This window comes from Paenibacillus sp. FSL K6-1096 (genome assembly GCF_037977055.1).
In the GTDB taxonomy this organism is placed as follows: domain Bacteria; phylum Bacillota; class Bacilli; order Paenibacillales; family Paenibacillaceae; genus Paenibacillus_AQ.
The window spans coordinates 1,903,157-2,018,499 of record NZ_CP150274.1; the positions used below are offsets into that span (position 1 = coordinate 1,903,157).

Consider the following 115,343-nt stretch of genomic DNA (forward strand, 5'->3'; position numbering starts at 1 on the left):
CGCTAAAATAAAGACTGATCAAGAAAATCAAGGAAATTATTCCAAAACCAAACAGCCAAATTTTGATGCTTCCCTGCTGGAGATTCCGCAGCGAGACCGGGTTGCTGTCCTTCAGGTCCGCCTGGTCATCATACAGGTTGGTCAGAAAGTCACAGTATTGCTCCGGCAGCAGCTTGCTTCTTCTCCAATACTGAATTTCTCTTAATATAGTGTCACGCTTCTCCAGATTCAAGCGGCATCCCTCTTTCCAGAACTGGCCTTCATTCTGTCTCAAGCACAAGGAACTCTAAGTCCGGGCAACCCCTCATCATAGAAAAGACCTCCTGCCACCATGCAGCAGAAGGTCCGGTTGTACGATCTATTCGAGGAAGTCCTTCAGCCGCTTGCTGCGGCTCGGGTGACGAAGCTTGCGCAGCGCTTTGGCTTCAATCTGGCGGATACGCTCACGGGTCACGCCGAACACCTTGCCCACTTCCTCCAGCGTTCTCGTCCGGCCGTCATCCAGGCCGAAGCGCAGACGAAGCACGTTCTCCTCACGCTCTGTGAGCGTGTCCAGCACATCCTCCAGCTGTTCCTTCAGCAGTTCATAGGCCGCAGCATCGGCAGGCGCCAATGCCTCCTGGTCTTCAATGAAATCACCCAGATGCGAATCGTCTTCTTCCCCGATCGGCGTCTCCAGGGAGACCGGCTCCTGGGCAATCTTCATAATCTCTCTGACCTTCTCTACCGTAAGCTCCATCTCCGCCGCAATCTCTTCCGGCGACGGCTCACGGCCAAGCTCCTGCAGCAGCTGCCGGGATACCCGGATCAGCTTGTTAATGGTCTCTACCATATGCACAGGGATACGGATCGTACGCGCCTGGTCGGCAATCGCACGGGTGATCGCCTGCCGGATCCACCAGGTGGCATAGGTACTGAATTTGAAGCCTTTATTGTGGTCAAACTTCTCAACCGCTTTGATCAGACCCATATTCCCTTCCTGAATCAGATCCAGGAACAGCATGCCGCGGCCGACATAGCGCTTGGCGATACTGACCACGAGCCGCAGGTTCGCTTCCGCCAGTCTGCGCTTCGCTTCCTCATCGCCATTCTTGATCCGCATCGCCAGCTCGACTTCATCGTCAGCCGACAGCAGCGGCACGCGGCCGATTTCCTTCAGATACATCCGCACGGGGTCGTTAATCTTGATTCCCGGAGGCAGCGAGAGGTCGTCGTCGAAGCTGAAATCATCGCCGTCCTTATCCTCATTATCATCGCTGGGCCGGAGGCTGTTCACCTCTTCATCATTCTCATTGACAACCTCAATCCCCAGATCGCTGAGCTGCTCATAGAACTCCTCCATCTGCTCGGGATCCTGATCGAACGGCGATAGCTTCTCCATGATATCTTTGTAATTCAGTGATGATCTTTTCTTGCCGTGATCAATAAGCTGATCCTTAACCTGATCCAGAGTAAATTCCGCTTCCAGCTCAGTGTGCTGATCGTTCGCCATAATTCGACTCCCTCCTCCCTAGGTACATCCTGTCAACTGCTCATTGTCTCTCTAGGGCTAAAATTTCACTTGCTATTTGTGCTGCACGCAAAAAGTCACCGGATTTCTCCGCCTGAATCATCTCTTCACGCTTAAGCTCAATTTTGCGCTGCATAGGATACTTCCGCACTTCACGAATATAATCGTCCAGAACCTGGGGACTCCAGTCCGGAGGGGTATCCATCATGGAGATGGCTGTTGCGGTCTTCTCCAGACGGTCATCCTGAAGCGATGACAGAAACCGGCTGATGCCGGGTGGTTTGCCTTGCGCATAATAAGCATATAGATAAGCGGCGATTGCCGCATGATCATCAATATTGAACTCTTCCCCGAGCCGTTCACCCACATAGGCTGCCGCTTCCGGGTCCTGAATCATCAGTGATAACAGACGCCGTTCCGCAACATGGTAAGCAGGCAGCAGTGTAGGTGTCTGCACTTGCCCTTTTTTATGCCTACCATTATTCCACCTTTTATCGTTATTATCCCCTTCGGGGTTGTTTTTTTGCATGGAGGCCCGAAGTAAATTACAATCCTGCTTCAGGCTGTCATAGGACAGCTCCAGTTCGGAGGAGATTTCACGCAGGTAGACCTCCCGCTCCGTCGAAGAATGGAGCCCGGCAATTACCTCCAGCGCCTCCTTGACATAGGCAATTTTGCCGTCTTCCTCTAGGAGTATATGGTTTTTTTTGAGATATATAAGCTTAAATTTGATGGATGACACTGCGGAGTCAATCACCTGTTCCCGGAACCGGTCCCCGCCATGCCGGGAGATGAATTCATCCGGGTCCATTCCGCTGGGAAGCAGCGCGACCTTAACACGCAGCCCGCTCTCTTCAAGCATAGGAATCGCCTTGCTCGCTGCGGCTTGTCCGGCCTTGTCCCCATCATAAGCAAGAACAATCTCATCCCCGAGGCTCTTCAGCAGTGCCACATGACTCTCGGTGAGCGATGTCCCCATCGTTGCTACCCCGTTATGCACACCTGCCTCCCAAGCCGAAATGACATCTCCGTATCCTTCGAAAAGTACGATTTGCCGCGATTTGCGGATGGATGCTTTGGATTGGTGCAGATTGTACAGAATCCGGCTCTTGTTGAACAGCCGGCTCTCCGGGGAATTCAGATACTTCGGCTGCCCGTCCCCGAGAATACGTCCGGCGAAGGCAATCGTCTTGCCCATCCGGTTGGCAATCGGGAAGATCACCCGGCCGCGGAAGCGGTCCAGATAGCCCTTGCCTTCTCCCCTGGCAGACAGCAGCCCGCCCTTCTCCATCTCGGCGAGATCGAAGCTGCGCTTCTCCAGAAACTGCAGCAGCGTGTCCCAGCGGTCAGGTGCATAACCGATCTGGAACTGGTCAATCATTCTGTCGCTGAACCCCCGGCCTCTTAGATAATCCATGGCAGCAGTGCCGTATTCCGTGTTCTTCAGCAAGAAATGATAGAACTTCGCCGTTAATTCATACGCCTGAATCAGCCGGTCCCGCTCCGGGTCAGGTGGAGCAAGCGCCCCGCCTCTGCCCTCGGGAACCGGAATGTCACTCTCTTCCGCCATAATTCTGACTGCTTCGGGGAAGGATAATCCTTCGATTTCCATCCTGAATTTGATGGCATTTCCGCCCATACCGCAGCCAAAGCAATGAAAGACGCCCCGTTCCGGGGTGACGGTGAAGGAGGGGGATTTCTCCGAATGGAACGGGCAGAGACCCCACAGATATTTGCCCTGCTTGGACAAATGGACAACCTTACTGACGGTATCGACAATATCATGCCGCGCCAGTACGCTCTCAATGACCTCTTCGGGTACCCGGCCGTGTCCGCTAGCCACTTCAACCACCTTCATCTCTTAACAAATAAATATAATTCGCTATAGCTGGACATTCTCCTGCAAAATTGTTAAAAGTTTTGTCAGTTTATGTTGAAAAAGTTGTTTTTCCTGTGCGGTTATCGCTTTGGGCCCTTTGGAATAGTGACCGCGCCTGCGCTCAACCGCCCGCGCATGCCTGCCCTCCAGCATGAAATCCATGGTCGCATCCTCATATTCCTGCCCCCGGTTCGACAGCACCCGGCAGCGTTTGCCCAGTGCCAGCGCCGCAAGCCCGTAATCCTGCGTCACCACGATATCCCCGGCAGTAATATGGTTGGCAATATACAGATCGGCGCTGTCTGCCCCGCGGTCCACCTGCACCACCGTGACACCTTCCTCGGCCTTCAGCACATGATCGTAGGATGAGACCATCAGCACCGGCACGCCGAAGCTGCGGGCCGCAGCGGTAATCTCCGCCTTGACCGGGCAGGCATCGCCGTCAACGACAATTTTACCAAGCCAGGATGTTCCCACCAGCAATCACCAAATTCCTGTTAATATATATTACGCACCATGCTGCAAAAATCCTTCTTTGCAAAAGCATAAATACGGAACGAATGTCAACTTACGCATTGGCACCGTTCCGTATATTTATACCCTAAACACTCAATCTATACCACCCGGTTCACAAACAATACCAATAATCCGTCCTGCTTACCACACCAGCTTGCCGAAATCGGCGAACAGTCTGGAATCCGCATGGATACCGGCCAGCAGCGCCAGACGGCTGTTACGGATCGCCTCGTCCTCCGCCATGACCATGACCGAATCGAAGAATCCGGTGACGGCAGCTTCAAGTCCTGACAGAATCTGCAGTGCTTCGGCAGCATGTCTGGAAGCAAGGGCAGCGTGGTAAGGCTCATGTATACTCTGCCAGGTCTCGTACAGCTTCTGTTCCGCTTCTTCCTTCAGCAGGGAAGGTTCAATAACGGCACCCTCCGGAGCCTTGGCAGCCAGGTTGCTGACCCGGGTCAGCGAATCTACGGTTAGCTTGAAATCAGCCAGGTCAGTCACGGCATTCATCAAGGCCAGGCTTCTGGCAACGACATCAACGATATCATCGAATCCTGCCGCCGTGGCCGCATCCACCACGTCATAACGGACATTGTTGTCGGATAACAGGCGTTTCACGCGCAGGCCGAAGAACTCGTACAGACTTATACGCAGCTCAGGGGCAAAAGGTTTCTCCGGACGTGAGCTTTCATGAACCTCCAGTGCTGCGGCAAAAATCTCCTGCAGGCTGAGCTTCAGCTGATGCTCCAGCACAATCTGCACAATGCCCGCCGCCTGACGGCGCAGCGCATAAGGGTCCTGGGAGCCGGTTGGGATGATCCCGATGGAGAAGCAGCCCACGATTGTATCGATTTTATCGGCAATGCTGACAACCAGACCTGCCTCGGTAGATGGAACGGCGTCTCCGGCGAAGCGCGGCTGGTAATGCTCGAAGATCGCTTTGGCTACCTGCTCCTCTTCCCCGGCCTTACGGGCATAATCCTCACCCATCGTGCCCTGCAGCTCAGGGAATTCGCCGACCATCTGGGTAACCAGGTCGAACTTGCAGATATCTGCCGTGCGGCTGACTTCTGCAGCAGCCTTGGCCGGCAGCTCCAGCTTCACAGCCAGACGGTCTGCGATGGCGCGGATACGGCGCACTTTGTCGCCGACGCTGCCCAGCTCTTCATGGTAGACGATATTCTCCAGTTTGGCCAGTGCATCATTAATCTGCAGCTTCTGGTCTTCTTCATAGAAGAATTTGGCATCCGACAAGCGGGCGCGCAATACCTTCTCGTTCCCCTTGGCGATAACGTCCAGCGATACTGCATTCCCGTTACGTACCGTAACGAAGAATGGCAGCAGCTTGCCGTCAGCACCGAATACCGGGAAGTACCGCTGATGCTCGCGCATGGAGGTAATCAGCACATCCTGGGGAATATTCAGGAATGCCGGATCGAAGGTGCCGAACAGGACCGTAGGCGTCTCAACCAGGAACAGGACCTCTTCCAGCAGATCCTCCTTAATCGCAATCTTCCAGCTTTTCTCTTCGGCCAGCTTATGAATTCCGCTGAGAATCAGCTCTTCGCGCTCCTTCACATCTGCCAGTACATGCTGGCTGCGCAGCGCTTCAACGTACTGCGCAGGCTCCGTAATAACAGCTTCTTCTCCCAGGAAGCGGTGGCCGCGGCTCACATTGCCCGCCTTGACTCCGGCTATTTCCAGATCAATGATCTCCTGGCCGAACAGGGCCACCATCCAGCGGATCGGACGGACGAATTTGAAATCATATGCGCCCCAGCGCATATTCTTCGGGAACGTCATGGCATGGACAATGCCGGCAAGACCTTCAGAGAGCAGGGAAGCCGTCTCGGTTCCGGTGCTGTTCTTGGTTACATAGATATACTCTACCCCGGCCAGTTCCTTGAAGGTGAATTGCTCCGGCTCCACGCCCTGGCTGCGGGCGAAGCCCAGTGCCGCCTTGCTCCAGTTGCCTTCAGCATCCAGAGCGATTTTGCGGGACGGGCCTTTGACTTCCTCACTAACATCCTCCTGGCGTTCAGCGGCATCCTTCACCAGCACGGCCAGGCGGCGCGGTGTGGCATAAGCGCTGACGCCGCTATGACTGATGCGTGAAGCATCCAGCCATTTCACCGTTTTGTCCTGCAGCTGCTCCATAGCCGCACGGATGAAGCGTGCAGGGATTTCTTCCAGACCGATCTCGAACAGAATATCTTTAGACAAGGTCAGCACCTTCTTTCTTCAGCAGCGGGAAGCCCAGCTTCTCGCGTTCCTCCAGATATGTCGCCGCTACGCTGCGGGCCAGATTGCGGACTCTTGTAATGAAGCCTGTGCGTTCGGTTACGCTGATCGCTCCGCGCGCATCCAGCAGGTTGAAGGTATGCGAGCATTTCAGCACATAATCGTAGGCCGGGAAGACGAGATGCTTCTCCATCGCTCTGCGGGCTTCCTCTTCATAGGTGTTGAACAGGCTGAACAGCATTTTGACATCGGAGACTTCAAAAGTATACGTAGAGTGCTCAACCTCCGGCTGATGGAACACATCCCCGTAAGTCATTCCGTCTACCCACTCCAGGTCGAATACATTCTCCTTCTCCTGAATGTAGGACGCCAGACGCTCCATTCCGTACGTAATCTCCACAGCCACCGGACTGGTTTCGATTCCGCCAACTTGCTGGAAGTAGGTAAATTGCGTAATTTCCATTCCGTCCAGCCAGACCTCCCAGCCGAGACCGGCGCAGCCCAGGGACGGATTCTCCCAGTTATCTTCGACAAACCGCACATCATGCAGCAGAGGGTCTACACCTAGTGCCTTCAGACTGTCCAGGTAGAGCTCCTGAATGTTGTCCGGGGAAGGCTTGATAATGACCTGGAACTGGTGGTGCTGGTACAAGCGGTTCGGGTTCTCCCCGTAACGGCCGTCCGACGGGCGGCGGGAAGGCTCAACATAAGCAACCTTCCACGGCTCAGGGCCCAGGGAACGCAAAAATGTCATCGGATTCATTGTTCCCGCCCCTTTCTCCGTATCATACGGCTGGACGAGAATGCAGTTCTGGGCGGCCCAGAATTGCTGCAGCGTCAGAATCATCTGCTGAAAGTTCATAACTACCGTCTCCTTCGCTATACAAGTGTGTACTGCCTCTTGCCCTGTGACTGACGCTTGCTGCTGCGCGATGGAGGCGGTACAGGCTTCTATGTCGCAGCGGCAGACTGTGGAATCCGTTCCAAAGTCTCCGCCGCAGATCAAAAAGCTCCCGCCCCCATGCCTGATATACAGACATAGGGACGAGAGCTTAACTTATCTTCTCCCGCGGTTCCACCCTACTTGATTACGCTACGCGAAATCCACTTTTCATTCTGCCGCTTCCGTACTCCCGGGCGCCCTGTTCATGAACGTTGTCCCGCCAGGCTTCCACTCTCCCCGGCTCGCTGCTGCGACAATACTGTCCACTACTTTCCCGATCACTGCACGCTCTCCATTAACTGGAGTCAAGCGCGGCACTGTATTTAAGAAACTGAACTTATAGTAACGGATATTTCGCGTTTCGTCAAATATTGTATTTATCCAGCTGGTCCAGAAAGCTCTGCGACTTCAGCTTTAGCCCAAGCTGGAAATCCATGAATGCCCGCATAATCTTCTTCAGCTCGGCCCGGGTCTCCGGCTTCACATCCACATTGCCCAGTCTGGTCAGGTCAAGTCTGGCAAACACCCGCAGCAGCTTCAGAGCCCGCGGCGAGATCTCCATCGCCGGCGGATCATTGTGCCGGCAGCTGCGGCATAACACGCCGCCAAGACGGGGACTGATCCGCAGCTCTTCATCCGGCTTGTCCTGGCCGCAGGCAATGCAGCTATCCAACTGCGGCCCGTATCCCGCCGCCTGAAGCACCTTCATCTCGAATACATTCAGAATAATTCCGGGTTCCTTGTCTTCTTCCAGTGCATTCAGGCAGGCGTTGAGCTGGCGGAACCAGAAGCTGCCCGTCTCTTCATCATGCAGCACCCGGTCGAGCAGCTCGCAGGCATAGGAGGCATACGCCGCCTTGACCAGATCCTCCCGCAGCCCATGATGGGATTTCGTAATCTCTCCGGCATTCAGTGTTCCCAGTCCCCCGTTGTTGCGGAAGAACACGAATTCTCCGGTTGTGAACAGCTGGATCAGAGCAGCATGGCGGCTCTTGACCTTCTTGGCGCCCCGGACCAGAACTCCTACTTTGCCCGCGTTCTCGGTGCAAAGCGTAATAATGGCGTTCCCTTCACCGTAATCCATGCTGCGGATGACGATCCCTTCCACCCTGTATAACATGCCTCTTCCCCCAACCACTCGGCAAGCAACCAGTCCTTATTGGGCTTCTTCATCAATAGCCATCTCTTCCTCCGCCGGCAGCGGACTGCTGTTCTCCGGCGAATCCCCGGCTTCCCTGTACAGCAAATACGCATCGAGATCCCCAGTCATTGCAAAATACTTCCACGAAAAATTCCGCATTCGTATTCATCCTCTCTTCGGAAACACGATGTCTCTTCAAAAATAGGATGTGCGATGCTGAGGGATCTATCCGTGCAATTCCTGCCAGCGATGCCGCATTCCGAGTCTTATTGATCCTTGTGGAAGCCCAAATCCCGCAGCACGCGTTCCTGGTTGCGCCAGTCTTTTTTCACCTTTACCCATAGCTCCAGGAAAATCTTCGAGCCCAGCAGATTCTCAATGTCCGTCCGCGCCCGGCGTCCGACCTCTTTCAGCATGGCTCCCTGCTTGCCGATAATAATCCCCTTCTGGGAATCACGTTCTACAAAGATCACCGCCGAAATATGCACTACCCCGTTAGTCTCGACCTTCATATCCTCAATCGCCACCGCAATGGAATGCGGCACCTCTTCGCGGGTCAGATGCAGAATCTTCTCGCGGATCAGCTCGGCACAGACGAATTGCTCCGGGTGGTCGGTAATCTGGTCATCCGGGTAATACTGCGGCCCTTCCGGCAGATACTTCTGCACCTGCTCCAGCAGCGTATTGACATTGTTGCCCAGCTTGGCGGAGATCGGTACGATCTCGGCAAACTCGTGCAGCTTATTGTATTCCGTAATCATCGGCAGCAGTTCATCCAGCTCAATCTTGTCAATCTTGTTCATAACCAGAATCACCGGAGTCTCGATGGAATTCAGCTGCTCGGCAATAAAGCGGTCGCCGCCGCCCATCCCCTCAGAGGCATCCACCAGGAACAGCACCGCCTCCACTTCATGGAGTGTGCTCATCGCCGTCTGGTTCATGTAGTCGCCCAGCTTGGACTGTCTTTTATGAATACCCGGGGTGTCCAGGAATACAATCTGTGAATTGTTCGCCGTATATACCCCGTGAATTTTGTTGCGGGTGGTCTGCGGCTTGTCCGACATAATGGCGATCTTCTGGCCGATTACCTGGTTCATCAGTGTTGATTTGCCTACGTTCGGTCTGCCGATGATGGCGACAAACCCTGATTTGAATTTCATATGATCTTCCTTCCCTACTACGTGGTTAAAATCGTCCATGGCGTTTTAGATGAATCTGGTTTAAAAGCTTTAAAGCTTAAAGCGTCAATCTCAAAACGGCAATTCTAAAGCGTTCGATCCTAAAGCGTTCGATCCCCCTAAATCCCCCTTCGCCAAGGGGGACCCCAAGGGCCCCGGCCCTCTGGACACCCGGAAGTAGCGTGGGCGCAGCGTTTGGCGCGGGAAGCGGCTTGTAGAGCATGAGCGCTTGCCGTTCCCTGCGGGAACACGCTTGACTGTGGCGCTTGGGATTGGCGGTGGGCTGGCGTTTCACGCGGCGCAGGAACTTTTGGAGCATGAAGCGCTTGCTGTTCCCTGCGGGAACACGCTTGACTGCCGCGCATAAGAGACGGGTTACTTTAACAACTAACTACTTTAACAACTAACTACTAGCTTAATTGTATTTTGTACACTTATTCTGCTCCAAATCAGCGGTTTTGACGGCTTAGTTGTAAATCATACATCTATTTTCCTCATCAAAGTTACTTTGGGCGATATCCGATGAATGTAGTTGTACAATTTACAATTAAATCTACTTTTGGCGGGAATATTGGAAAGTTAGTTGTACAATTTACAGTTAACTTTGGAGTATAGCTGGCGTTTCACGCGGCGCAGGGACTTTGGAGCATGAGCGCTTATCGTTCCCTGCGGGAACATGCTTGACTGTGGTGCGGATTATTAGTTGGAAACCCGAGCACTCGCCTGACCCATTGTTCCTGCATCTACATCCCATTCGCACCTGCATGCCCGTGCACCAGCACTAGCTCCAGCACCAGCACCAGCACTAGCTCCAGCTCCAGCTCCAGCTCCAGCTCCAGGCTCAATTGTATTTTGTACAGCAGAATCAGCAAATCCAGGGTTTTTTAGCGGTTCTATTGTATTTTGTACAGTAGATTTGATGCAAACAGGGCATAAGCAGGGTGATTTCAAATTTCTAATGCACGAAATACAACAGAACCTGTCTTGGACCCTTTCGCGGCACAATCTATTGTACGTTATACAGTAGAGTGTCCAACAGCAGCAATATGTTGCGGTCCTTATACCAGTACCAACCTGCTGCCGTCACTCCGCACTCTGTCCCTGCGCCAGATCAGCTGGGCCGAAGGCGCCGGGGAGCAGGTCGCGCACCGTAGTCTCCACAATATCGCCCTTCAGATTGCCGAGAATGACGGGCATGTCGGGGCCGCACAGCTCCACCATCACCTGGCGGCAGACACCGCAAGGCGATACAGGGCCTTCCGTGTCGGCTACGACAGCAATAGCCTTGAAGGTTCCGGGCTTATGTCCGTCTGCAATGGCGCGGAACATGGCTGTCCGTTCACCGCAATTGGTCGGACCGTAAGCGGCATTCTCGATGTTGCAGCCGTGGTGGACCTTACCGTCCTGATCCAGCAGCGCAGCCCCTACTCCAAAGCGGGAATACGGTATATATGCATTGGCTCTGGCCTTGATTGCTTCCTGAAGCAGATAAGCTGCATCCATAGTAATCCCCCTAATTTAAAGATGACGGAGCGCACAAAGCGGGTCCGCCTCTTCTACAAGCTGAAGTTGTAAACTGATTATGACATAAGTCTTGTGATCCAGTCCATTACGGGATGATAAAAAACATAAATCCCCGTAATCACGGCAAACACCGCCGCTAAGAGGACAGCGCCTGCGGCGGTATCTTTGGCCTTCTTCGCCAGCGGATGAATCTCGGGCGAGACCAGATCGATCGTCGCCTCAATCGCCGTGTTCAGCAGCTCAGCCGTCAGCACCAGGGTGATTGCCAGCAGCAGCAGCATCCAGCTGGACGGAGGAAGCCGGAGCACAGCGGCGGCGGCCACAACCAGAAGAGCAAAACAGCTGTGCACCTTCATATTCAGCTCCGATTTGAAGGCCGCTGCAATGCCCTGCGCTGCAAAACGGAAGGAATGCCAGAATTTTTTGTGGCCTGCCGCCGTATTCTTGACCATTAGCGTGTCAACCCGACCTGAGCCAGAACCTTCTCCTGCTTGGACATCATTTCCGCTTCCGCTTCAGGGTCCTGGTGGTCATAACCCAGCAAGTGCAGGAACCCGTGAACGAACAGGAAGCCCAGCTCCCGTTCCAGGGAATGGCCGTATTCCTCAGCCTGCTCCTGTGCCCGGGTAACCGAGATAATAATATCCCCCAGCACATTGGGCACTTCCTCCAGCTCCTCGTCTTCTTCCGCCAGGTCGTACCGGATCTCCAGCTCATCTTCTCCGGTTTCATTCATTGCAAAAGACAGCACATCCGTCGGACGGTCAATGCCCCGGTATTCCAGATTCAGCTCATGAATCCGCTCATTATTGACAAAGGTCAGGTCCACTTCACCCTCGGCAATCCCTTCGGCTTCACCGGCCTTCTGCAGGATCGTCTCCAGCAGCTCGATCAGACGGCTGTTAATTTCATATTCTTCCTGTTCATTGTTCCAAACGACGCTCAGGCTCATGTGTACTGGCCCCTTCCTCTTTTTTGGGCTTGCGCACATCCTCCGGATATTCGATCCGGGAATGGAAGATGCCCATAACGGTCTCTTTGAGTGTACGTGCGATAATATCCAGCTCTTTGAGCGTCAGATCGCATTCATCGAACTGATGGTCATCCAGCCGGCTTTTGATAATTTTCTCGATCATCGTCTCCACCTGCACTACAGTAGGCTTGCGGAGCGAACGGACCGCGGCCTCCACACTGTCGGCAATCCCGACCACTGCGGATTCCTTCGACTGCGCCTTAGGTCCCGGATACCGGAAATCCTCCTCGGTGAAGTCAGGCTCCACCCCTTTTTCCTCTGCAAGCTTCAACGCCTTATGATAAAAATAATGCAGGAACGTCGTACCATGATGCTGCTCGGCAATATCGCGGATCGGCTTCGGCAGCTTGTATTCCTTCTGCATTTCCACCCCGTCGCGGGCGTGGGCCACAATGATTGATTTGCTCAGCTTCGGCTCAATCGAATCATGCGGATTCTCCATATTGTTCTGGTTCTCAATGAAGTAGAACGGCCGCTTCGTCTTGCCGATATCGTGATAATACGAGCCTACGCGGCACAGCAGGCCGTCCGCACCTATCGCTTCAGCCGCCGCCTCGGACAGATTGCCGACCATGACACTGTGGTGATAGGTTCCCGGTGTCTCGGTGAGCAGCTTGCGCAGCAGCGGATGGTTCGGGTTCGACAATTCTACGAGCTTCAGCGCCGACAGAATGCCGAACGTAACCTCGAAGAATGGCATCAGTCCAATGACGAGAACCGCAGTCAGCAGCCCCCCGGCAAAAGAGAAGCCCAGTGCATACAGGGTAGAGGTCTCATTCCACACGCCGCCGCCCAGCATCGTCAGGATGGCTACCGTCAGGCAGCCGAACAGGGATACCATAATCCCGCCCTTCAGGAGTGTAGAGCGTTGCCCCGCACGGTGCGTGGAGAAGATGGCGACATAGCTCACAATCAGCGCAAAGAAGCCGAAGGTGAAATCAAATACCGTATTCTGCTGCACATTCAGAAGAATGCTGGCCAGAACGCTGAACAGAATCGAGCAGAAATAAGCCAGCGTCATATCCAGCAGCATGGAGATCAGCATCGCACCCAGCGCAACCGGAGCCAGATAGCCTATATAGGTCCGGACATCGGTCTGCAGGAAGGCGGTCAGCTTCATCAAAACAATAGTTATGATAAATACCAGTACCAGCATAAGCAGCTGGGAATTATTATACTTGAATCCCGAGGCTCCGCCGTTATAGCGGATGAAGGTCAGCAGTCCAAAGGACAGCAGTGCAGACAGCAGGAACAGTCCGAGCTGCGGCCAGTAGTTGATTTCCTTGCTCAGCAGCCCGTTTTCGTCCAGCAGCTTGTACAGTTCCGGCGTAATCTCCTGGTTCTTGGCGACCAGCACATCACCTTGCTCGATGAACACATCCGGCGTGTTCTGCCGGGCCTGTACCTTCGCTTCCTTGGTGGCATCCTCGTCATAGAACTTGTTGGCGGTGATGACCAGCCGCACCAGCTCCTGTACCACCTCGCGGGCGGTACGCTGCCCCAGCGAGCTGACACTGACCAGCTCAGCCACCCTGGCACGCGCCGTCTGGGCATCGGTAATCTGGTCATTCATCAGCTTGGTGACAATGTCCCGGGCCACCGGCTTCATCTCGATGATGTCCTGGGAGGTCAGCCGGGGGATTTTGATATAGGTCTCTTCGGGAATCACATACGCCTGATCCTGGATCACGGACTGCATTTCGTCCAGCAAATGCTCGGAATACGTTCCGGCCTTGGAACTGGCAGCCACGAAATTCAGAATGAAATCATTGGCCCGACGCGGAATTTCCTCCCGGTAGATCTTCGTCTTCTCACTCTGCGAGATCGTATCATCCTGATTGAGCCCGTCAATCCGGTCTAGCAGCATGGTTACGAGATTCTCCGACCGCATCGGTATAATCGCATACCGGTTGGGCACGTTCTCGGCCGCCTCTTCCTGGGCTTTCAGCTTGGCATTGGTGTCCAGGATCTGCTTGGGCGCTGTAATCTCCTTCGCGCTGCGTGTCCCCTCTTTGATATCATATTTCTTCGGCAACAGATCAGAGGACAGGCTGAAGTAGAAAACTAGCCCCAATAACAGGAAAAGAGCATAGCGCGAAACCGCGCTATACTTCCATCCGCTGGTACTATATACAAATCCGCTTAATTTCGATGGTTGCTTGGAGGCCATGAAGACAATCCCCTTTGTTATTGAAGGTTTTCGGCAGCGCGGTCATAGGCAACGATAATTCTCTGCACCAGGGAATGACGGACAACGTCCTGTTCTGCAAAATACACAAAACCAAGCTCCTCAATGCCCGATAATATCGCCGTAGCTTCGATCAGCCCTGATTTCTTGCCGCGCGGCAGGTCGATCTGGGTCACATCGCCCGTGATGACCATCTTGGAGCCGAAGCCCAGACGGGTGAGGAACATTTTCATCTGCTCAGGTGTGGTATTCTGAGCCTCGTCGAGGATAATAAAAGCATCCTCCAGCGTCCGCCCGCGCATATAGGCAAGCGGCGCTATCTCGATCAGCCCGCGCTCCAGCGCCTTGGCCACCTGATCGGGCCCCATGACGTCGTACAAGGCGTCGTAGAGCGGCCGGAGATAAGGATCTACCTTCTCCTGCAAATCTCCCGGAAGGAAGCCCAGGTTCTCCCCTGCCTCCACCGCCGGACGCGTCAGCACAATTCGCTTGACTGAGCCTTCCTTCAGCGCGGCAACTGCAAGCACCACGGCCAGATAAGTCTTGCCGGTGCCCGCCGGGCCGATGCCGAAGACAATATCACGCTTCTTGATCGTGGTCACATAATGCTTCTGGCCGATCGTCTTGACGCGGATCGGTTTGCCGCGGAAGGTGGTTGTAATCTCGCCCTTGAACAGGTCGAGCAGCTGGTCGGCGCGGAAATCCTTCGCCAGCTCCACGGCGTAGTGCACATCGCGTTCACTTAACAGGTAACCGCCCCGCACCAGCGACAGCAGCACATTGAACAGCTGGCCGAGCATGTCCACTTCCCGCTCAGCGCCGCGTATCGTAATTTCAGCTTCCCGGGAGTCGATCACTGCCGGGATTTCTTTTTCGATAATTTTCAGGAATCCATCCTGCGGGCCGAATAAGGCTTGCGCCTCGCCGGCGTTCTGTAAAGATATCTGAATGCTTGCAGTCTGTTCTGACAAGTAGCCTCATTCTCCTCAATGGTTTACTATCGGAAGTTCTTCCGCAATTCTCTCTTCCACCTCAAACAGCACTTTCATATAAACTTTACCATTCTCTTTCTTCTCATGCAAAATTTTTTGACTTTTAATCACACTATCCGCACCATAACGCGCGAAAATATCCTTCCGGGCCCGCAGCAGCCCTTCCTCATGTGCAGCCTCCGGTGTAAGCGTCTCCGCCGTGTATTTGATCTCCAGCTCCTTCTCGGTCAGCAGACCCAGCGGCAGCTGGAATGACCGCCAGGACAGCATATCCGGCTCCGAAAGCGTACGCGATTTCGCAAAGCCGGAATCCCCGTAGCCCCACAGCTGGACCGCCCACTTGCCGAGTACAAGATACGTGCGGTCTTTACGTTCCCCGGTATAGGCACTGCCCGTCCGTTTGAGCGGAACCTCCAGATTATATTCATGCCAGACCAGGCCCTTAACCTCGCCCTTGGCCACCACTAACTGTCTGTTCTCCTCATCACCCAGCACGCCGGAGATGAGGATGTCCCCTTTTTTGACGCGCGTATTCCGGGTGACGACCGGCCTTCCCTGCTCCGCATAGATTTCGGTCACCACCGCATCGGTCCGGCTGACCAGATGGCGCTGGCTAAGCAAAGGCTTGTTCTCCGGGCGGTCCGCCTCCACGACCTGGATAGTAATGCTCGTCCCCGTCCGGTGGAAGCCGGCCCAGGTCAGGCCCGGAACCAGACTGGTCAGCTCCCGGGAGAGCTCGTCCGATTCTTTCATGCGCCAGATCCACTGGAACGGGTATACCCCCTCCTTGCGGGCGGCCTCCAGGATATCCTCATCCGCGATGCGGGTATTTCCTTCCACCTTGACGCTCCACACCATAGAGCATAACAGCAGCAGGCCAACACCGAAGATCAGCACACCTGCCGCAAAAAACTTCCGCCGCCACAAGCGCGCCACTCGGAACGGAAGCCCGTAGCGGGCCGTAACATGCATCCGGCAGCCTGTCTTTCTCAGCAGCGGACGGAGCCGGAAAAAGTCGTTCAACAGCACATTCAGGGAAGCGCCGTCCCCGGCAGGCCTCACATCCCAGATGATGATGCCCGCACCGGTTACAGCATTGATCAACCTTTCCACCTGCGGTCCCGTCACATGCAGTGTAACGAACCCCCGCAGTGATGCCAGAGGCGGCTCTTTCATGAGTTCTCCCCACTTTCCTTATATCTGATTTCACCGATCATTCCTTCAACGGCAAGCTCCTGTCCCAGAATGTTGCGGATGATCAGCCCTTGGCCGGAAATCTCCAGCTCCCCTTGGGCCAGCGCCAGCCTGAGCTGCTCCGAAGAGAAATGCAGCACGCCGCGGTGATTCTCAATATACAGCTCCTTATTGCCGATCAGGGTGATCCGGGGCATCTCCTGCAGCACATCCTGCGGTAGATCCAGTATCCCGTTTGTCCATCCCCGCAGCCTGCGGCCGATACGGGTCATAAGTAGACGCTCCCCCTTCCTGCCTTCTGTACACCTTATGCGGGAGGGTGTTTTTTTATGTGAACAAGTGACGCCAAAAAAGCCTGAACCGCCTCCTGACAAGGCTGATTCAGACTTGGCTGTATCCCTTTTCTTTTCTTCAATAATCATTTCAGGGAACACTGCATATGATAATTAGTGACAGTACGGCTCCCTGGTCCATGATATCCGGTATATTAGTTCATAGAACAAGTGGAAACGGCTTTGACGTCCTTGTAAAGGACGGTATCGTTTCAGCGAGAATTATAAGGATAAGTTATCATGTGAAACATATAAATTCTTATATTTGAACGAAAAACACCCCTATTTCTAGGGGTGCTAGCGTTATATTATTGCAGAAATTGCTGAACCACTTGGTTCACAAGCTTACCATCGGCGCGTCCTTTGACCTTAGGCATCAGCGCGCTCATCAACTTACCCATATCACTTTTCGAAGAAGCACCGGTTTCCTGGATGGTCTGCTGTACAATTACTTTAATTTCTTCTTCGGAAAGCTGCTCGGGAAGATACTTAATGATAATCTCGATTTCTGCCTTAGTAGTCGCGGCAAGCTCTTCACGACCCGCTGCTTCAAATTCTTGGAGGGCATCTTTGCGCTGTTTGATCTCACGACTAAGGATATCAAGCACTTCGTTGTCGTCTAACGGTCTCTTCAAATCTATTTCAAGATACTTTATGGTAGAACGAACCATTCGAATGGTGGAGAGTGTGAACTTGTCCTTACTCTTCATCGCTTGCTTCATATCTTCGTTCAATCGTTCGCTAAGATTCATGCGTGGGTAATCCTCCTAAAACTTTCTCTTACGAGCAGCCTCAGACTTCTTCTTGCGCTTTACGCTTGGCTTCTCATAATGCTTGCGTTTCTTCACCTCAGCCAAGACACCATCCTTAGCAATGGAGCGTTTAAAGCGACGAAGTGCAGCATCAATTGTCTCGTTTTTGCGAACTTTCGTTTCAGACACCAGTTTTCCCTCCCTCCGACCAGACCGTCCAAGAGCATAACAACACGGTTCATCACCTTTCATTATAGGTCAAACTTAAATAAGGTGTCAACCTTCGTGCTATTCTTTTTTGGGCCGGTCCGTTTGCAGATTGCCGCTTATGCGTGGGAAGCAGAATTCCCGGTCAGGGCGCCCAGCTTGGCTCCGCCAAGCAGATGATAATGCAGATGCGGCACCGCCATCCCGCTGTCCGGCCCGCAGTTATTGATCAGCCGGTAGCCGCTCTCGGCAATGCCCAGCTCTGCTGCAAGCTGCTGTGCAACCGCGTGAATCTCGCCGATCAGCGGCAGATCCTCAGGCTTGACGTCATTCATCGAAGCGATGTATTTCTTCGGGATAATCAGCACATGCACGGGGGCGGCAGGCTCAATATCATAGAACGCCAGAATCCGCTCATTCTCAAACACCTTGTTCGACGGAATCGAACCTTCGATAATTTTGCTGAACACAGTCTCCATTCCAAGCATCCTCCCAGTCCATTTGTGATGCAGAAGCTTCATTTCGGTGATCCAATGCCTCTAATCATACAGGATTCCATGCGGTTCCGAAAGGGGAAGAGGATTCTTAGCTGTATTATAACAGCATTATAACAGCGAGGGATTGGCTGAGGGGGCCAGTCCATACAAGATCAGCCTTACGGGTGGACGGTGCTGGCGGCTATTAGCGGCATCCGGCAGCGGTCATGCGGAAGTCACGCAGGGCATGTGTGCTCTATCCGATTTTGATCGGTTTTTCGATTATATTTGGCCTGTGCGCCCTCATCCGGCGTATTGTGGTCGGTTTTTCGATTACACTTGGCCTACACGCTGTCCCCGGCGCCTAATGTGGTCGGTTTTCCGATTACATCTGACCCGTACACCCTCCGCGCACGCAATGTGGTCGGTTTTTCGATTATATCTGACCCGTACACCCTCCGCGCACCCAATGTGGTCGGTTTTTCGATTATATTGGCCCGTGCCTCTGCCTTTGTCCGGTATCACGTCCCAGTATCAATCGGACAGTAGCGGTTCAGCGGGATACAGAAGACTTTCCTTAAAAAGACAAAAAAAAGAAACACCCTTCACAGCTTATAAGCTGCTTCGGCGGCGGACGTATGAGAAGGAAAATTCCCTGTCATACGTCCGCCGAGGTGTTTCAAATGATGTCGGCTTAGCTGTATTATAACAGGGGGTTGGAGGTGTATCTGTGATCATCGTCACATCCAACCCCGGTTATCACATTTTTTCCAAAAGAATGGTTGAACCCCCGCCGCCCTGCTCTGCCGGAACGACAATCAGCTTGCGCGGCAGGCGGGCCCGCAGCTCGGGAACATGGCTGATAATCCCCACCGACAGCTGGTCATTGTGCAGTCTCTCCAGCGAGGTAATCACGGTGTCTAGCAGCTCCGGGTCCAGCGTGCCGAATCCTTCATCCAGGAAAAAGAATTGCAGCGGATACTGCCCGCGCAGCTGAATCTGGGCCGACAGAGCCAGCGCCAGCGACAGTGAGGTCAGGAAGGTCTCGCCGCCGGACAGGGTGGACACCGGCCGCCTTACACCGCCGTTGCCGTCATCGCGGATTACAAATCCGCCCCCGGAATCTACCTCCAGGGCATAACGCTGCTTGCTCAGAAAGCGCAGCCGCTGCGAGGCCGCCTGACATACCTGCATCAGCTGTTCCTCCGCGATATACTCGACGAAAGCATTGCCGCGCAGCACCGTCTGCAGCTTGGACAGGCTTTCCTGAAGAGCTGCATGTCCGGCCCTTTGCCCCTCCAGCTCCATCCAGCGGACATGGCGCTGCTGCAGATCCTCCAGGTCCCGCTCTGCCCGCGCGCGCGCCTGCAGCGAGGACTCATCGTCCTCCTTGCATTTGCGCAAGGCTTCCTGGCTCTCCTCCCACTCCTCGCTGCTAAGCGCAGCACCGTCCAGCTTCTCTTCTATCAGCCGCAGCTGGAGCGCACATTCCGCCTCCTCTTCACGATGGGCCTTCACCCGCCCGGCAGCCTGTGCCCGCTCTGCGGCATCCAGCGATGCCGCCTCCACCTCGGCGGCAGACGCGAACGGCGAAGACTGCAGGCTCTCCTCCCACTGGGCCGAGGCTGCCGAATAGTGCTCTTTGGCGGATTCCGCCGCCTGGCGGGCTACGGCAGCCTCACGGGTCTGCTGCTGCGCCTTGTCTGCTGCCTGGCGGTGTCCCTGACGGCCGCGTTCAAGCGCTGTCTGCAATTTCTGGAGCCTGCGCCCGCAATCTTCCAGCAGTGTGGCCGCAGGACGGCCGCCTGCCGCTTCCCGCAGCCGCTCCTCCTTGTCGCGCATAAGCGTGTCCTTCCCCTCAAGCTGCGCCTCCCACTGCGCCAGCTCCTTGTCGAGCCCTGCAAGCTGCTCCTGCAGCGTCTGCACGGCAAGACTTTTCTCGTCCAGAAACTTCGCAGCAATCTCCAGCTTGCCGCGGATTTCCTCGGCCCGCTCATCCTTGCCGAGCATCTCCTGATAGGCAGCCTCTGCCTGCTCCGGGGCAAGCTCCGGGAAGCGCCCGTCCCATTCTGCTCTCAGCTTGCCCGCCGCTGCGGTAAGCTCCTCCGCCTTGGCGGCCAGCCCCTGCACCCAGGTCTGCTCGGCTTCGGCAGCCGCTGCCTCCTTGTGGTACAGCTGCTCCAGCTCCTGCATGGAGCGCTGCCAGCTGCCGGCTTCGCGGCGCAGCTCCGCTGAGCGGTCCTTCAGGGCCGACAGCAGTTCCTTGAGCCCGGACAAGTCCATATCCTCCGGTAGCGCCAGCGTTTCGGCGGCGGACTGCCCAAATTCAGAGCCAGGAGCAGGCGCTGCAAGCGAATCCTGCTGGAGCGGAGTTCCGGCCGTTAATGCTGCTCTGCCGCCCACATCTGGTCCGGCAAGCGTTGCAGCAGAGCGGTCCATCACCTCTTCCGGGACCGCTCCCCCCAGCTGGGCGAGCCAGGAGCTGTCCTGCTCCAGCAGGCTGCGCAGCAGATGGCGCGTCTCCAGCGCCTCCCGGGCCTGTACGCGGACCCGGCGGAGCCGCTCATCCAATTCCTCCTGCTCACCCTGCTCCTGGTGAAGCGCAGGAGCGGGGTGATGCTCGCTGCCGCACACCGGGCAGGCTGCTCCTTCGCGGAGTTCACGGGCCAGCGCCAGCGAGAGCCGGTGAACCTCCTGCTCCTTCAGCGCTGCCTCAAGCGCGCTGATGTGCTCTTCCAGGCGGCCTGCAGCGTCCCCTGCTGCCCCTTCGGCCGCGCGCAGCTCTTCCTGGTGCCGGGCGGCGGCGTCCAGCAGCCCGGCGCGCCCGGTCTCCAGCGCCTGCCGCCGGGCAGCGGCCGCGGCCAGCCGCTCTTCCGCAGCCGCGAGCAGCGCTGCACGCCCGCGGCGCTCACGCTCTGCCGATTCCCGCTGGGCCTCGGCAGCACGCAGCCCTTGCAGACGCTGCATGGCTTCCTGCAGCGCCTGCCGCTCCTGGGAGCGGACCGCGAGCGGCAGCAGGCTCTGCTGCAGCTCCTGCTGCTTCTTTTGGCCACGGGCCAAAAGCTCACGCTCCCGCGCCAGGTTCTCCCGCCCGGCGGCCAGGCCCCGGGCGGCTTCCCCGCGCCGCTCCTGCAGGGCGGCGCATTCCCGGCGCAGCCCGCTGAGCTCGCCCTCGAGCTCGAGCGCGCGCCGGTAGCGGCCCTCCTCCTCGCGGAGGGCCGGTTCGCCTGCGGACAGCGCGGCCTCAGCCGCTGCTTCCGCTGCAGCAGCGACCGCCGCGTCCTGTACGGCGGCGGCGGCCAGTGCCTCAAGGCCCTCCGCGTGCTGCGCGCGGGCCTTCCAGGTCTCTTCCGCGCTGCGCCAGGCCTTCAGCTGCGGCAGCCGCTTCTCGGCCTCGTCGGCCTTGCCGAGACGCTGCTCCAGGAGGAGAATCTGCTCCTCCTGGGCCAGCAGGGCCTGCTGCTGCTGTCCGCGCCGCTCGCGCTCCTCCTGCAGCTCGCGGATGCGGGCGAAGCGCTCCGCCCGCTCCGCAGCCTCGGCCAGCCGCTTGCGGCACTCCGCCGCATGGCGGACAGCTTCCTGCACGCGTAGCGCTGCCGCTTCCACGTCCTCCTTGCCGGCGCTGCCCAGGCCCTGCTGCTCGGCTTCAAGCGCGCGCAGCGCCGCATCGTTCTCCTTGACGCGGCGGCTGAGCTTCAGAGCCAGCCCGTCGCCGTACTGTTCCAGATGGAACAGCCGCTGGAGCATCTGCCTGCGGTCAACACCGCGCAGCGACAGGAACTCGGCGAACTTGCCCTGCGGCAGCACGACCGCCCGGGTGAAGTCATCCATCTTCAGCCCAATATGCTCTTCCACGCAGCGGGTGACCTCGGCCAGCTTGTCGGCCATGACCGTTTCGCCCTCCGGCTTCACCTCAATGAACCGGCTGATCGTGTTGCTGACCGATTGCTCCCCGGTACGCTTGAATTTGCGCTCCACCCGGAACCGCCGGGCCCCCGAGGAAGCGGCCAGCTCGAAGGTGAAGGCTACGCTCAGCTGATCCTCGGAATGGTTCATGATGCCCTGGGTGCCGTTCACAGCGCGCTCCACCTTGCCGTACATCGCCAGCGTAATGGCATCCAGCAGACTGGATTTACCGCTGCCGGTCGGACCAAAGATCCCGAACAGCCCGGTCTCGGTCAGAGCGGCAAAATCAATCTCCTGCGGCGCCCGGTAGCTCTGCAGCCCGGATAATTTCAGCAGTATCGGCTTCATCTTAAGCTTCCTCTCCTTCCGCAGCCCCGGGCCGCTCTTCCTCAGCCAGCTCCAGGAACAGCGCAATCAGGCTGTCCTCCGGCTCCGCCCCGCCGGTCTGGCGCTGGTAGAACCTGCGGAACAGCTCCTGCACCGGCATCCGCGAGCGGGACAGCTCCTCCAGCTCCTGCTCCATCTGCGGATAAATCGGACGGATATGTACGATGCCTTCCCTTGCTTTGCGCAGCCGCTGGATATCCTGCATGGACATCGCCTCGGTCAGGCGAAGCTCCAGATCAATGAAAGCGCCGGCGTCCCGGCCTTCATCCAGCCAGCCGTAGACCTCCTGCAGGCCGCCGCTTGACTTCCAGTTAACCAGCGGACGCCCGCAGCGCAGATAGATTTCCTCGAACACAGGCTCGCCGCCGGGGGCAACGTCAATCAGCGCCACCGACTTGGCCTGTCCGGCCTCGGAGAAGCTGTAGGCCAGCGGCGAACCGCTGTAGCGGATCATCCCGCCTCCTTTGACCCGCTGGGCGCGGTGAAGATGCCCGAGGGCAGTATACTGCGCCCCGCAATCGAGGGCAGAGGGATCAACGGTATAAGCCCCGCCGACCTGGATCGGCCGCTCCGAATCGCTCTCCACACCGCCCAATACGTAAATATGGCTCATCGCCAGATTGACGGTCTGCGGGGTGAATTCCCGCCCGAGATACTGCATCAGCCGCCCGACCCGGGCGCTGTAGGCCAGCCGCAGCTCCGCCTCCCCGCTGTCCCCGGCAAGCAGCTCGCCCAGCCGGGCCTCGGAGGGGTAGGGGAGCGCAGCGATTTTGGCCGTCTCGCCGGTTCTGGCCGCATGGATGGTGACCGGTTCCGCCGTCGGCAGCCCAACGAGAGTAATCCCCTGCCTGCGGACAAGCGGGGATACCGAAGCCACACGCTCCGGCTGATCGTGGTTGCCTGAGATCACCACCAGCGGCCTGCCGCCGGCTGTCAGCCGGGCAGCCGCCTCATAGAACAGCTGCTCTGCCGCAGCCGGAGGATTGACCGAATCATACACATCCCCCGCCATCAGAATCAGATCCGCCCCGGAGGAGTCGGCAATCTCCACCAGTTCGTCCACGAACTGCTCCTGCTCCTTCTGCCGGCTTCTGCCCTCCAGCGTCCGCCCCAGATGCCAGTCTCCCGTATGCAATATGCGCATTACGCCCTCTTTTCCCCGCCTGTCTGCGGCAATCATAGATTAATAGAATTATTTACAGCCTGACTGCGTGTCCGCCGTCGAAGAAGTACAACCACACCTCACTGACCGGCTCGCCCAGAATATCCAGCAGCGCCTTGCTGTACAGCTCCAGCTGGAAGCGGTATTTCCCGGCCAGCGCCTCAAGCGCTCCATCGTGCGGCGCAACATAGTCTGTCTTGTAATCAAGCAGAATGAGGCGTCCTTCCTCACGGAACAGGCAGTCGATCACCCCCTGGATCAGCACGGTCTCTGTAAAATCACCGCCGCTGCCCCCGGCCAGGCCAGCCGCTGCTGCATCCAGGTAAGCCAGCCCCCGGTAAGCCTCTTGTGCAGGTACCGTGTAGCTGAAGGGCTGCTCCCGGGTCTTCCAGGAGGAATGCAAGAGCCTGTGGCCCAGCTCGCTCCGGCAGAACTCTGCAATCTTCTCCAGCTCCACCGCATCCGCCCGCTCCCTGCTTAGAATAGCCAGGCGGGCAAGCCGCTCCACGGTGGCCTCCAGCTCCGGCAGGTCCACCGGCCCCTCCAGCGGAATATGCTGCATGACGGTATGGTAGGCGGTTCCGCGCTCAGCAGGGGTCAGCCCACGCTGCTCCATGAATTTCGGCCGCTGGAGATGCAGGTTCTCCCTGTATCCGCTGCCGCTCTGCTCACCCGCTCCGCCAAGACGCGCCCGGTCCTCCAGCTGATCGTAGGACGGCTGCTCCAGCGACAATAATCCCTTCAGTTCAGTTACCGATGTTTTGGCCGGAATGGCCGAAGCTGCCCGGTAAGGATAGCGCCAGTCCAGTCTGTCCGCAATCTCCCCGGCTGCGGGTGTTCCCGGTACAGGCACAGGAGCGCCCTTGCGGAGCGACTCCAGCATCTGGGAACGCAGTCCGGCCGGATCGCTGTCTCCGCCGGCATCCTTGAAGGAGCCGGAGCCCAGCTCCTGCGCACTCTTCACCGTGATGCTCCAGGTAGATTCATCCCCGTGCAGCACCGTGGATACCGGACCTTCACTGCCCGCATACTTGCGCAGAACAGCAGCTGCGGGATGGCGGATCAGCGCCGGTCCCACCCAGTCCAGATAACTGCGGCCCCGAGCGAGCAGATGGTCAGCCAGCAGCAGCTCCTCCCGGTTCTGCATCGCTGCCCAGCCGGAGGCGGTGCGCGCCAGATCGCGGACGGTTCCGACCAGGATCATTTTGTCACGCGGCCGGGTTAGACCCACGTATAGCACACGCATCTCCTCTGCCAGCAGCTCCAGCCGCGAACGGCGGCTGATCGCCAGGAACGGCAGCGTCGGATAACTGACCCGGGTCTCCCGCTCCACGAAGCGGGGGCCGAAGCCCAGCTCCTTATGCATCAGGAACGGGGTATGCAGGTCCTGCCGGTTGAACTGCTTGTTCATGCCGGCAAGGAAAACCACAGGGAATTCCAGTCCCTTGGATTTGTGGATCGTCATGATCCGCACTCCCCCGGCTTCCTCTCCGCTGCCCCCGGCCACGCCCAGATCCCCGCCGTTCTCCCGCAGCCGCGAGATGAACACCAGGAAGCGGAACAGGCCTCTGGAGGAGGTCTCGTTCTCGAACTGAACCGCGCGGTCATACAGCGCCTTCAGGTTATTCTGGCGCTGGAAGCCGCCGGGAAGGCCGCCTACCCACTCCAGATAGCCGCTCTCACGGTAGATTCTCCAGATCAGCTCGCCCAAGCTGCCCTGACGGGCGGCTTCTCTCCAGCTCTCCAGCTGCCCAAGGAAGTGCTTCAGCTTCTTCTGGAGCTTGGGGGAAATCTCTGCCAGCGCCTCAGAGCCTCCGGTCCCGGCAGCAGCCACTTCACGCACAGCCCCCGGCTCCGCCGCTGTAAAAAGGTCATAGGCGGCCGCGGTCTCGTCCGCCGCATGCCGGGAACCGCCATCCTGACCCGGCAAGACGTATCCCGCCAATCCCATATCGGCAGGATAGCCCTGCTGAGTCTGATCTGCTCCGGCTGCGGCCACCACGGCATCATAGAAGGTTCCGCTGCTGCACAGCCGCACCTTGGCCAGCTCCTCCTCGCGCAGGTTCACCACCGGTGAGCGGAGCACACCGGCCAGCGGGATATCCTGGCGGGGATTATCAACAATCTGGAGCAGCGAGAGGGCAATCTCCACCTCGGTCGCCTGGAAATATCCTTTGTTCTGGTCCCCGTAAGCCGGGATGCCTTCATTCCGCAGCTCCTCAATGATCAGCGGCGTCCACAGCTGGGCCGCCCTCAGCAGAATGACAATGTCGCTATACCCCACGGGGCGCATGATCCGCAGACCCTTATCATAGATCATCAGCGGCTCGTTACCGGTCATCCCCGTCATCTGCGAGATGCGCCGGGCCATCGCGCGGGCTTCGAGCAGTGCCGTCTCACTCTCCGCCGCTTCATTCTCCTGCAAGGGCAGCTCGTCCCCTTCGGCCGGATCTTCAGCCGGCCCTTGGGCGGAGGACCCCTTATCAATCAATAGCAGCTCGGGCTTGAAGTAAGTATCCGGCCCTGCCGCCTCCGCCCCCGGAAAGCTGGCGCCATACACCAGCTCTGCACGTTCATCATAGCTGATCTCCGCTACACTGCTGTCCATAATCTGCCGGAAAACCGTATTCACGGCATGGACTACTTCCCGTCTGCTGCGGAAATTGCGGGCCAGATCGATAACCGTACCGCTGCTGACAGAGTTCTCTCTGCCGTCTTCAGCTTCCGGCTGGTCACCCGCCTGCTCAGTCATCAGCCCGGAGCTGAACCTGCGGTATTTGTCCAGGAACAGTCCCGGCTCCGCCAGACGGAAACGGTAGATGCTCTGCTTCATATCCCCGACCATGAAGCGGTTGCCCGGGGATTCACGGGAGATCAGCCGGACGATCTCCTCCTGCACGCTGTTGGTATCCTGATATTCATCCAGCAGTACTTCATCGAATTGGCTGCGGTACTCCACCGCCGCATCGGAAGGCAGCGGCTGACCCGGCAGGGAGTCGGGATGACGCAGGATCTTCAGGCAGTAATGCTCCAGGTCGCTGAAATCGACCAGCCCCCGGCCAGCCTTCTCCTTCTGGTAGCGCTCGCCAAACGTAATGACGGTATCCGCCAGCTCCTGCATCAGCGGGGCGGCCTCATGAAGCTCACCCAGGAAAGACTCTGCCGGACGCCCGAACAAGGATTTTTGCAGCTCCAGCAGGCTCTTCTTCACCTGGTCCCTGATAGACTTCACACTCTCCTGGAGCACCGGGTCAGTGAGATCCTTCTTGCAGGGCTTCAGCTTCCCGAAGGAGATCTCCATGAAAATATCATACAGCTCTGCCCACGGCTGTGACTCCACCGCATCCAGCAAGCCCTGCGCCATCTCCAGATCAGCGGCCAGATTCTCCGCATACGGGGCCGGCCCGCCGGGCTGAAGTGCCATCTCCCGCCCCTGCTCCAGCTGGCTGATCGCCCCTTTAAGCGTCAGTCTGGCTTCGGCCAGGATGCTCTGTACCCACGGTGTATGCCCCAGAGCTGCGGTATCCGGCACCGTAAAGCCGGCAGCGGTATCCAGCAGCCATTGCTCCGGCCAAGGGTGGCTGCGTGCAAAGTCATGCAGCCGCTGAATCAGCGAATGCACCGCATCATCGCTCCGTTCGCCGCTGAACCAGTCAGCCAGCCGCACGAACAGCGTATCCTCCCCGTCCTCTGCGGCCTCGCCGTATTTCTCCTCCAGCAGCTCTTCCAGCAGCTCCTGGCGCATCATTTCCGCCTCATGCTCATTCAGAATCCGGAAGCCGGGATCGATCGGAATAAGCTGGTAATACCTGCGGATCACCTCAAGACAGAAGGAATGCAGCGTTGTAATGGAGGCTCTGCCCAGCAGGGCAAGCTGGCGCCGCAAGTGTTCGCTGCCGGCCTCGCCGTCTTCCTCAATCTTGCGCTCCAGCGCCTCGCGGATACGCTGGCGCATCTCGGAAGCGGCTGCCTTGGTGAACGTTGCGACCAGCAGGCGGTCCACGCTGAAGCCCGCGTTCTCATTGCTGATCTTGCGGATGATCCGCTCCACGAGCACCGCCGTTTTGCCGGAGCCCGCTGCCGCCGCTACCAGAATATCGCTGCCGCTCTCGGCAATGGCGCGCCACTGGTCGTCGCTCCACAGGCTTCCTTCCGGCTTCGGTTCCGCTTCAGGTCTCATGCTCACGGTTTATTTCCTCCTTTACGGGACAACAGATCCCAGATGACATCCTTGCCCGGCTTGCTTAGCATGTTGTATCCATTGCCCTCCACCGCCTCATCGAACTGGCAGACGGGACGGAAGGAGCAGAAGGTGCAGGCGGTCTCCTGCTGGATGCGGTAAGGCTGAATCGCCACATCGCCTTCGGTGATACGTGTTCCAATATCTGATATCGTGCTGCGCACAGAAGACAGCAGATCGCCCCACTGCTCCGGTGTAGCTACAGAAGCGCTGCTATAGAAGCTGCCGTCGCTTTTGAGTGCCACAGGTACAATAGAGGAATAGCCCTTATCCAATGTGGTATCCATCAGCGAGACCACCTCGCGGTCTGCCGTCAGCAGGCCCTTCATCTTGAATCGCTTCATCAGTTCCTGCTCTGCCTGTTCCCGGTTCATACCGTTGGCGGAGGTCAGGAGCGGATCATGAACGTGAAAATAGAGCGCCCCCGCCGGCAGGGCCGTCCGGCCAAGCCATTGCTCCGAATAGGTGAGCAGCACATCCAGATAGGTCAGCATCTGCAGCGATAATCCATAGTAGACCTCATGCAGCTTCAGATCCTTCTGGCTGGATTTGTAGTCGATGACCCGCAGCAGAATTCCCTGCTCGCCTTCGGCCATGTCCACCCGGTCAATCCGGCCGACAACCTCCAGAACACAGCCGTTCGGCAGCGTAATCCGCAGCGGAGGCAATTCCTTGCCGGGACCGAAATCCAGCTCCAGCCCGACCGGCTCGAAGCTGCCTCTGCGCGCATGCTCACCGAGAATAACGGAAGCACGGCCGACAATGTTCTTCAGCTTGCGCGAGATATAGCCGTACCGCTTGCTGCTCATCAGAATTTCACCCTGCAGCAGCGGGGAGAGCCGGTCCACCGTCTTCCCTGCCTCAGTGCGGCATTCCTCAGCGGTCATGCTGCCCCAACTTCTCCCCTGCTTCTGCAATTCCTTGGCCATTTCACTGAGTGCTGCGTGGAACAGCTGGCCGATGTCCGGGGCCTGGAGCTTGTAGAGCTGGCGCTCCTTCAGCCGCAGTCCATAAGAGGCAAAGTGGGAGAACGAGCAGGCTACGAACCGCTCCATCCGCGACACACTGCCGCGCAGCGTGGACCCGCCATATAGCCGCAGACTGGTCTCGCGCTTCAGCTTAATGCCTTCGTTACGGTAAAATAGCGAACCCAGCATCTGTTCCAGCTTCAGCTTAAGCTGAAAAGAGGCCTGCCGGTCCGTTGCACCTTCATTGTCCAAAGGAAGGTCAGCCGGACGATCTGGTTCCCCTGCAATCCGGTTATAGACGTCCCACCATAGGGCGGGAATCTCCACCCCCTGCCGCCATTGCCGCAGCTGGAGCAGAAGCATCCTTAACGTCTGCTCGGGATGGCCAATGAAGCTCAGATGCACCGCTTCTTCATTCCCGCTCTGCGGGAACCCCGAGATGAATTGTTCTTCCAGCTGCTGCGGGAACATCACCTGCAGCTGGCGGATGACCTCCGAAGGCAGCAATGCCTTGCCCTCATCATCAGCGGCGGCATAGCTGATCCACAGCTTGCTGCTGGCCGCCGTCAGTGCATTGTAGATCAGGAAGCGTTCATCCAGCAGCTTGCGGGAGGAGCCGGGAGCCAGCTCCATGCCGCCCTGCTCCAGCAGCAGGCGCTCCCCCTCCGATAAAATCCCGTCTTCCTTGAATTGCGCCGGGACCATCCCTTCATTGAAGCCCAGCAGGAAGGCATACTTCACGCCCGAGACCCGGGTACGGTCCATCGTTCCGACCAGCACCTGGTCCAGCGCAGGCGGAACCAGCCCCATTTTAAGCTCAGCGAGTCCGGTCTCCAGCACGCCGGCGAACAGCTCAAATTCCATCCGCTCCCTGCCCATCATCTCGGCAATCTGGTCCAGCAGGCCGAGTACAGCCCCCCATAGCTGGCTGTGCTCGCGGGCCGTCTGCGGGCGGCCATGCTCCAGGGCCTCTGCCCCCATCTGCTCCAGCTTCCGGGCCGCAGCCGTATCCTCCAGCAAATCATATACGGCCCTGCACAGCTCCAGCCCGCTGCGGCTGGCCTTGACCCGCTGCCCGAACGCCTTCAGCGGCTCCGTGATTGCCTCCCGGCACGCCTCCATCCTGGCCAGCATCGCTTCATCTACCGCTTCACTGCCCTCCAGCGAGAGACGGGGGATGCCCTTCCAGGACTTCCCGTTCGTCCAGCGGGAGCCGTGAATTCCGCAGGCCAGCACGTAGTTCTCCAGTTCATCCATATGCTCAGCGGTAATGCTTCCGTCCAGCGGAAGCAGCAGCCCGGTCTTCACACAGCGGAACACATCCTCGTAGCGCCAGCCGCGGCGGACGATATCCAGAGCGGAGCGGATGAATTCCACCAGCGGATGATGCAGCTCATTCTTCTTCTGGTCGAGGAAGAACGGGATGCCGAAGTCCTGGAACAGCGGGGCAATCAGCGGCTCATAATCAGCGATATTACGCATAAATACCGCCATCTCCCCGTACTTGGCCCCTGAATCCCTTGCCAGGCTCAGCATCTCGCGCAATGCACTCTCCACCTCAGTCCGGCGGGAAGCTGCAGCGCGGACCGCTATCGCTTCTTCGACCGGACCGGCTGAGCCGGTCCAGCGCATCCGGCGCTGATAGCCGCGCTCCAGATGGGCAAGCGCGAGTCGGTCCTTGAACCGCGGAAGCACAGGCGGGGCCAGCAGCTCATCCCATACCTCAAGACCCAGCTCCTCCGCTATTCCGCGCAGCTTCACATAAGTTACCGCTGCCGGATGGAACAGGTCCAGCTCATGGGGTGCGGCTCCCGGCGGATAGATCCGGTCAAGCGTGAGTGCAATAGTCATCCGCTCCGCGTATTGCATCAGTTCACGCAGCACGAGGAATTCCTGGCTGGAGAACCCGTGGAAGCCGTCCACCCATATCTCTGCGCCGCGAATATATTCTGAGTGTCTGATCTGCTCCGCCAGTTCAGCCAGCCGGTCCTCTTCATCCATATACAGCTGGGACATCTCCTGCTCCAGCTCACTGAAGACCAGCCCAAGATCACCCAGCTTATCCGCCAGAATCGGACTCCGGGAGGAGACCTCCTGTATCCGGGCAAGCTGTTCCTCCAGATCTCCGGCTCCCAGACAGCAGCGCTTCAGCTCGGTATGCAGGCTGCTCAGCCGCTCCACGAATCCGGGCCTGTCCGCGGATGGGCCAAACAGCTTCAGCTCCTCCTTGCGGCGGCCGATGATCTTATAGATCAGCATCTTCTTGCCTTCCCCGCTGATCGGCAGATTCGCGCTGCCGCCGGTCTCCTGCTTCACCCGGTACGCCAGACGAGAGAAGCTGAGTGTCTGGGCGCGGAGACTGCCCTTCACCTGGCCCGCTGCCAGCAGGCCCCGTTCCGCGCCGAACGAGCCCTGCTCAGGAACAAGGAGAATGACCGGCGCGCCAAGCGGCTCCGCCTTCAGCCGCGAAGCCACCGTCTCCCATATTCTAGTAGTCTTTCCGCTGCCTGATCGTCCGATCAGAAAGTTAACCGTCATTTCAGCAGACTCCTTCCTTGATGAACACTCGTAATCTATGTGAATTTAGAATATATGTAACTCTCGTTTCCCTAGTATATCATACCTCTGCTGCCGCACTCCAGAACGTACGTTTGCCATTGTTTACAAATGACACAACAAAAAGAGCCTCTATAACAGAGACTCTCCTTGCACATACCGGCGATACCGCCGGATCTGCCGGTTCTTATTTGCTGCGCACCTCAAAGATGGCAAACTTCAAGTAATGTCCTTCGTTCACGCCGAGGATCTGCGGATGGTCCTTGCCCGCGGCCCGCCACTCGATCAATCTCAGCACTTTGCCGGCATCCTTGGCCGCTTCCATGATCGTATCCAGGAACAGTTGCGGCTGCATATGGTACGAGCAGCTGGCGGTAACCAGATACCCGCCTTCGTTCACCAGCTTCATGCCCTGCAGATTGATATCCTTGTAGCCCCGGCAGGCTCCGGCCACTGCGCTCTTGGTCTTGGCAAAAGCAGGCGGGTCCAGAATGACGACATCCCAGGTACGCCCGCCCCCGGCCGTCATCGGCTTCGCCGTATCCGGCTTGGCTGCTGCCTTGTTCCCGGGCTTCCCTTCCGCTGCCGCAGACCCGCCCGCCGCACGCTCCGCACGTTCCTCCTGGCCCTTGACCTGATTGCGCAGGTAGGCAAACGCATCCTCCACTACGAATTCCACCCGGTCGGTGAATCCGTTGATCTCCACATTGGCCTTTGCGCTCTCAATCGCATGGGCGGAGACATCCAGGCAGGTGACCTTCTTGGCCCCGTATTTGCAGGCGTGCAGCGTGAAGCTTCCGGTATGCGCGAAGCACTCCAGCACCGTGGCCCCGTCCCAGTAAGGGAAGGTGACCGGTTTACCGCTTTTATTGACCGGCAGCTGCTGCTGCGATCCGTCCTCTGCGGTTACATTCTGCATCGTAATCCCGCTGCGGGCGCCCCAGCCCTTCATCAGCGGAGCAATAGACGCGCGGTTCTCCCGTTGATCGAAGAAGTAGCCGGTCTTCTGGCCCTCTTCAATATCCACGATCACCTTCAGTCCGTTCTCGCTTACGGTAATGTGGCGCGGGCATTCGCCGTAGAGCACCCCTGTGGTCTGTTCCAGCCCTTCCAGCTCGCGCACACTGACATCGCTGCGCTCATAGATGCCGCGCGGCGCCATCACCTGCACCAGCGCTTCCACGATCTCGGAGCGGCGCTGATCCATCGCCAGGGTCAAGAGCTGCACCACAAGCACCTCGCCGAAGCGGTCAATGATCAGGCCCGGCAGGAAGTCTGCTTCCCCGTACACCAGACGGTAGGCGTCCGCCCCCGGCAGGAAGCGTTCCCGGTGCTTCAGGCAGTCAGCGAACCGCTGCACAAAAAAAGCGGTGTCCATCGCCGCCAGCCTCTGCTGCGATACAATTCTTACCCGGATCTGCGAAGCCGGATTGTAATAGCCTGTAGCCAGATACCGGCCCTGATGGGTCAGCACCTCCACCAGGCCCCCTGCCTGCGGCTCACCGTCCACCGAGGCCACTTCGCTGGCGTAGACCCAGGGATGTCCCTGTTCCAGTCTTTTTTTACGGTTGCGTTCCAGAATTACCGATGCCAATACGTTCAACTCCTGTTCTTGTTGTTCGATTCGTATACATGTCCTGCATGCCAGCTACATATATTGGGTACAACCCTTGTTCACAAAGGAGCCTGTCCTTATGATCCGTGAATTGCTGTTCCCTGTCTTCTACGGTCTTGTGATCTTCCTGGCCGGGATGAAGGTGATGGAAGCCTCGCTGGCAAGGCTGGCCGGCCCGCTGCTGAAGCGCAGCCTGCACAAGGCTACCTCCACCCCGGCCAAAGGCCTGATCGCCAGCGCCCTCTTGTCTGCGCTGCTCCAGAGCAGCACCGCCGTGACGGTGCTGACCATCGGCATGGTGAATGCCGGGCTGCTGACCTATGCCCGCACGCTGGGCATCATTCTCGGCAGCAACATTGGCACCTGCCTGACGACGGAGCTGATCAGCCTGCAGATCAGCACGCTGGCGCCGCCGCTGCTGACGGCGGCGCTCTGCCTGTGGGCCGCCGCCGTCATGGCCGGCGAGCTGCCGCCCGGCCGGCTGCCGGAGGCCTGCCGCCGGCTCGCGGGACCGTTGCAGTTCATCTGCCTGGCGTTCGCCGGCTTCGCGCTGGTGCTGTGGGGCATCGCGGTCATGCAGTCGATTGGCCCCGCCCTCGAAGGCAGCGGACTGTTCCGCTGGTTCCTCGCCCACGCAGCCACCAGCGCGCTGTGGGGACTCGCCGCCGGCGCTGTGCTGACCGCGATGGTGCACAGCAGCGCGGCGGTCATCGGCATGGCGATGGGCCTCGCCGCCAGCGGCGTGATGCCGCCGGCGCTTGGCATCGCCATTGTGCTCGGCGCGAATATCGGCACCTGCGTCACTGCCGTCATCGCCGCTATCGGCAGCACCCCCTCAGGCGTCTTCGTCGCCTGGTCGCATGTGACGCTCAATGTCGGCGGCGCCCTGCTCTTCCTGCCGTTCATCCAGCCCCTGCAATCCCTGTCCGCCTGGATTGGCGGAGGACCTGCCGCTCAACTGGCCCATGCCCAGACTATATTCAATGTCTTCTGCTCACTTGCTGTATTGCCGTTATGCTACCTGCCCGTATGGTCCAGGCTGGAGCAGCGGCTGCAGCCCTAAGCCTCCGGAAGAACCGTAATCGCCGCACTCATTATACTTCAATCTGTGCTATAGTACTAATCCATTTCTCTCCCGTTCTCTGCACCCAGGAACAAACAAAGACCCGGGGCAGCATGATGTGCACCCGGGTCTGTATTTTACATCAGCTTCTTAATCTCATCCAGAGGCAAATCAACCGCTTTGGATACCTCTTCGGGAGCAAATCCGTGGAGCAGCAGTTTACGGATTGTCTCCGCCTGGCCTTCTTCTTTGCCTTCCGCCTTACCTTCCGCTTTGCCTTTCTCTATACCTTCCGCAATACCCTCTTCATATCCCCAACGCTTCCAAGCTGGCATGAGTTCCATAATTACTTCTCCCTCCTCCGGGTAGTTATCGATTAATTCTCTTAGAATTTCCTCATCCTGTGCCCGGTCCGGCTTGAAGTACAGAAACCTGAATTATTTCACACTGACAGATACCGTTACTGTCTTCGTGCCCAGCTTGCCTTTGATGGATGCAGTGCCCTTGCTTACCGCAGTAATCACTCCGGAGGCATTGACTTTGGCTACAGAGGTCTTGGAGCTGGTCCACACCATGCTGCCTGTAACCACCGCAGTCTGTCCGGTATCGTAGAGCGCGGTAACGACCACGCCCTTGCCGCCGCCTGGTGCAAGGCTCAGCCGGTTCTCGCTGACGGTAAGCTTCATCAGCTTGGGTACGACATTAATCTTAACAGTTGCCTGAATCCCCTGGTACGAGCCGCTCAGCGTAGTTGTACCTTCAGCCAGTGCTTTGACAGAGGTCTTATTGACCGAGGCAACCGCAGGGTTGGACGATTCCCAGTTCATCGCACCTGAGAAATTCGCCGATTTGCCGTTCGAGAAATATCCGGTCACCTTGATCGTCTTCGAGGCCTTGATATTCATATCCAGCGAAGCCGGCTCGACCACCAGCTTCACAACCTTCTGCTCCATCGTAACCGGAATAGTGATGGTCTTGTTGGAATACGTGCCTTTTAGCGATGCTGTCCCTTTGACCAGCCCTTTGATCGTCTTGGACGCAGCAGTCTGCTTAATTACGGCGTTGCTGCCGCTCAGCTCCCACTTGATGCTGTCAGATACATCCAGCTCATCGCCATTCTCCAGCACAGCCTGGATTGCGGGCAGCTTAACTTCTTCCCCAATCACCACATTCAGATTCGTATCCGGTCCGAGAAGGACAAGCACCTTATTCTGAACCGTTACATTAAGCTGAACCGTCTTGGAGCGGATGGCGGCGGCTGAGGCAGAGTTCACGTTGCCTGCCTTGATTTTCCCGGTCAGTACAACTGTACCAGCCTTTCCGCCGGCAAGCTTACCATCCTTGATGGAGGCAATATCCTCGTTCGCAGAGGTCCACTCGATCTCATCGCTGATATCCGTGGTTCCGTCATATTTGATTCCGGTGACCTTCGGCAGGCTTACCGAATCCCCCGTATACATTTCCAGCTCTGTCTTGTCCAGCTTCAGCTCTGTCAGGGTTGGAAGAACCGTGACTTTGAAGCTTTTGCTGATCCCCAGGTGACTGGCCTTAATGATAGATGTTCCTATTGCCTTGCCTGTTACAGTTGCGTACGCATCAGCCGTATTGGCCGTTACCGTAGCGTTCATTACGTTGTCGGAGGTCCAGGTAGCGGACGCCGTCTCGTTAGAGGTCGTATTAACCGCATTGCGCATCTCGGCCGTTACATTCAGGCTCTCGCCCAGGAACAGCGACTGGTCGCCGGAGGGCGTCAGCAGAAGCGCTTCGTAAGGAGCGCGCACGTAGACGTCAACAGACTGGGTCACACCCAGGTAACTGGCGGTAATCACTGCCTTGCCCACGCTAAGGATGGTAATTTCACCGTTCTTGACAGTAGCCACGCTCTCACTGGAGCTGCTCCATTCCACGCCGTCACCCAGCGTAATCTCTTCAGCTTCTGACCCCGTCTTAGTCTTGGCAGTCAGCTGTACCGGGCTGTCCCCGACCAGCATCTCCATTTCCTTGACAGCAGTGCCGTTCTTATCTTTGAGAACAATGGCGGAATAAGGCAGCTCTACAACGGCCTTGAAGGTCTCAGTTAATCCTTTGTACTTGGCTGTAATGGTGGATTTCCCTTCGCCGACCAGCGTAATCTTGCCCTCGGCAACAGTCAGCACGCCTGTGTTCGAGCTGCTCCATTCCGCATCCTTCGTGACATCCTTCTCCGCTGTAGCCGTAGTTCCGCCGATGGCGGTTGCGGTAATCAGGAGCAATTCGTCCTTATCGCCCAGCTTATAGTTGCCATCGGTACTGCGTTTCAGCTTCAATTCTTTGAAAGGATAAGTGACGGATACCTCTACAGAGGCTACTGCATTATTATAGGTCGCTGTAATTATTGCCGTGCCGGAATCCACCGGTCTAAGCTGTCCGTTCAGTACTGTAACTACTTCCTTCTTGGAAGAGGTCCATGTGGCCGCTGCCGTCACATCCCGTTTGGACGCGGAGCCCTCGACATTGGCATATACCTTAAGCTGCTTCGGCGACTGGCCGACGGTAAGCTCAACTTTGGCTGAACTGTCGAATTCAATCGAGATCGTGTCCCCATTAGCCGCGAAGACGTTTACCGGAAAAGCTGCAGCCACGAGCAATATCATAATGAGGAGCGTTTTGGTCATTTTCCTGTACACGGTCATCTGTTCTCTCCTTACGGTCTGATTATCGGTGGATTTTTCCACACTCTTCCACTATATCGACAAATACAGCCCAACTCTTAACCCCTATCCGGCAATCCGGCAAATTCAGGTCTTTGTGACTATATCATCGTTCAAGCTTCAAAAAAAGATGTCTCCCGCCCAGAAGGGCCTGGAAGACATCCTGTAACAAGCTATCCGGTCAGATGGACGCTACCGCCCGGCCTGCACTGACCAGCTCCCCGCGGCATTCATTCACGCCGGCCTCGGTCACCTTGACCTGGCAGAGCTCGCCCTGCAACGAATCCTCTCCATTAAACAGAATCTGCAGATAATTATCGCTGAAGCCGTGCTGCACACTGCGTCCAGGTGAGCCCTTGGCGGCACGCTCGGGAATGACTGTCAAGGTCTGGCCCACGAACCGCTTAGCATACGCAAGCTGCATCTCTTCGGAGAGGTCGATCAGCTCCTGGACACGCGCATTTTTGATCTCTTCATCAACCTGGTTCAGCATCCGCGCCGCCGGTGTTCCGGTCCGCTTGGAATACGGGAAGACATGCATCTCGGAATAGTTGACCGCCTTCATGAACTCATAGCCGGCCCGGAACATCTCGTCCGTCTCGCCCGGGAAGCCGACGATTACGTCTGTTGTAATCCCCACATCCGGCATAGCCTGGCGGATCAATTGCATTTTAGCGTAATACTCCTCGGTCGTATACTTCCGGCGCATCGCCTTCAGCACCTCGTTATGGCCGGCCTGCAGCGGAATATGCAGATGGCGGCACATCTTCGTGCTGCGGTTCAGCACCTCCAGCAGCTTCTCGTCAATCTGACTCGCTTCAATCGAACTGATCCGTACACGTTCCAAGCCGTCCACCTTGTCCAGCTCCCAGAGCAGGTCGGAGAGGCGGTAGTTCTCCAGATCATCACCGTACCCGCCGGTATGAATGCCGGTCAGCACGAATTCCTTGTATCCGGCCTCCACCAGCTGGTGCGCCTGGGCGACGATTGATTTCGGATCACGGCTGCGCGAGAGGCCGCGCGACCACGGAATGATGCAGAAGGTGCAGAAGTTGTTGCAGCCGTCCTGAATCTTCATGAACGCCCGCGTGCGGTCGGCGAAGCCGGGCACATCCATCTCCTCGAACTCGCGTGTCTTCATAATGTTGCGGACAGCATTCACCGGCTGGCGGGACTCTTGAATGTTCTTCACATGGGTCATGATCTGCTCGCGGTCCTGATTGCCGATGACCAGATCGACCCCGGGAATATCCAGAATCTCGCCGGGAGAGGTCTGCGCATAGCAGCCGGTAACCGCTACGATGGCGTCGGGATTACGGCGCACTGCCCGGCGGATCATCTGGCGGCTTTTTTTGTCGCCCGTGTTGGTGACTGTACAGGTGTTAATCAGGTAGACATCGGCGTTACCCTCGAAATCGACCTGTTCATACCCCTCATTCTTAAATAACTGCCAGATGGCTTCAGTATCATAGAAATTAACTTTGCAGCCTAACGTATAAAAAGCTACGGATGGCATTGTTCAAGCTCCCCCCATTTCTCCGGATTCATATAGAATGCAGGCGGCGGCCACCATGCCTGCGGTTTCACAGCGCAGAATACGCGGTCCCAGCCCGACAGTTACCGCTCCGGCCTCTTCAGCCATGCGGCATTCCTCCGGGCTGAAGCCCCCTTCCGGCCCCACAACAATCATCACCTTGGCGGCGGCGTCCTGCGGAAGCGAAGCCAGCCACGGCGCAGCTGCGCTGCGGAGCTGCAGTCCTTCTTCCTTCTCATAGCAGAAATAGACGGCATCATACCCGCTGAAGCTCTGGAGCAGCTGCTTCCAGCTCAGCGGCGGATGCACCTCCGGCACAATGTTCCGGTGGGCCTGCTCGGCAGCCTCCTTGCAGATTTTGCGCCAGCGCTCTACCCGCTTGCCCTCCTTACGCTCATCGTATTGGACAATGGTCCGCTCGGAGAGGAACGGCATGAAGGCTGCTGCCCCGATCTCGGTGCACTTCTGGATGACGGTCTCCAGCTTGTCCCCTTTGGGCAGGCTCTGGGCAACGGTCACCCGGACACGCGCCTCATGAGTCATAGGCAGAAGCTCCAGTATGCTCACGGTCACAAGACCGGTCTCAATGTCAGCAATCTCAGCCAGCGCCTCGCGGGACACCCCGTCGCTGACAATCAGCTTGTCGCCGGCCTTGCCGCGCATCACCCTGGCAATGTGGCGGGCGTCTTCGCCTTCTATGGTAACCTTCTCTGCCCCGAACTGTGCCGGAGCTACGAAATAACGCTGCATCTCTTCTCCTCATCCTGTCCGTTATTCAGCGTAAAAGCGGCGCCGTTCCCGTCAAACTCAGGTCCCGGCCGCCGCTTCACACTTGATTCATCCTGTTAATAACCACATTATATTCTACAACGTTTGTCCGGTACTGACCAGTCCCTAGTCCCTTTAGACCCCGAACATTCTCAGGAAGAGCCGGATGAAATCATTGCCGGTCTGGGTCGCCCAGTAACTAAGCGGTTCAATCGTATACGCACGCAGCCCCGGAATGAAAATGATCAGCAGGAAAAGGAAAACCGTCCACTGCTCATACTGCTGCAGTCTGCCCCGGATCGGACGCGGTGCGATATCCTCTACGATCCGGTAGCCGTCCAGCGGCGGCAGCGGAATCAGGTTGAACACGAAGAGGAAGAAGTTGAAGTGAATGAACATCCCGAAGAACCAGATCAGCGCGCGGAGAAGCTGCTCATTCTTAATCGAATCCATCGTGCCGGTGCCCAGCAGGATCGCATAGATCAGTGCACCCAGAATACCCAGCAGCAGATTGCTGACCGGGCCGGCCGCAGATACGATTACGCCCATCAGACGGGGACGGCTGAAGTTGTCGCGGTTCACCGGAACCGGACGCGCCCAGCCGAAGCCGGCAATCAGCAGCAGGATAATGCCGAAGAGATCGAAATGCACCGCCGGATTCAGGGTCATGCGGCCCAGCAGGCGCGCTGTAGGGTCTCCGAATTTATTGGCGAAATAGGCGTGGGCAAATTCATGCACCGTAAACGCAATAACAATCGTAATCAGGAAAAACGGAAGCTGCTGCAGCGGATATACTAAAAATTGATCAAGGGAACCCATCTCTACCTCTTTCCGGCTGTGAACGCCACCCAGTCTTCTTCACGGGTTATTTCTAGAATCTCGAAACCGGAAGATTTGAGCGCCTCAGCGACAAGCTCTTCCTTATCCTTGTAAATCCCGGAGGTGATATAGAGCCCCCCCGGCTGAAGCGCACGGTAGACATCATCCGTAAACAGCACAATAATCTCGGCCAGGATATTCGCCACGACGATCCGCACCGGCAGGCTAACGCCAAGTCCGTCAGCCGATGGAACAGCATCCGGTTCCGCAGGCTGACCGGGTCTGGCCGAAGGCCACATCTCTCCGGCTGCGGTATCGGCCGCGCCCTCGCCGCCCAGCAGGGAGAGCAGGTCACTCTCCTTCACGGTAACGGCTGTCTCCAGCCGGTTCAAGACCACATTCTGGCGGGCGCTGGCCACAGCCACCGGGTCCAGATCCAGCGCCAGTACCGACTTCGCTCCCAGCAACACCGCTCCCGCCGCCAGGATACCGGAGCCTGTGCCGACATCAATGACCTCATCGCCTGGGGCGACATGCTTCTCCAGTGCGCGCAGGCACAGCGCCGTTGTCGGATGTGTTCCGGTTCCGAAGGCCATGCCGGGATCGATCTCGATAATCTTTTCCTCTGCAGAGGCCGGGGTGTACTCTTCCCAGACCGGCTTAATAGTCAAGCGGTTCGAAACGCGCAGCGGCTTGAAGTATTGCTTCCAGGCATGGGCCCAGTCCTCTTCATCGACCGTCTTCCAGGAGATTTCCGCTTTGCCGGGATCGATGCCGAATGCCTTCAGCTCCGCCAGCCTTGGTGCCAGTTCAGCCGCAATCTCCTCCATGTCCTCCGATTCGGCATAATACCCCTTGATAACCGCCTCCCCCTCAGGGATATCATTCAGCGGCTCATCGTATAATTCACCATAACGGGTGTCCCGTATTTTATTCAGCGTCCCGGATTCTTCAATGGATACACCGCCCGCACCAGCCTCGTAGAGCAGATTGGATATCATCTCCTGCGCTTCCTCGGTTGTATGTACCGTCAATTCGTGCCATAACATATTAATAGATCCTCCTAAAGGTTAACAACAAATATGAAGCATATCTAGGATAGTATAGCATTTCTACCCCATGCAGCGCCAAACTGCGGTTCAGCTCTCCTGTACAGCCCCGCTGGTGCGGCAAAAACAATCCAGTGCATGGTCATCCACCATCCCGGAGGCCTGCATAAACGCATAGCAGATCGTCGAGCCCACGAACTTCATCCCTTTGCGCTTCAGCGCCTTGCTCATCTGATCGGACTGCGGCGTTGTAGCCGGCACCTCAGCCCTGCTCTTCCAGTGGTTCACCACCGGCTTCCCGCCGACGAAGCTCCACAGATAACCGGCAAAACCGCCCTCTTCCTCGCGGCAGATCTGCTGGTACACCTGTGCATTGGTAATCACTCCCTTAATTTTCAGGCGGTTGCGGACAATCCCTTCATTTTGCATCAGCTCTTCGACCTTGTCATCCCCATACTGTACGATCTTCTCCGGATCACAGCCGTCAAACGCCTCGCGGAAGCCCTCCCGTTTCTTCAGTACTGTATACCAGCTTAGCCCGGCCTGCATCCCCTCCAGCATCAGCAGCTCGAACAGCTTCAGGTCGTCCGTCAGCGGCTTGCCCCATTCCTCATCATGATAAGCTATGTATAGCGGGTCTGTGTTTACCCAATCGCAGCGTTTTAGTTCCATAAAATATCTCTCCTCTGACTTATTTTCCATAAGCATTGAACAGCCGTATCTTCTAACTGTATACGAAAAAAAGAGAAGAACACAAGGTTCTTCCCGTTAAAATAATGTTACTATTGGCCTTGCAGCTGTACCCGTGTCTCTTTGTCCGGCTCGTTCGTAGTGTAATAGAACATGTATATTGAAGCCTCTGTGCCTTTGAAATCTTTATACTTATCGATACTGTGGTTTTTTCCTTCTCCTCTGAAATTCGTGGTTACAATGCTGCCGATGAGCCGGTCTTTCCCCTTACGAATGTAAGTCTGATTCACGCCGCCAAAGTTCGGATCATCGCTCTTCGTCTCCACGTAGAGATCTGTACCCTGCAGATAGTAGGTCCACTGTACCGGATAGCCGCCGGTTTGCCGGATTAGCGTCTGCTTCTCGCTGGAGATGTTCTTTAATTCAAGCGGTGCCTTGTCATCCTCATGCAAGGTTACTTTATATTTTCCCACAAGCGTTATTTGTGTGTCTTTGGTAATCTCAAGATCCGCCGGCCGCTCAAAGCGCAGTGTGACCTGCTTAGGGTCCTTAGAGCCCGTATACCATAATCCGCCTTCCAGCTTCTGGCCGTTCACCTCAAGTGCATAATTAACATACGGCAATTGAGGAAACTTATCTTGGCTCCGGGCAGTCACACGGATCTGTGTAGGCGTTACCACCATCTGCTCAATCGTGTTCAACGAGTCTCCTGCCTCCAGCGGCAAATTCAGAGCGGTCTTCATCGTAGCACCGGCCATTTGCTTCTTGCTCAGCTCGAAATCGAACGTCCATGGACCATCAATATTGCGTTCAAGCTTAGTGTAACTGAGTTTATACGTGGTTTCATCCTTCGGCACATCAGCAGGCTTGTAATACTCAAGGGAGGTATATTCTCCATTGTCTCCCGGTTTGCCCATTACGCTTCCCTGAGATTTCTTAACAAGTTGCCCGTCCCGGTATGCCATAATTTGCGGGGATGCCAGCTTTCTTGCTTCAGGGTCGGAAAAAACAGTGCCTGTGGATAGCATCAGACGCTCGTTATCCTGCTTGAAAGGCTGAACGCTGAACGACTCCAGTCCATCCTGGTTGACCGGGAAGCTCTGCCGCTCCGGTGATTCCGTATCCAGCTTCAAGTCTACCTCCTGCTGGGAGTAAGACTGAATCCCTTTTGCAGTCAGGCTTACTTTGACCGTCTCCTGGTCCGGACTCCAGTCTGTCTCGAAATAACCGTTGTACCGCTTGGTTGTCTCGTCCCACTGCTGGTAGTTGGATTCCATGTCATTGCCGTTGCCATTGGCATCCTTAAGGGACATTCCATTTACATCCCAAATGACGTTGCCCTTGTCTCCCCCGACATCCAGGCTGTAGAGAATCACTGTACGGTTCTCATCAGAGAGCGCCGTATGCAGTGTCAGCGTTACCCCATCCTTGGTAATCGTCTGGCCCAGCGGCTGGCCCAGGTTCTGCGACAGCGCCGCCTCTACCCCGCTACGGTCATTAAGCAGGCTGCCCCAATCATATTGCACAGCAGCATATACGGGAACCGCCATCAGGACTACGCTGAATGAGGCAATCACTGTGACCTTGCGCCAATTGCGGTGGCGGACCGCACTCCCTGCTCCGGCACGGCTGCTGTTCTTGGATGAAGCATATCCGGCCTGCTCAATCCTGCCCCACATCTGCTCAAAATCCGGATAGATCAGCTCCTGATCCTCATTTAAGCGACGCTTTAATTGCGCTTCGGTTCTGTCCATATTCTTCATCCTCCCTCGTGATCGGCTCAATACCCTCTTCTTCCAGAATCTTCTTCATCATGCGCAGCCCTTTGTGCTGTCTCGATTTGACGGTCCCCAGCGGGATGTCCAGCATCCGGCGGATCTCCTCCAGACTGAAATCATGCATGTACCGCAGGGTCAGTACCGCTCTGAGCTTTATTGGCAGACGGGACATATATCCCGCCCACTCCAGCTTCGTCTCCTTCTGCTCCACCAGCTTGTCAACCGGCGGCTGCGGACTCTCCCTGAACATATGAAGGTGGTCTGCCAGCTTCTGCTGCAGGCTGCTCCGGCGCTTCAGATGGTTCAGACAAGTGTTGACGGTAATTTTCATAATCCAGGCCTTCAGGTATTCAATGCTCTGCCATTCGCTGCGGAAAAGAGTGATAAACACCTCCTGGCACAGGTCCTCGGCATCGGCAGTATCATGCACCATATAATAGCAGGTACGGTATACCTCCTTACTGTAGGTCTGGAACAATTCCCTGTTGTCCACTGGATCGCCCTCCTTTCTTGTAGAATCTAATACTTATAACAATCCCGGGCAGCAAAAGGTTCATTTACACCCTAAGCACCAGGCTTAATTTCAAAAAAGCAGCATGCCTGCCGCAATTAACGGCTTCATGCTGCTTACGGATAAACTATTAGATCATATTCATCACTTCGCGCGCCTGGCTGTCCAGTTCCTGCGCCGAGCTGGCAATCAGCGTGAATTCATCCAGGGCGACCTGGATCTGCTGCTGGCTGACCTCCACATTCTCCTGGACCAGGTTCAGCCCGGTTGATATTCTGCCCACTTCCTCCGTAATGGCCAGAACGCTGTCCCGCACCTCGGTAATCTGATCCTGTACCATGCCGGACAGCTTCCTGACCTCCTTGGCGACAACGTCGAAGCCCCGTCCGAATTCTCCGGCATGGGCTGCCTCAATTGCGGCATTCAGAGCGAGCAGGTGGGTCTGGGAGGCAATATCACGGATCGTCTGCACCACACCTCGGATGGCTGCCGCCTGCTTCTGCAGGCTCTGCAGCGTTTCAGTATTTTCACTTGATACCTCTGCTATTCTATCAATACTCTGCAGCAGCTCCTGGCTCCGCTCAATGCCTTTGTCAGAACGCTGATTGAGGCTGTACGCCATCCCCTGCAGCAGCTTCACTACTTGAGTCATATTATTCTGTCTCGCTGTAATATTGGTTGCGACCTTAGACACGCCAATGACATGGGTACTGGTCTCATCGAAGACTGGCATATATGTAGCTTCGAGCCAGACCGAATGCCCCTCGGCGTCCATCCGTTCAATCTTGTCCTGAAAGCTCCGCCCGGCCATAAGGTTCTCCCAGAAAAGCTCATAATCCGGACTGTTTACGAATGCAGGGAAGCACAGCTGCCTGTGCTGCATCCCGTACATCTCCTCCACCTTGTATTTCATTGAGCTGGCAAAAACCTCATTAACGTAAGCGACACGCCGGTCCAGATCGAAGCGGATCAAGGCGAGGTTCTTTTCCAAAGCTCTGACAACCAGTGCATCTGTAACTACTTGGCCTGCTGGATTATCCATGTTGACTGCTCCCTATGAATCTCAATTTTTGTATCCTTCCATTATACACGCCAATGCACAAAAACACCCCGCTCGCGCGGGGCATTACCGTACATTTCTCCTGCCAATCTCATCCTACTCCTGATAAGGCTGGCTACTCCTTCTTCATGATCTCATCGAGCTGCCGTTTGTCGGCCTCCCGTGAACGGTCCATGGCCTCCAGATCATCCTGATCCGCTTCAGCGGCCGAGAATTCAACATCCTCCTCCTTCGCTTCATAGAGCATTTTCATTTTTTCCGTTTTGGAGAAAATCTTCGAGTTCTCTCTGTCCATTCCTGCCACCGGCCTTCCTTGTATTTAATCAGACGTTCAGATCATCCCGCCGGCTTCTTCTATAAGCGCCAGCGCCTGCTCATGGACTGCCGAGTCTACAATCACCGTCAGGAGAATATCTCTGCCGGTTGGTCCGCCATCCCCGCCGTGACTCATCCCGCTGCCGCTTGTATGCGAGGCGGATAAAATGCCGGAATGGTCACTCACGGCCGTCATGGAATCCATGCTCGCCAGATTGCCGGTAACCGGATTCACACCCGCCTGCTGCCCGCTCCCGCCGAACCGGCTGAACCGGTCAATGGAGATTTCCTCTGCACGCAGCGCCTGCAGCTTACGGGATACGCCTTCTGCTTCCTCGGGAGTTTTGAAATAGGCCAAAATGCTTTTTTCAGACATCGGATTCCCCGCTTTCTGCCTAGTTTGCATTGTGCACTGGCTTTCTTGGATATTTTGGATTACAGCGCAGAAATTTATACATTTCTTATACACCAGTTCCTTTTAATGGAGGAAATTGCGCAGCAGGATTTTATACGATCCCTTCGTTTTCTGCCCAAAGAATATGTCAGAAAATATGACGAAAATTGTTTTTTCATCGGTTATCTTGTATTTTTTTGTCTTTTAAGGTCAGTTTTATAGATTTAAATATTTAAATATGTCACATAACGTTCCACGAAGCACAAAAATATTCTCAAATCTCTTTAAACTTTGTGTAGATTTTACAAATAACCAGTGGTAAAATCTTCTTAATATTTTTCCTAGTAATCTTGACGGAAATAAACCGGATTAATAGAAAAGGAGAATCCGCCTACTGTCGGAAGCAGGAGAGATGTGAGCCAGAACCAACATCATATTGTGGAGGGGATTACATTTGGAGTGGTCAAAATTACCTCGTAAGCTATCATTACTAACATTATCCTTAGGTGTAGCTGCAAGTATGATTCCGGGCGCAGCCTTCGCGGCCAGCAGCTTGAAGACACCCGTGGCAGGCAAACAGCTGCCAACCTTAGTTCAAGCCAATCAGCCTTACATTTCTCCACAGATCAATACCAAATCCTCGAATCAGGTCCGGGTTATCGTTCAGCTCAGCGGCCAGCCTGCGGCGGTCGGCAAATATGCCGCCAGACAAGGAATCAGCGCACTTGCCAGAACGGCAACTGAAGCTGCGGTGAAGAGCCAGCAGGCTGAAGTACTCGATCAGGCAGAAGCCAAGGGCATCGACCTGTCCGTCAATTACAAGTACGACACCGTATTGAACGGCTTCGAGGTCACGGTTCCGGCAGACAAAATTCCTGATCTGGCCAAGATTCCCGGCGTAACTTCCATCTATCCGAACAGCACCTGGTACGCGCTTCCTGATCAGACAGTGACTGAAGCAACGTACAGAAACGATAATGCTCCCCTGCAGCAGATTCATGCCGACTGGGCGGCAGACAAAGGCCTCACCGGTAAAGGACTGAAGGTAGGCGTAATCGACACCGGTGTTGACTACACACATCCGGATATTGCTCCTGCCTATAAAGGCGGTTATGACTCCTTCTACCAGGACAATGACCCCTATGAAGAAGTTCCGCTGACTCCTGAAGAAGATGAAGAATATGGTGTAGGTTATGCGGGAACTTACCACGGCACGCATGTAGCCGGCACCATCATCGGCCAGTATGCAGCAACAGGCGATATTGCGCAGAAGGGCGTAGCTCCAGGAGCAGAACTGTACGTCTACAAAGTATTGGGACGCAATATTGAGAAACCGAACACTTCCTCCGGTTCATCCGCTCAAGTCATTGACGGAATTGAACGTTCGGTGAAGGACGGCATGGATGTCATTAACCTGTCGCTCGGCTCCGATTCCGAGAAAGATGTCAATTCCCCGGATGTCATTGCGATTAATAACGCTGTACTCTCTGGAGTAACTGCTGTAATTGCCAATGGGAACAACGGGGAAGCAGGTTATTTCTCTATGGGTTCCCCTGCTGCCTCTCAGCTCGGAATTTCGGTAGGTGCCGTTAACAGCCCTATCAAAGCGTTCTCCGGCGAGTTCAAGGCAGAGATTACGGGTTCAGTCACTTCAGTGACTTATGACACCTATAATCCGTTTCATGTTATGGCCTATGAACTGGGTCAAACAGACTTTGCCAATATCATTGGAACAGAGCCGGTTAAAGTGTTCTACGCTAATTTAGGCGCAAATGAAGATTACCCGGAAGGAAATTTCGATGAGAAAACTGTTGTTCTGGTATCCCGTGGCGATCTAGCCTTTGTAGACAAGATTGCTAATGCAAAAGCTCATGGAGCCATTGCAATCGCCATCTTTAACGGTAATTTCCAGACAGTAGAGGGTAAGAAAGTAGCTATTCTGGATGAGGACTATACGGACCGTTCTGACTTTATCGGTACCAACCTTGGCGATGGGTATGACAATATCCCTACGCTGGACCTTAAGGGCTCCCCAGGCCGCGCTTTAGCCAGAGCCATTGTTGCTAACGGCGACAAACCTGCTTATTTTACTTTTGACTCCGAATATCCGATGGATATGACCGCAGGCGATGAAGTGACCAGCTTCTCCTCGCTGGGGCCGAACTTCGACGGTAAATTAAGCATTAAGCCGGACATCGTAGCTCCTGGTGACGGAGTGCTGTCTACGTGGCCGGCTTATGGCAAAGATCATCCAGGAACAGATTATTCCAAAGCATACAACCGTATTAGCGGTACAAGTATGGCAACACCTCATGTGGCGGGCTTGGCACTGTTGCTCAAGCAGGCACATCCAACCTATACTCCATTAGACATTCGTGCCGCTCTGGCGAACACGGCAGATCCGGTGTTCTACAAGGGTGCTCCTGAAGACTTCTATCTTCAAGGTCCTGGACGCGCTAATGTAGAGAATGCAATTAAAACTCCGGCGTTGCTGCAATCCATTGAGCCGATCTCCATTCTGGACAAGAACTTTGTCCCGCAGAATGTGATCAACTATAATCCGTCTACAAGCTTTGGCACCCTGCTTCCCGGTTCTGAAGCTAGCCAAGCGCTGCAATTGAAGAATTTAAGCGATACGGCGCTTACCTATTCAGCTTCCGTGGAATGGAACTATGGTGATCCAGGGCATGTAACTGCTACACTGGACAAATCATCGGTAACTGCTGCTGCGAAAGGTGCTTCCACCTTCAACCTGAAGATTAATGTTGCGGGTGACAGCGTGCCGCAAATGCTGCAAGGTAATGTCGTCCTGGAAGCAGCCGGACAGCCAACTCTGCACTTGCCGTTTGCAATCAGTGTAGACAAGACGACCGAACAACCTGATTGGGGCACAGGCATTCAAGAGGCAACGCTGAGCCAGCCAATTGTTTACACCAATTCAGGTGCCGTTCTGAACTACAAATTGAAAGCTGATGACATTAACTACTACGAAGTGAACCTGATTGGTCTTGATGATGTCAAGAAAGGTTCCTTCCAGGTATCCACGACCGGTGAACCGGATAAGTTCTTCGAGCCTGGAAACTATAGCACGGTTATATCATCTACCTACCATCCGTATGACCACAACGGTGATCCAATTCTGGATGCTGGCGGCAACCCGGCAGTAGCCAGCCTGACCGATGGGGTCTACAAGCTTGAGATTCTCGGCATTAAAGCCAAAGATAATACGAAGACACCGATCAAGATTGACTATAACAAAGATGAATACTACAGCGCTTATACCTCATTCCGCTTTATCACTGCTTCTGACAGTGGAAGCGGCGGAAGTGGCGGCGGTGGAGGTGGCGGTACAGTAGTAACGCCGACTCCAGTGGCAGTACCTGCAGCGGTTAAATCTCTTGTGGAAGAAGGCGTTCAACAGGTATCTGTAACACCTCTGACCGCCTCGAAGGATGGCGTAACCACTGTAACAGTAAGCGACAGCGATCTGAAGGCTGCTCTGGACAAAGCCGCTTCGGCCAAGACAGCCATTGTGATTTCTGTGGGCAGTATCGCAGACAAGTCGGCTGAACTGAGCCTGACGGCTGAGCAGCTCAAATTGCTGGCGGGTGCTCAAGCAGGCAGCACCGTTATTGTAAATATCGCCGGATCTGCTGTAGCCTTGCCGGTATCCCTGCTGGCCGCTTCTCCTGCGGGCCAGAGCCTCAAGCTTGTGATCAAGCAAGAGCCGGATGCAGCAAGCAAGCTGATTGCAGGTACTCCGGGTGCCAAGGTGATTGGAACCCCGGTATCCTATGAAGCTACATGGAATACAGCAACAAGCAGCACTTATGTTAACGTTCCAACCAATGTGTTCATCAAGCGTTCCTTCACTGTACCTGGCAAGATTGAATCGAAAACTGCTGGCGTACTGTTTGAAAAAGACGGACTGGTGACTCCGGTTGCTTCAGTCTTCACACCACAGGCCGATGAAACAACATTGGTTACCGTTAGCCGTCCAGGCTTCTCCGTATATGCCGCAGTCAGCAAACCGGCTGCCGCCTTCACGGACATCGCTAACTCCAAGTCTGCTGCCGCTATTCAGACCTTGGCGGATAAGCTGATTATCCAGGGTACCTCGGCAACAACCTTCGCGCCGCAGAGCAATCTGACCCGCGCTGAGTTCACAGCACTGTTGACCCGCGCACTGGGTCTGCGGACAGATGCTGCTGTAACCTTCTCGGATGTGAAGGCATCTGACTGGTATGCCAAGGATATAGCTGCCGCTTCCAAGGCCGGCCTGATTCTGGGTATCGGCAATGGCAAGTTTGCCCCAACCCAGAAGGTAACCCGTCAGGAGCTGGCCGTCATTCTCGACAGAGCCTTGAAGCTGACTGGAACCGAACTGAAGGCTACTGCTAATCCTTCGTTCACGACCTACACCGACAGCGCTAAGGTAGCCCCTTACGCCAAGGACAGCCTGCAAGCCCTGACCAAAGCCGGCATCTTCGCCAGCGAATCGGGAATTGCCTTCAATCCAACAGCTCCGGCAACCCGTGAGACAGCAGCCGCTGCTCTCTATGAACTGCTGAGCAAGACTGGATTGATCGAATAGTAGAATTAGTTTAAGAGGCTGTCCCAGTGGTCATAACATGACTATTCGGGATAGCCTTTTACTTAAGTAAGACATGCTTGAATATTTGAATTAACACTACGACCATAGTGCGCGTACTAACTCCAATTGCATTTCCTACAATAGATTTCACTTTATTTCGCCCAAAAAGGCGATCTGTTGTATTTGATACATTTGATTTTTAGCTTTTCGCTTGAAAATACCTATTTGGATAAATTCTACTGTATGAAATGCAGCAGATCCTCTCTTTGGCGAAGTTGGGAAGGATTCAAATGTATAAAATACAACAGAACCAATATATAGAATAAATTCAGTCAACAGAAATACCCCGCCTCCAATGATGAAGGCGGGGTATTTCTGTACAGGCTCTAACAGCCATTATTCATTATCACCTAAAAGTTCAGTCCCCGCGGAACGCCCGCTTCACGCGGTCGAAGAAGGATTGCTCCTGCTCGTGCGTGTTCTCGCCGTTGTAGGAGGCGAACTGGCGGAGCAGCTCCTTCTGCTCTTCGCTGAGCTTGCTGGGCGTTACGACGATGACGCGGACATGCTGGTCGCCGACGCCGTTGCCGCGCAGGCGCGGAACACCTTTGCCTTTGAGGCGGAAGAAGGTGCCGGTCTGGGTGCCGGCCGGAATCTTCAGCTTGACCTTCTCGGTCAACGTAGGAATCTCGATCTCATCGCCAAGCGCGGCCTGAGCGAACGTCAGGGGCACCTCACACATAATATCATCGTTCTCGCGCTCGAAGAAATCGTGACTCTTCACGCGGATCACGATGTACAGATCGCCGGCCGGGCCGCCGCGTGTGCCGCCTTCGCCTTCACCGCTCATACGCAGCTGCGCACCGTCATCAACACCGGCAGGGATGCGCACATGAATCTTGCGCTGTCTCTTCACCTTACCCTGACCTGCACAGGTCGGGCATTTCTCCTTGATGATCTTGCCTGTACCGCTGCAATTCGAGCAGGGACGGCGGTTACGCATCTGGCCAAGCGGTGTATTCTGCACGAATTCCTGCTGGCCGCTGCCGTGGCAGACGGAACAGGTCTCCGGCTTCGTACCCGGCTTAGCTCCGGAGCCGAAGCAGGTGTCACAGGTCTCTGTGCGCGGGATGGTAATATCGGTCTCTTTGCCGAATACCGCTTCCTTGAACTCAATGGTCATCGTGTACTGCAAGTCGCCGCCGCGCTGCGGTGCATTCGGATCACGCCGTCCGCCGCCGCCGAAGAACATATCGAAGATATCGCCGAGACCGCCGAAATCCCCGCCGCCGCCGAAGCCGCCGCCCATTCCCTGGTTCGGGTCGATATGCCCGTATTGGTCATAACGCGCCCGCTGCTGCCCGTCGCTGAGGACATCGTAGGCTTCCTTGACCTCTTTGAACTTCTCCTCGGCATCGCTCGCCTTATTCACATCCGGATGATACTGGCGCGCCAGCTTACGGTAGGCCTTCTTCACTTCATCTTCTGAAGCATCTCTGCCAATGCCGAGCACCTCATAATAATCGCGTTTATCTGCCACTGCCTTCACCTCCGTGCATCGTCAATTCTCCACATTACACATAAATATCCTTACATTTTAAAAGGAAAGCCAAAACACGGGATGCCCCGGTCTTGACCTTCCCTTTCAACAGGACTTATCGTCTAAGGTTACCCTTGATTCTTCTCATCGTCAACTACTTCATAATCGGCATCTACCACGTTGTCTTTCTTGGCATTGCCGTCAGCAGCACCCTGGCCTGCTTCAGCACCCTGCTGTTCCTGTGCAGCCTGCTCATACAGCTTCACCGACAGCTGCTGTACGATCTCGTTCAGCGCTTCTGTAGCGGCATTGATCTCTTCGAGATTGTCAGTTTCCAGAGCAGCCTTCACCTTGTCCTTAGCTGCATTGGCCTTGTCGATCTCGGCAGCATCCACCTTGTCGCCCAGGTCTTTGATCACTTTATCTGTGGAGTAGACAAGCTGGTCAGCACCGTTCTTCGCTTCAACCAGCTCTTTACGCTTGCGGTCTTCCTCAGCGTGCAGCTCGGCATCCTTCATCATCTGTTCAACTTCAGCGTCACTCAGGCCGCTGGAGGAAGTGATGGTGATCTTCTGGCTCTTGTTCGTGCCTTTATCTGTAGCAGAGACATTAACGATACCGTTGGCATCAATGTCAAAAGTAACCTCGATCTGCGGTACACCGCGTGGTGCCGGCGGAATCTCGTTCAGCATGAAGCGGCCCAATGTCTTGTTGCCGTTCGCCATCTGGCGCTCACCCTGCAATACGTGAATTTCCACGCTTGGCTGGTTGTCGGCGAAGGTCGAGAATACCTGCGATTTGCTTGTAGGAATCGTAGTGTTGCGCTCGATCATCTTCGTGAACACGCCGCCTGCAGTTTCGATCCCGAGGGACAGCGGAGTAACGTCAAGCAATACAACGTCCTTCACATCACCAGTCAGTACTCCCGCCTGAACGGCAGCACCCAGGGCTACTACTTCATCCGGGTTAACGCCTTTGTGCGGCTCTTTGCCGGTAAGCTTCTTGATAGCTTCCTGTACTGCCGGAATACGGGTGGAACCGCCCACCAGTACGATTTTGTTCAGATCGGCTGGAGTCATACCTGCATCGCTCAGCGCTTGACGGGTAGGTCCCAGGGTGCGCTCAACCAGGCTTGCAGTCAGCTCGTCGAATTTGGCACGGGTCAGGTTGATTTCCAAGTGCTGAGGCACGCCGTCAACTACCGTAATGAACGGAAGCGAAACGGTAGTGGTCAGTACGCCGGACAGTTCTTTTTTCGCTTTTTCGGCAGCATCCTTCAGACGTTGCACAGCTGCTTTGTCTTTGCTGAGGTCAATGCCCTGCTCCTTCTTGAATTCAGCCACCAGATAATCCATCACCACTTGGTCGAAATCGTCGCCGCCCAGACGGTTGTCACCGCTGGTAGCCTTAACTTCGAAGAAGCCGTCGCCCAGCTCAAGAATGGATACGTCGAATGTACCGCCGCCAAGGTCATAGACCAGGATCGTCTGATCTTCGGATTTCTCCAGACCGTAAGCCAGAGCGGCTGCTGTTGGCTCGTTGACAATACGCAGCACTTCAAGACCGGCAATCTTACCGGCATCCTTGGTAGCCTGACGCTGGCTGTCATTGAAATACGCAGGAACCGTAATAACTGCCTGAGTTACGGGTTGGCCCAGATACGCTTCGGCATCGGATTTCAGCTTCTGAAGAATCATTGCCGAAATTTCCTGCGGGGAAAAATCCTTGCCGTCAATGCTTTCTTTGTGGCTTGTACCCATGTGACGCTTGATCGAAGCGATGGTGCGGTCAGGGTTCGTGATCGCCTGGCGTTTCGCAGTTTCGCCGACGATGCGCTCGCCGTCCTTCTTGAAGCCTACAACCGACGGGGTTGTACGCGCGCCTTCCGGATTCGGGATAACGACGGCTTCGCCGCCTTCCATAACGGCAACGCAAGAGTTCGTTGTTCCTAAGTCAATACCGATAACTTTACTCACAGTAATGTGCCTCCTCAGAGATAGTGTGAAGCCCGGGGCTTCAGCCATTTATAGAAATAGTGTGTCCTTATTCCGCATGGTTTGCCCGTTAATCTTATCTTATATAGAACAGAACTACATGCTGACTTTGACCATAGCCGGACGAAGAACCTTATCCTTCAGGAGATAGCCCTTCTGGACCTCCTCCGTCACGATGCCTTCCTCGTGCTCCTCGCTCTCCACCTGCATGATCGCCTGATGATATTCAGGGTTAAACGGCTGTCCTACCGCTTCCATTGCTGTCAGCCCTTCATTCTTAAGTACACCCTCCAGCTGACGGAAAATCATATTCACACCTTTGATGAACGCCTCAGCATCCACACCTGCCGAAGGAGTCGCCAGTGCGCGTTCGAAGTTATCCAGCACCGGAAGCAATTCTGTAACGAGCTTGGAGGTCGCATATTGCGCCAGCTCTTCCTTCTCCTTCTGGGTACGGCGGCGGAAGTTATCATAATCAGCCTGCACACGCAGAGTGCGCGCCTGATGCTCATCTGCCAGTTCCTGCAGCTTCTTCAGCTCCTCCTCATGGCCTGAAGCCGCCTCGCCGGCCTCTTCAGCCGTCAATGAGCCGCTGTCTGTCACAGCTTCAGCCTCTTCGGCTGCCTGGTTCTCATTCATAGAGGAGTCTTGCTGTGCATTCATGTCCTGAACCTCTTCCTCTTTCAAGTTGTCTTCACCTCCCTCTCAACATTCACACAAATCAATTACACTCTGTTCACTTATACCAGTGCGCCAGCATCGCTGTCAAATCCCGGGAGAGAATCCCCAGAATCCCCATCACGCGCGCATACTCCATCCGGGTCGGGCCGAGGATGCCGATGCTTCCCAGCGGCTTCCCGTCCAGAGAGTAGGTAGCGGTAATCAGACTGCAGTTCGCAAAGGCTTCATGCTTATTCTCTGTACCGATACGCACCTGCATTCCGTTCCCGCCTGCAGCAGGATTCAGCATTTCAAGCAGGGTTGGGGTCTCCTCCAGCAGATCGAGAATATTCTTCACCTTGTCGACGTCCTTGAACTCCGGCTGGGTCAGCATATTCGTAGCTCCGCTTAAGTAGATGCGCTGTTCACCGTCACTCTCCAGCGCTTTGTCCAGCACCTGCATTAATTCTTCATAATGGGAGATGTGGCGCTGCATTTCTTCGCCCAGCTCGGAATAGAGCTGACTCTTGAGCTTATAGAGCGGTACATTCACCAGCTTGCTGTTGAGCAGATTGACGACCTTCTCCATCTCGGAGAGCGAAATCTCCGGCGGAAGAGTGACCGTTCTGTTCTCGACCTGCCCGGTGCTTGTAACGATAATCGCCACAGCGGTGTTGTTATCGAGCGGCAGCAGCTGGAAATGGCGCAATGAAGTATGAAAAACCTCCGGTCCCAGTAGGATGGAAGTATAATTCGTCATATTGGATAGAATCATTGCCGCATGTTGGATAACCTGCTCTGTAGCATTCAGCTTCTCGGCGAAAAAAGCGCGGATCGTGCCCAGTTCAGCCGTTTCGGCGGAATTCCACGGTACCAGATGATCCACATAATAGCGGTAGCCCTTATGGGACGGGATTCTCCCTGCCGACGTGTGAGGCTGCTCCAGATAGCCCAGCTCCTCCAGATCGGCCATTTCGTTGCGGATCGTGGCCGGACTGAAGCCGACGTCCCCGCGTTTCGAGATACTGCGCGAGCCGACAGGCTCGGCGGAAGAAATGTAGTCATCTACAATAGCATTCAGTATCATTCTCTGGCGTTCAGTTAACATGTTATTCCCTCCTATCGGCTGTGGCTCCGATTCGTTAGCACTCTAATGAGATGAGTGCTAACCACTAATACAAAAATACCAAACACACCTCAGCATTGTCAAGTGAGTTCGGCATCTTGATGGCGCCTATTTCCGCCAGATCCAACATTCGGATCAAGAAACCGCAACCATTCCTTCCTTTTAACGTCATAGAGACAAGAGGTGATGAAATGCGCTCTATAAAATCATGGATATGCGCAATCTCGGCAATGCTTCTGACTGCACTAATGTTAACAGGCTGTTCAGGTTCAGCCGCGCAGAATAACTGCAATTTTGTAACCGTTGATTACTTATCCCTCCTGCAATGGGATGGCATCCTGTACGGTGATGCTATGGGCAATGATCCCGGCAGCCTTGTAAAAGGACCGGAGATCGGCAAAATCACCTACAACAAATCCGAGCATCAGTGCCCCCGCGATGAAATGCAGGACGGCGATGCAACGGTGCTCAAGACCGGCACACCGCTCTATGCGGTAGAAGGCTACAAGACCTCTGCCCGAATCTGGGCGGGAGACAGGCTCTATATGGCGTCAACCAATCCTTCGGCCCGGACTATCAACGATCTGATGGATATTGAGGGCAAGATCCGGACCGTCCGGTTCATCAGCGGCAAAGACGGCTCAGACCTGATGGACTTCACCCCGGAGGCCAACACCGTCTTCATCCGGGAATTTCCCAAGCTGAAGTACATCCCCTTCCAGGAGCTGTACAAGGAGACCAAGGGCTGGGTAGGCGATAACTACTGGATGGAGCTGGAGATGACAGACGGATCAACCATCAGAATTACCTATAATACATTATCCCCTTCTTTTCAAACGGCTTATGTCACTCCGGAGCTGGCCGGGCTGATCGAGCAGCAGCGCAAGCTGATTTATGCCAAATAATCTGACTGCTTCAAGCTCCTGTAATCTGCAAAAAACCACTGCCCACCTGAAGCATCAGCTTCCGGCCCGTACAGTGGTTTCTTATTATATAGTTTACCGCGGAGCATGCCCCGCCGGATTTAGTCCAGTCGCTTCAGCACTGCGATCTCATCGCAGGCATGCTGCTTCTTGCAGTTCACGCAATCGGTCCAGACCTTCTCAGGGAAAATCTCCTTCTCCACCACAGTGAAGCCATTCTTAAGGAAGAAATCGACCGCATAGGTCAGCGCCATAATCTTCGGGATTCTCTGGCGTCTGGCTTCCTCTGTCAGCTTCTCCAGAATCATGGAGCCTACGCCTTTGCCCTTACCTTCTTTACGCAGTCCAATGGAGCGTACCTCCACCAGATCATTTCCGAGCCTGAACAAGGAGCCGCAGCCGACGAAGGTGCCGCCGATCTCAGCGATGACGAACTGGTCGATCTGGCGGGTCAGCGCTTGCCTGGAACGGGGCAGCATAATCCCCTGCTGTGCGTATTCTTCTATCATTTGATACAGCGGCTCAACATCCTCCACTGTAGCATTTCTGCATATGACTTGCTGCTCTCCCGCAGGAGATACCTGGCGATACTGATCCGTTTTGACAAGCACTTGACTCACCCCTTGCTGTTAATACGAATAAATATACAACAGAGTGAATTACAATTCAAGAGGTATTTCAAAATTAAACCTCTGTCAAAGCACCGACAAATTCCCCGAAAACATCGTTCCCGAACAGGATTCCCTGCTTGCTCAGGCGATAGGTGTCCCCGGCCTGCTCCAGCAGCCCGGCGGTAAGCATTTTATGCAGCGGCGCCTTAAAAATCTCCTCGAGCGGCTTCCCGAATTGGGAGCGGAACGCTGTGCCCGACACCCCTTCCCGCATCCGCAGCCCGACCATCATGAAATCCTCCATCGCCTCCCGCTCGGAGACAGGGAAGCTGTCCAGACGCGGCAGCCCGCTGCGCGAAGCCTCGATATACGGATTGACGCCCTTGATATTCATGTGCCGCTGACGGCCGACGTAACCATGCGCTCCTGCACCCAGACCATAATAGTCCTCGTTGCGCCAGTAGGTAATGTTATGACGGCTCTCCATCCCCGGCTTGGCGAAATTGCTGATCTCATATTGCGTATATCCTGCAGCCTCCATGGTGGACATCAGCAGCAGATACATCGCCAGCTCATCCTCTTCACTTGGCAATGGCAGCTTGTTCTTGTTGAACAGGGTATGGAACAGCGTGTTCTCCTCTACCTTCAGGCTGTAGATCGAATAATGCGGCAGCTCCAGCTCCAGCGCTTTGGCGACGCTCTCTCTGAGCATATCTACGGTCTGATTCGGCAGGCCGAACATCAGATCCACCGACAGATTATGAAGCCCGACCGCGCGGGCGTTCTCCAGACTGCGGTATACATCATCCACATTATGAATCCGGCCGATTCCGCTCAGCAGCTCGTTCTGGAAGGCCTGGACCCCGAAGCTGACCCGGTTGACCCCGCCTTCCTTCATCACTCTAAGCTTATCGATGTCGGTAGTGCCGGGATTGGCTTCCATAGAGAATTCAATCTGCTCATCCCAATGCGGGAAATGCCTTCTGACCGAATCCAGGAAATACGCCAGCTCATCCGGCTTCAGCACGGTAGGGGTACCCCCGCCCACAAAGATCGTTTTAATTACCCCCGGGGGCATATTCTTGACTGTCTGCTCCATCTCCCGGTCAAGCGCATAGAGATATTCCATCACCGGCTGGTCCTTCAGTACATAAGAATTGAAATCACAATAGAAACATTTATTCGTGCAGAACGGGATATGAATATAGACGGCCTCAGGGGGACGGCCATTCCTTACAGTGTTCATAGCGGTCTCCTTTGCTCTTGTTAATATATAGATGATCTAATTGTAAAAAGAAGCCGCAAAAGGGAAGCCCTCCGGCTTCCCTTCCAGGTCTATCCTCAGCGGTAAGCTCTCTTTAGAGCTAAGCGCTGCTACTCAATCTGAAGCACAGCCATGAACGCTTCCTGCGGCACCTCAACGCTGCCGACCTGCTTCATGCGTTTCTTCCCTTCCTTCTGCTTCTCCAGCAGCTTCCGCTTACGCGAGATATCGCCGCCGTAGCATTTGGCGAGTACGTTCTTGCGCATCGCCTTAACTGTCTCACGCGCTACAATCTTCGTGCCGACTGAAGCCTGAATCGGCACCTCGAACATCTGGCGCGGAATAATGCCGCGCAGCTTCTCACAGATAATCCGGCCGCGGTTATAGGCACGGTCGCGGTGAACGATGAAGGACAGGGCGTCGACCTGCTCATTATTCAGCAGGATATCCATCTTCACCAGGTTCGACTGGCGGTAACCGGAGATTTCATAGTCGTAAGAGGCGTAACCCTTGGTGCCGGACTTCAGCTGATCGAAGAAGTCGTACACAATCTCGGACAGCGGAATCTCATACGTAATGGTGACGCGGGTGGTGTCCAGATACTCCATATTCACGAATTCGCCGCGCTTGCTCTGGCAGAGCTCCATAACCGTTCCCACGAAATCGTTAGGGACAATAATCGCTGCCTTGACATACGGCTCTTCCACATAGTCAATTGTACCAACCTCAGGGTAATGCGACGGGTTGTCGATCTGAATGGTCTCGCCATTGGTCAGCTTAATGCGGTAAATAACGCTCGGCGCGGTTGTAATCAGCGGCAGATTGAACTCGCGTTCGATCCGCTCCTGAATGATCTCCATATGCAGCAGTCCCAGAAAGCCGCAGCGGAAGCCGAAGCCCAGCGCGCTGGAGCTCTCCGGCTCGAAGCTAAGCGAGGCGTCATTCAGCTGAAGCTTCTCCAGCGCCTCCCGAAGGTCGTTATAATCAGAGGTCTCAATCGGATAGAGACCGCAGTAGACCATCGGATTAATCCGGCGGTAGCCCGGCAGCGGTTCAAGCGTCGGGTTCTTCGCATCAGTCACCGTATCCCCGACCCGCGTATCGCCTACATGCTTGATCCCGGCTACAATGAAGCCGACATCGCCGATATTCAGCTCAGGGACAATCGTCATGCGCGGCATGAAGGCTCCGACCTCAATAACCTCAAAGGTCTTGTCGGTTGCCATCATCCGGATCTTGGACCCGGCACGGATACTGCCGTCAATGACGCGGACATAGACGATAACACCCTTATAAGGATCGTAATGGGAGTCGAAGATCAGGGCCTTCAGCGGTTCCTCTGCGCTGCCTGCCGGCGGCGGAACCTGCTTGACGACCTGCTCCAGAATCTCCTTGATGCCAATCCCCGCCTTGGCCGAAGCCATCACTGCGTCGCTGGCATCCAGCCCGATGACATCCTCAATCTCCTGCTTCACCCGTTCAGGATCTGCATTGGGCAGATCGATCTTGTTAAGTACCGGCAGAATCTCCAGATTGTTGTCAAGCGCCAGATACACGTTAGCCAGCGTCTGGGCTTCAATCCCCTGCGCGGCATCCACCACCAGCAGAGCGCCTTCACAGGCTGCAAGGCTGCGGGAGACCTCATAAGTGAAGTCGACGTGCCCCGGTGTATCAATCAGGTTCAAATAATATTCCTGGCCGTCATCAGCACGGTAAGTCAGGCGTACCGCCTGAAGCTTAATGGTGATCCCGCGCTCGCGCTCCAGATCCATCTGGTCAAGGACCTGCTCCTGCATTTCACGCGAGGTCAGTGCGCCCGTATATTCCAGAATGCGGTCAGCCAGTGTCGATTTGCCATGGTCTATATGTGCAATAATCGAGAAATTGCGGATTTGTTGTTGTCGTTTCTGAACGTCAGTCATTCCTTACCCCCACAGACAGCCTAATGTTAATCCATTTATTATAACAGTACGGGCTGCGCCCAGCAATCCCGCCCGCCCCAGGTCATGCAAAAAAAGCCGCTAAGCGCGGCCTGGCAAAAGCCGGAATCGCACATAGCGGACAACCGGCTTGCTCCTCTGCCCTACTCCTCCGAGGAATCAAAAAGCGAGACCACCCAGCGGATGCCCTTCTGGGAAGCCTGCTGAAGCAGCCCGGCTGTCTTATCCGCCAGAACATCCACCGTCGGCTTCTGCTCCTCCGGTATAAGAATCTGCTCAGGGCTGAGACTGGAGGTATTGTCCTCCTTCACTTCCTGCTGCGGAAGGCTGCCTGTTCCCGCAGCCGGTCCGTTTCCGCCGGCAGGCTGCTGCCCCGGCAGAACGGTGTAGGCTCCGGTTGCCGGATCAATGACAACCGGCACGTAGATATAGGCCTGGCCGTTCTGGGCAGTATGCGCCGGGGAAGCCGCGGCGGTGCCGCTTAGACTGCTCTGCCCTGCCGTTTGCTGCCCGGTGGCCGCAGACGTCCCCGCAGGCACCGTCCAGTCCGGCAGCAGGCCGGAGACTCCTGAGCCGCCTCCAAGCTGCAGGCCGGCCAGCAGACCGATGCCTGCCCATATGCCGAACATCACCATTTTTTTGCCAAACCGGGTCATATACTTCACTCCTTTTTAATAAATGTCCGTTCAGGAGGCCCCGCCTGCAGAGGTCTTCGCACTTGTGCCTTCCAGCTTGGCCCCTTCCGGCTTCGCTCCTTCCTGCTGCGGCGCTGCCGCCTTCTCTGCATCTCTGCTGGTCCAATACACATCGGCAATCGCGTCCGCCAGAATATCCGCCGTCCGCTTCAGCTCATCCGCACTGTTGTCAATGCCGCCGACCTCAATCAGCACGCTGTTCGGCGACAACGTCTGGTTATATTCCCCATTATTCCCGTTTCCCGAAGATTTCCCCCAGATTCCGCGTGAAATTCCCGGATAATTTTTTTCCAGCTGCTGGTGGATTTTATTGGCGAAGGCTTCATTCTGCTTCCAGTTTTTATTGGCATGGCCCAGAATGAAGTACACTTGGGCGTAATTTTTACCGTTAATGGTTGCCGTTGTCTTGCCGTGCCGCTGGGAATCACGGTGGATATCAATCAGTTCACTCATCTGCTGATTGGCGGCCATGGCCGACTTCACCGTCATGCGCGAATATTTATAGGAGAAGTTCCAGTTATAGTCCGGCACCAAGGTGGCATAATCCTCCTGGGCATGAACCGTTCCGATCCCGCGCGCTTCCAGCCGCTTGGCGATATAAGAGCCTACCAGCATCACATTCTTGGAGGGGACTGACGAGCTTGGATTATCGCTCTGCGCACCCAGCAGCGGATTGTATGCTTCACGGGGATGGGAATGATAGACGAGAATACGCTTGATAGAAGTATCCCCTGTCCCGTTCTCGGCATCGCCGCTGCCGGAATAGCCTTCGTCCGCATCCTGCCCGGCCGGGTCTGGAGCAGGCGTGGCTTCAGGCTGCTGGACCTCTCCGCCCTGCTGGCCAGTGCCGCCTGGCGTATCCGGCCCGTCTCCAGGACCGGCAGCCGTACCCGGGTCCCCGCCGTCTGACAGCTCATCCACTCCCGGGTGATAGTCGGCAGGCGCTCCTGCCGTTCCGCCCGAGCCTTCACGCAGCAGGAAGGGATCATCTGCAGCCAGTCCCGGCATCTCACGCGAGACCAGGCTCTTCGGATCACCCGGGTCTACGCTCGTCAGCAGCCGGAAGACGAAGGAGGTGACTTTGTCCCCGGAGAAGGCCGAAGGCTCGTCCCCCTTCGGCAGATGGGGAACCTCCATCCCCAGCAGTTCCATGAAGAATCCGCTGGAGAGCGAGGCGGCCAGGCCCTTCATTGAGGGAATGGGTGAAGAATTCAGCTTCTGGCCGGCCAGGCCGCCGGTTCCAAGCAGGATGAACAGCACCAGTGAACCTCCGGCCAGCAGCAGCATCGTCCTTCCCAGCGACAGAATATCCATCAGCCGTCCGCGCAGCCGCCCAATATTCCATAGCTGAAACCATTTTCTGTTCATGATTGTTATAGCCTCCTCTAAGCCCTCTGTAATCTCTCATACTCCAAATCTATGAGCGCAGGAGGTATGCTAGAACCACAGAAATGAGAGAGAAGCAGAGAAGACCCGCAGCCTATGCTGCCAGAACGGCAGATGGCTGCGGGTCTTCTTCACGAACAGGAAGAGCTAGTGGGTATAGGCTCCGACATTGCCGGGATCGACGGCTTCATGCAGCGCGGCATTGAGTCCGCTGGCCACAATGTTGGCGATCTCCTCAATGAATTCATCGATCTCCTTGGGTGTAACAATCAGATCATGGCCCAGCGGCTCAAGCACTTCCTTCACCAGGGTCAGCCGCTCCTGCTCACTGATATCATCAAGCAGCCCCATGATCTCTTTGGTATGGGCTCCGCCGCCCTCCATCTGCCCGAAATGATGCTTCATCATTTCCAGCACATTGTTGACGATGGTCGAAGCATAGCAGACAGTAGGGACGCCGATCGCAATGCAGGGAACGCCCAGCACTTCCTTGGTCAGCCCCCTGCGCTTATTTCCGATCCCTGAGCCCGGATGGATGCCGATATCGGCAATCTGAATCGTCGTATTAATCCGCTCCAGCGAGCGGGAGGCCAGGGCATCAATGGCTATAATGACATCAGGATTGGTGCGGTCTACGATTCCCTGCACTACTTCACTGGATTCAATGCCTGTCAGGCCGAGCACGCCGGGCGCAATGGCACTCACATTCCGGTAGCCCGGTGAGACCTGATCCGGCACCAGCTCATAGAACTGGCGGGTAATCAGCGCATTCTCCACCACCAGCGGCCCCAGCGAGTCGGGGGTCACATTCCAGTTGCCAAGCCCTACAATAAGCACTTTGGAATTGCGCCCAATCCCGATATGATCGAGGAAGTGTTCGAATTCACGGGCGAACACGATGGAGACCTTCTGCTGCAGACCGGTATCTCCGCCCCGCAGCGCAGGCACCTCCAGGGTCACATAATTGCCGATGGCCCGCCCGATGGCCTGGGAGCCGGCCTGATCAGTCACTGCCAGCCGGGTCACCTTGATGCCGTCCGCTTCCTCCACCTGCTCATTGACGCCGGGAATCGGTCCACCCGACCTCCCTTGCGCCATTTCCTTAGCTTCCACCGCCAGATCTGTTCGTACCGAATACAGCTGAAGATCGAGTTCCATGTTTAGTTCAGCCTCCTTTTGCATATTGCTGATAGTGTGCGGGAGAAAGCATCGGTTTATACAGAGAGTGGCGGGGGAATTCCGAAGCTTTTAGTATTGCATTTTACTACCCTTCATGCTAAACTATTTTAAGTTGTGAATCATTTGTGATTTCCGAATGTCTTTCAGGAGGTGAATGCAATGCCAAATATCAAATCCGCGGTTAAACGCGTCAAGACGATCGAGAAACGCCGTGCACTTAACGCTTCCCAGAAGTCCGCTCTTCGTACAGCTGTGAAAGCTGCTGATGTAGCAGTGACAGGTACAGAAGTAGAAGCTGCTCAGGCTGCTTTCCAAGCGGCTTCCAAGAAGCTGGACAAGGCTGTAACCAAAGGCCTGGTTCATAAAAATGCGGCTGCCCGCAAAAAATCCCGCTTGGCGAAGAAATTGAACGCTCTGAAGGCTCAAGCCTAAGCCAAGGGCGACAATCATAACGAGCATATGAAGAACCTGACCGCTATGCTGCATACGGTTAGGTTTTTTTATTGTACAGGAAATTATGATTTTCTTCTATTCTTAGAGAAATCCGCAAAATGTGCAACAATACTGCTCACTAGAAGCGGTCTATGCTGAAATCCTGCACGAAATGCAACAAATCAAGCGCCGGCTTGCTCTAAACAACGAAATTTGTGCAAATTATGCAACATTGTAGCGTAGCCCGTAACATTTATTAATTAAATCCTGCAAAATGTGCAACAATGCTCTCCATGCAAGCGGCCAGTGAGAGAAATAAACCTATTGGCTGGATATATGCCACCAGAGCGCGATGAGGCACCTGCATTTTTCACCCGGAGGGTGATTTTGTTATGTGTGTATTTATACCAAAAAAAGCCTGTCCACCCGCAGACAAATGCGGAGGGGACAGGCTCTTTACTTTGCTCCCGCGGAAGTTCCGGCTCAGGCCCCGAGACGCAGCATGAACAGCTCCAGCCCCAGCACCTTGTCGACCGCGCCGGTCTTCATCTGATAATCGAGATCGGCCAGACGGCTCAGGATCTGCCGCAGCTGCGGGCTGCCGAACTTGCGGGCCTGCTCCCCGGCCAGCTTGACCGCATACGGATGCAGTCCGAGCTGGGAGGCAATCTGTCCCTGCGAATAGCTGAGGGCGGACAAGTCCTTGACCTGCAAAATGATTCTGAACTGCCGGGCAATCAGCGCGGCAATCTTGATCGGCTCCTCACGTTGCTTCAGCAGCTCATAGAGCGTATTCAGCGCCTTGTCCAGGCGCAGGTTCGCGATATCCTCCACGAGCGTGAAGATATTCTGCTCGGTGCCGCGGTGGACCAGACTCTCCACGGCGGCCGCATCGACCTTGCCGCCTGCCCCGGCGAACAGGCACAGCTTGTCGATCTCGGCCGACAGCCCCTGAAGCCCGGTGCCCGCACTTCCGATCAGCGCCTCCGCCGTCCCCGGCGCAAGGGAACAGCCGCGTTCACGGAAGCCCTTCTCCACCCAGCGTACCAGCTCTTCTGCACCCAGCGGATTAAAGGCCAGCACCATGCCGACGGCTTTGGCGCTTTTGACGATTTTTTTGCGTTCATCCAGCTTATCACCGTTCACTAGGAATACAATCACACTGAAATCAGCCGGGTGCTGCATATATGCCGCCAGTATCTCCACATTGTGTTCAATCTTGGCCTTATCCTTGCCGGCCGTGAACACGGACGCATCCCGCACCAGCAGCAGCTTGCGCTGGACCATGAACGGAACCGTCTCCGCTTCTTCCACTACAGCCTGAACCGGCGTCTCCGACAGATCGAAGGGAATGACGGCGAAATCACGGTCTTCTCTGGGGATCAGCTGTTCCTCCAGCATGGCCGCGAATTCATTCATCCGGAACTTCTCGCTGCCGTACAGCACATACAGTGGAGAAATGTTCCCCTGTTTGATTGCTTTGGCCGCCGTTTTGGCATCCATCCCGCCACTTCCTTTGCTAGTTTCTTGCCTCATCAGCCTTAAATCTATCCATTCATCCATTCTAACAAAAAAACACCGGTGAATATAGCCGCTCTTATCAGGCTGCCAATGCCCCCTGACAGGCAAAAACGGAGCAACCTCGGCAGCCAGGGCCAAAGTTGCTCCGTTTCAGCGGCGCATCTATATAAACGGCGGAAGGAGAAGCTCTAGAAACTTTCCGTTCGCCGGTCATACCGATGATACTCGCAAATCCTATATTTTCTATCCTCACACCTTAGTATATTCAGCTGCTCCTCAATACGTTCCGGCTTATGGTGATTTATTGGACGTTGCCGCGTCCGGGGTCACCGCCGGGCTGGATTCGGGAGATGCAGCGGGCTCCGCCGGTGAGGTGGAAGGCTCTGAAGCCTCCGATGGAGCCGGTGTTGCGGGCTCTGCCGGAATCATGTATTCCTGGTTGGCTTCCGTACCATCCGGCAGCGCTGTTACATAAGTGAATTTGCGTCCGTCCTCCGACCACGTCACTGAGATTACATTCCCCTCTATGGGCAAGGAGGCCAATATCGTCCGCTCTTCCGTCCCTGCTGCGGGTGAACTGTAAATAATGAGCTGCTGGCCGGATTGCTCTGCTGAATAATGCCCGTCCGGAGAGGCCCAGGCAGCTCCGGCACCCGCAGCCATCAGGCCACTGGCTTTAGTATCTCCAGCAGGCTGATCTCCCGCAATCCGCTCATCTGGAGGCTGGTCCGCCGCTGCGAACTCCTGAACAGGTGCGCTTGGCGCTGCACTCTTGTCATTCAAGACTTTACGGTCCCCCTTGCCGCTCTCTGCCGGCTGAGGCGTAGCGCTGCGCTTGTCAGGCCGCGGTGCTGGCGTCACTACAGGGGCCTTGCCCGGGACAGTACCAGCGTCCGTTGCAGGCGCCTGATCCGCAGTTGGCGGTTGGTCCGCACTCTTGACCGATACCGGCGGTGTAGCCTGAAGCTCCTCACCTGCACCATCCTCCGCCGGCGCCTGCTTCATGAAGGAGACATCTCCGCCGTCTGTCTGTTCGGACCCAGGTGCTGTACTATTCGCATTGCCCGAGTTGCCGGTAGCCATCTCTGTGGCTGCATCACTTGCAGATGTCTGAACAGCCATATCCATATCCGCATTCGGCATACTCTCCGGCTTGTTGAATAACGCGAACAGCAGAATCACCGCTGCCGCTGCCGCGCCGATGCCTGTCCGTGTCGCCAGTGAAGAGCCTCTCTGCTTCTTGCTGCGGGTATTTGAACGGGTAAAGGGAACTACCTTGGGATCTTCCGCTGCTGTTATAACCGGCTCTTCCTGAACCCCGCGGTCCAGCTGTTCCAGCCGGGGAAGAATCGAGTCAACCAGACTGAAGGGTGGCTTCACATCCGGCAGCTGCTCCAGCTGCTGGGAGAGCATCGTCAACCGGTCAAAGACTTCCGCGCAGGCAGGGCAATCATCGATATGACGGAACATTTCCAGTATTTCTTCCTGACTGAGATCATGATCCAAATAGCGGTGCATCCATTCCATCACCTCCGCGCAATTCATCCTGACACACCACCTTTCTGATACTCCTGAAGTCTGTTCTGCAGCTGCTGCCTTGCCCGGAACAGGTATGATTTCACCGTGTTCAGCGGCAAATCGAGACAGTCTGCAATCTCGTTGTAAGAGAAGTCCTGTAGATAACGGAGCACGATCACGGTCCTGTGATGCTCCGGAAGCTGGTCAATGGCCTCGCGGATATCCTCCGCCAGATAACCTGACAGCACTTCGCGCTCTACATTATGTTTGTTATCCTGGAACACCATTTCGTGTTCATCGATAGAAACGGTAGGCTTCGTTCTCCTGAATTTGTCAATGCAAATATTAGTTACTATCCGTTGAACCCATGTTTTGAACTGAGCCTTCTCCTCATAGGAGCCGATCTTGGTGTACACCCGGATCAGCGCCTCCTGGGAGGCATCCAGAGCATCCTGTTCGTTATGCAGGATATAGAAGGCCGTCTTATATACATGTCCTTCAATTTCGCGCAATAGGGTGATTAGAGCGTCGCGATCGCCCGCTTGAGCGGCTCTGATGAGTCCCTGCTCCACCACGAAGGTTCCCCCTCTCTATGCAATCTTACTGACGCGCAAGACTGCGGATTTGTTGCAAGCCTGTAATGATTATTTTAGAATACTCGAATCATTGAACAATCCTTAATAAGCATACAGGGGATGCTGCAATCATTCAAATACTCTTTTAGCCAAAGTGGTTACAGAAATGACATGAACAGCAGCCCGGCCGCCGCGCAGTCCGTTCAGGAATTGGACGGCTCCTGCAGCCGGTATAATGTAACTCTGCACACCAGCAGAACCGCATAATTCTCCCGGAAATCATCATCAAGCACATATACTTCCCCCTGCTCAAAAAGTTGCGGATGATTATAGCTGCGGTACAGCTTATAGACAGCTCCTGCCGTCACCCTGCAGCCCGGCACGGTGGTCCTGATGCCCACATAATCAGCTTCGTCCACCACCAGTACCGGATACAGCTTGCCGTGAATCTTCTCGCCAGGCATGGCATCACCTTTCAGGTAGGCATCTGAATTCAGGCTCACGCCTAAGTAATCTACCTATTATAAGTATTGCCCTGACCGGCTGCTCACGAACCGCCAACAAAAAATGCCCTGCCCCAAAGAGGCAAGACATTTCCGGTAGCCCTATATAATTGTAGCTTTAGTTGTTCCGCACTCTGATTACTGCGCCTGAATCTCCTTGAACTTCGCCACATACTGTGCCGCCAGCTCCGTGATCTGGTCATAGCGGCCTTCCTTCGCCGGTGCAGTCAGATTGCCGCCGATACCGACAGCGATGCAGCCGTTCTTGATCCATTTCTCCATATTGTTCAGGTCCACGCCGCCGGTAGGCATAATGTTCACATGCGGCATCGGCCCCTTCACAGCCTTCACATAGTCAGGTCCGAACGCGCTGCCCGGGAACAGCTTCAGCACATCCACGCCCAGCTTCAGCGCTTCCTTCATTTCATTCAGTGTCATGCAGCCCGGCATATATGGAATACCATAGAGATTACACATCTTGGCTGTCTCTTCTTCAAAAGACGGGCTGACCACAAACTCCGAGCCTGCCAGAATGGCAATTCGTGCGGTAAGCGGGTCGAGCACAGTCCCTGCACCGATAACGGCGCGGCTTCCATATTCAGCAACAAGGCGCTTAATCGCAACTTCAGCCCCCGGAGTGGTAAAAGTCACTTCAATATTGTTCAGTCCGCCCTCGATACAGGCCACCGACATCGCATAGGCATCATCGGCATTGTCTGCACGGATTACGGCTACTACGCCAACAGCTGTGATGTTCTGCAATACTTTGATCTTCTTCATGTAAGAACTTCCTCTCTGGTTATATTTCAATAGAATATTTATTTAGATAAACTTTTTTATCTAATTTACTAACACCAAGCTATATACTTTCTAAGAAAATAGTAATGACATTGCCCCGAAGAGTCAATATATATTTACGAAAGCTGCTGTATTCCTCCTAAATTCCATGCGTAAATCCTTATACACCAATGGTTTATCAACATATCAGCAATAATCCCGGTCAAAATAAGTACACGGAAAGAGTGTTGCCGTATTGTACAAAACCGTTTTATGTGATAATTTCAACTTACATTCTATCTTAAAGCTTGAAAACGGTTCAATGCTATCATAACTATTAGGAGGAACCATTCATGAACAAACAGCTGGATGCGGTCACATTCGGGGAGCCGATGGCCATGTTCTATGCCAATGAAGTCGGCCCCTTGCCTGAGGTCACTTCATTCTCCAAGGCTCTGGCAGGCGCAGAGAGCAATGTTGCCACCGGGTTGTCGCGCCTTAAGCACCTGACCGGCTATGTGACCAAGCTGGGCGAGGACAGCTTCGGCGAATTCATCACAGCGGCGCTGAACAAGGAGAAGATTGATACCGCCAGCATCACCACCACCCGGGAGTTCTCCACCGGTATGCTGATTAAATCCAAGGTGCTGACCGGGGACCCCAAGGTTGAATATTTCCGCCGTAATTCCGCTGCCTCCAAGCTGAGCCTGGCTGACTTCGACGGGGACTATTTCGCTTCCGCCGGTCATCTGCACGTCACCAGCATTTCTGCAGCGCTGTCAGCATCCTGCCATGAATTCTCTTTACATGCCATGAATTTCATGAAGCAGCGCGGCCGGACGGTCTCGCTTGACCCGAATCTGCGCCCGACGCTCTGGCCGGATACCGAAACAATGGTCAGCACGATCAACGATCTGGCCACACGCTGCGACTGGTTCCTGCCCGGACTCAGCGAAGGCAAAATCCTGACCGGCCTCGATACGCCGGAGCAAATCGCCGGATTCTATCTGGAGCGCGGGATATCCCTTGTTGTGATCAAGCTCGGGCCTGAAGGCGCCTACTACAAGACTTCCACAGGCGAAGAGGGGTATGTGGACGGCTTCAAGGTGGAGCAGGTGGTGGATACCGTCGGCGCGGGAGACGGCTTCGCCGTGGGCGTCATCAGCGCGATGCTGGAGAAGCTCAGCGTAGCCGAAGCCGTGAAGCGGGGCAATGCCATCGGCGCACTTGCCGTTATGTCGCCTGGCGACATGGACGGACTGCCAACCCGTGAGGAGCTGGAAGCATTTATGAGCACGGGTAAGAAAGCTTAAAGGCCTTGGAACATTAATAGGGTGTCCCGCAGCCAGTTAGCTTGGCTTGGGACACCCTATTCTTGTGTAAAGCAGGCGCTACTCGGCTCTGGCCGGAGGCTGCACAGAATCGCCCTGCTGAAGCGTAGGCGGGAATCTGTAGGTGATTGGCATCGCACCATCCGTATCATTAATTAACGAGAGCATGATCTTCGCCGCCTGTACCCCCATCTCATATGCAGGCTGGCGGATCGTCGTAATATCAGGGTTGTAGATACGGGCGAATTCCGCATCGTCAATGCCGATGACCGACAGCCGGCCGGGTATGGCGATTGCATTGCGGTTCGCATACTTCAGAATCTCGCCCAGCACCAGATCGTTGGCGGCAACCAGCGCTGTCGGCGGATGGGGAAGCTCCAGCAGCTCATCCAGCGCCGAGGCAATCTCTTCACGCGGAACGCTGCGCATATAGTCATCCCGCAAGGGCAGACCGGCTTCCTCCATCGCCTTCTTGTATCCGCTCATCCGCTCCCTGCGCGGGGTAATTGCATGTGCGCCGAGCGGCAGCGACAGAATAGCAATCGCATCATGCCCGTGGCCGGTCAGCTCCCGGACCGCGGTCTTCACCGCCATCTCATTATCAAGCAGCAGGCTCTGGGTCGTAATCCCGTCGACCAGCCGGTCCATGAACACCAGCGGATATTCCGCTTCAATTAACCGCGTGTAAGGCCCGGGCTGATCGCCAGCAGGGAAAATAATCAGTCCGTCCACCTGACGGGCCACCAGCGTCTCCACATAGGTATTCTCTTTGTCTGCATCCTCGTCTGAGTTGCAGATGATGACCTGGATACCGTGGCGCTGCAGCTCCTTCTCGATCGCCCGGATACACTGGATGGACAGCGAGTAATCAATGTTAGCTACAATAATGCCAACCATATGTGTACGGTTCTGCTTCAGACTGCGGGCCAGTCCGTTCGGCTGGTAGTTCAGCTCATCGATGACCTCGGCAATGCGGTTTCGGGTCGCTTCACTCATATATTTGAACCGTTTATTCAAAAACTGCGAGACCGTGCTTTTGGAGACCCCCGCTTTCCGGGCCACATCCTCAATGGTCAGCTTCTTCATCTATCCCGCTCCGCTCTTCTATACAAAATTTACTGGTTGATATTATCAAAAAGTATAGCTTTTTTTTAGTAAATTATCTATAGGGAGCTTGGCGGGTGTTTATTTGCCTGTCGGGACGGGTTTCAAACGCTGACCGGTCTGCTCATAATACCAATCGTAATACCACTCCTCACCCATAAACAAAGCGATATCTGCTGTACGCTTCTTCCCGTCCACTTCATAAGTAGCGATCCAATTAACACCCTCAATATCTATGCCGATTTTACTGGCTACATTTCGCGTTGCCCCTGTAGTAATATCATGCAGAGTGCCGTGGGCTTCGTAGCCTTTGCCACTATTATTGTTATAAGAAACAAGCAACATCTCACTCTGAACTTTGTCAAAAGCACCAAACGATCTATAGTTAGAATATTCTTTGCCCAAGCTGCTTAAATCCAACAGGTCCTGCAGAGCTACAGCTTCTCCGGCAACCGCCGCCTTTAAATTCAAAGCGGATACCTTCTCAGGTGTCATGCCAACCCCTTTGCCCAATGTAAATGTGCTGATACCCAGCACTACATAATTACCTGCATCACAAATTCCCGTAAGTTCATAATAACGCTGCGACCCGCCGGCATAGAGTGGAAGGGTGTAAATCCGCTTAGCCGTAGTCTCCGACAGCTCAGTCTGGCCTTTCGGAGACAGATACAATGTATAAGGCTCTGTTGGGTGTGTGTACTTAGGCTTACTATAGTTAACTATCGGCGGCGGAGGCGACCAGACAATTCCGGCTGAGGTCTCAATAGCAAGCGCACGTTCTTTGTTTCTGTTCAGCGGCAGGGGCATGTAATACTTTATTCCCCCCAGCTCGAACTCCGCAGAACCAGCCGGCGGGTTGTAGGATTGCGGCGATGCTGAAGAAGCTGCATTCTGCGACCCCGAAGGAGACGCCGACGGCTCCACCACAGCCGCTCCCGAGCCCTGCCCCAAGACCGCTGCCAGCCTCCCTGCCGGATCAAACCCGGCCCCCGGGCCAAACGGCCAGAGCAGCACGCTGAACAGCAGGAGCGCAGACAATGCGCCAAGGCCTGCGGCCCGTCCGAACCGGCCTTGTCCTCTTCGCGCCGGAGTACCCGCTGCTGCGGCCTGTTCAATACGCGCCATGAGCTGCGGCGTGAACCCCGGCCCGGTCAGCGGGTTCCGTCCGGCCTGCTTGTACCAGTCCTTCGCCCCGCTCATTACCTTCACTTGCTCATCCTCATCTCTTGTCTTCACAGGTCTTCCTCCTTCATTGCCGTTCTTATTTTGTCTCTGGCCCGCCCGAGGCGGGACTTGACCGTTCCCTGCGCAATTCCGAGCAGCTCGGACAATTCAGCGACCGACAGGTCCTGCTGAATATCCAGCACCAGCACCTCCCGGTACTTGTCCGGCAGCGCCATAATAATCTCCCAGATCCGGTTAGCATACTGGTTGCCGATAGCTTCCTGTTCAGCGGACAAGGACGCTCCATGAACCTGGTGGTCGCCCAGCGGGGCGAATCTCCGCCAGAAGCTGCTGCGTCTTAAGCTGAATGCGGTGTTGCGGGTGATGGTCAGCAGCCAGGTTTTCAGGGTGGCCTGCCCCCGGTATTTGCCGATGCTCTTGTAGGCCTTCAGGAATACCTCCTGGCTGATGTCGCTGGCCTGCTCCCGGCTGCGGGTTAACACAAAGGCATAATTCCATACATCCGATCCGTAGGTCTCCATCATCTCGCGGAGCGATACCGGCGAAGCACAGGCCATGCTGTAAGGCAGCTCTTTACTCTGCATGTTGCTCTCCCCTCTCACCTAATAAGACTCCTGCCGCGCGAAACGGTTCCCGCTGATTGCATTTTCTGCAATAGAACGGACGATATTTGCCGTTAATCTCCATTCTATTGTATTTCCTGCATTAGAATTGCGAGATTTTGCTCAATGAGCCTCTGTTAGCTGAAATCAAGTGTGCAAAATACAACAGATGTGATTTTCCACCGAATTGGAACAGCATCTAATGTACAAAGTACAACCAAAATTCAATCCGCCGAAGGTCCAAGCGCTTTCAAAAATTACAGCCGTTCCCTCTTCCCTCACCTCCCGTTCACGCCTTTCTGCGCCCCCGCAAATTCCTTAAAAAAAAGTCTAATAAATTCTAAGAGAATAGAACCCAGGCGGGGCGTGGGATTGGCGATTTAAAGGGGTATTTTGGGCGGCTGGGAGAGCTTGTTCAGCGCTTGACTTTTCAATATATGGTATATAAAATGATTAAACGTTACTAAATATAGTGTATATAATAGCTAAGCCCATAAATCTAGTGAATTCGCCCAAGTTCATTTGTCAAGTAGAAAGAACAGAAGAATGAGCTAATGTTACAGGAGGTTAGAGACCATGCTGATTGCTTACGATTCCAAGACCGGCAATGTGAGAAGATTCATCAACAAGCTGAAGCTTCCTGCTGTTCAAATCGAGGAGCATATGACGATCGACGAGCCTTACGTGCTTGTTACATACACCACCGGATTTGGCCAGATTCCAGAGAAGGTATCCATGTTCCTGGAGCGGAACCATTCCAGACTCAAGGGCATCGCCGCCAGCGGCAACAAAAACTGGGGCGAGCTATACGCGCACAGCGCAGATCTGATTGCAGAGCGTTACAACGTGCCGGTTGTCGGCAAATTCGAGCTGTCAGGCACTTACGGTGATGTACAGCGGATCAAACAGGAGGTGGACAAAGTTGCGGCATATTGAATTGAACAACATGTTGATGAAGCGGGACGAGACCGGATTTTTCCAATTGGATAAGGACCAGGAGGCAGTAGCTGAATTCATGCGTGATGTGGAGAAGCGCAGCCTGACCTTCAGCGATACCAAAGCCAAGATTGATTATATGATTGCCAACGATTACTACGAGGACCTGTACGACCGTTACTCCGCTGACGAGATGGAGGATGTCTACCGGATTGCCCATGAATATAATTTCCGCTTCCCTTCCTATATGGCGGCTTCCAAATTCTATACCGACTATGCCGTCAAAACCAATGACCGCAAGCAGTACCTGGAGCATTACCCGGACCGCGTAGCGGTGGTTGCTCTGCATCTGGGACGCGGCAATGTAGAGACCGCACGCACACTGGCCCGTTCAATGATGGAACAGCGCCTGCAGCCTGCTACGCCAACCTTCCTCAATGCCGGCAAAAGCCGCCGCGGCGAGATGGTCTCCTGCTTCCTGCTGGAGATGGACGATTCCCTCAATTCGATCAACTATGTGCTGAACACCTGCATGCAGCTGTCGAAGATCGGGGGCGGCGTTGCCGTCAATCTGTCCAAGCTGCGCTCGCGCGGCGAGACGATTAAGGGTGTTGAAGATGCGGCCAAGGGCATCATGCCGGTCCTGAAGCTGATGGAAGACGGCTTCTCCTACGCAGACCAGATGGGCCAGCGCAAGGGGTCGGGTGCGGCTTATTATAATATTTTTGGCTGGGATGTACTTGAGTTCCTGGACAGCAAAAAGATTAACGCCGACGAACGGACACGCCTGAAGACGTTGTCTATCGGTCTGATCGTGCCTAACCGCTTCTACAAGCTGGCGCAGGACAATCAGCCGCTGCATGTGTTCGCTCCTTATACAGTCTACCAGGCCTACGGCACGCATCTGGATGATATGGACCTGGACGAGATGTACGATACCCTGCTCGCTGATCCGCGCGTGAAGAAGAAGATTGCCATGAACGCCCGCGACATGCTGACCAAGATCGCCATGATTCAGCTTGAATCCGGCTATCCGTATATTATGAACAAGAGCAACGCCAACGCAGCTCATGCCCTGAAGGGCGTAGGCCAGATTAAGATGTCGAACCTGTGCACCGAGATTTTCCAATTGCAGGAGACCTCGGAGATTAATGATTACGGACAGGAGGATATCATCCGCCGCGACATTAGCTGCAACCTGGCTTCCCTGAACATCGTGAACGTGATGGAGCACGGCAAGATCCGTGAATCCGTACATGAAGGCATGCTGGCCCTGACAGCTGTCAGCGATATGACGATGGTCTCCAATGCCCCGGGCGTAGCCAAGGCGAACAAGGAGATGCACTCGGTAGGACTGGGCGTGATGAACCTGCATGGATATTTTGCCAAAAATAAAATCGCTTATGAGAGCGAGCAGGCCCGTGATTTCGCACGCACCTTCTTCATGACCATGAACTTCCATTCGATTGAGAAAAGCATGGAAATTGCCGCCGAGACCGGCGAGACCTTCTATGGATTCGAGCAGTCCGACTACGCCAGTGGCGTCTATTTCGACCGTTATATTACAACAGACTACCGTCCGGTTACTGCCAAAGCGCAGGAACTGTTCGCAGGCATCTACATTCCTACTACTGAGGACTGGAAAGCGCTGCGTGACAAGGTAATGAAGCACGGCCTGTACCATGCCTACCGTCTGGCGATTGCGCCGACTGCGAGCATCTCGTACATCCAGAATGCGACCTCCAGCGTTATGCCGATTGTAGAGCAGATCGAGACCCGCACCTATGCCAACTCGACCACCTACTACCCGATGCCGTACCTGCGTCCGGACAATGTGTTCTATTATAAATCCGCCTACCTGATGGACCAGTTCAAGGTGATTGATCTGATTGCGGAAATTCAGCCTCATATCGACCAGGGTATCTCTACCGTCCTGCATGTGAACAGTGATGTGACCACCCGCGAGTTGGCCCGTTCTTACCTGTATGCGGCGCACAAAGGGCTGAAATCCCTGTATTACACCCGGACCAACAAGCTGTCTGTCGAGGAATGCCTGGCCTGCTCTATCTAAGAGCCGCGCGGGTACAGAAAGGGAGAAGATACAATTATGAGCGCAATTCAAGCCGTGAACTGGAACCGTCCCGATGACGATTTCTCGCTGATGTTCTGGAACCAGAATATCATGCAGTTCTGGACCGATGATGAAATTCCATTATCCGATGACAAAATGTCCTGGCTCACGCTAAGCGAGACCGAGAAGGACTCTTATATGAAGGTGCTGGGCGGACTGACCCTGCTCGATACGGTTCAGGGCGGCGTTGGGATGCCGCAGATTATGGAGCATGTAGACGGCTTGCAGCGCAAGGCGGTCCTCGGCTTCATGGGCATGATGGAGCAAATCCATGCGAAGTCCTACAGCAGTATTTTTACAACACTGGCTTCGACTGAGGAGATTGACGGGATTTTCCGCTGGGTGGAGGACAATACGTTCCTGCAATTCAAGGCGGAGACGATCTCGGAGTACTACCAGAAGATTGAGACGAAAAAAGACCTCTATCTGGCGATGGCTGCCTCGGTGCTGCTGGAAAGCTACCTGTTCTACAGCGGCTTCTTCTACCCGCTCTATCTGGCCGGACAAGGCAAAATGACCTGCAGCGGCGAGATCATCGACCTGATCCTGCGGGATGAGAGCATCCACGGCGTATACGTCGGCGTGCTGGCCCAGGAAATCTTCGAGGAGCTGTCCGAAGAAGACCAGAGCGATGTCTACGAGACGCTGGTTGGCCTGCTGCGCCTGCTCCACGCGAACGAAGAGCAATACACCGAGCAGATCTACGCACCGATCGGGCTGGTGGAGGAAGTGAAGACCTTCCTGCGCTACAACGCCAACAAGGCGATGATGAACCTCGGCCATGATCCGCTGTTCGCTGAGGAAGAGATCAACCCGATCGTCCAGAACGGCATCAGCACCCACACGAAGCAGCATGACTTCTTCTCGAAGAAGGGCAACGGGTATGTGCGGGCGATGAATGTGGAGCCTTTGCGGGATGAGGATTTTCAGTTTTAAGATAAGCTGAATCGAAGAACCTGGCTCACAGCCCGGCCGTCACTCCAGAGAATGTTTGGACTTCCGGCCGCTGTTGTCTCCAGATTTCTTCAATTGTACCGCTGTTAGCGGTTGAAATCCGTACTAAGCATATGCTTCCGATGCGAGCTTTCCTACGGAAAGCTTTCAGGCGGACGCTGACGCTCCTACAGTTCCAAAATTCCCTTCCACCACTCATCCTTTAATATTTATTAAACAAGTTCAATTTAATGGATGGTATAGTTAATAAAAAGCCAGTCGCCGAAAGTTCCTTAGCGACTGGCTTTTTATTTGGTTCTCTTCCTGGAAAGAGGCCACTATATCCCGTTATATATTCATAAATATTTACATTTGCATACATTATATTCTATATTCTTTCAAGGAAAATAATTACATAAATTTTCCTCACTATTCTATATAATTAATTGTGAACATACATAACATAAAAAATGGAGGTAATAATTTGAAAAAACTTTCTGCTATTTTATCAATCGCTTTGTTAATGACTACTTTTGCACCCTTCGCATCAGCAAATCAAGCAAGTCCAACCGAGGCGCCTTCGCACGAATTTGTTAGCCAACAACTTACATCAAACAGTTATACCTACAATGGTATTGAGATTAGTTCTCCCCTCATCTTAAGCGAAAATGAATTAGCTTCTATTTATGCTAATGTCCAAAAAGCAACCGATTCTAGAAACATAATAACTCCATTCTCTCACGAGATAGGCGGTTCTGGTGAAATCGTGTATGGTCCAAAATATGAAGCTCATTCAAACAGAGATGTAGTCACTTTTGCATCAATGGCGGCTGCTTGGTTAAACAATTTTATTTACACTAAAAGTGGATGGAATCCTGCATGGTTCAAAAAATGGGTTATATCCGCTACAGAAGCTTGGTTTATAAATAGTGCAGTAAAACCGACATATACTGGAATATGGACAACAAGATCTGGGGACTTACAAATCCCAGGATTATACCACTATTATCTTACACTTGTACATTATACCGATGGCACATTCACAACACCTATTAGTGTGCAATATAATGAAGTAGCCAGCGAATACAATCCTTAAATGTAATTATCACCCGCTGAGCCTAATTTGAGTTCAGCGGGAATCACTTTTATGTTGGAGGTTTTTTATGACAGAAATTGATGAGAGAAAGTGGGGGCAAGAGCCTGTTAAGGAACCTAAAGATCGATATGCACAATTTCTAAAAATAGTATCCTTTACCTTCTTGGGCGTAACATTTACCATAATCTTTACGGAAATCAATATGAGTAATTATCCAATTAAAATATTATTTTTTATTTTTGGACAGTTTTTTATATATAGATATTTATTAAAAAATGTATCTAGAACTTCAGAAAAGTTTAAGCGGTTTTGTGAAAAACTTAAAATAAAATTGCCGATTTTATATATTTTGTATTTTTTATTCCTCTATTACATCGGATATCCTTATTTTTAAAATCAAATCATACTAACTTTCATTCCCTAATCTCAGAGTACTTTCCTTTTGACCTTATGAACTGCTCCTTTATTAGGTGGAAAACAAGACCTTAAAGGTTAAAGTAGCCAGCCGTTGATATTACATCAGCGACTGGCTATTTCGTTTTGGTTGAAGTGGAATTTATTTATAGCAATGTCGCTTTAATTTGTGAGACCATATCAGTCTTGGGACGTAGGAGTAGGGATGATCTTTTTACCGAAAAGAGGTGTGGCAGATTGGCTATACATATTCAGGAGTACGGGGACCGGGATGGGGACTGTCTGATGGTCTTCCTGCATGGCGGGGGCGTGAGCGGCTGGATGTGGGATAAGCAGGTGGCGGCGTTCGCCAGTTATCATTGTCTGGTCCCGGATCTGCCGGGGCACGGGTTCAGCCGGGAGGATCAGGAGTTCACGATCCGCAGCAGCGCGGAGGAGCTATTAACCGTTATTGAAGAGCGTGCTCAGGGACGAAAGGTCGTTGTTACCGGATTCTCGCTGGGCGCACAGGTATTGGTTCAGATGCTGGGCCTGAGGCCGGAGCTGATACATTATGCCGTCATCAACAGCGCTTTAGTGCGGCCGATTCCTTCCGCCAACTGGCTGATCGGGCCGACGGTCAGGCTGTCTTTTCCGCTGATTAAGTATAGATGGTTCGCGAGGCTCCAGGCCAAGACGCTCTATCTGGGTGAGGAGTATCTGGAGCGTTATGTTGAAGAGAGCCGGCAGATGGAGCTGAAAATGCTGATCCGGGTGCTGGAAGAGAATATGTCGTTCCGCATTCCAGCCGGATTCAGTGAGACCGCAGGCAAGATTCTGGTTACCGTAGGTGAACAGGAGAAATCCGTCATGAAGCAATCCGCCCGGGATCTGGTGGCCGCAAATCCCCGTAGTACAGGCGTGGTGATTCCCCGGATTGGACACGGAGTCCCTCTGGCGAAGCCGGAGCTGTTCAATGAGCTGGTTGAGGCCTGGATGCAGGGCGGAGAGCTGCCTGGGGAATGCAGAAGAATCTGATCCCTCAGGCACGAAGTGATGCTAGTTCAGATCCTCCTTGATTTTGTAGCGGACAGCAAAATAACTCAGGAATAGAATCGCGGCAACCGCCACTCCGAACATATGCATCAGATCAGCCGTGCTGCCCAGATCCTTGACCCGCACAAGCGTATTGATCAGCAGATATTTGGTCAGATGAATGTCCGTAAGCAGCTTTTCCAGCGCACCCAGCACCATCCCGATCACATTCAGAGCCAGAACAATGCTGGCACTTAAGCTGATGAGCAGGTTCCGGGTAACCATAGCTATACAAAGAATCAGCAGCGAGAACGCCCAGTGCAGCAGGAATTGGCCCGCCAGCAATGTAATCAGTGTGCCCGGGTCTCCCAGATCCGTCTGCCCCACAAACAACCTCCTGCCGATTCCGTCTGCAACCAGCAGTATCAGGAACATCATGGCCACGAACAGGGCGAGAATCGTTATTTTGGATAACACGGAGTGACTTCTGGCCTGCCGCATGGAGATATAATTCTTATGGAAGCCGGAGTTCCACTCGCTCATGTAAAAATAGATCGTGAACACTGCGATATAAATCAGCATCCAGGAAGGCGGCTGCGAGATCGTGTACTGGATGAAGTCTATCTCCGTTAAATTTTCGATCCGAACACCGCCTTCCTCCACTGGCTGCGCGTATTGCTTCATCATATAAATGCCAAAGATCTGAAACGCACAGAACAGGAGCAGCAGCAGGTACATAACCTTGTTTCGTCTGAAGCGGTACAAGTCCATTTTGAACAGATTAATCATGGCGTTCACCTGCGCTTTCCGTGCGTTCCAGGAAATATTGCTCCAGGCTCTGCTTGTGCCTCGCGATAGAATCGATCATGATCCCCTGCTGCGCCAGCACCTGAACAATCTGCCGGATGTGAACATGCCTGTCGTATACGTATACCGTCCGGCTGTCCACCACCTTATATTTCGTAATGTTCAGCTCGTGCTCCAGCACCGGAAGGACCTCGCGGGCTTCCTCGACCTCCAGTTCAATCCGTTCCTCACAGCGCTGCTGCAAGTCTTCCTTGGAGATCACCTCGGCGAATTCCCCCTGATGGATGATCGCGTATTTGGTGGCGATTTTGGAGAGCTCCTCCAGAATGTGGCTGGAGATCAGAATCGTCAGGCCCGCTGCATTCAGCTCCAGGATCAGCTGCCGGATCTCCACAATTCCCTGCGGATCAAGCCCGTTCATCGGCTCATCCAGAATCAGCACATCGGGACTGCCCAGCAGAGCCACCGCGATTCCCAGCCGCTGCTTCATGCCCATGGAATAGCTTTTGACTTTGGCCGTATTCTTCGGGTCCAACCCGACAAGCTTCAGCAGCTTCGCGATCGTTAGCTCCCTGTCACTTAGACCATACGCGATGGCGAGCAGCTTCAGGTTCTCATAGGCCGAGACGTTCGGGTATAATCCGGGATGCTCAATCAGTACCCCCATCCGTTCAAAAAAAGACTGATCCCCCGCAGCCGCACGGTTGAAGAAATGCAGCTCGCCCGAGGTCGGGTATACGAGTCCGCCGATCATTTTGAGCAGGGTCGATTTGCCTGCCCCATTCCTCCCGATGATGCCGACAATCTCGCCTCTGTAGATCCGCAGATCCAGATTGCGCACCGCCGCTTTCGATTTATACATTTTGGTAAGTCCGCATATTTCAATAATGCAATCGGTCATGTCTGCCACCTCCTTACCTCTAAGTTAACAGCATGAAGACTAAGAGATCGCCAACAAAAGGTTAAGAAAGTTCAAAGCCGCTCACGGACTCAGCCGGAAGCCGATGCCCCAGACCGTATCGATGTAGGATTCACTGTCATGCACCTTAATTTTGTTACGGATATTACTGACATGGACCGTTATCGTCTTGTCCTCGCCCAGATAGATTTCCTCCCAGGCCAGCTCATACAGGTCCTGCTTCGTGAATACCCGGGTAGGATTCCTGACCAGAAGCTCGACAATTCTGTATTCCTGGCGGGTCAGCGCAAGTACGCTGCCATGAATCCTGACACTGTAGGCCGTGCAATCCAGCACCAGATTTTTATGCCTGAACTCATTCACCGGCTCCACAGCAGCCGTCCGCTGGAGATGGACTTGGATGCGGGCAATCAGCTCCTCCAGCTCAAAAGGCTTCGTCACATAATCATCAGCGCCCAGCGTGAACAGGTCCAGCTTATCCCCCAGCTTATCCTTGGCTGAGAGGACAATCACTGGAACCCGGGACTTCATCTCCGCACGCAAACGGTGCATGAACGCCTCGCCGGACAACCCGGGCAGCATCAGATCGAGCACAATCAGGTGATACTCGCGCTCTGCCAGATTCAGCATCCCTTCACTGCCTGAATAGGACTGGGTGCACTGATACCCTGCGGCGGTAAGCCCGTCATGCAGAATTGCGTTAATATGCTCGTCATCCTCAACGATGAGAATTCTTCTGCTGTTACGATTGTGGGGGATGCCCATGGGGATGCTCCTTTCCCGCTTTTGCGAATTCAAGATGAATGCTGAAGATACCGCTGGCTGAATTGGCCGATGCGCCGCCGTTCATTTTCTCCATTAGCGCCTTGACAATTGCGAGTCCCAGCCCCGAGGAATGGCGGGTACGCGACGGATCTTCCCTGTAAAAGCGCGTAAATATCTTCTCCGTATCCACGCTGCTGCCTGCCTTAAGCCGGTTCGTGAAGCGTATACATAACGTATCCCGCCGCTCTAGAACCTCTATTGTAAGCGGACCCTCCCCATGCATGAAATAGTTCCCCAGCAGATTCGTAAAAATCCGCTCCGCTGCATTCTGCTCCCCCATGATCAGAACAGGCCGTTCCAGCAGTCGGAGCAGCGGCTCCTCCCCGGACCGGGTGAAGTCCTCAATGAAGGTGAACAGGTTCCGCTTCAGTATCTCCACCACATCCACCGGCCGCAGCTCCAATTCATATTCGGGATTCTGCAGCCTGGTATACAGGAACAGCCCGTCCACCAGCTTGATGATCTGCTGTATCCTCGACTGGGCCAGCCGTACGTACCGCTCCTTCTCCTGCTCCGCCTCTGTCCGCAGCGCCAACTGCAGATAACCGTCCAGGGAAGTGAGCGGAGTCCTTATATCATGCGACAGGCTGGTGACCGCCAGATTCATCTCCTGATTCTTGCGGCTGAACTGCTCGCCCAGCGCGGTCTGGCGGCTCAACAGGTTATTGCAATCCTGGACCAGCCTGCCGACCTCCCTTGGCTTCAGTTGGGTGACTATCTGCTTACGGGATTCATGCTCCATGATAAAAGAGAGCTGGCTGCTGATCTGCTTGACCTGTCTCCGGTAGTTCAGCAGGTAGATGGTCTGGGCGATCAGCAGCAGCAGGAGTCCTGCTAGAGCAATAAGGATACGATCAACTCCTCTCATATGAGGTTATTATATACGATTCCAGCGGTTTAGTCCGGTGCGGGAGTGAGCTTGTGGCGTAGGGTGATCCCTTCCTTGCCCACTCTCAGCTGAATCTCCCCCTGCTGATCCGTCCGATAGACGTGGGTTCCCGCATCGGCCAGGCGCTCCAGCACAATCCCGTGCGGATGGCCGTAAAGGTTATTCACACCAGCTGAAATCACAGCAGCGCCGGGCTTCCAGAAGGCCAGCCAGTCTGAACTGGTGGCGGTTTTACTTCCGTGATGGGCGGCCTTCAGGACGTCGATGGGCTTGGCTTGCGCAATTCCGGATTGACTTGCGGACCGCAGGAGGGCTTCTTCTGCCGCCTGGTCCATATCTCCTGTGAAAAGAAAGCTCTGCCCGTTCATCTCCAGCAAGAACACCACCGATTCGTGGTTCTGGTCCTTCACTTCCTCCAGCAGGGTCTGTCCACCAGCTGGCGGCTCCGGCCAGAGGAAGTGGAGGTTCGTGGCATCGTCCGGGGCCAGCGTCATGCCCTGCTGCACCGGGTATAGCCGGACACCCGCGTCCAGTGCGGTCGCCATCAGCTTGGAGTACGCCTCCGTGCCGGCCAGCGTCCCGTTGAACAGCAGTGCCGATACCGGCATCCCCTCCAGCACTGCCTGCAATCCTCCGGCATGATCCTGGTCGCCATGCGTCAGGATAACTGCGTCCAGCCGGTGAATCCCCCGCTGCTTCAGGAGCGGCAGGAGCGTCTTGGCCCCGACCTCGAAGGGGTTGCGGCGGATGCGCCATTCCTCCCGGTTGCCGAAGCTCACGGTCCCACCGCCGTCCACCAGGATATGGGCTCCGCCCGGCGTGGTAATCAGGCTGCTGTCGCCCTGGCCTATGTCCAGGTAGCTGATAGAACCGGAGCCGTCGCGTAGAGCTTCGGCGTTATAGCCTTTGTAGAGCAGGATGGTCAGGCCTAACGTGCACAGTATCGCCGCCGTGCTGCTCCAGTGCGTAGCTCCAGCCGGAGGGTATGCCTGGAAAGCGAAGACTGCTCGTCTACTGTTTGCAGTGGATGGTGAATCTGGCTGGCTGTTTCTGCCGGGCTTCCCCCGGCCGTTTATCGGGCCCTCCAGTTCCCCCAGCGGCCGGGTCTCATCGTCCATGAATTGAGGAACCAGCCTCGCTTCGGTCTGCTGCTTCAAGGCGTATAGCAGACCAAATAGCAGGCCGTAATAAAGGCAGATCCACAGGATTGACGGCGAAGCCCAGATCAGCACCCCGGCAGTGAAGCTGTTCACCCGCTCTACGGCTGCAAAGGTAGCGTTATTAAGCTGCTCCGCCAGTTGAGCAATGAACAGGGCTGCGGCGTTCCAGACCCGTCCAAGCATCAGCGCCAGCGTTCCCAGCGGCAGCACCATCAAGGTGATGAAGGGAACGAGCAGCAGATTGGCTGCAACCGACAAAAGCGAGAACTGGTTAAAGTAATAGATCGTCAGCGGAAACGAGACCAGTTGGGCAATGATGGTTACCGAGAGGCTGCTGCCCAGCCAATCCGGCAGCCGCCGGAACAGCGGCGCAGCCAGCGGGGTATACACCATAAGTCCTGCCGTCACCAGAAAAGACAGCTGAAAGCTGACACTGAGCAGCAGATACGGATTCCAGACCAGCATCATCAGGGCGGATGCGGCCAGAATATTGAGCCCGTCCTTGAGCAGGCCGAACCGGGCTGCCAGCAGAGCGATCATGCTCATGATTCCGGCGCGGATTACGGACGGGCCGGCCCCGGACAGAAGCACATAGACCGGAACCAGCAGCAGAGTTACCGTCAGCGCGGTTTCCCTGGTGAAGCGGCAGCGGCGCAAAAGAAACAGAATCACCCCGGCATAGACAGCCACATGCATCCCGGAGATGGCCAGGATATGGGTCAGCCCCAGCTGGGAGAATTGCCTGAACGTCTCCGGGTCCAGCTCCTGCTGGATGCCGATGACAAGGCCCTTCATATAACCGGCGTGAGGCTCCTGAAACAAACGGCTCATCTCTGCACCAAGCACGGAGCGTGCCCGATCATTCCAGCGCAGGATCGTGGAAGGCTCCCAGGAGTCTTGGGACGTAACGGTTGCGCTGGCAGTTCCCGTCCCTTTTAGCAGCCAGTGAATCTTCTGCGTAAGCAGATAGGCCCGGTAGTCGAATCCGCCAAAGTTGCGCGCGGTCTGCGGCTGAATCAGCTCCCCCTCAATGATTATCCGGTCTCCCCGCTGCCACTGCGCAGCCACCGCAATCTCATTCTCCTCCTGAAGCTTGATCTGTACGGTTACACGTTCACCTTCAGCACTCCTCTCCAACGCACGCTCTGCGCCTGTCTTTGCCGTATCACCCGGATTCACTTCGGCCTGCACTTCGCCTTCCGTTCCCACTGCGGCGGCCGGCTCCCCCTGCTGATGCAGTTTGATCCCGGACAGCTTCACGACAAAATCAACCCGGTCACCGTCCCGCTCCACTGGAGAAGCAATAACGCCAGCGGCCGTCACGTAGGCCTCATTCAGCCCGCTTACGGGTTGTCCCAGCGCCTCCGGCAGCAGAGTCACATTACGGATTTCGCCATATTCCCAGTATAGAGCGGATACTACCAGCGCAAGCATAAACGCAGCAGCCGCCTTCCAGTGTATCCTCCCGCTAACCGCCCAGATTACTGGCAGCACCAGCATTCCCGCGAGACAGAGCAGCAGGCTCCGCCCGGAGAACACACAACCTGCCGCACTTCCCCCCACCCAGCAGACCGTAAAGCTTAAGAGCGGCCTTCTGTTCATAATCATCTCTCCTTCCAACTTAGGTCTCCGGACGCCAAAAAACCCCTGCATACGCATACAAATGCGTGTACAGAGGTTCTTCCCCTGAAGCCTGTCGTATTCAACTCATGTCTGGCTACTCCGATACCGAGATCATCGTTTCCTTCGGCGGCTCGTAGTTCTCCAATTGGCGGAATACGATTCCTTTGGAGGCGAGCATCGCCTGCACCTTCTCCATGTCTTTCTTGTAAGGGCGCAGGTAGACAATCTCCACGATTCCGCTGTTCGCCAGCATATTGGCGCAGGTCCAGCACGGCTCGTCCGTGACATACACCGTACTTCCCTCCCGGTCGCTCCGGTCTGTGAACAGCAGCAGATTCTGTTCGGCATGGATCGTACGGATACAGCGCTGCTTCTTCACCATCGTCTCTACACCTTCAATCATCTCACGCTCATATTGCTCAGAGACCATACAACCCGCCTCCGAGCAGTCAGGGACGCCCATCGGCGCACCGTTATAGGCCGTACCCAGCAGCTTCTTCCCCTGCACCAGCACCGCACCGACATGACGGCGGGGACAGCGCGAACGGGTGGAGACCATGCAGGCAATATCCATGAAGTATGTATCCCAGTTCTTGCGGTAAGCCACAGTCATCAGCAATCTCCACTTTCTCTTAAATGGTTGTTCATTATTGTAGCATACCTGGCGGCGTTTTCACTAGGATATTGATGGCCTGTAACAGCACACATTTGGCTTACTTCACGCATAGTTCTCCCATCCCGCCCATTTCGGCACCTCGTTGCTCATCCGCAGAACGGGTGTGATTGCACTTCGTACAATAGAAATTGCATTCTCAGCGCTTAAGTTACATTCTGCTGCACTTTGTACAATTGATTTTCTTATTTGACCTCGAAAGACCTGCTTTTGCATAATTCTAATGTACGAAGTGCAGCAGACTCCGTTTTCAGGCGGATTGTGGGCTAATCTAATGTACATAGTGCAATTACAGCAAATCTAAGGTAGAGCGAAGCCTCAAAAAGCCACCAGCGGCTTCAGCTTCTCCAGCAGCTTGGGGCCGATGCCCTTCACCTTGCCCAACTCGTTCGCGCTGCGGAACGCTCCTTTGCTGCTGCGAAAGTCTATAATCGCCTGCGCCTTCTTCTCCCCGATGCCCGGCAGGTCCATGAGAGCTTTGGCATCGGCTGTGTTCACATTGATCCGGCCATCAGGCGCCGCCGGTGCTGCACTGCCAGCGGCTCCGGCTTCCGCTGGTACAGTCGCCGCTCCAGCGCCAGTTGTTCCTCCACTGATGGCCGCACCTCCAACAATTCCGCTACCCGCTGCGCCTGCATCATTCCCGCCTATAGAACCATTGCCAGTCATACTCCCGCCAGTCACTCCATCCCCTGCCGTTCCACCACCCGTGACCGCACCGCCAGCTATTCCATTGCCACCAGCCTGATTCCCTCCAACACTCGCATTCCCCGCCATACCACCACCAACCACCTCACCACCAGCGTTTACCGCCTTCCCATCCGCCTCACTCCCGCCATCAGCCTCGGCACCCGTACTGCCCGCCTCCCCGTCAACCCCCACTCCCAGCGCCTGCGCCATTCCGGCGTTCAGCGTCTTCCAGCCGGCGATGCCGTCGTCCGCGCGGTGGTCTGCGGCCCACACCAGACCGCCGCCCAGCAGAGCTGCGGTGATGGCGCAGACAATCATTCTTTTATCCATCAGGTTGTCCTCCCTCAATAAACTGGAATTTTATTCAATACTGCAATGAATACATGTCATGTGTCCAAGTCTGCTCTGCATACATATAACGAAGAGTATTCCTGTAAGCCAGCAGCACCATAAGAAAGGAGGTAGCTACAGGATGAAAGTGGGATTTATCGGAACAGGCAGCATGGGCGGTCTGCTGATTGATACCTTCCTCCAATCGGGTGCACTTGAGCCGTGTGATGTCATGGCCAGCAACCGCAGCCCCGGCAGGCTGATGGAGCTGAAGAAGCTGCATCCCGGAATCACGGTCTGCTCCGGCAATATTGAAGCCGCCTCGGAGAGCGACCTCGTGTTCCTGTGCGTCAAGCCCTTGCAGTTCAAGCGGGTCTGCGATGAGATCGCCCCTTATCTGCGCAGTGAGCAGATTGTCGTCTCCATCACAAGTCCTGTCCAGCTCTACCATCTGGAATCTGCCCTGCCCTCCAAGATTGCCAAAATCATTCCCAGCATCACCCATTCGGTCAGAAGCGGGACTTCGCTGTGCATCTTCGGAAGCCGGTTAAATAAGCAAGACAGGCTGCTGCTGCTCCAGTTGTTCTCCTGCATAGGCGTGCCGGCAGAAATTCCTGAGCGGGATACGCGGATAGCCTCGGATTTCTCCAGCTGTGGTCCGGCGTTTCTCAGCTATTTCCTGGAACGGTGGATTGAAGCGGCGGTCGAAGCAACCGGCATCGAGGAGGCGCTGGTCACCCGACTCGCCGGGGAGATGCTGCTGGGCACAGGCAAGCTGCTGACCGAAGGCTCGTTCACCCCGCAGGCGCTGCAGGAGCGGGTAGCGGTGCGCGGAGGCATTACGGCCCAGGCGCTGAACCATTTGCAGAATAGTCTCGAAGGGGTGTTCGAACGGCTCATTACCACCACGCATGATAAATACGATGAAGATGTGGAAAAGCTCGACGAGCTGTTCGGCCTCGGCAGCATCGCCCAGAGCCGCAATGACCGCTGATGTATCTTTTACTGGTGCGCGAGAGCGCCCGAAACCAAGAAAGCCCGCAGCACGGATAGCTTCCGTTGCTGCGGGCAGAATTGCGTTCTTCGCTTAACCCACTACGATATTTACCAGCTTGCCGGGAACGGCAATGATTTTGCGTACGGTTTTGCCTGCGACGGCTGCCTGCACATTCGGCAGGGCCAGGGCATGGTCTTGCATCTCCTGCTGGCCCATATCCTGCGCAATGAGTGCGCGCTGGACGATTTTACCGTTGACCTGCACCACAATCTCGACCTCAGCGTCTACGGTCCAGGCTTCATCATAAGACGGCCAGGCGACATAGCTGATGCTTCCTTCATGACCCAGCAGCTGCCACAGCTCTTCGGCAATATGCGGAGCCAGCGGGGACAGCATCTGGACGAAATGCTCAGCCGCTTCCTTGGACAAGCTCTCCTGCTTGTAGGCATCGTTGATGAAAATCATCAGCTGGCTGATCGCCGTATTGAACCGCAGCTGCTCGAAGTCCTCGGTGACCTTCTTCAGCGTCTTGTGCCAGGTGCGTTTGAATTCATCCGTACCGCCGCCCTCGGTGATCTTCGCGCTGAGGCTGCCGTCTTCGTTCACGAACAGGCGCCATACGCGGGAGAGGAAGCGGTGGATGCCTTCGACACCCTTCTCGTTCCAAGGCTTGGTAGCTTCCAGCGGGCCCATGAACATCTCATAGACGCGCAGTGTATCTGCGCCGTAGGCTTCCACAATCTCATCCGGGTTGATGACATTGCCGCGCGACTTACTCATCTTCTCGTTGTTGTTGCCCAGGATCATCCCCTGGTTCACCAGCTTGTGGAACGGCTCCTTGGTATCGACCACGCCGATATCATAGAGCACCTTGTGCCAGAAACGGGCATACAGCAGGTGAAGCACCGCATGCTCGGCTCCGCCGATATACAGATCCACCGGCAGCCATTGCTTCTGCTTCTCCGGCGAACACAGCTCTTGATCGTTGTGCGGATCAATATACCGCAGGTAATACCAGCAGCTGCCGGCCCATTGCGGCATGGTGTTCGTCTCGCGGCGGGCCTTCATGCCGGTCTCAGGATCAACGGTCTCGACCCAATCGGTTACATTCGCCAGCGGGGATTCTCCCGTGCCGGAAGGCTTGATCGCATCAACATCCGGCAGCATCAGCGGCAGCTGATCCACAGGAACGGTCTTCATCGTGCCGTCCTCCAGGTGCAGAATCGGAATCGGCTCACCCCAGTAACGCTGGCGGCTGAACAGCCAGTCGCGCAGGCGGTAGGTCACTTTTCCCTTGCCGCAGCCCTTCTCTTCCAGCCAGGCGATCATCTTGGCAATCGCATCGGCATTATGCAGGCCGTCCAGGAAGCCGGAGTTAACATGCGGACCGTCGCCGGAATAGGCTTCTTCGTCCAGGTTGCCGCCCTGCACCACCTCGATGATGTTCAGGCCGAACTGCTTGGCGAATTCCCAGTCACGGGCATCATGGCCCGGAACAGCCATAATTGCGCCGGTTCCGTAGCCGGCCAGGACGTAGTCGGCAATCCAGATCGGCACCTGGGCACCGTTCACCGGATTGATGGCGTAAGCGCCGGTGAATACCCCGCTTTTCTCCTTAGCCAGATCGGTACGCTCCAGATCACTCTTGCGGGAAGCCTTGTCGCGGTATTCTGCAACAGCAGCCTTCTGTGCTTCTGTCGTAATGGCATCCACCAGCTTATGCTCCGGCGCGAGTACACAGTAGCTTGCCCCAAACAGGGTGTCCGGCCGGGTGGTGAACACCTCCAGCACCGACTCATGCCCCTCAATGGCAAAAGTCACCTCCGCACCGGTCGATTTGCCGATCCAGTTGCGCTGCATATCCTTGATGCTCTCTTCCCAGTCCAGTTCGTCCAGATCCTCCAGGAGACGGTCTGCGTATTCGGTAATCTTCAGAATCCACTGGCGCATCGGTCTGCGGACGACCGGATGGCCGCCGCGCTCGCTTTTGCCGTCGATAACTTCTTCGTTCGCCAAGACGGTTCCCAGCGCTTCGCACCAGTTCACCGATACTTCGGCAACATAAGCGAGCCCGCGGTTATACAGCTGGATGAAGATCCACTGTGTCCACTTGTAGTATTCCGGGTCCGTCGTGCTGATCTCGCGGTCCCAGTCGTAGGAGAAGCCCAGCGACTTGATCTGGCGGCGGAAATTATCGATGTTCTTAAAGGTAATGTCGCGCGGATGCTGTCCGGTATCCATCGCATATTGCTCAGCCGGAAGACCGAAGGCGTCCCAGCCCATCGGGTGCAGCACGTTGTAGCCGCGCATCCGCTTGAAGCGGGATACGATGTCGGTGGCGGTGTAGCCTTCCGGGTGGCCTACGTGCAGTCCGGCGCCGGAAGGATACGGGAACATATCCAGGGCGTAGAATTTCGGCTTGGCCGGGTCCTCGCTGGTCTTGAAGGTCTTGTTCTCGTCCCAGAATTTCTGCCATTTCGGCTCGATGGTCTGGGCGCGGTAACCGGTATGGTTGTCGCTCATCTTGTGCTCCTCCTTGGAGTGTTGCTGTAATAGGTAGTACTGCTGCTGTCTTACAAAAGTTAAGTTCCGCCAGGCACTGGGGATAAGCCGTTCCGCAAAAAAACCTCCCATCCCTAGCGTATAATCGCTAGGGACGAGAGGTTATGAATTCCCGTGGTACCACCCTAGTTAGCGGCGGACAGGCTTTGTCCGGCACTCACTTTGACACCCTGTATCGGGGGTGAGCCGACGACGGTTCACACGCGGGTCTCCGTTAAAGCGGAGACTGCGGCTTGCGCCGTTACTCAGAGGTGAGTTCACTGCGGTCCGTTAACCGGCTCGCACCTGGGTGCCGGCTCTCTGCAATAACGGTCTCACGAATTAATACTCCTCTTCATCGCACTGCTATAAATGGCTGGTTATTCGTAATATTCACCACATTATAACCAAAAGATACATCTATCGTCAATGGTTTAACAGGCATCCCGCCTCTACGCCGGTTTCCTGCGGATATAATATCCTATAATATGCTGAATGACCACTTTGGCAGCGGCGAAGAAAGGCACAGCCAGGATCAGTCCGATCATGCCCGCCAGCTCCCCGCCGACCAGGAGCGCGAAGATAATCATCAGCGGATGCAGATGCAGCTTGCGGCCCACAACCTGCGGGGAGATCACGTTGCTCTCCAGCATCTGGCACAGGGTATTCACCACCGCCACCAGCAGGACCAGCCGCCAAGAGAGCGTCGAGGCCATGATAATGGCCGGAGCCGCGCCGAGGAACGGGCCCATATAAGGAACAATATTGAACACGGCCACCACACAGGCGAACAGCAGCGCATAAGGCATACTGATGATGGCATAACCGATATAAGCAAGCACCCCGATGATTACGCAAACCAGGAACTGCCCGCGGATATAATTGCCGAGTGCCTCGTCGATATCCTTCAGCAGCGTCACAATGGACTTGCGTCTGGACCGGGGCAGCAGGGAGACTACCGTCCGCTCGAACACCTCGAAGTCTTTCAGAATATAGAACACCAGGAATGGCACAATGAAGGCGTTGAACAGGATGCCGATAGTCGAAGCGATATTATCCAGGAAGTGCGAGATGCCCTCCGCCAGCCGGTTCTCCAGCTGGTAGAACCAGTTGTTCATCCCTGTCTCCACGCCGGGCGGGATCAGTCTGGAATTCATCCCCTTCATCAGCCCCTGGGCGTGCAGCGTCATCTCGGGCAGATGCTCGTTCAGCTCCTCCAGCTGCTCGATGAACATCGGGATCAGATTGATCAGAATGACGGCGAGCGAGGTCAGGAACACCGCATAGATCAGCAGAACGGCTACGCTGCGCGGCATTTTCCGCTTGGAGAGCAGGGTAACGACGGGATTCAGCACATATGAGATAATCATGGCGGCCAGGAACGGGGCCAGGATCGCTTTTAGAAAGACGAATACACCATGTAGCATCGGACGGAGCAGCCAGACGAAATATAGAATAATCAGCGAGAGCAGCACGCCGGTCATCCAGCGGAGCCACTTACTGCGGTACCACTCCTCCATAATCCCCCTCCTGAACGTGTACAGCCCTATAACGTCATGCCCTATTAGTATGTGTGGGAGGGAAGTGAAATACTCTTGTCTGCAAAAAATTGGATTTTTGTTATTTCAGTTCGCAAATTGGTATAGAGTCCGCCAACAAGGTTCGTTACAATCTAGTTGTAAAAGCGCTTTCATTTTAAGGAGGGACTTATTCATGATAAAAAGGTTATCCAGGTTATTCGGTGTCAGCCTGACGCTGCTGCTGGCCGGAGCGCTGGCGGGAGCGCCGTCCGTGTCGGCGGCCACTGTGTTCTACGAACCTCTGACGTACTTCAACTCCGCCACCTGGCAGAAGGCAGACGGTTACTCCAACGGCGGAATGTTCAACTGTACCTGGCGGGCGAACAATATCTCCTTCACCGGCGGCGGTGAGCTGCGCCTGGCATTGACCAGCTCCAGCTACAATAAATTTGACGGTGCCGAATACCGCTCAGTGTACAAGTACGGCTACGGGAAATATGAGGTCAGCATGAAGCCGGCCAAGAACACCGGCATTGTCTCCTCCTTCTTCACGTACACCGGGCCGTCAGACGGTACGCAATGGGATGAGATTGATATCGAGTTCCTGGGCAAGGATACCACCAAGGTCCAGTTCAATTATTATACGAACGGCGTCGGCGGCCATGAGAAAATCGTCAATCTCGGCTTCGATGCCTCCCAGAGCTATCATACTTATGCGTTCGACTGGCAGCCCGGCTACATTAAATGGTATGTCGATGGTGTACTCAAGCACACAGCTACCAGCAATATTCCCTCCCAGCCCGGCAAAATCATGATGAACCTCTGGAACGGAACCGGTGTAGATTCCTGGCTGGGTTCCTATAACGGAGCCAATCCGTTGTACGCCTATTATGACTGGCTGAAATATACCGGTAACTAACTGCAGACAGGTAGCGGACCCCGGCGATGAGCAAGCGGCATCGGGCGGGGTCTTTTTGATCCGTTCCGGGGGATGGGCGTATCTTCATAATTTGTTATTCCAATCGGCACATTGGTATAGCGGCTGTAAGCGGCTTTCAGTACGATATATAGTAAGTAGAAACGGCTTTGCCGTCCTTTTAAGGACGGCACCCGTTTCAGCGAGAAATATAAGGATAAGTTATCGTGCGAAACATATACATTCTTATATTTTAAGAAAATATTACAGGAGGAGCAGATTTGAGACGCAGCAGGTTCATCAAAACAACAGCAGCCGTAGCGGCTCTTTCGGCGGCCGTGCTGGGCATCTGGGCCTTGATGCCCGCGCCGGAATCCGCCGCAGACAGCGTAAAGGATGATTTTAAAGTGTTCAATGAAGAGTTCTGGAAGAAAACCGACGGATATTCCAACGGGGATATGTTCAACTGCACCTGGCGCGCGGACAATATCTCATTCACAGATGACGGGCTTCTGACCCTGTCGCTCACCAGCCCCTCGCCCGGTGTGTTCGATGGTGCAGAGTACCGTACCCAGGAGAAGTACAGCTACGGCAAATATGAGATCCGGATGAAGCCTGCAGCGAATCCCGGCATCGTCTCCTCTTTCTTCACCTATACCGGACCTTCCGAAGGGGAGCCCTGGGATGAGATCGATATTGAATTCCTGGGCAAAAACACCCGGCAGATGCAACTGAATTACTTCACGGACGGCAAGGGCGAACATGAGAAGGTGATCGACCTCGGCTTCGATGCCTCCCAGGAATTCCACTGGTACGGCTTCGACTGGCAGAAGGACTCCATTACCTGGTATGTCGACGGCAAACCGGTTCATACCGCTACCGAGAATCTCCCGTCTACACCGGGCCGCATTATGATGAATCTCTGGAATGGGACAGGCGTAGACTCCTGGCTGGAGCCGTATGACGGAACCGCTCCGCTCCATGCTTACTATGACGAGTTCCGCTATACCCCGAATCCGGCGCCAGACAAGTAAGAACCGGCTCAGGCGTCTATACGACAAGAAACCGCCTTATATGAGGCGGTTTCTTGTCACTGCGGCATTTCAGCGGCGGCTGCGGTCCCAGGCATTGACCTCCGAGGTCTCAGTCAGACCGCCATACGCCTTCCATTTGCTGACAAATTCATCGAATTCCTCGATACCGCTGCCCGCAAATATAATGTTCTGCAGGCTTTTCTGCTCCAGCTTCTTCAGCAGCTCGCCGTCACGCTTCATGGTTGCCGTTGGCGGTCCCGTGAACTGCTCCTTGCGTGAAGCCTCCTTCTGGCCGAGCAGCACAGGAGCGATGTCCTTCGGAACATCCCGGATGACCTCGGAGGGAATCCGGGCGCCATCGAAGGTCAGCGTGTAGGAAGCGACGCGGATGCTGCCCTGCGGCAGCGCCGGCGGCTGGGCGCTCGGCCTGCCGTCCAGCATCGCCCAATCATAGCCCTCGGCCAGTCCGTTGGTGAACTCGCCGGTTGAGGTGGCATAGGAATCAAACAAATAATTCTGGTAGGTGAAGAAGATTTCAGGATGCTTCATCTTCTTGTTAATCAGAATCGCGCCGTTGACCGGCAGGGTGCCTCTGCGCATCACCTGGCCGCCGGGACCCGCAGGGATGGCGATGGCCCGGACACGGGCCTGCGGGTCCGCATCCGTCAAGGACGACAGGGGCCAGCCGCGCATCCAATAAGGCCCGGCGATGATGCCGGCCTTGCCTGTAATGAACTGGTTGGCCGCCCCTTCTTCATCCAGCCAGGCGCTGTCGGCAGTCAGATAGCCCTTCTGTACCCATTTCTTCATGAGCTGGGTAGCCTTGCGGGCAGCAGGCTGTACGGACCCGTACTCCAGGGTGCCGTCACTCCGGCGGTTCCACTGCTCTGGCACCGTGCCGAATGCGCCGAAGATCCAGCTGCTGTCGCCCATCCAGGTGCTGGGGCCGTTGCGGAATCCGACGGACAGCCCGTAGGTATCCTTCATCCCGTTGCCGTCCGGGTCCCGGTTGACGAAGGCGTCCATGACCTGCTCCAGCTCATCCAGGGTCCGCGGAACCTCAAGGTTCAGCTTGTCCAGCCAGTCCTGGCGGATCCAGAGCAGCGGGTCGGAGTTATATTCATAATCCATGATGGGAATGGCATATTTGCGTCCGCTGCGCACGAAGGGGTCCCAGGCCGATGCATCCTCGGCCACTGCCTTCTTCCACACACTGGAGGCATATTGTTCGAACAGGCTGCCGACCTCCATGAACTGGCCGGAGTCAATCAGCTGCTGGATAATATCGGCATCCCGTGTGGTGACAATATCAGGCATATTGCCTTTGGCCAGCTCAAGCCTCAGCTTGTTGGCATAGGTCTCGGAGGTGCCGGAGATGGTCCAGAGATAGCGGATACGGATGCCAAGCCGCTGCTCGGCCCAGATGGTATGCACATTATGCTCCAGGCTCTCCCCTTTTTTGAAGACCAGATTCGGGTTCACGGAGCCTACAGTATACAGATCTACAGGAGGATCGTATTTGCCTTCCTCCGCATTGAAATGCGGGGCTGTGCTCTGCGGGGAAGCCGGCGGCGGGCTGACGTCAGCGCTGTACCAAGAGCAGCCTGGCAGAGCCAAGAGCAGCAGGAGCAGCGGGAAACGGAATTTCATGAAACCACCTGCTTTTCGTTAAATTCTAGAGTTCTATGCGGCGGACAAATTGTATTATAATCGACTTCATGATCTTATGATACACTTCTCCATATTACCGCAAATGTCTTTGCAAAGGATGATCTTATGACGGCTTGGCGTCCGAATCTATTTGTCAAAATGGTGGCCATTCTGCTCTCCCTCATTGCCGCCACGCTTCTGTTCTACGGCTTCTCTTACCGGAAGGATATCGGAGTCATCACGGAGCAGATCAAAACAACCGATCTCAATCACCTGGAATTCCTGACCCAGCAGATGGATAACAATATCAACCAGCTGGCAGGCAGCATGTACGCCCTCCAGCGGGACCCGACCATCCGGGATTACGAGCAGATTACCGAGCTTGGACATCTCATCGATCCGGCCGAGACCATTATGACCGTGCTGGAGAAGCTCTCCCTGCAGACCAGCTCCAGCACATGGGAGAACCGGATTGTGCTGTACAAGCCGGACAGCAGGGAGACGCTGGGCTCCGATTCCTCCCTCTCCTTCGATACATCTATCCTGGAGAAGCCGCCCGTAACAGGCTGGGAGTATATATCAGACGACATCGCAGGCTCAGAAGCAGGCTTCCGGCTGGTGCTGTCCGACCCCGCACAGGACATCAGCCACCCCCGTGAAGCGCAGCTGCTGCTGTCGATGTTTTTTCCGGTCTCCAATATCGAGCGGATGTTCGAGGCCTATCAGTCGCAGAACAAGGGCGATACCTTCCTCTACCACCCGTCGCTTGGGATCATCCTCTCCCGCGGCTCGGACCGGGAGATGGCGGAGCGGATCACCGCAGAGCTGAAGTTCACGGGCGGACAGGACACCTCCGACATCTTCGATCTTAAGAAGGGCAGCTACCTCGTCAGCTCGGTGCCCTCGTCTGCTGTGAACTGGCAGGTCGTGCATTATTCGCCGCTGAAGCAGATTCTGCAGCCGATCCGCAGCAGCCGCTATTCGTTCCTGACCGGCTCGGCCATACTGCTGGCGATGAGCCTGTTCTTTGCCTTCCAGCTCTACCGGCAGGTCCAGCGTCCGGTCAGCCTGCTGCTGCGCTCGCTCAACCGGATGAAGGAAGGCCGCTGGTCCACCCGGATCCATACCCGGACCAATCCTGAATTCACCATGCTGAATGAGGAATTCAACGACATGGCCGAGAAAATTCAGTCGCTGATTGAGCAGGTCTATGTGGAGCAGCTCCGGGCCAAGGATGCCCATCTGAAGCAGCTGCAGTCCCAGATCAATCCGCATTTTCTATACAATTGCTTATTCTTCATCAAGAGCAAGGCCGCTATCGGCGACACCGATTCGGTCGAGGCCATGGCCCTGAGTCTCGGTGAATATTACCGCTATATTACGAAGGTCGACCACTCTCTCACCACCCTTCAGGATGAGCTGAAGCTGCTGGAGAACTACCTGAAGATCCAGAACCTGCGGAAGCAGCGCATCCGCTACGAGGTAGAGATCGAGGAGGAGCTGCTGGGCCTGTACATTCCGCGGCTGCTGATCCAGCCTCTGGTGGAGAATAGTATCATTCACGGCATTGAGAAAAAAATCGGGCAGGGCTCCATCCGGATCACCGCCGCAAGTACCGCCGGGTTCCTTCAGATTAAGGTCGAGGACAACGGCGCCGGCATGACCGGGGAGGCCATTGCCAAGCTTGAGGCCCGCATCTCCGAAACCACCCGCGAGGACGGCGGCTGCGGGCTATGGAATATCCAGCAGCGGCTCAAATCCCATTATGGTGAGGCTTCCGGCCTGCTGATCGCCCCTTCCCCTGAAGGCGGCTTAACTACAACTCTCCTTATGGAGAAGAAAGAGGAACCTGATGCACCAAATACTGCTGGTTGATGATGAACCCTATGTTGTCGACGATCTGTCCATCTCCATTCCTTGGGCGGAAATGGGCTTCGGACAGGTCCACAAGGCCTACTCCGGGTATGAGGCGCTGGAGCTGCTTCAGCGCCATCCCATCGACATCGTAGTGACCGATATTAATATGCCCGAGCTCTCGGGCACCGAGCTGATTGCGGCGATCCGCAGCCGCTGGAAGCATATCCGGGTGGTCATGCTGACCGGATACGCCGAATTTGAATACGCCCGCAAAGCCATTGAAGAGCAGGCGAGCGCCTATCTGCTCAAGCCGATTGCCAATGACCAGCTGATCTCCGTCATCGGCAAGCTGCAGGAGAAGCTGCGCAGCGACTGGGAGGCCTGGTCCTCCCACCAGCGGACGATGCAGACCTTCCGCGAGCATCTGCCGATCCTGCGGGACCGGCTGCTCGGCGAGCTGCTGCAGGGCCGCAAGCTGCGCGGGCCGCAGCTCCAGGAGCGGCTGGACCAGTTCGACCTCCCGTTCTCAATCGGGCAGCAGGTCTGCCTGGCCGTAGTCCGCCCCGAGGAATTCTTCCGCCGCCAGGATATGCACAGCATGCTGCTGTTCGAATATGCGATCATTAATATCGCGCAGGAGCTGTTCCAGGACCGGTTCCTGATCTGGTCCTGCAAGGATGTGCATGATTATCTGGTGTTCCTGCTGCAGCCCAGGGAAGAAACCCTGCAGGACGGCAATCCGGGTAATGCGGTGGCCCAGGCGGCCTACCAGCTGCAGAATCATGTCAGCACGCTAATGGGCGGCGGTCTGTCGGTAGTCACCACCGGCTGGGGCGACTTCCCGGGCCAGGTCTATACGCTCTACCAGACCGCCATCTCCGCCATCCGCCAGCATATCGGCAGTGAGACCGGGATCTATCTGGATACGACCGACAACAGCGGCTCACAGTCTGTAGAGATTCTCCAGCCGCTCTACGAGCCGCCGCTGCTGTTCCATATGTTCGAAGCGAACAACTGGCAGGGCATCGAGGACAAGCTGAATGCCATTGTGTCCGAGCTGGCCCACAGTGCGGAGCATTCGCTGGAGCATATCCATGAAGCCCGCCTGCATCTGGAGACGGCCTTCTATTACTTCGCCCACAAGAACAACAAGATGCTCAGCGAGATTGCCGGCAATCCGCTGCTGGAGCAGGCTCCCTTCCAGACGCCGGACAAGCTGCGGGAATGGGCCATGGAGGTCATCCGCCTGCTGAGAGAGCATTTCGAATCCGAGCAGCGCAACAGCCGGTCCGAGCTGATCCGCACGGTCCATGAGTATATCGACCGCAATCTGCACTATGTCTCCCTTCAGGCGATTGCCGATCATGTCCAGATGCACCCGGTCTATCTCTCCAAAATGTACAAGCTGGAGACGGGCAAGCGGATCAGCGATTATATCAGCCAGGCCAAGATGGAAAAAGCGGCGTATCTGCTGATCCATACGCCGCTGAAAATATATGAGGTGTCCTCCGAGCTTGGTTACTCCAATGCCCATTATTTCATTAAGCTGTTCAAGGAATATGCGGGGATGACCCCGCATGAATTCCGGGACCGGGCGCTCTAGGAGCGCTTAGTCCCCGAAGACCAGCTCCACTTCATGGGAGAGGCCGTCATCTACTGCCGGCACAAGGCCGTCTGTTACCGCCTGGCCATCCAGCGTCAGACGGGCTGTCCCGTCCTGCATCCGGCAGAAGCCCTCCGGCTTGCGGACCCGGATGTGGTAGGAGGAGCCTCCCAGCTTCAGGGTATAGCTGAATTCCGTCTGCTCTTCCCTAAGCACCGGATTCAGGGCGATGCCCTGCGCCGTATATTCAATGCCCAGCGCTTCCATCAGCGAGAGGGTGAGCCAGGTCGAGGTGCCGCTTAGCATCGGACCGATGTTCTCACCAGTCTCGCTGTTGTTGTATTGCGTGCAGAACCGCGGGTTCCCGCAGATGGCGAACGGATCTTCCATCGTCTTGAACGGAACAATCCGGTCCAGCAGCCAGTAGCCCAGTCGGGAGAGCTCGGCAGCGAGATCAGGGCTGGATACTTCCTTGGCTCCTTTGAACATGGCCGCAGCAGCCATCATGCAGGCATGCTTGAACACGCCGCCGTTCTCACGGTCACCCGGGAAGTATTCATCCGATGCCGTATGTGTAGATACACGGCCCAGTGCCACCGGAGAGACCAGCTTCATGCCGTAAGGTGTCATCAGCTGTTCCTTCAAGGTGTCGATCATGATGGCAATCTGCTTCTCCTCTGCACAGCCGGCCAGAATACTCCAGCTGAAGGAGTTGAGGAAGTACGAGCCATCCTTCGCCGGATCAGCGGACATACCGTCCCCAGCAGCGCCAAGATAGGTATATTCCCCGTCCGGATAACGGTTGAACAGTACACGGGCGAAGAAATCGCCCTTCCAGGCATGCTCCTGAATACGTTCACGCAGCTTCTCGCCGAACTGGTCAAGCCCCTCGGCATATTCCTGATCACCCTTGCGGACCGCCAGAGCTGACAGCTCATCCACCGCCACCTTCAGCAGGAAGGCGTTCATCACGCTCTCGGAATAGTCGCTTTCCAGCGAATCCCCGAAGACGCCGCCGGCCGCAAGCTGCTTCCGGTACAGCTCTTCCTTAGCCGGTCCGTTCAGATAGGTGTCATCCAGCTTCAGACAGTCGTTCCAGTCTGCGAAGTCGAGCAGCGGCAGGCCATGGCGTCCGATCGAGATCTGGCCGGAATACACAATGATGGCCTTCAGCGTCTCGAATACCGGCCGGGTCGTGTCCTTGCCCGCTACCGGACAGGATTCATCGAGGAATTCTACATCTCCGGTCAGCATGACATAACGGTAGACGGCCTGGATCAGCCACAGCGCATCATCGGACCATTTGCCCGGCTCTTTGCCGACCCAGAAGAAATTATGGTATGCATAGCCCAGCTCGAAGACCATGCTGGTCCATTCCTTAAGCAGGCTCTTAACGAGGCCGCTGCGGCCCATTCCGACGAAATAGTACATTGATGCGTACAGATCCTGAATCTCGCGGAAGCCGATCTCCCGGTATCCCTTCTGAGTCTGGCAGAAGGAACGGGAGACGAAGCTCTGGTAGAGCACCTGGAACGGCAGGTTGCGGTTCACGAACTGGTCGAAATCAGCGTCGCCGGAGGATACCTGCAGGAATTTCGCATAATCCCGCACGAATTCCCGCGATTCCGCCAGGGCTTCCTCGGCCGCACTGCGGCTGGTGAAGCGGGCGATCAGCGTGCTGACTTCATCCTGGAGTACGGTCTCGCCCCAAGCTGCACCGCTCTTATCGGAGACGAGTCCGGTGAACTGGTCAACCGCCGCAGCAGCTCCCGCAGGAACCTTAATCTCACCGGCTACCGCGAAGAATCCCGGCCCCTTGCGGTGCAGAATGCTGCTCAGCTTCAGCGCTCCGGACGGACGGTGCAGCGAGCCGGTGCCCACGAATTCATTGTAGTTAACACAGTATTCGCGCGGCAGAACTGCCCCGTCCTCCCCGTGGATAATCATCGTGTGGAAGCGCAGATCATGGCGTCCGCCATCCGGGTAATAATCCGGGCTGACCGCAGCGACCGCGCCGGATTCATCCTGCAGCACCCCGCCCTGCATGATCACGTTGCTGTACAGGACATCCTCGAACAGTGCGCCTGGAGCTGCGGAACCGAACATCCCGGTATACACCAGGCGCAGCCGGCGTTCGCCTTCCCCATGGTTCACGAGCTCAATCCGCTGCAGCTCTGTAGCCAGCGGCATCCCTGCAGCATGCGGCAGAATGAAAATAGTGCGGATAATCTCAAGTCCGCTGTCCAAACGGTATGTAATAACTGTCGCATTCTGCGAATGACGGCAGACGGCCGATTCAATGCCTTCCCCGCCCGGCTCGGCGGAATAGAAAATCTGCTTCCCGTCCTCGAACAGATAGAACTGGCGGTTGGCCGGGAAACCGTTCTCCTCCTGGCGCATATCCCAGCGGGTCGCCAATACCTGGGTAGCGGCATGGGAACGGAAGCTTCCGCCGCCCAGCCGGTCAACCACGCTCTTCGGCGTCGTCTGGAGCGGATGCGGGAATTCCAGCCGGTTGCCCAGCAGCAGGTTGACCGCGAAATGCGGGCCCGGAACAGGCGACCGCAGATCGATGACATGCTCGCCCTCAGCGTTAAGGGCACCTGCCCAGCCCGGCGCGGCTTCCAGCAGCGCCAGCATCTCGCTGGCTGTGGCCGCCGGAATGGCAACGGCCTGCTCTGCTCTTCCCGCATGGCGGATATGCAGGGACAACGCCTTGCCATCGCCGCCCAGGGTGAACAGCGCGGAGCTGTCGGCTTCCGCCGGCAGCAGCGCCGCCACCGCCGGGAGCTTCAGCAGCTCCTGAATAGCCGGCAGGCGGAGCGGCAGACCGGTGATGCCAACCGCTCCGCAGCGCTGCGAATCGGTGAAGACAGCGCTGAGCGGCGCGCTGCCGGTCCGGTCCGCGAAGGCCTGCCGCAGGATATCCTCAGCCGAAGCTGAGGTTTGTCTTGCAGTATTGAATGTAAGCATGATACGTCTCCTCTTTTCCTCTTTTCTGGCATATCTGCAGATTAGCCCTTAACCGCACCCGCAGTCATACCGCTGATAAAGTATTTCTGAGTCATGAAGAAGATGACCATAACCGGCACAGTGACCACCGTAGAAGCAGCCATCAGCAGGTCATAACGCGTATTGTACTGGCCGACGAACAGGCGGATACCTACAGGAATCGTCTGTACATCCGAGCTGGTCGTAAGCACCCAGGCGAACAGCAGCTCATCCCAGGCGGTCAGGAAGATGAAGATACCTGTAGCAATGATGCCGGGCAGAGAGAGCGGCAGAATGATTTTGTAGAAGGCCTGGAATTTCGTACATCCGTCAATCGAAGCCGACTCCTCCAGATCTCTCGGGATCGATACGAAGAAGCTGCGCATAATCCAGATACTGATCGGGGTATAGAACGCCGTATAGACGAGAATCATGCCCCAGTACGTATTGATCATCGGCAGGCCGATGGCATTCTTGATCCACAGGAACATCAGATAGATCGGGAACAGGAACATAATCCCCGGAATCAGCTGGGTGGAGATAATGCTCATACTGAACAGCTTCGATCCCGGAAAATCAAACCGGGCCAGCGCATACCCTGCCAATACGGCGAAGGAACCGGCCAGCAGGGTCGTGGCCCCGCAGATCAGCAGACTGTTACGGAAATAGACGGCAAAGTTAACGGTATCCCACATATTGATATAGTTGACCCACTGCGGCTTCGGCAGGCTGAAGGTGGTAATCCCGTTCAGAATCTGGTCATTGGAGTGCAGTGAGGTGAAGATCATCCAGAGAATCGGGAAGACCGTCAAAATAACGATCACCCAGGTCAATGTAGTCAGCAGGAACGAATTGACAGAACGTTTGCGGTGTGTACTCATTGGGCATTCAACTCCGATCTAAAGACACGGTACCAGACTCCGACCACCATCAGCATGGCGAACATCAGCATAATGGATGCGGCAGAACCCGAACCGAAGGCCCAATACCCGAAGGATTGGCGGGTCAAGGCAGTCATCAGCAGGTCTCCCCATTCGCCAGGATATCCGGCGCCATTACCGAACATCGTGGAGACGATGTTATAGGAGTAGACGTTGTTAATAATCTGGAATAAGAGCTGTACGGCAATAACCGGCTTCAGCATCGGCAGTGTCATGTTCCAGAACTGGCGGAACTTGCCTGCCCCGTCAATGGTGGCCGCTTCGTAGATATCCTCAGGAATCGTCTGAAGCCCCGCGAGGAAAATGACCATCAGGAACGGCCAGCCGCGCCAGATGGTTGGAATAATAATGGCCCAGATCGTGTTGGGTCCAAGCAGCCAGAACGGCTTCTCATTCATCAGATGCAGAACATCCACCAGGATATAGTTGATAATTCCGTTCTGCTGCCACATGAAGCCCCAGAGTACGCCGACCACATAGGATGGAACGACCCAAGGAAGCAGCATGGCGGTGCGGGCGATACTGCGGCCCGGAAAATCACGGTTCAGCAGCATGGCCATCATCAGGCCCATGAACATGACGCCGATGGTAACGATCACCGCATAAATCGCGGTGTTGCGGATAGCGAAATTAAGTCCCTGGCGGACCGGATTGTCGGTGTTGAACAGCAGGCCCACGTAGTTGTCGATGCCGACAAACGGCGCCTTCAGATATTTGACCAGTGTGAACTGGTTCAGCTTCAGGAAGGACATCCAGAAGCCCTGAATCATCGGAAGCAAATGCACAAGCAGCATGAAAATGATGGTCGGAACCATCAGCATGTAAGCAAATTTATTGTCTCTGATCCGCTTGAGCAGCACTCCACGCTTGCTGGAGGTGTTTTTGGCAGACAGACTTTTCTCAGTATGGAGTCCCATCTCTTATCCCTCACTTTACTATGGGAAGAACCGCCGCACCCTAACCCTGCGGCGGCTTCCCGCCTGATCCTATTGATTGATGATTGCGTTAACTTCTGCTGCTGCGGAATCCAGCTCTTCCTTCACGCTCTCTCTGCTGTACGTGCCCTTCACACCGGCAACGATATCCCATACGTTAGCGAAGTGCTTCTGCAATGCGGTCTCTGTAGGTCCCCATTGCGGGATGGACGGATAGGTTCTTCCGTATTTGACAGCCTCAGTGAAGGCCTTCATGTTGGCATCCAGATCCGGGGATTCAAGCTGCGACAGCTTGGCCGGAAGCTGGCCCGATACGTTAGCATAAGCCTTCTGTGCTTCATCGGAAGCCAGGTATTTGATCACTTCCCAAGTGGCTTCTTTGTTCTTCGAGCCGCTGAACACGGTCAGCTCACTGCCGCCGACGAAGGTGGCCTGTTCGCTCGGACCGGCCGGAAGCGGAGCCACGGCGAAATTCTTCGCTGCCAGCTTGTCATCCATACCGCCGTTAGCCTTAGGGGTGGCAAAGTTCTTCGCCAGCCATGGGCCGGAGATAATCACCGCCGATTTGCCGTCACCGAAGTCACTCTCAATCTGGGAGGAGTTCTTCTCCAGGGAAGACTTGTCCACCAGTCCTTCGGCAGCAAGCCCGGTGTAGTACATTACACCGTCAAGGCCTTTATCATCGTTGAAGATAACATCCTTGTTGTCAGCCGAGAGGACGTCGCCCCCAGCAGCCCAGATCCAAGGGAAGATGTTATGCACAACGTTCCAGTCGTTTTTGCCCGGAAGTCCAAGTGCGGCAACCTTCTTGCCGTCCACAGTCTGTCCGTTGACAGCCTTCAATGCGTTCTTGAAGGAATCCCAATCCTTGAAGGCTGTAGCTGTATCTACACCTGCTTGCTTGAATACGTCTGTACGGTAGTAGATAGCACGGGCATCCACGAACCAAGGCACTCCGTAGACCTCGCTGTCGCCTGCAATGGAGGTTGTCTTCCAGATCGCCGGCAGGAAGGCTTCAGCACCGCCCACATCAGCTACTTTGTCAGTGATTTTATCAATACCGCCCATGCTGGCAATCGCCGGAACCCATGTCGAGCCGAGCTGGAGCAGGTCCGGACCTTCGCCGCTGGTAGCCGCTGTTGTAATCTTGGTCCAGGCAGAGCCCCAGTCCAGTACAGTCACCTTCATGGTCACATTCGGATGCTCTTTCAGATAAGGCTCAAGCGTCTTCAGGAAGTCCGCATCCGGTTTCGGACTGTTCGGCATAACCCAGGCATTCAGCGTAACCGGATCATTGCTTGGCGTTGCCGGAGCGGCTGTAGCGCTGCTCTCATCTTTCTTTCCCCCGTTGTTAGCAGAACTTGATTGAGTATTGTTGTTTCCGCATGCACTGGCTACTACCGAGAAGGCCATAAGCAGTGCAGCGATGGATACCGCTGTCTTTTTCACAATGAATTCCCCCATGTCTCGTTTGGTGAATCATGGAGAACGGTGGCCCGTCCTCCATGTCTTGATTATAAAAGCGCCTGCTCCGAGTCTAAATACCAAATCACAAGTCTGAATAACAAAATCTAAAGCATGCTTAAGGAGTCACTGCTGCGCCGTTGTTCATCAGCACGATATCATCAACATCCACCGTCAGATGGCCTGCGCCGCCATCCTGGATATTTCCCAGCTCGAAGGAAATACGGCCGATGGAGGTGCTGTCTCCGGCAACATCGAATTCTACGGTATATTCCTGATAGCCGGTACCCAGATCAACGATCTTGCTGGCATAGCCGTGCCAGGTGTAATTGTTCGCAACATCCAGCCAGCCGATGCTGATGTTCATTTTGCGTTCAGCCGATGCCTTGGCCTTGAAGGTGAGTGTGTAATGATTGCCTTCATTGTAGGCGATGCCTTCATAGAAGACCTGCCGGTCCCAACTGTTGGTACCGGTGGAGCCGACCTGCATCTGCAGCGCCCCGTCCACATTATCAATGGACAGCTCACCGCTGTCGGAGGAATAGCTGCTCCAGCCCTGGAGCGGAGCCGAGAAATCCCCGTTCGGAACCAGATTCTCCCCGTAAGCCTCACCATCCAGCACCGGACTTACCTGGAGCAGGGAGATATTTCTGAGCTTGACCGTGTGCGCGCCCAGCTCTTCGGAGATCATGCCCAGACTGAACTGCAGCACAGCGGCAGGATCAGTTGCCTTCGCAGTGAACAGGTATTCATAATGCCCGCCGTCGGGGCTGAGTCTCAATTCCTGCTCCAGATAAGGGGTCCAATTGCCATCGTCAGTCCCGTCATGCTGAACCAGCGCTTTAATATCTCTGGCTACCGAAGCATCGGCATCGAAGCGCAGCAGATATTTCTTGCCCTGCTCTACAGGGATACCCGCTTGCTTCACCTGTGCATGCCAGGCCTCTGTTCCGGTTCCGCCCAGGTCAATCTGGAGTTCTCCGTATACCGCGTTCATTACAGTGCTCTTGCCCGGATCATTGTCTTCCCAGTCCTTCTTGAACAGTGTCCAGTTGTCGGTGGAGGCATCCTTGAAGCTGCCGTTCACCACCAGCTCGCGGGTGAGATCCAGCCAGGCCAGATTATAGCCGCTGCCGCCAAGACGGATGTAATAGCTTCCTGCAGGCAGCTCCAGCGGCGTCCCGATGAGCGCGCGGTAAGTCTGAAGACCGCCAGTATCTCCTACTGCCATGCTGTACACAGAGGAAGTCACGCTCTGCTTGCTGGCATCCAGCACGGATAGCTTAAGCACTGAATCTGCTGAGACGCTCGACACCCGCATTACGGGAACGACGGCCGCAGCCTGAGGAAGAACGACTTTGTATTCAACAGAGTCTCCCTCGTCCATACCGGTGACATCCTTGCCGCCTTCACCGCTTGGCACGAGGCTGATGCCCGAGGAGGTCCAGTACTGGTCTCCCCGCAGATGCAGGTAATTGCCAAGTACCGGCGGATCAACCATCCGCACCAGGCGGACATTATCAATCCCGGTTTGCCCCGCAGCCTGGCCCAGCAGGAACGATAGTGTGCCTTCCGTACCCGAGCCGCCGGACAAGGCGATCTCTGCGGTGTAGCTTTTCCAGTCCGGCGTCAGTGTGAACACGGACCCGTCCGGATAGACGGTCTGCCCGCCGTTGTTCTCCAGCTTGATGCCAAGCGGCTGCGACTGGTCCGATCTGGCCGAGAATGAGAGCTGATACACTCCTGCCGAAGAGAGAGGGATGCCTGTCTGTGTCAGTGTCACAGCCTCCGGCGACCCTCCGGCCTGCTGGATGTCCGCCTTGAATTCACGCTTCATCAGCGGCAGCTCCAGCGTACTGGTTACACTGGCCTGTGCCGCTGCCCCGGAGTCCGGCTTCACGGCAAAGCTCCAGTAGCCCAGACGAGCTGCTCCAAGATCGAAGCCTCCATTATAGATCAGGTTGCCGTCAGCAAGCGGTGTGCGCACCACCGGCTCCGGCTCCGTCTCGGTCACCCGCACATTGGCGAAATAGGCGGTAATATCGTTCTGGCCCAGATTGAACTCGAACCGGGCATTGTTGTCAGAAGCATTCGTCATCGTGAAGCTGTATTCATACGATTTCCAGTCCGGCGTAAGCTGGAAGTTGCGTTCCTTGGAATAGGCCGTCCATCCGCCGCCGTATTCCGTCAGCTTGCTCATCAGCGGACGTGCTGCATCCGCTTTGGCATCGAAGGTCACCTTGTAGGCCTTATCCTTCTCCAGCAGCAGCGGCATCTGGGTCAGCTGAATGGAATAATTCTGGGTTCCGGCTTCCTGGATGGCAACCTTCACTGCCTTGCCTTTGTCCTGATCATCAATGACAGAGGCTGTTCCGCTGCCGCCTGCATTCTTGATCAGCTGCCAGTATTCCGGCACGCCGTCCGCTGCGGCTGCACCCTTGAAGTCGCCGTTATAGATCTGGTTGCCGTCTTCCAGGGCCGGACGCTGCGGAGTGGATAACTCCGGCTTCGTTGGCCGCTGTCCCGTTACATCCGGCAATTGATCCAGGTTCTTGTATTTGTAGACCCGGACATAGTCGACATACATTTTATCCGACTTGAAGTCAGCCTTCGGATCACCCGGCCAGTCGCCGCCCACGGCCAGATTGAGAATCATGTAGAACGGGCGGTCGAACGGCGCAGGATACGTATAATAATCCGGCTGGCCTTCGGCCTTCGTGCCCCAGTCGCTGGTCTCGAAATACATTTTATCGTCCACATAATAGCGGATCAGGCCCGGAAGCCATTCCAGTGTGAAGTCGTGGTACTCATCGGCGAAGGTCTGGCCTTCCGGCAGCACATACGTCTTGGACTGCGACATATGCGGAATATCGTAGTGAAGCGAGCCGTGAACGGTTCTTGGATACAGGTCCGCCTTCTCCGGTTCACCGGCAACGGGTCCGGTCAGCTCCATGATGTCCATCTCGCCGCTTCCCGGCCAAGGTCCATACTGCGTCTCATCGTCCGTCGGCATCATCCAGATGGCCGGCCACATGCCCTGCTGAATCGGCAGCTTGGCGCGCACGGTGAACTTGCCGTAGGTCCAGTCGCCCTTCATCTTGGAGGTCAGCTTGGCGGATGTATAATCCTTCCCGCCGTAGGCTTCCTTCCGGGCTTCCAGCTCCAGCACGCTATTTCCGCCCTCTGTAGTCAGCGAAGCGTTGTCCGGATGATAGTATTCCAGCTCGTTATTGTATACCGTTCCGGTATCCTGTACATTCCATTTGCTCTCATCGATCGCGTGGCCGTCGAATTCATCATTCCAGACCAGCTCCCACGGATTGCTCTCGGGTTGCGGCGTTGGTGTCGGCGTTGGTGTTGGTGCGGCCGTTGGTTCTGCGGTCGGCGCGGCCGTAGGTGCTGCGGTTGGTGCAGGCGTAGCCTCGCCTGCACTTCCGCCGCCCGCTGCGGACCCAGTCGCTGCGGTTGGCGCAGTGCTGGCCTTCGCTGTTGCCCCATTGCCGGTCAAGCCGCGCAGCGTCTCGCCCTTCTGGAGCGCCAGCCCGTTCAGCAGCACACGCTCAGCCTGGTTCTCCAGCAGGCTGATCTGCCCCCGGTTCACGATCTCAGAACCGGCGGCATTAACACCCGTAACCAGGTGGTCTACCCGGGAACCGGTCCCGATCTCCACCTTGGCCGGCTGGAGCAGCTCGATCCGCGCTGCGGAGCTGCCCTCCAGTACCAGCCTTACCGGAGCTGCCGGCTTATTCAGCTTAACCTGCCCCAGCGAAGCTTTGCGGAAGATGACGGAGTGGTCGCCGCCTCCTGTGATATGTACCGTTCCCTGCACCTTGATGCCGGAGAACGATACTTCTCCCTCTCCTACTCCGGCAGTGACATAGAGGCTGCCGTTAACGTCCCCCCCGTCCAGCTGCACATCCGCCCGGTTGATGATCACATTCCCGGAGACGGCGCCAATAGACTGGCTCCCCCCGGCTGTGCTGATCCAGCCGATCATACGTCCCAGCAGCTCAGCCAGCTCGGCCCGGGTCATCTGCGCCTTGGGATTCAGCTTGCCCTCCGCATCGCCGCGCAGGTAACCGGCGTCCAGCATGGCACTCACCGCTTCTCTGGCGTAGCCGCTGACCGCAGCCGCGTCAGACTGCGAGGCCAGTGCAGCCTGGGAGTCCGCCGTAAGCGAGAACGCCCGGCTAAGCATCGTCAGTGCTTCCTGGCGGGTGACAGCAGCCCCCGGCTGGAACCGGCCGTCTGCATACCCCTGGATTACGCCTGCTGCACTAACCCGGCTGACATCCTGGGAGTACCAGGAAGAAGCGCTTACATCACTAAATGCAGCAGAACCGGCATCCGTGTAACGGAATACTCTGCTGACGATAGCCGCCAGCTCAGCCCGCGAGACCGGCTGCCCCGGTTTGAACTGACCTTCCCCGTCACCCTGCAGAATTCCCGCGGCTGACAGCCTGTTCACTGCAGCCGAAGCCCAATGCTGCTTCATATCGGCATACCCTGCCGCTTGTACTGCTGTACTGCCTGTAGCTGCTGACAGTCCGGCCTGATCCTTACTGCCGTCCGCCTGCACAATCCCTGCGTGCCCCGGAACCTGAATTCCTGACAACAGGAGCCCGGCAATCAGGATTTTGGATATTCCTTTGCGGTACATCTGAACATTCCCCCTCTTGTAGAACCTTGTCGAATTTCTGGCCTTGTGCCAGTCGATTTCAGTATAGAGGCCCTATCCCGGAGGTGACATACCAATTCCTTAGCCCGCATAACAAAGATGCAACTTTGTCTGGGACTCCCTGTAGACACCACTCGGGAGAGCCCAATGTAATCGGTTTTTCGACTATATCCCGCCCGCACGCCTTCACTTGGCGAAATGTAATCGGTTTTTCGATTACATTGGGCCCGCACGCCCTCACTTGGCGAAATGTAATCGGTTTTTCGATTACATTGGGCCCGCACGCTTCCCGCTGACCAATTGTATTCGGTTTTTCGATTACATCCGGCCCGCACGCCCTCACTGAGCAATTGCGTCCGGTTTTCTGCATAATCCCCACGCAAAAAAGCCCAATCACCCGGGCAGCTTAAATAAGCAACCCGGGTGATTGGGCATAGCGGATCTATGTAACTGTAGTTAAGTTACGAATCTGGCAATGGTCAGGAGGACGCATGGATCTGCGGGAAATCCTGAACGACTTCTTCCCCGGAGAACAGATCGTCCAGCGAACTGAGCGTGCCGTCTTCTTCAACCTGATACACCGACATTTTCTCGCCATTGACGGTTAGCTCGATGAAGCAGCCCCAGCAGTAGAATTGGTGGGAGCCGATCTTGCCGATATCCTTGGAGTTGCAGTTTGGACACTTCATATAATACATTCCACCTATCCGTTAACAATATTAATGGCCTTTTGCAGCCGTTCTTCACTCATCGCAGGAACCAGCACAGAATCCTCTCCGATCGACATCTCTTCAGAACAAGGCAGCCATTTGCGTCCTTCGATCAAATCGGTGACAAGCCCGTCACTGATTTCCAGTGCTACTATTGTATTTCCCAACTTCTGGTCAAAATAAACATCCGAGATACGTCCAAGCACTGTTCCGGATGCAGTAAGCACCTGCCTGTCCTTCAATTTGTTCTTTCCTGAGAGGAATGTGTAGGATATATGGTCAGCATCGACCTTGACGATCGACTCTTTATCGCGGATCATGACTGCATCCTCGCCATAAGCTACAATATTATCCCATGCCACAACTTTCACAAGCCTTGCAAAAAAAGATTTGCTTTCCAGTTCAATACCCGTAATATTCCAGTTTGAATCCAGTCCGATATCAATGATCTCACCGACCTCGGTACCTTCTTCAACTTCGTATACAGTGAGGCCTATCATATCTTGAAGTTTCATGGTATCTAAAGTCCCCTCACCTGAAGAATTGCCAATGGGTATCCCTAGGCCAGAGACCTCTTAACCGGCTGTCAGAATGCACGGACGCCTAGTTTCTTGTACGTAGCCGGTTCAATACGGTTCCAACTTTCTGGGCGACAACCTGCATTTCTTCATTAGTATTACCCAAACCTGTACTGAAGCGAATCGCCGAGCGCAAAAGTTCTTCCGGAAGCTTCATCGCCTGCAGAACATGCGAGATTTCCAGCGACCCTGAGGTGCAGGCTGAACCGCTGGCCGCTGCGATCCGCTCCATGTCGAGGTTCATCAGCATCACATCGGTTGCGGCTCCGGGGAAGCTGATATTCACAATTCCCGGCACCGTATGCTGCTCATTCCCGTTGAGCACATATCCGTCTGCTCCAACCTGCTTGTCCAGCTCCTGCAGCAGTGTACTGCGCAGTTCAAGCGCCCGTTCATGATGCTCCTGCATCCCTTGTACAGCCAGCTCTACAGCTGCTGCGAAACCGGCAATATTCGCCAGGCTCTCCGTGCCTGCCCGACGGCCGCGCTCCTGAAGCCCGCCGTGCTGTCTTGGCGCAAGCGGGACCCCCCGCCGGACATACAGGCCTCCAATCCCCTGCGGACCTCCAATCTTGTGGGCCGAGAAGCTCATATAATCAACCGGCAGCTCATTCAGCCGGAACGGCAGCGTCCCCAGAGCCTGTACAGCATCTACATGCATAAGGATCCCGCGTCCGGCAGCCAGCCTGCCAATCTCTTCTATAGGCTGTACAGTTCCCACTTCATTATTCACATACATTATGCTAATCAGTACTGTATCCTCGCGCAGGGCCGATTCTACCGCCTCCACAGAGACAAGTCCGGTAGAGTCCACTGGCAGATAAGTGACCTCGAAGCCCTGATGCTCCAGCTCCCCGCACGTATGCAGCACTGCATGATGCTCAATGGCTGTAGTAATGATATGTCTGCCCTTATGGGCAGAAGCATGGGCGGCACCGAACAAAGCGAGATTGTCGCTCTCGGTGCCGCCGCTGGTGAAGATCCACTCCTCAGGCGAACAGCCCAAAAAGCCCGCGATGCTGTCGCGCGCTCCACTCACAATTCTTTTGGCAGACCGTCCGAACTGGTGTACGCTGGACGCATTGCCGTATTCATTCAGCAATATATTATACATGACCTTCGCCACCTCGGGATGAACCGGTGTTGAGGCGGCGTGGTCCAAATAGATGGGTTTCATGGCGAGATTCTCCGCTTCTTGAAATTCAGAATGATCTTACAGGACTACTCGATTATACTGCTGACAAGCAGGTTTTACCACCTGTTAATAAACACAATATTGTAACATTTGTCCATGGGCTGCACTGTAGCCCCGGCTTCTTCGCAATCCTCCGCTTCTTCCTATATAATTGCTGCTGTACCCATTATCCACTCCAAGGAGGCACAGGCAAGATGTGCGGAAGATATACCATTACGGTAACGCTGGAAGAGCTGATCGCCAAGTATTTCATCCGGGAGCACCCTGTCATTCAGTATATCCCAAGGTTCAATGCCGCTCCGATGCAGGCAATCCCGGCCGTCATTCATGACGGTGAGCAGAACAGGCTGGGATTCCTCCGCTGGGGCCTGCTGCCCTCCTGGTCGAAGGAGGATAAGAACGCCGCCAGGCTAATTAATGCAAGGAGCGAAACTCTGCTGGAGAAAGCCTCCTTCAAAGGACTGGTGGCCACCCGCCGCTGTGTGATTCCCGCAGACGGCTTCTATGAGTGGAAGATCCGCGGGAGCAGCAAGCAGCCGATGAGGATTACAATGCGGGACGGGAAGCTTTTCTCCATGGCCGGGCTGTATGATATCTGGACCGCTCCTGACGGCAACCGAATCTCCACCTGCACCATCATCACTACTGCCGCCAACCGTCTCATGGAGGATATTCATGACCGGATGCCGGTCATTCTTGGCCCTGAGCAGGAGAGGCAGTGGCTGGACCGCCGGAGCCGTGACATCCCTTCACTTCTGAAGCTGCTGCAGCCTTACGACCCGGAGCAGATGCAAGCATATCCCGTGTCCGCTGCTGTCGGCAATGTGCGCAATGACTCTCCAGAGCTGATTAAGAGCGTTTAATTCCTCTATCCCCCGGGTATTAACTAAAGCTCATTCTTTCTATATCTCAATTATACGTACCAGGAGGAATCCATATGGCTCTCAGCAGACAAGCAGTGACTTCTTCATCCGCCGCCCCCATCGAGCTGGAATGTCTCTACCATTCAACGCAGGGGCGATGGGCGTATGCGTACGACAAGGATACCTTCCACTTAAGAATCCGCAGCAAAAAAAACAATGTAGACCGGGTATTTGCGCTGGTCGGCGATAAATACGACTGGGAGCAGCATCACCAGGAGCTGGATATGCGCAAGGTGGCTGCCGATGCCCTGTTTGACTACTGGGAAGCAGAGATTGTTCCCGAATTCAAGCGCTTCTCCTACGGCTTCCGGCTGGAGAGTGACCGGGATACGGTATGGATGGTTGAATCCGGCTTCTACACAGACGGGCCGCCTGAGCCTGCCGGAGGCTACTATGAAATGCCTTATCTTCACGAAACCGATCTGCTGCATGTTCCTGAATGGGCCAAGTCCGCTGTATTCTATCAGATCATGCCTGACCGGTTCGCCAACGGTGATCCGGCGAATGACCCGGAGGGAACGCTCGAATGGGGCGCAACGCCCACCCATGACAGTTATTTCGGCGGCGACCTGCAGGGGATGATTGACCATCTGGACTATATCTCGGAGCTTGGCGTAACGGCGCTGTATCTGACTCCGATCTTCCAGGCTCCCAGCAACCATAAATATGACACCGTTGACTATGGAACAGTCGATGCAAGCTTCGGGGACCTGGATAAGCTTAAGCAGCTGGTGGAGCAGGCCCATGCGAAGGAGCTCAAGGTAGTGCTGGATGCGGTCTTCAACCATACCAGCTCGGAATTCGCCCCATTCAAGGATGTGTTGGAGCATGGGGCGGATTCCAAGTACGCAGACTGGTTCCACATCCATGATTATCCCGTGCAGGCGGCGGACGGCAGGGCCAACTACGATACCTTCGGCTTCTTCAGCGGAATGCCCAAGCTGAATACCGCCAACCCTGAAGTCAAGGATTATCTGCTGGACATCACCCGCTTCTGGCTCAAGGAAGCCGGCATCGACGGCTGGCGGCTCGATGTCGCCAATGAGGTGGACCATGGTTTCTGGAGGGACTTCCGCAAGGCGGTCAAGGAGATCAACCCGGAGGCATTCATCATCGGCGAGGTGTGGAGCGATTCGCTTAGCTGGCTGCAGGGCGACCAGTTCGATTCGGTGATGAACTACCCTTTCTCCGACCGGCTGCTGAAGTTCTTCGGGCCGGGGAACGAGATGGATGCTGACACCTTCGCCGATGAGATCTACGGGCTGCTTATGCGTTATCCCCGGCAGGCGAACGAGGTGC

91 protein-coding genes (2 of these 91 running past the window's edge) are annotated in these 115,343 nt (G+C 55.3%); 18 read left to right on the plus strand and 73 right to left on the minus strand.

Annotated features, from left to right (window positions below; genetic code table 11):
- From MHI24_RS08385 to MHI24_RS08505, 25 genes are all read right to left on the minus strand, one after another.
- Positions 1 to 232, minus strand: the beginning of a protein-coding gene (locus MHI24_RS08385) for a hypothetical protein (RefSeq protein WP_340025184.1). The gene continues 593 nt to the left of window position 1, outside the view; 232 of the gene's 825 nt are visible here — the first part of the coding sequence; the start codon lies at positions 230 to 232; its stop codon lies off the left edge, out of view.
- Positions 233 to 358: 126 nt separating this feature from the next.
- Positions 359 to 1,492 (minus strand): RNA polymerase sigma factor RpoD, encoded by a 1,134-nt coding sequence (gene rpoD, locus MHI24_RS08390; protein ID WP_340025185.1) that lies wholly within the window; start codon positions 1,490 to 1,492, stop codon positions 359 to 361.
- Between the two features lie 40 nt (positions 1,493 to 1,532).
- Positions 1,533 to 3,353 carry a DNA primase gene (gene dnaG / locus MHI24_RS08395; RefSeq protein WP_340025186.1) on the minus strand — a complete coding sequence of 607 codons (1,821 nt, stop codon included), beginning with the start codon at positions 3,351 to 3,353 and terminating at the stop codon, positions 1,533 to 1,535.
- A 39-nt stretch (positions 3,354 to 3,392) separates the two neighbouring features.
- Positions 3,393 to 3,872: a YaiI/YqxD family protein gene (locus MHI24_RS08400; RefSeq protein ID WP_340025187.1), complete on the minus strand. Its 480-nt coding sequence runs from the start codon at positions 3,870 to 3,872 to the stop codon at positions 3,393 to 3,395.
- 174 nt (positions 3,873 to 4,046) lie between these two features.
- A complete protein-coding gene (gene glyS, locus MHI24_RS08405; RefSeq protein WP_340025188.1) occupies positions 4,047 to 6,128 on the minus strand; it encodes a glycine--tRNA ligase subunit beta in 2,082 nt (693 codons plus the stop codon).
- Positions 6,121 to 7,008 carry a glycine--tRNA ligase subunit alpha gene (glyQ, locus tag MHI24_RS08410; protein WP_340025189.1) on the minus strand — a complete coding sequence of 296 codons (888 nt, stop codon included), beginning with the start codon at positions 7,006 to 7,008 and terminating at the stop codon, positions 6,121 to 6,123. Before glyQ ends, glyS begins: the two co-directional genes overlap by 8 nt.
- A 445-nt stretch (positions 7,009 to 7,453) precedes the next feature.
- Positions 7,454 to 8,209, minus strand: a complete 756-nt coding sequence (recO, locus tag MHI24_RS08415) for a DNA repair protein RecO (protein WP_340025190.1) — start codon at positions 8,207 to 8,209, stop codon at positions 7,454 to 7,456.
- A gap of 36 nt (positions 8,210 to 8,245) precedes the next feature.
- Positions 8,246 to 8,389, minus strand: coding sequence for a YqzL family protein (locus tag MHI24_RS08420; protein WP_340025191.1), 144 nt, complete (start codon positions 8,387 to 8,389; stop codon positions 8,246 to 8,248).
- 107 nt (positions 8,390 to 8,496) lie between these two features.
- Positions 8,497 to 9,390 (minus strand): GTPase Era, encoded by an 894-nt coding sequence (gene era, locus MHI24_RS08425; RefSeq protein WP_340025192.1) that lies wholly within the window; start codon positions 9,388 to 9,390, stop codon positions 8,497 to 8,499.
- A 761-nt stretch (positions 9,391 to 10,151) separates the two neighbouring features.
- Entirely contained in the window at positions 10,152 to 10,280 is a 129-nt protein-coding gene (locus MHI24_RS08430; protein WP_340025193.1) for a hypothetical protein, read from the minus strand.
- A 211-nt stretch (positions 10,281 to 10,491) separates the two neighbouring features.
- Complete coding sequence (locus MHI24_RS08435) at positions 10,492 to 10,911, minus strand: cytidine deaminase (protein WP_238654597.1); 420 nt, start codon at positions 10,909 to 10,911, stop codon at positions 10,492 to 10,494.
- A gap of 77 nt (positions 10,912 to 10,988) precedes the next feature.
- Positions 10,989 to 11,384 carry a diacylglycerol kinase family protein gene (locus MHI24_RS08440; RefSeq protein ID WP_340025194.1) on the minus strand — a complete coding sequence of 132 codons (396 nt, stop codon included), beginning with the start codon at positions 11,382 to 11,384 and terminating at the stop codon, positions 10,989 to 10,991.
- Entirely contained in the window at positions 11,384 to 11,884 is a 501-nt protein-coding gene (gene ybeY / locus MHI24_RS08445) for an rRNA maturation RNase YbeY (protein ID WP_340025195.1), read from the minus strand. Before ybeY ends, MHI24_RS08440 begins: the two co-directional genes overlap by 1 nt.
- Positions 11,856 to 14,135 carry an HDIG domain-containing metalloprotein gene (locus MHI24_RS08450; protein WP_340025196.1) on the minus strand — a complete coding sequence of 760 codons (2,280 nt, stop codon included), beginning with the start codon at positions 14,133 to 14,135 and terminating at the stop codon, positions 11,856 to 11,858. The genes ybeY and MHI24_RS08450 overlap by 29 nt, the downstream gene beginning before the upstream one ends.
- A 17-nt stretch (positions 14,136 to 14,152) precedes the next feature.
- Positions 14,153 to 15,124 (minus strand): PhoH family protein, encoded by a 972-nt coding sequence (locus MHI24_RS08455; RefSeq protein WP_340025197.1) that lies wholly within the window; start codon positions 15,122 to 15,124, stop codon positions 14,153 to 14,155.
- A gap of 15 nt (positions 15,125 to 15,139) precedes the next feature.
- Complete coding sequence (gene yqfD / locus MHI24_RS08460) at positions 15,140 to 16,321, minus strand: sporulation protein YqfD (RefSeq protein WP_340025198.1); 1,182 nt, start codon at positions 16,319 to 16,321, stop codon at positions 15,140 to 15,142.
- The gene (gene yqfC / locus MHI24_RS08465) at positions 16,318 to 16,611 is read right to left on the minus strand and encodes a sporulation protein YqfC (RefSeq protein WP_340025199.1); all 294 of its coding nucleotides are present in this window, start codon (positions 16,609 to 16,611) and stop codon (positions 16,318 to 16,320) included. Before yqfC ends, yqfD begins: the two co-directional genes overlap by 4 nt.
- A gap of 368 nt (positions 16,612 to 16,979) precedes the next feature.
- Positions 16,980 to 17,423, minus strand: a complete 444-nt coding sequence (locus MHI24_RS08470; protein ID WP_340025200.1) for a GatB/YqeY domain-containing protein — start codon at positions 17,421 to 17,423, stop codon at positions 16,980 to 16,982.
- 15 nt (positions 17,424 to 17,438) lie between these two features.
- Positions 17,439 to 17,612: a 30S ribosomal protein S21 gene (gene rpsU / locus MHI24_RS08475; RefSeq protein WP_005547957.1), complete on the minus strand. Its 174-nt coding sequence runs from the start codon at positions 17,610 to 17,612 to the stop codon at positions 17,439 to 17,441.
- A gap of 137 nt (positions 17,613 to 17,749) precedes the next feature.
- Positions 17,750 to 18,109, minus strand: a complete 360-nt coding sequence (locus MHI24_RS08480; protein WP_340025201.1) for a histidine triad nucleotide-binding protein — start codon at positions 18,107 to 18,109, stop codon at positions 17,750 to 17,752.
- A gap of 756 nt (positions 18,110 to 18,865) precedes the next feature.
- Entirely contained in the window at positions 18,866 to 22,360 is a 3,495-nt protein-coding gene (locus MHI24_RS08485; RefSeq protein WP_340025202.1) for an SMC family ATPase, read from the minus strand.
- 1 nt (position 22,361) lies between these two features.
- Positions 22,362 to 23,543: an exonuclease SbcCD subunit D gene (locus MHI24_RS08490; RefSeq protein WP_340025203.1), complete on the minus strand. Its 1,182-nt coding sequence runs from the start codon at positions 23,541 to 23,543 to the stop codon at positions 22,362 to 22,364.
- A gap of 52 nt (positions 23,544 to 23,595) precedes the next feature.
- Entirely contained in the window at positions 23,596 to 27,741 is a 4,146-nt protein-coding gene (locus tag MHI24_RS08495; RefSeq protein WP_340026637.1) for a UvrD-helicase domain-containing protein, read from the minus strand.
- Between the two features lie 2 nt (positions 27,742 to 27,743).
- Positions 27,744 to 31,307 (minus strand): helicase-exonuclease AddAB subunit AddB, encoded by a 3,564-nt coding sequence (gene addB, locus MHI24_RS08500; protein WP_340025204.1) that lies wholly within the window; start codon positions 31,305 to 31,307, stop codon positions 27,744 to 27,746.
- Between the two features lie 205 nt (positions 31,308 to 31,512).
- Positions 31,513 to 32,919: a class I SAM-dependent rRNA methyltransferase gene (locus MHI24_RS08505; RefSeq protein WP_340025205.1), complete on the minus strand. Its 1,407-nt coding sequence runs from the start codon at positions 32,917 to 32,919 to the stop codon at positions 31,513 to 31,515.
- 100 nt (positions 32,920 to 33,019) lie between these two features.
- Here MHI24_RS08505 and MHI24_RS08510 point away from each other — a divergent pair, with 100 nt between their 5' ends.
- Positions 33,020 to 34,003 carry a Na/Pi symporter gene (locus MHI24_RS08510; RefSeq protein ID WP_340026638.1) on the plus strand — a complete coding sequence of 328 codons (984 nt, stop codon included), beginning with the start codon at positions 33,020 to 33,022 and terminating at the stop codon, positions 34,001 to 34,003.
- Positions 34,004 to 34,140: 137 nt separating this feature from the next.
- Here MHI24_RS08510 and MHI24_RS08515 read toward each other — a convergent pair whose 3' ends face one another.
- The 12 genes from MHI24_RS08515 to MHI24_RS08570 all read right to left on the minus strand — a co-directional run bounded on the left by MHI24_RS08515 (position 34,141) and on the right by MHI24_RS08570 (position 45,593).
- Entirely contained in the window at positions 34,141 to 34,347 is a 207-nt protein-coding gene (locus MHI24_RS08515) for a histidine kinase (protein ID WP_340025206.1), read from the minus strand.
- A gap of 93 nt (positions 34,348 to 34,440) precedes the next feature.
- Complete coding sequence (locus tag MHI24_RS08520) at positions 34,441 to 36,675, minus strand: hypothetical protein (protein WP_340025207.1); 2,235 nt, start codon at positions 36,673 to 36,675, stop codon at positions 34,441 to 34,443.
- Between the two features lie 199 nt (positions 36,676 to 36,874).
- The gene (mtaB, locus tag MHI24_RS08525) at positions 36,875 to 38,209 is read right to left on the minus strand and encodes a tRNA (N(6)-L-threonylcarbamoyladenosine(37)-C(2))-methylthiotransferase MtaB (RefSeq protein ID WP_340025208.1); all 1,335 of its coding nucleotides are present in this window, start codon (positions 38,207 to 38,209) and stop codon (positions 36,875 to 36,877) included.
- A 3-nt stretch (positions 38,210 to 38,212) separates the two neighbouring features.
- A complete protein-coding gene (locus tag MHI24_RS08530) occupies positions 38,213 to 38,977 on the minus strand; it encodes a 16S rRNA (uracil(1498)-N(3))-methyltransferase (protein ID WP_340025209.1) in 765 nt (254 codons plus the stop codon).
- A gap of 153 nt (positions 38,978 to 39,130) precedes the next feature.
- Positions 39,131 to 39,814: a site-2 protease family protein gene (locus MHI24_RS08535; RefSeq protein ID WP_340025210.1), complete on the minus strand. Its 684-nt coding sequence runs from the start codon at positions 39,812 to 39,814 to the stop codon at positions 39,131 to 39,133.
- Between the two features lie 2 nt (positions 39,815 to 39,816).
- Positions 39,817 to 40,863, minus strand: a complete 1,047-nt coding sequence (gene prmA / locus MHI24_RS08540; protein ID WP_340025211.1) for a 50S ribosomal protein L11 methyltransferase — start codon at positions 40,861 to 40,863, stop codon at positions 39,817 to 39,819.
- A 90-nt stretch (positions 40,864 to 40,953) separates the two neighbouring features.
- Positions 40,954 to 41,535, minus strand: a complete 582-nt coding sequence (locus tag MHI24_RS08545; protein ID WP_340025212.1) for a DNA-3-methyladenine glycosylase I — start codon at positions 41,533 to 41,535, stop codon at positions 40,954 to 40,956.
- Positions 41,536 to 41,645: 110 nt separating this feature from the next.
- Positions 41,646 to 43,307 carry a DUF4179 domain-containing protein gene (locus tag MHI24_RS08550; RefSeq protein ID WP_340025213.1) on the minus strand — a complete coding sequence of 554 codons (1,662 nt, stop codon included), beginning with the start codon at positions 43,305 to 43,307 and terminating at the stop codon, positions 41,646 to 41,648.
- A complete protein-coding gene (locus tag MHI24_RS08555; RefSeq protein ID WP_340026639.1) occupies positions 43,267 to 43,764 on the minus strand; it encodes an RNA polymerase sigma factor in 498 nt (165 codons plus the stop codon). The genes MHI24_RS08550 and MHI24_RS08555 overlap by 41 nt, the downstream gene beginning before the upstream one ends.
- A gap of 208 nt (positions 43,765 to 43,972) precedes the next feature.
- Positions 43,973 to 44,884 (minus strand): methyl-accepting chemotaxis protein, encoded by a 912-nt coding sequence (locus MHI24_RS08560; protein ID WP_340025214.1) that lies wholly within the window; start codon positions 44,882 to 44,884, stop codon positions 43,973 to 43,975.
- A 133-nt stretch (positions 44,885 to 45,017) separates the two neighbouring features.
- Complete coding sequence (locus MHI24_RS08565) at positions 45,018 to 45,197, minus strand: YfhD family protein (RefSeq protein ID WP_340025215.1); 180 nt, start codon at positions 45,195 to 45,197, stop codon at positions 45,018 to 45,020.
- A gap of 36 nt (positions 45,198 to 45,233) precedes the next feature.
- A complete protein-coding gene (locus tag MHI24_RS08570; RefSeq protein WP_340025216.1) occupies positions 45,234 to 45,593 on the minus strand; it encodes a hypothetical protein in 360 nt (119 codons plus the stop codon).
- Between the two features lie 538 nt (positions 45,594 to 46,131).
- On the opposite strand from MHI24_RS08570, the gene MHI24_RS08575 reads away from it, so the two are divergent.
- Entirely contained in the window at positions 46,132 to 50,205 is a 4,074-nt protein-coding gene (locus MHI24_RS08575) for a S8 family serine peptidase (protein ID WP_340025217.1), read from the plus strand.
- Positions 50,206 to 50,623: 418 nt separating this feature from the next.
- Here the strand turns inward: MHI24_RS08575 and dnaJ are convergent, their stop codons facing one another.
- From dnaJ to hrcA, 4 genes are all read right to left on the minus strand, one after another.
- Positions 50,624 to 51,745: a molecular chaperone DnaJ gene (gene dnaJ / locus MHI24_RS08580; protein ID WP_340025219.1), complete on the minus strand. Its 1,122-nt coding sequence runs from the start codon at positions 51,743 to 51,745 to the stop codon at positions 50,624 to 50,626.
- A 128-nt stretch (positions 51,746 to 51,873) separates the two neighbouring features.
- Complete coding sequence (gene dnaK, locus MHI24_RS08585) at positions 51,874 to 53,721, minus strand: molecular chaperone DnaK (protein ID WP_340025220.1); 1,848 nt, start codon at positions 53,719 to 53,721, stop codon at positions 51,874 to 51,876.
- Positions 53,722 to 53,835: 114 nt separating this feature from the next.
- Positions 53,836 to 54,402, minus strand: a complete 567-nt coding sequence (grpE, locus tag MHI24_RS08590) for a nucleotide exchange factor GrpE (protein ID WP_340025221.1) — start codon at positions 54,400 to 54,402, stop codon at positions 53,836 to 53,838.
- A 73-nt stretch (positions 54,403 to 54,475) separates the two neighbouring features.
- Complete coding sequence (gene hrcA, locus MHI24_RS08595) at positions 54,476 to 55,507, minus strand: heat-inducible transcriptional repressor HrcA (protein ID WP_340025222.1); 1,032 nt, start codon at positions 55,505 to 55,507, stop codon at positions 54,476 to 54,478.
- 209 nt (positions 55,508 to 55,716) lie between these two features.
- Here hrcA and MHI24_RS08600 point away from each other — a divergent pair, with 209 nt between their 5' ends.
- On the plus strand, positions 55,717 to 56,430 hold the full coding sequence (locus MHI24_RS08600; protein ID WP_340025223.1) for a hypothetical protein: 714 nt from the start codon (positions 55,717 to 55,719) through the stop codon (positions 56,428 to 56,430).
- A gap of 119 nt (positions 56,431 to 56,549) precedes the next feature.
- On the opposite strand, the gene MHI24_RS08605 is transcribed toward MHI24_RS08600, so the two are convergent.
- The 6 genes from MHI24_RS08605 to gpr form a co-directional block, all read right to left on the minus strand.
- On the minus strand, positions 56,550 to 57,059 hold the full coding sequence (locus MHI24_RS08605) for an N-acetyltransferase (protein WP_340025224.1): 510 nt from the start codon (positions 57,057 to 57,059) through the stop codon (positions 56,550 to 56,552).
- A 73-nt stretch (positions 57,060 to 57,132) separates the two neighbouring features.
- The gene (gene hemW / locus MHI24_RS08610) at positions 57,133 to 58,305 is read right to left on the minus strand and encodes a radical SAM family heme chaperone HemW (protein WP_340025225.1); all 1,173 of its coding nucleotides are present in this window, start codon (positions 58,303 to 58,305) and stop codon (positions 57,133 to 57,135) included.
- 128 nt (positions 58,306 to 58,433) lie between these two features.
- Complete coding sequence (gene lepA / locus MHI24_RS08615) at positions 58,434 to 60,245, minus strand: translation elongation factor 4 (protein ID WP_340025226.1); 1,812 nt, start codon at positions 60,243 to 60,245, stop codon at positions 58,434 to 58,436.
- A gap of 161 nt (positions 60,246 to 60,406) precedes the next feature.
- Positions 60,407 to 60,919, minus strand: coding sequence for a hypothetical protein (locus tag MHI24_RS08620; RefSeq protein ID WP_340025227.1), 513 nt, complete (start codon positions 60,917 to 60,919; stop codon positions 60,407 to 60,409).
- A 30-nt stretch (positions 60,920 to 60,949) separates the two neighbouring features.
- Entirely contained in the window at positions 60,950 to 62,326 is a 1,377-nt protein-coding gene (locus MHI24_RS08625; RefSeq protein WP_340025228.1) for a stage II sporulation protein P, read from the minus strand.
- 165 nt (positions 62,327 to 62,491) lie between these two features.
- Complete coding sequence (gene gpr / locus MHI24_RS08630) at positions 62,492 to 63,502, minus strand: GPR endopeptidase (protein ID WP_340025229.1); 1,011 nt, start codon at positions 63,500 to 63,502, stop codon at positions 62,492 to 62,494.
- A gap of 180 nt (positions 63,503 to 63,682) precedes the next feature.
- Between gpr and rpsT the strand changes: the two genes are divergently transcribed.
- On the plus strand, positions 63,683 to 63,955 hold the full coding sequence (gene rpsT, locus MHI24_RS08635; protein ID WP_340025230.1) for a 30S ribosomal protein S20: 273 nt from the start codon (positions 63,683 to 63,685) through the stop codon (positions 63,953 to 63,955).
- A gap of 483 nt (positions 63,956 to 64,438) precedes the next feature.
- On the opposite strand, the gene holA is transcribed toward rpsT, so the two are convergent.
- The 5 genes from holA to MHI24_RS08660 form a co-directional block, all read right to left on the minus strand.
- Positions 64,439 to 65,458, minus strand: coding sequence for a DNA polymerase III subunit delta (holA, locus tag MHI24_RS08640; protein WP_340025231.1), 1,020 nt, complete (start codon positions 65,456 to 65,458; stop codon positions 64,439 to 64,441).
- 309 nt (positions 65,459 to 65,767) lie between these two features.
- A complete protein-coding gene (locus tag MHI24_RS08645; protein ID WP_340025232.1) occupies positions 65,768 to 67,021 on the minus strand; it encodes a zf-HC2 domain-containing protein in 1,254 nt (417 codons plus the stop codon).
- Positions 67,018 to 67,569 (minus strand): sigma-70 family RNA polymerase sigma factor, encoded by a 552-nt coding sequence (locus MHI24_RS08650; RefSeq protein ID WP_340025233.1) that lies wholly within the window; start codon positions 67,567 to 67,569, stop codon positions 67,018 to 67,020. Before MHI24_RS08650 ends, MHI24_RS08645 begins: the two co-directional genes overlap by 4 nt.
- Before the next feature lie 203 nt (positions 67,570 to 67,772).
- Positions 67,773 to 68,072 (minus strand): hypothetical protein, encoded by a 300-nt coding sequence (locus tag MHI24_RS08655; RefSeq protein WP_340025234.1) that lies wholly within the window; start codon positions 68,070 to 68,072, stop codon positions 67,773 to 67,775.
- Positions 68,073 to 68,210: 138 nt separating this feature from the next.
- Positions 68,211 to 68,852, minus strand: a complete 642-nt coding sequence (locus tag MHI24_RS08660) for a bifunctional 2-keto-4-hydroxyglutarate aldolase/2-keto-3-deoxy-6-phosphogluconate aldolase (RefSeq protein ID WP_340025235.1) — start codon at positions 68,850 to 68,852, stop codon at positions 68,211 to 68,213.
- Positions 68,853 to 69,202: 350 nt separating this feature from the next.
- Between MHI24_RS08660 and MHI24_RS08665 the strand changes: the two genes are divergently transcribed.
- Complete coding sequence (locus MHI24_RS08665; protein WP_340025236.1) at positions 69,203 to 70,162, plus strand: sugar kinase; 960 nt, start codon at positions 69,203 to 69,205, stop codon at positions 70,160 to 70,162.
- A gap of 78 nt (positions 70,163 to 70,240) precedes the next feature.
- On the opposite strand, the gene MHI24_RS08670 is transcribed toward MHI24_RS08665, so the two are convergent.
- From MHI24_RS08670 to MHI24_RS08680, 3 genes are all read right to left on the minus strand, one after another.
- A complete protein-coding gene (locus MHI24_RS08670; RefSeq protein WP_340025237.1) occupies positions 70,241 to 71,266 on the minus strand; it encodes a LacI family DNA-binding transcriptional regulator in 1,026 nt (341 codons plus the stop codon).
- A 99-nt stretch (positions 71,267 to 71,365) separates the two neighbouring features.
- Positions 71,366 to 72,520, minus strand: coding sequence for a hypothetical protein (locus MHI24_RS08675; protein ID WP_340025238.1), 1,155 nt, complete (start codon positions 72,518 to 72,520; stop codon positions 71,366 to 71,368).
- Positions 72,517 to 73,053 (minus strand): sigma-70 family RNA polymerase sigma factor, encoded by a 537-nt coding sequence (locus MHI24_RS08680; protein WP_340025239.1) that lies wholly within the window; start codon positions 73,051 to 73,053, stop codon positions 72,517 to 72,519. The genes MHI24_RS08675 and MHI24_RS08680 overlap by 4 nt, the downstream gene beginning before the upstream one ends.
- 594 nt (positions 73,054 to 73,647) lie before the next feature.
- Between MHI24_RS08680 and nrdI the strand changes: the two genes are divergently transcribed.
- The 6 genes from nrdI (at position 73,648) to MHI24_RS08710 (ending at position 79,598) form a co-directional block, all read left to right on the plus strand.
- Positions 73,648 to 74,007, plus strand: a complete 360-nt coding sequence (gene nrdI / locus MHI24_RS08685) for a class Ib ribonucleoside-diphosphate reductase assembly flavoprotein NrdI (RefSeq protein WP_340025240.1) — start codon at positions 73,648 to 73,650, stop codon at positions 74,005 to 74,007.
- Positions 73,994 to 76,078 (plus strand): class 1b ribonucleoside-diphosphate reductase subunit alpha, encoded by a 2,085-nt coding sequence (nrdE, locus tag MHI24_RS08690; RefSeq protein WP_340025241.1) that lies wholly within the window; start codon positions 73,994 to 73,996, stop codon positions 76,076 to 76,078. Before nrdI ends, nrdE begins: the two co-directional genes overlap by 14 nt.
- 36 nt (positions 76,079 to 76,114) lie before the next feature.
- On the plus strand, positions 76,115 to 77,074 hold the full coding sequence (gene nrdF, locus MHI24_RS08695; RefSeq protein ID WP_340025242.1) for a class 1b ribonucleoside-diphosphate reductase subunit beta: 960 nt from the start codon (positions 76,115 to 76,117) through the stop codon (positions 77,072 to 77,074).
- 481 nt (positions 77,075 to 77,555) lie between these two features.
- Positions 77,556 to 78,167, plus strand: coding sequence for a hypothetical protein (locus MHI24_RS08700; RefSeq protein ID WP_340025243.1), 612 nt, complete (start codon positions 77,556 to 77,558; stop codon positions 78,165 to 78,167).
- 67 nt (positions 78,168 to 78,234) lie between these two features.
- Entirely contained in the window at positions 78,235 to 78,561 is a 327-nt protein-coding gene (locus MHI24_RS08705) for a hypothetical protein (RefSeq protein ID WP_340025244.1), read from the plus strand.
- Between the two features lie 257 nt (positions 78,562 to 78,818).
- Positions 78,819 to 79,598, plus strand: a complete 780-nt coding sequence (locus MHI24_RS08710; protein WP_340025245.1) for an alpha/beta hydrolase — start codon at positions 78,819 to 78,821, stop codon at positions 79,596 to 79,598.
- 21 nt (positions 79,599 to 79,619) lie between these two features.
- Here the strand turns inward: MHI24_RS08710 and MHI24_RS08715 are convergent, their stop codons facing one another.
- From MHI24_RS08715 to MHI24_RS08745, 7 genes are all read right to left on the minus strand, one after another.
- A complete protein-coding gene (locus MHI24_RS08715; protein WP_340025246.1) occupies positions 79,620 to 80,384 on the minus strand; it encodes an ABC transporter permease in 765 nt (254 codons plus the stop codon).
- Positions 80,377 to 81,303, minus strand: coding sequence for an ATP-binding cassette domain-containing protein (locus MHI24_RS08720; protein ID WP_340025247.1), 927 nt, complete (start codon positions 81,301 to 81,303; stop codon positions 80,377 to 80,379). Before MHI24_RS08720 ends, MHI24_RS08715 begins: the two co-directional genes overlap by 8 nt.
- Before the next feature lie 81 nt (positions 81,304 to 81,384).
- The gene (locus MHI24_RS08725) at positions 81,385 to 82,086 is read right to left on the minus strand and encodes a response regulator transcription factor (protein ID WP_340025248.1); all 702 of its coding nucleotides are present in this window, start codon (positions 82,084 to 82,086) and stop codon (positions 81,385 to 81,387) included.
- Positions 82,064 to 83,014: a HAMP domain-containing sensor histidine kinase gene (locus tag MHI24_RS08730; RefSeq protein WP_340025249.1), complete on the minus strand. Its 951-nt coding sequence runs from the start codon at positions 83,012 to 83,014 to the stop codon at positions 82,064 to 82,066. Before MHI24_RS08730 ends, MHI24_RS08725 begins: the two co-directional genes overlap by 23 nt.
- 29 nt (positions 83,015 to 83,043) lie before the next feature.
- The gene (locus MHI24_RS08735; protein ID WP_340025250.1) at positions 83,044 to 85,797 is read right to left on the minus strand and encodes a ComEC/Rec2 family competence protein; all 2,754 of its coding nucleotides are present in this window, start codon (positions 85,795 to 85,797) and stop codon (positions 83,044 to 83,046) included.
- 115 nt (positions 85,798 to 85,912) lie between these two features.
- Positions 85,913 to 86,431, minus strand: coding sequence for a dCMP deaminase family protein (locus tag MHI24_RS08740; RefSeq protein ID WP_340025251.1), 519 nt, complete (start codon positions 86,429 to 86,431; stop codon positions 85,913 to 85,915).
- A gap of 378 nt (positions 86,432 to 86,809) precedes the next feature.
- Positions 86,810 to 87,511 (minus strand): helix-hairpin-helix domain-containing protein, encoded by a 702-nt coding sequence (locus tag MHI24_RS08745; RefSeq protein ID WP_340025252.1) that lies wholly within the window; start codon positions 87,509 to 87,511, stop codon positions 86,810 to 86,812.
- 142 nt (positions 87,512 to 87,653) lie between these two features.
- Here MHI24_RS08745 and comER point away from each other — a divergent pair, with 142 nt between their 5' ends.
- Positions 87,654 to 88,505 (plus strand): late competence protein ComER, encoded by an 852-nt coding sequence (gene comER, locus MHI24_RS08750; protein WP_340025253.1) that lies wholly within the window; start codon positions 87,654 to 87,656, stop codon positions 88,503 to 88,505.
- A gap of 93 nt (positions 88,506 to 88,598) precedes the next feature.
- On the opposite strand, the gene leuS is transcribed toward comER, so the two are convergent.
- Together leuS and MHI24_RS08760 are read right to left on the minus strand one after the other, a co-directional pair.
- Positions 88,599 to 91,031, minus strand: coding sequence for a leucine--tRNA ligase (leuS, locus tag MHI24_RS08755; protein WP_340025254.1), 2,433 nt, complete (start codon positions 91,029 to 91,031; stop codon positions 88,599 to 88,601).
- Positions 91,032 to 91,501: 470 nt separating this feature from the next.
- On the minus strand, positions 91,502 to 92,569 hold the full coding sequence (locus tag MHI24_RS08760; protein WP_340025255.1) for an AI-2E family transporter: 1,068 nt from the start codon (positions 92,567 to 92,569) through the stop codon (positions 91,502 to 91,504).
- Between the two features lie 193 nt (positions 92,570 to 92,762).
- Here MHI24_RS08760 and MHI24_RS08765 point away from each other — a divergent pair, with 193 nt between their 5' ends.
- Positions 92,763 to 93,488 carry a glycoside hydrolase family 16 protein gene (locus tag MHI24_RS08765; protein WP_340025256.1) on the plus strand — a complete coding sequence of 242 codons (726 nt, stop codon included), beginning with the start codon at positions 92,763 to 92,765 and terminating at the stop codon, positions 93,486 to 93,488.
- A 356-nt stretch (positions 93,489 to 93,844) separates the two neighbouring features.
- Positions 93,845 to 94,519, plus strand: a complete 675-nt coding sequence (locus MHI24_RS08770; protein WP_340026640.1) for a glycoside hydrolase family 16 protein — start codon at positions 93,845 to 93,847, stop codon at positions 94,517 to 94,519.
- Positions 94,520 to 94,588: 69 nt separating this feature from the next.
- Here the strand turns inward: MHI24_RS08770 and MHI24_RS08775 are convergent, their stop codons facing one another.
- Positions 94,589 to 96,169 (minus strand): extracellular solute-binding protein, encoded by a 1,581-nt coding sequence (locus MHI24_RS08775; protein ID WP_340025257.1) that lies wholly within the window; start codon positions 96,167 to 96,169, stop codon positions 94,589 to 94,591.
- 126 nt (positions 96,170 to 96,295) lie between these two features.
- Here MHI24_RS08775 and MHI24_RS08780 point away from each other — a divergent pair, with 126 nt between their 5' ends.
- Together MHI24_RS08780 and MHI24_RS08785 are read left to right on the plus strand one after the other, a co-directional pair.
- Positions 96,296 to 98,044 carry a sensor histidine kinase gene (locus MHI24_RS08780; RefSeq protein ID WP_340025258.1) on the plus strand — a complete coding sequence of 583 codons (1,749 nt, stop codon included), beginning with the start codon at positions 96,296 to 96,298 and terminating at the stop codon, positions 98,042 to 98,044.
- Entirely contained in the window at positions 98,022 to 99,629 is a 1,608-nt protein-coding gene (locus MHI24_RS08785; protein WP_340025259.1) for a response regulator, read from the plus strand. Before MHI24_RS08780 ends, MHI24_RS08785 begins: the two co-directional genes overlap by 23 nt.
- A gap of 6 nt (positions 99,630 to 99,635) precedes the next feature.
- Here MHI24_RS08785 and MHI24_RS08790 read toward each other — a convergent pair whose 3' ends face one another.
- From MHI24_RS08790 to MHI24_RS08825, 8 genes are all read right to left on the minus strand, one after another.
- Positions 99,636 to 102,602, minus strand: coding sequence for a hypothetical protein (locus MHI24_RS08790; RefSeq protein WP_340025260.1), 2,967 nt, complete (start codon positions 102,600 to 102,602; stop codon positions 99,636 to 99,638).
- Positions 102,603 to 102,643: 41 nt separating this feature from the next.
- Complete coding sequence (locus MHI24_RS08795) at positions 102,644 to 103,501, minus strand: carbohydrate ABC transporter permease (RefSeq protein ID WP_340025261.1); 858 nt, start codon at positions 103,499 to 103,501, stop codon at positions 102,644 to 102,646.
- Positions 103,498 to 104,478, minus strand: a complete 981-nt coding sequence (locus MHI24_RS08800; RefSeq protein ID WP_340025262.1) for a sugar ABC transporter permease — start codon at positions 104,476 to 104,478, stop codon at positions 103,498 to 103,500. Before MHI24_RS08800 ends, MHI24_RS08795 begins: the two co-directional genes overlap by 4 nt.
- Before the next feature lie 69 nt (positions 104,479 to 104,547).
- The gene (locus MHI24_RS08805; RefSeq protein ID WP_340025263.1) at positions 104,548 to 105,945 is read right to left on the minus strand and encodes a sugar ABC transporter substrate-binding protein; all 1,398 of its coding nucleotides are present in this window, start codon (positions 105,943 to 105,945) and stop codon (positions 104,548 to 104,550) included.
- A 133-nt stretch (positions 105,946 to 106,078) separates the two neighbouring features.
- On the minus strand, positions 106,079 to 110,620 hold the full coding sequence (locus tag MHI24_RS08810) for a carbohydrate binding domain-containing protein (protein WP_340025264.1): 4,542 nt from the start codon (positions 110,618 to 110,620) through the stop codon (positions 106,079 to 106,081).
- 497 nt (positions 110,621 to 111,117) lie between these two features.
- On the minus strand, positions 111,118 to 111,327 hold the full coding sequence (locus tag MHI24_RS08815; protein WP_238653458.1) for a hypothetical protein: 210 nt from the start codon (positions 111,325 to 111,327) through the stop codon (positions 111,118 to 111,120).
- A gap of 14 nt (positions 111,328 to 111,341) precedes the next feature.
- The gene (locus MHI24_RS08820; protein ID WP_340025265.1) at positions 111,342 to 111,863 is read right to left on the minus strand and encodes a PRC-barrel domain-containing protein; all 522 of its coding nucleotides are present in this window, start codon (positions 111,861 to 111,863) and stop codon (positions 111,342 to 111,344) included.
- 88 nt (positions 111,864 to 111,951) lie between these two features.
- Positions 111,952 to 113,103 (minus strand): cysteine desulfurase family protein, encoded by a 1,152-nt coding sequence (locus MHI24_RS08825; protein ID WP_340025266.1) that lies wholly within the window; start codon positions 113,101 to 113,103, stop codon positions 111,952 to 111,954.
- Positions 113,104 to 113,315: 212 nt separating this feature from the next.
- On the opposite strand from MHI24_RS08825, the gene MHI24_RS08830 reads away from it, so the two are divergent.
- Positions 113,316 to 113,984 carry an SOS response-associated peptidase gene (locus MHI24_RS08830; RefSeq protein ID WP_340025267.1) on the plus strand — a complete coding sequence of 223 codons (669 nt, stop codon included), beginning with the start codon at positions 113,316 to 113,318 and terminating at the stop codon, positions 113,982 to 113,984.
- 74 nt (positions 113,985 to 114,058) lie between these two features.
- Positions 114,059 to 115,343: the 5' portion of an alpha-glycosidase gene (locus tag MHI24_RS08835; RefSeq protein ID WP_340025268.1), read on the plus strand. It continues 527 nt past the right edge of the window; only the first 1,285 of its 1,812 coding nucleotides appear in the window; the start codon lies at positions 114,059 to 114,061; its stop codon lies beyond the right edge, outside the window.

Bases quoted from the DNA above. Each gene is read 5' to 3' on its own strand.
- MHI24_RS08735 (WP_340025250.1), bottom strand. From the start codon at position 85,797: ATGAACAGAAGGCCGCTCTTAAGCTTTACGGTCTGCTGGGTGGGGGGA.
- MHI24_RS08810 (WP_340025264.1), bottom strand. From the start codon at position 110,620: ATGTACCGCAAAGGAATATCCAAAATCCTGATTGCCGGGCTCCTGTTG.
- MHI24_RS08535 (WP_340025210.1), bottom strand. From the start codon at position 39,814: ATGGGTTCCCTTGATCAATTTTTAGTATATCCGCTGCAGCAGCTTCCG.
- MHI24_RS08720 (WP_340025247.1), bottom strand. From the start codon at position 81,303: ATGACCGATTGCATTATTGAAATATGCGGACTTACCAAAATGTATAAA.
- MHI24_RS08795 (WP_340025261.1), bottom strand. From the start codon at position 103,501: ATGAGTACACACCGCAAACGTTCTGTCAATTCGTTCCTGCTGACTACA.
- MHI24_RS08490 (WP_340025203.1), bottom strand. From the start codon at position 23,543: ATGCGCATATTGCATACGGGAGACTGGCATCTGGGGCGGACGCTGGAG.
- addB (WP_340025204.1), bottom strand. From the start codon at position 31,307: ATGACGGTTAACTTTCTGATCGGACGATCAGGCAGCGGAAAGACTACT.
- holA (WP_340025231.1), bottom strand. From the start codon at position 65,458: ATGGATGCCAAAACGGCGGCCAAAGCAATCAAACAGGGGAACATTTCT.
- yqfD (WP_340025198.1), bottom strand. From the start codon at position 16,321: ATGAAAGAGCCGCCTCTGGCATCACTGCGGGGGTTCGTTACACTGCAT.
- MHI24_RS08740 (WP_340025251.1), bottom strand. From the start codon at position 86,431: ATGACTGTGGCTTACCGCAAGAACTGGGATACATACTTCATGGATATT.
- MHI24_RS08485 (WP_340025202.1), bottom strand. From the start codon at position 22,360: ATGAAGCCGATACTGCTGAAATTATCCGGGCTGCAGAGCTACCGGGCG.
- MHI24_RS08760 (WP_340025255.1), bottom strand. From the start codon at position 92,569: ATGGAGGAGTGGTACCGCAGTAAGTGGCTCCGCTGGATGACCGGCGTG.
- MHI24_RS08660 (WP_340025235.1), bottom strand. From the start codon at position 68,852: ATGAAGAAGATCAAAGTATTGCAGAACATCACAGCTGTTGGCGTAGTA.
- MHI24_RS08560 (WP_340025214.1), bottom strand. From the start codon at position 44,884: ATGGATAATCCAGCAGGCCAAGTAGTTACAGATGCACTGGTTGTCAGA.
- ybeY (WP_340025195.1), bottom strand. From the start codon at position 11,884: ATGAGCCTGAGCGTCGTTTGGAACAATGAACAGGAAGAATATGAAATT.
- MHI24_RS08555 (WP_340026639.1), bottom strand. From the start codon at position 43,764: ATGGTGCATGATACTGCCGATGCCGAGGACCTGTGCCAGGAGGTGTTT.
- MHI24_RS08725 (WP_340025248.1), bottom strand. From the start codon at position 82,086: ATGGGCATCCCCCACAATCGTAACAGCAGAAGAATTCTCATCGTTGAG.
- mtaB (WP_340025208.1), bottom strand. From the start codon at position 38,209: ATGCCATCCGTAGCTTTTTATACGTTAGGCTGCAAAGTTAATTTCTAT.
- MHI24_RS08480 (WP_340025201.1), bottom strand. From the start codon at position 18,109: ATGGAGACTGTGTTCAGCAAAATTATCGAAGGTTCGATTCCGTCGAAC.
- MHI24_RS08450 (WP_340025196.1), bottom strand. From the start codon at position 14,135: ATGGCCTCCAAGCAACCATCGAAATTAAGCGGATTTGTATATAGTACC.
- hrcA (WP_340025222.1), bottom strand. From the start codon at position 55,507: ATGTTAACTGAACGCCAGAGAATGATACTGAATGCTATTGTAGATGAC.
- MHI24_RS08600 (WP_340025223.1), top strand. From the start codon at position 55,717: ATGCGCTCTATAAAATCATGGATATGCGCAATCTCGGCAATGCTTCTG.
- yqfC (WP_340025199.1), bottom strand. From the start codon at position 16,611: ATGACCCGTATCGGCCGCAGGCTGCGGGGATGGACAAACGGGATACTG.
- MHI24_RS08620 (WP_340025227.1), bottom strand. From the start codon at position 60,919: ATGACCCGGTTTGGCAAAAAAATGGTGATGTTCGGCATATGGGCAGGC.
- MHI24_RS08775 (WP_340025257.1), bottom strand. From the start codon at position 96,169: ATGAAATTCCGTTTCCCGCTGCTCCTGCTGCTCTTGGCTCTGCCAGGC.
- MHI24_RS08575 (WP_340025217.1), top strand. From the start codon at position 46,132: ATGATTCCGGGCGCAGCCTTCGCGGCCAGCAGCTTGAAGACACCCGTG.
- lepA (WP_340025226.1), bottom strand. From the start codon at position 60,245: ATGACTGACGTTCAGAAACGACAACAACAAATCCGCAATTTCTCGATT.
- MHI24_RS08785 (WP_340025259.1), top strand. From the start codon at position 98,022: ATGCACCAAATACTGCTGGTTGATGATGAACCCTATGTTGTCGACGAT.
- MHI24_RS08420 (WP_340025191.1), bottom strand. From the start codon at position 8,389: ATGCGGAATTTTTCGTGGAAGTATTTTGCAATGACTGGGGATCTCGAT.
- MHI24_RS08820 (WP_340025265.1), bottom strand. From the start codon at position 111,863: ATGAAACTTCAAGATATGATAGGCCTCACTGTATACGAAGTTGAAGAA.
- leuS (WP_340025254.1), bottom strand. From the start codon at position 91,031: ATGAGCGACAACCATACCGGTTACCGCGCCCAGACCATCGAGCCGAAA.
- MHI24_RS08440 (WP_340025194.1), bottom strand. From the start codon at position 11,384: ATGGTCAAGAATACGGCGGCAGGCCACAAAAAATTCTGGCATTCCTTC.
- MHI24_RS08470 (WP_340025200.1), bottom strand. From the start codon at position 17,423: ATGAATCTTAGCGAACGATTGAACGAAGATATGAAGCAAGCGATGAAG.
- hemW (WP_340025225.1), bottom strand. From the start codon at position 58,305: ATGAACACTGTAAGGAATGGCCGTCCCCCTGAGGCCGTCTATATTCAT.
- MHI24_RS08510 (WP_340026638.1), top strand. From the start codon at position 33,020: ATGATCCGTGAATTGCTGTTCCCTGTCTTCTACGGTCTTGTGATCTTC.
- comER (WP_340025253.1), top strand. From the start codon at position 87,654: ATGAAAGTGGGATTTATCGGAACAGGCAGCATGGGCGGTCTGCTGATT.
- MHI24_RS08825 (WP_340025266.1), bottom strand. From the start codon at position 113,103: ATGAAACCCATCTATTTGGACCACGCCGCCTCAACACCGGTTCATCCC.
- MHI24_RS08730 (WP_340025249.1), bottom strand. From the start codon at position 83,014: ATGAGAGGAGTTGATCGTATCCTTATTGCTCTAGCAGGACTCCTGCTG.
- MHI24_RS08780 (WP_340025258.1), top strand. From the start codon at position 96,296: ATGACGGCTTGGCGTCCGAATCTATTTGTCAAAATGGTGGCCATTCTG.
- rpsT (WP_340025230.1), top strand. From the start codon at position 63,683: ATGCCAAATATCAAATCCGCGGTTAAACGCGTCAAGACGATCGAGAAA.
- MHI24_RS08515 (WP_340025206.1), bottom strand. From the start codon at position 34,347: ATGGAACTCATGCCAGCTTGGAAGCGTTGGGGATATGAAGAGGGTATT.
- MHI24_RS08625 (WP_340025228.1), bottom strand. From the start codon at position 62,326: ATGAACAGAAAATGGTTTCAGCTATGGAATATTGGGCGGCTGCGCGGA.
- MHI24_RS08670 (WP_340025237.1), bottom strand. From the start codon at position 71,266: ATGAAGAAGCTGACCATTGAGGATGTGGCCCGGAAAGCGGGGGTCTCC.
- MHI24_RS08770 (WP_340026640.1), top strand. From the start codon at position 93,845: ATGCCCGCGCCGGAATCCGCCGCAGACAGCGTAAAGGATGATTTTAAA.
- nrdI (WP_340025240.1), top strand. From the start codon at position 73,648: ATGCTGATTGCTTACGATTCCAAGACCGGCAATGTGAGAAGATTCATC.
- MHI24_RS08815 (WP_238653458.1), bottom strand. From the start codon at position 111,327: ATGAAGTGTCCAAACTGCAACTCCAAGGATATCGGCAAGATCGGCTCC.
- MHI24_RS08665 (WP_340025236.1), top strand. From the start codon at position 69,203: ATGAACAAACAGCTGGATGCGGTCACATTCGGGGAGCCGATGGCCATG.
- MHI24_RS08765 (WP_340025256.1), top strand. From the start codon at position 92,763: ATGATAAAAAGGTTATCCAGGTTATTCGGTGTCAGCCTGACGCTGCTG.
- MHI24_RS08435 (WP_238654597.1), bottom strand. From the start codon at position 10,911: ATGGATGCAGCTTATCTGCTTCAGGAAGCAATCAAGGCCAGAGCCAAT.
- MHI24_RS08565 (WP_340025215.1), bottom strand. From the start codon at position 45,197: ATGGACAGAGAGAACTCGAAGATTTTCTCCAAAACGGAAAAAATGAAA.
- nrdF (WP_340025242.1), top strand. From the start codon at position 76,115: ATGAGCGCAATTCAAGCCGTGAACTGGAACCGTCCCGATGACGATTTC.
- MHI24_RS08830 (WP_340025267.1), top strand. From the start codon at position 113,316: ATGTGCGGAAGATATACCATTACGGTAACGCTGGAAGAGCTGATCGCC.
- MHI24_RS08680 (WP_340025239.1), bottom strand. From the start codon at position 73,053: ATGCAGAGTAAAGAGCTGCCTTACAGCATGGCCTGTGCTTCGCCGGTA.
- grpE (WP_340025221.1), bottom strand. From the start codon at position 54,402: ATGAATGCACAGCAAGACTCCTCTATGAATGAGAACCAGGCAGCCGAA.
- era (WP_340025192.1), bottom strand. From the start codon at position 9,390: ATGAAATTCAAATCAGGGTTTGTCGCCATCATCGGCAGACCGAACGTA.
- MHI24_RS08790 (WP_340025260.1), bottom strand. From the start codon at position 102,602: ATGCTTACATTCAATACTGCAAGACAAACCTCAGCTTCGGCTGAGGAT.
- gpr (WP_340025229.1), bottom strand. From the start codon at position 63,502: ATGGAACTCGATCTTCAGCTGTATTCGGTACGAACAGATCTGGCGGTG.
- MHI24_RS08495 (WP_340026637.1), bottom strand. From the start codon at position 27,741: ATGAGACCTGAAGCGGAACCGAAGCCGGAAGGAAGCCTGTGGAGCGAC.
- rpoD (WP_340025185.1), bottom strand. From the start codon at position 1,492: ATGGCGAACGATCAGCACACTGAGCTGGAAGCGGAATTTACTCTGGAT.
- MHI24_RS08520 (WP_340025207.1), bottom strand. From the start codon at position 36,675: ATGACCGTGTACAGGAAAATGACCAAAACGCTCCTCATTATGATATTG.
- MHI24_RS08530 (WP_340025209.1), bottom strand. From the start codon at position 38,977: ATGCAGCGTTATTTCGTAGCTCCGGCACAGTTCGGGGCAGAGAAGGTT.
- MHI24_RS08745 (WP_340025252.1), bottom strand. From the start codon at position 87,511: ATGGATAAAAGAATGATTGTCTGCGCCATCACCGCAGCTCTGCTGGGC.
- MHI24_RS08715 (WP_340025246.1), bottom strand. From the start codon at position 80,384: ATGATTAATCTGTTCAAAATGGACTTGTACCGCTTCAGACGAAACAAG.
- MHI24_RS08800 (WP_340025262.1), bottom strand. From the start codon at position 104,478: ATGGGACTCCATACTGAGAAAAGTCTGTCTGCCAAAAACACCTCCAGC.
- MHI24_RS08645 (WP_340025232.1), bottom strand. From the start codon at position 67,021: ATGAATTGCGCGGAGGTGATGGAATGGATGCACCGCTATTTGGATCAT.
- MHI24_RS08705 (WP_340025244.1), top strand. From the start codon at position 78,235: ATGACAGAAATTGATGAGAGAAAGTGGGGGCAAGAGCCTGTTAAGGAA.
- prmA (WP_340025211.1), bottom strand. From the start codon at position 40,863: ATGTTATGGCACGAATTGACGGTACATACAACCGAGGAAGCGCAGGAG.
- MHI24_RS08570 (WP_340025216.1), bottom strand. From the start codon at position 45,593: ATGTCTGAAAAAAGCATTTTGGCCTATTTCAAAACTCCCGAGGAAGCA.
- glyQ (WP_340025189.1), bottom strand. From the start codon at position 7,008: ATGAACTTTCAGCAGATGATTCTGACGCTGCAGCAATTCTGGGCCGCC.
- recO (WP_340025190.1), bottom strand. From the start codon at position 8,209: ATGTTATACAGGGTGGAAGGGATCGTCATCCGCAGCATGGATTACGGT.
- MHI24_RS08545 (WP_340025212.1), bottom strand. From the start codon at position 41,535: ATGGAACTAAAACGCTGCGATTGGGTAAACACAGACCCGCTATACATA.
- MHI24_RS08550 (WP_340025213.1), bottom strand. From the start codon at position 43,307: ATGGACAGAACCGAAGCGCAATTAAAGCGTCGCTTAAATGAGGATCAG.